Annotated in this window: 106 protein-coding genes and 2 tRNA genes (2 of these 108 cut by a window edge); 61 read left to right on the top strand and 47 right to left on the bottom strand. The window is 62.2% G+C overall.

The window, feature by feature from the left end; translation table 11 throughout:
* On the top strand, positions 1-1,673 hold the 3' end of the coding sequence (locus tag ACW9UO_RS09055; protein ID WP_457085496.1) for a hypothetical protein. It extends 4,069 nt beyond the left edge of the window; 1,673 of the gene's 5,742 nt are visible here — the last part of the coding sequence; the start codon falls outside the window, past its left edge; its stop codon occupies positions 1,671-1,673.
* Positions 1,674-1,950: 277 nt separating this feature from the next.
* Here ACW9UO_RS09055 and ACW9UO_RS09060 read toward each other — a convergent pair whose 3' ends face one another.
* Genes ACW9UO_RS09060 through ACW9UO_RS09090 form a run of 7 tightly spaced genes read right to left on the bottom strand, consistent with a single transcriptional unit; the run spans position 1,951 to position 9,755 of the window.
* Positions 1,951-2,847, bottom strand: coding sequence for a CobW family GTP-binding protein (locus ACW9UO_RS09060; protein WP_457085497.1), 897 nt, complete (start codon positions 2,845-2,847; stop codon positions 1,951-1,953).
* The gene (locus ACW9UO_RS09065; RefSeq protein ID WP_457085498.1) at positions 2,844-4,346 is read right to left on the bottom strand and encodes an amidohydrolase family protein; all 1,503 of its coding nucleotides are present in this window, start codon (positions 4,344-4,346) and stop codon (positions 2,844-2,846) included. The genes ACW9UO_RS09060 and ACW9UO_RS09065 overlap by 4 nt, the downstream gene beginning before the upstream one ends.
* A 12-nt stretch (positions 4,347-4,358) precedes the next feature.
* A complete protein-coding gene (locus ACW9UO_RS09070; protein WP_457085499.1) occupies positions 4,359-5,807 on the bottom strand; it encodes a M81 family metallopeptidase in 1,449 nt (482 codons plus the stop codon).
* Complete coding sequence (locus tag ACW9UO_RS09075; RefSeq protein WP_457085500.1) at positions 5,804-6,328, bottom strand: TRAP transporter small permease; 525 nt, start codon at positions 6,326-6,328, stop codon at positions 5,804-5,806. Before ACW9UO_RS09075 ends, ACW9UO_RS09070 begins: the two co-directional genes overlap by 4 nt.
* 3 nt (positions 6,329-6,331) lie before the next feature.
* Complete coding sequence (locus ACW9UO_RS09080; protein ID WP_457085501.1) at positions 6,332-7,303, bottom strand: TRAP transporter substrate-binding protein; 972 nt, start codon at positions 7,301-7,303, stop codon at positions 6,332-6,334.
* 32 nt (positions 7,304-7,335) lie between these two features.
* On the bottom strand, positions 7,336-8,619 hold the full coding sequence (locus ACW9UO_RS09085) for a TRAP transporter large permease (RefSeq protein WP_457085502.1): 1,284 nt from the start codon (positions 8,617-8,619) through the stop codon (positions 7,336-7,338).
* Positions 8,616-9,755, bottom strand: coding sequence for an NAD(P)/FAD-dependent oxidoreductase (locus ACW9UO_RS09090; RefSeq protein WP_457085503.1), 1,140 nt, complete (start codon positions 9,753-9,755; stop codon positions 8,616-8,618). The genes ACW9UO_RS09085 and ACW9UO_RS09090 overlap by 4 nt, the downstream gene beginning before the upstream one ends.
* A 145-nt stretch (positions 9,756-9,900) precedes the next feature.
* Here ACW9UO_RS09090 and ACW9UO_RS09095 point away from each other — a divergent pair, with 145 nt between their 5' ends.
* The 15 genes from ACW9UO_RS09095 to ACW9UO_RS09165 all read left to right on the top strand — a co-directional run bounded on the left by ACW9UO_RS09095 (position 9,901) and on the right by ACW9UO_RS09165 (position 24,998).
* The gene (locus ACW9UO_RS09095) at positions 9,901-10,518 is read left to right on the top strand and encodes a helix-turn-helix domain-containing protein (protein WP_457085504.1); all 618 of its coding nucleotides are present in this window, start codon (positions 9,901-9,903) and stop codon (positions 10,516-10,518) included.
* A gap of 206 nt (positions 10,519-10,724) precedes the next feature.
* Positions 10,725-11,861, top strand: a complete 1,137-nt coding sequence (locus ACW9UO_RS09100; RefSeq protein WP_457085505.1) for an ABC transporter substrate-binding protein — start codon at positions 10,725-10,727, stop codon at positions 11,859-11,861.
* A 57-nt stretch (positions 11,862-11,918) separates the two neighbouring features.
* A complete protein-coding gene (locus ACW9UO_RS09105) occupies positions 11,919-12,836 on the top strand; it encodes a branched-chain amino acid ABC transporter permease (protein ID WP_457085506.1) in 918 nt (305 codons plus the stop codon).
* 1 nt (position 12,837) lies between these two features.
* A complete protein-coding gene (locus tag ACW9UO_RS09110) occupies positions 12,838-13,821 on the top strand; it encodes a branched-chain amino acid ABC transporter permease (RefSeq protein ID WP_457085507.1) in 984 nt (327 codons plus the stop codon).
* Positions 13,814-14,569, top strand: coding sequence for an ABC transporter ATP-binding protein (locus ACW9UO_RS09115; RefSeq protein ID WP_457085508.1), 756 nt, complete (start codon positions 13,814-13,816; stop codon positions 14,567-14,569). The genes ACW9UO_RS09110 and ACW9UO_RS09115 overlap by 8 nt, the downstream gene beginning before the upstream one ends.
* Entirely contained in the window at positions 14,566-15,255 is a 690-nt protein-coding gene (locus ACW9UO_RS09120; protein ID WP_457085509.1) for an ABC transporter ATP-binding protein, read from the top strand. The genes ACW9UO_RS09115 and ACW9UO_RS09120 overlap by 4 nt, the downstream gene beginning before the upstream one ends.
* Positions 15,256-15,344: 89 nt before the next feature.
* Positions 15,345-16,226, top strand: a complete 882-nt coding sequence (locus ACW9UO_RS09125) for a hypothetical protein (protein ID WP_457085510.1) — start codon at positions 15,345-15,347, stop codon at positions 16,224-16,226.
* A 103-nt stretch (positions 16,227-16,329) separates the two neighbouring features.
* Positions 16,330-19,776 (top strand): pyruvate carboxylase, encoded by a 3,447-nt coding sequence (locus tag ACW9UO_RS09130; protein WP_457085511.1) that lies wholly within the window; start codon positions 16,330-16,332, stop codon positions 19,774-19,776.
* A complete protein-coding gene (locus ACW9UO_RS09135; protein WP_457085512.1) occupies positions 19,773-20,156 on the top strand; it encodes a VOC family protein in 384 nt (127 codons plus the stop codon). The genes ACW9UO_RS09130 and ACW9UO_RS09135 overlap by 4 nt, the downstream gene beginning before the upstream one ends.
* A 186-nt stretch (positions 20,157-20,342) precedes the next feature.
* Positions 20,343-20,417, top strand: a tRNA-Gly gene (locus ACW9UO_RS09140).
* 235 nt (positions 20,418-20,652) lie between these two features.
* Positions 20,653-22,083: a circularly permuted type 2 ATP-grasp protein gene (locus tag ACW9UO_RS09145; RefSeq protein WP_457085513.1), complete on the top strand. Its 1,431-nt coding sequence runs from the start codon at positions 20,653-20,655 to the stop codon at positions 22,081-22,083.
* Between the two features lie 3 nt (positions 22,084-22,086).
* A complete protein-coding gene (locus ACW9UO_RS09150; RefSeq protein WP_457085514.1) occupies positions 22,087-23,031 on the top strand; it encodes an alpha-E domain-containing protein in 945 nt (314 codons plus the stop codon).
* Between the two features lie 4 nt (positions 23,032-23,035).
* Positions 23,036-23,842: a transglutaminase family protein gene (locus tag ACW9UO_RS09155; RefSeq protein ID WP_457085515.1), complete on the top strand. Its 807-nt coding sequence runs from the start codon at positions 23,036-23,038 to the stop codon at positions 23,840-23,842.
* Positions 23,843-24,105: 263 nt separating this feature from the next.
* Positions 24,106-24,180: transfer RNA gene (locus ACW9UO_RS09160), tRNA-Gly, on the top strand.
* Between the two features lie 80 nt (positions 24,181-24,260).
* The gene (locus ACW9UO_RS09165) at positions 24,261-24,998 is read left to right on the top strand and encodes a vWA domain-containing protein (protein WP_457085516.1); all 738 of its coding nucleotides are present in this window, start codon (positions 24,261-24,263) and stop codon (positions 24,996-24,998) included.
* Positions 24,999-25,005: 7 nt separating this feature from the next.
* On the opposite strand, the gene ACW9UO_RS09170 is transcribed toward ACW9UO_RS09165, so the two are convergent.
* Positions 25,006-25,245: an Lrp/AsnC family transcriptional regulator gene (locus ACW9UO_RS09170; RefSeq protein ID WP_457085517.1), complete on the bottom strand. Its 240-nt coding sequence runs from the start codon at positions 25,243-25,245 to the stop codon at positions 25,006-25,008.
* Between the two features lie 133 nt (positions 25,246-25,378).
* Between ACW9UO_RS09170 and hisB the strand changes: the two genes are divergently transcribed.
* Positions 25,379-25,966 (top strand): imidazoleglycerol-phosphate dehydratase HisB, encoded by a 588-nt coding sequence (gene hisB / locus ACW9UO_RS09175; RefSeq protein WP_457085518.1) that lies wholly within the window; start codon positions 25,379-25,381, stop codon positions 25,964-25,966.
* Between the two features lie 200 nt (positions 25,967-26,166).
* On the top strand, positions 26,167-26,805 hold the full coding sequence (gene hisH / locus ACW9UO_RS09180) for an imidazole glycerol phosphate synthase subunit HisH (protein WP_457085519.1): 639 nt from the start codon (positions 26,167-26,169) through the stop codon (positions 26,803-26,805).
* A 39-nt stretch (positions 26,806-26,844) separates the two neighbouring features.
* Here hisH and ACW9UO_RS09185 read toward each other — a convergent pair whose 3' ends face one another.
* On the bottom strand, positions 26,845-27,234 hold the full coding sequence (locus tag ACW9UO_RS09185) for a DUF2147 domain-containing protein (RefSeq protein ID WP_457085520.1): 390 nt from the start codon (positions 27,232-27,234) through the stop codon (positions 26,845-26,847).
* 54 nt (positions 27,235-27,288) lie between these two features.
* Positions 27,289-27,675, bottom strand: a complete 387-nt coding sequence (locus ACW9UO_RS09190; protein WP_457085521.1) for a DUF2147 domain-containing protein — start codon at positions 27,673-27,675, stop codon at positions 27,289-27,291.
* A gap of 132 nt (positions 27,676-27,807) precedes the next feature.
* On the opposite strand from ACW9UO_RS09190, the gene hisA reads away from it, so the two are divergent.
* Both hisA and ACW9UO_RS09200 read left to right on the top strand, forming a co-directional pair.
* Positions 27,808-28,530, top strand: a complete 723-nt coding sequence (gene hisA / locus ACW9UO_RS09195; RefSeq protein WP_457085522.1) for a 1-(5-phosphoribosyl)-5-[(5-phosphoribosylamino)methylideneamino]imidazole-4-carboxamide isomerase — start codon at positions 27,808-27,810, stop codon at positions 28,528-28,530.
* A 24-nt stretch (positions 28,531-28,554) separates the two neighbouring features.
* On the top strand, positions 28,555-28,908 hold the full coding sequence (locus ACW9UO_RS09200) for a hypothetical protein (RefSeq protein ID WP_457085523.1): 354 nt from the start codon (positions 28,555-28,557) through the stop codon (positions 28,906-28,908).
* On the opposite strand, the gene ACW9UO_RS09205 is transcribed toward ACW9UO_RS09200, so the two are convergent.
* Positions 28,901-29,659 (bottom strand): SDR family NAD(P)-dependent oxidoreductase, encoded by a 759-nt coding sequence (locus ACW9UO_RS09205; protein ID WP_457085524.1) that lies wholly within the window; start codon positions 29,657-29,659, stop codon positions 28,901-28,903. The two genes, ACW9UO_RS09200 and ACW9UO_RS09205, sit on opposite strands and share 8 nt — an antisense overlap.
* A 100-nt stretch (positions 29,660-29,759) precedes the next feature.
* Between ACW9UO_RS09205 and hisF the strand changes: the two genes are divergently transcribed.
* The 3 genes from hisF to ACW9UO_RS09220 all read left to right on the top strand — a co-directional run bounded on the left by hisF (position 29,760) and on the right by ACW9UO_RS09220 (position 32,378).
* Positions 29,760-30,521, top strand: a complete 762-nt coding sequence (gene hisF, locus ACW9UO_RS09210; protein ID WP_457085525.1) for an imidazole glycerol phosphate synthase subunit HisF — start codon at positions 29,760-29,762, stop codon at positions 30,519-30,521.
* On the top strand, positions 30,518-30,826 hold the full coding sequence (locus tag ACW9UO_RS09215) for a phosphoribosyl-ATP diphosphatase (RefSeq protein WP_457085526.1): 309 nt from the start codon (positions 30,518-30,520) through the stop codon (positions 30,824-30,826). Before hisF ends, ACW9UO_RS09215 begins: the two co-directional genes overlap by 4 nt.
* A 217-nt stretch (positions 30,827-31,043) precedes the next feature.
* Positions 31,044-32,378: a CoA transferase gene (locus tag ACW9UO_RS09220; protein ID WP_457085527.1), complete on the top strand. Its 1,335-nt coding sequence runs from the start codon at positions 31,044-31,046 to the stop codon at positions 32,376-32,378.
* Here ACW9UO_RS09220 and ACW9UO_RS09225 read toward each other — a convergent pair.
* The 5 genes from ACW9UO_RS09225 to ACW9UO_RS09245 are packed head-to-tail and all read right to left on the bottom strand — an operon-like array spanning position 32,375 to position 36,653.
* On the bottom strand, positions 32,375-33,130 hold the full coding sequence (locus ACW9UO_RS09225) for an NAD(P)-binding domain-containing protein (RefSeq protein WP_457085528.1): 756 nt from the start codon (positions 33,128-33,130) through the stop codon (positions 32,375-32,377). The two genes, ACW9UO_RS09220 and ACW9UO_RS09225, sit on opposite strands and share 4 nt — an antisense overlap.
* A 53-nt stretch (positions 33,131-33,183) precedes the next feature.
* Positions 33,184-34,017: a metal ABC transporter permease gene (locus tag ACW9UO_RS09230; protein ID WP_457085529.1), complete on the bottom strand. Its 834-nt coding sequence runs from the start codon at positions 34,015-34,017 to the stop codon at positions 33,184-33,186.
* Positions 34,014-34,871 carry a metal ABC transporter permease gene (locus ACW9UO_RS09235; protein ID WP_457085530.1) on the bottom strand — a complete coding sequence of 286 codons (858 nt, stop codon included), beginning with the start codon at positions 34,869-34,871 and terminating at the stop codon, positions 34,014-34,016. Before ACW9UO_RS09235 ends, ACW9UO_RS09230 begins: the two co-directional genes overlap by 4 nt.
* The gene (locus ACW9UO_RS09240) at positions 34,868-35,782 is read right to left on the bottom strand and encodes a manganese/iron ABC transporter ATP-binding protein (RefSeq protein WP_457085531.1); all 915 of its coding nucleotides are present in this window, start codon (positions 35,780-35,782) and stop codon (positions 34,868-34,870) included. Before ACW9UO_RS09240 ends, ACW9UO_RS09235 begins: the two co-directional genes overlap by 4 nt.
* On the bottom strand, positions 35,775-36,653 hold the full coding sequence (locus ACW9UO_RS09245) for a metal ABC transporter substrate-binding protein (RefSeq protein WP_457085532.1): 879 nt from the start codon (positions 36,651-36,653) through the stop codon (positions 35,775-35,777). Before ACW9UO_RS09245 ends, ACW9UO_RS09240 begins: the two co-directional genes overlap by 8 nt.
* 175 nt (positions 36,654-36,828) lie before the next feature.
* On the opposite strand from ACW9UO_RS09245, the gene ACW9UO_RS09250 reads away from it, so the two are divergent.
* The 4 genes from ACW9UO_RS09250 to ACW9UO_RS09265 all read left to right on the top strand — a co-directional run bounded on the left by ACW9UO_RS09250 (position 36,829) and on the right by ACW9UO_RS09265 (position 43,907).
* Positions 36,829-38,256, top strand: a complete 1,428-nt coding sequence (locus ACW9UO_RS09250; protein ID WP_457085533.1) for a pyridoxal phosphate-dependent decarboxylase family protein — start codon at positions 36,829-36,831, stop codon at positions 38,254-38,256.
* 81 nt (positions 38,257-38,337) lie between these two features.
* The gene (locus tag ACW9UO_RS09255; protein ID WP_457085534.1) at positions 38,338-39,579 is read left to right on the top strand and encodes an aminotransferase class V-fold PLP-dependent enzyme; all 1,242 of its coding nucleotides are present in this window, start codon (positions 38,338-38,340) and stop codon (positions 39,577-39,579) included.
* A 254-nt stretch (positions 39,580-39,833) separates the two neighbouring features.
* Positions 39,834-42,731: an error-prone DNA polymerase gene (locus tag ACW9UO_RS09260; protein ID WP_457085535.1), complete on the top strand. Its 2,898-nt coding sequence runs from the start codon at positions 39,834-39,836 to the stop codon at positions 42,729-42,731.
* Positions 42,732-43,019: 288 nt separating this feature from the next.
* The gene (locus ACW9UO_RS09265; RefSeq protein WP_457085536.1) at positions 43,020-43,907 is read left to right on the top strand and encodes a DUF2189 domain-containing protein; all 888 of its coding nucleotides are present in this window, start codon (positions 43,020-43,022) and stop codon (positions 43,905-43,907) included.
* On the opposite strand, the gene ACW9UO_RS09270 is transcribed toward ACW9UO_RS09265, so the two are convergent.
* From ACW9UO_RS09270 to ACW9UO_RS09280, 3 genes are read right to left on the bottom strand one after another with little or no spacing between them, the layout of a single operon-like run.
* Positions 43,904-45,025, bottom strand: coding sequence for a CaiB/BaiF CoA transferase family protein (locus ACW9UO_RS09270; protein WP_457085537.1), 1,122 nt, complete (start codon positions 45,023-45,025; stop codon positions 43,904-43,906). The genes ACW9UO_RS09265 and ACW9UO_RS09270 overlap by 4 nt on opposite strands.
* Positions 45,022-45,696, bottom strand: coding sequence for a DsbA family protein (locus ACW9UO_RS09275; protein ID WP_457085538.1), 675 nt, complete (start codon positions 45,694-45,696; stop codon positions 45,022-45,024). The genes ACW9UO_RS09270 and ACW9UO_RS09275 overlap by 4 nt, the downstream gene beginning before the upstream one ends.
* A gap of 23 nt (positions 45,697-45,719) precedes the next feature.
* Positions 45,720-46,229, bottom strand: a complete 510-nt coding sequence (locus ACW9UO_RS09280) for a DUF721 domain-containing protein (RefSeq protein ID WP_457085539.1) — start codon at positions 46,227-46,229, stop codon at positions 45,720-45,722.
* A gap of 145 nt (positions 46,230-46,374) precedes the next feature.
* Here ACW9UO_RS09280 and ACW9UO_RS09285 point away from each other — a divergent pair, with 145 nt between their 5' ends.
* Positions 46,375-47,358 (top strand): A/G-specific adenine glycosylase, encoded by a 984-nt coding sequence (locus ACW9UO_RS09285; protein ID WP_457088628.1) that lies wholly within the window; start codon positions 46,375-46,377, stop codon positions 47,356-47,358.
* A gap of 262 nt (positions 47,359-47,620) precedes the next feature.
* Entirely contained in the window at positions 47,621-48,748 is a 1,128-nt protein-coding gene (locus ACW9UO_RS09290) for an alkane 1-monooxygenase (RefSeq protein ID WP_457085540.1), read from the top strand.
* On the opposite strand, the gene queG is transcribed toward ACW9UO_RS09290, so the two are convergent.
* Positions 48,737-49,792: a tRNA epoxyqueuosine(34) reductase QueG gene (gene queG / locus ACW9UO_RS09295; protein WP_457085541.1), complete on the bottom strand. Its 1,056-nt coding sequence runs from the start codon at positions 49,790-49,792 to the stop codon at positions 48,737-48,739. The genes ACW9UO_RS09290 and queG overlap by 12 nt on opposite strands.
* A 101-nt stretch (positions 49,793-49,893) precedes the next feature.
* The gene (gene fzlA, locus ACW9UO_RS09300) at positions 49,894-50,559 is read right to left on the bottom strand and encodes an FtsZ-binding protein FzlA (protein ID WP_457085542.1); all 666 of its coding nucleotides are present in this window, start codon (positions 50,557-50,559) and stop codon (positions 49,894-49,896) included.
* Positions 50,560-50,720: 161 nt separating this feature from the next.
* Between fzlA and ACW9UO_RS09305 the strand changes: the two genes are divergently transcribed.
* Positions 50,721-51,680 (top strand): LysR substrate-binding domain-containing protein, encoded by a 960-nt coding sequence (locus ACW9UO_RS09305; protein WP_457085543.1) that lies wholly within the window; start codon positions 50,721-50,723, stop codon positions 51,678-51,680.
* Between the two features lie 19 nt (positions 51,681-51,699).
* Here ACW9UO_RS09305 and ACW9UO_RS09310 read toward each other — a convergent pair whose 3' ends face one another.
* The gene (locus ACW9UO_RS09310; RefSeq protein ID WP_457085544.1) at positions 51,700-53,745 is read right to left on the bottom strand and encodes a peroxidase family protein; all 2,046 of its coding nucleotides are present in this window, start codon (positions 53,743-53,745) and stop codon (positions 51,700-51,702) included.
* A 117-nt stretch (positions 53,746-53,862) separates the two neighbouring features.
* Between ACW9UO_RS09310 and ACW9UO_RS09315 the strand changes: the two genes are divergently transcribed.
* Positions 53,863-55,248 (top strand): c-type cytochrome, encoded by a 1,386-nt coding sequence (locus tag ACW9UO_RS09315; RefSeq protein WP_457085545.1) that lies wholly within the window; start codon positions 53,863-53,865, stop codon positions 55,246-55,248.
* A complete protein-coding gene (locus ACW9UO_RS09320) occupies positions 55,245-56,255 on the top strand; it encodes a catalase family protein (RefSeq protein WP_457085546.1) in 1,011 nt (336 codons plus the stop codon). Before ACW9UO_RS09315 ends, ACW9UO_RS09320 begins: the two co-directional genes overlap by 4 nt.
* Before the next feature lie 61 nt (positions 56,256-56,316).
* On the opposite strand, the gene mtgA is transcribed toward ACW9UO_RS09320, so the two are convergent.
* From mtgA to ACW9UO_RS09340, 4 genes are all read right to left on the bottom strand, one after another.
* Positions 56,317-57,045 carry a monofunctional biosynthetic peptidoglycan transglycosylase gene (gene mtgA, locus ACW9UO_RS09325; RefSeq protein WP_457085547.1) on the bottom strand — a complete coding sequence of 243 codons (729 nt, stop codon included), beginning with the start codon at positions 57,043-57,045 and terminating at the stop codon, positions 56,317-56,319.
* A 134-nt stretch (positions 57,046-57,179) separates the two neighbouring features.
* Positions 57,180-61,718, bottom strand: a complete 4,539-nt coding sequence (gene gltB, locus ACW9UO_RS09330; RefSeq protein WP_457085548.1) for a glutamate synthase large subunit — start codon at positions 61,716-61,718, stop codon at positions 57,180-57,182.
* A 4-nt stretch (positions 61,719-61,722) separates the two neighbouring features.
* Entirely contained in the window at positions 61,723-62,202 is a 480-nt protein-coding gene (locus ACW9UO_RS09335; protein ID WP_457085549.1) for a GFA family protein, read from the bottom strand.
* A 117-nt stretch (positions 62,203-62,319) separates the two neighbouring features.
* Entirely contained in the window at positions 62,320-63,762 is a 1,443-nt protein-coding gene (locus tag ACW9UO_RS09340) for an NAD(P)-dependent oxidoreductase (RefSeq protein ID WP_457085550.1), read from the bottom strand.
* Positions 63,763-63,986: 224 nt separating this feature from the next.
* Here ACW9UO_RS09340 and ACW9UO_RS09345 point away from each other — a divergent pair, with 224 nt between their 5' ends.
* The 3 genes from ACW9UO_RS09345 to ACW9UO_RS09355 all read left to right on the top strand — a co-directional run bounded on the left by ACW9UO_RS09345 (position 63,987) and on the right by ACW9UO_RS09355 (position 66,337).
* A complete protein-coding gene (locus ACW9UO_RS09345; RefSeq protein WP_457085551.1) occupies positions 63,987-64,793 on the top strand; it encodes an undecaprenyl-diphosphate phosphatase in 807 nt (268 codons plus the stop codon).
* Between the two features lie 174 nt (positions 64,794-64,967).
* Positions 64,968-65,498 (top strand): DUF992 domain-containing protein, encoded by a 531-nt coding sequence (locus ACW9UO_RS09350; protein WP_457085552.1) that lies wholly within the window; start codon positions 64,968-64,970, stop codon positions 65,496-65,498.
* Between the two features lie 77 nt (positions 65,499-65,575).
* Complete coding sequence (locus ACW9UO_RS09355; RefSeq protein WP_457085553.1) at positions 65,576-66,337, top strand: MipA/OmpV family protein; 762 nt, start codon at positions 65,576-65,578, stop codon at positions 66,335-66,337.
* An 85-nt stretch (positions 66,338-66,422) separates the two neighbouring features.
* On the opposite strand, the gene carB is transcribed toward ACW9UO_RS09355, so the two are convergent.
* Positions 66,423-69,755: a carbamoyl-phosphate synthase large subunit gene (carB, locus tag ACW9UO_RS09360; RefSeq protein WP_457085554.1), complete on the bottom strand. Its 3,333-nt coding sequence runs from the start codon at positions 69,753-69,755 to the stop codon at positions 66,423-66,425.
* 199 nt (positions 69,756-69,954) lie between these two features.
* Between carB and ACW9UO_RS09365 the strand changes: the two genes are divergently transcribed.
* The 4 genes from ACW9UO_RS09365 (at position 69,955) to aspS (ending at position 72,982) form a co-directional block, all read left to right on the top strand.
* Positions 69,955-70,281, top strand: a complete 327-nt coding sequence (locus tag ACW9UO_RS09365; protein WP_457085555.1) for an ArsR/SmtB family transcription factor — start codon at positions 69,955-69,957, stop codon at positions 70,279-70,281.
* Positions 70,278-70,709, top strand: a complete 432-nt coding sequence (locus ACW9UO_RS09370; RefSeq protein WP_457085556.1) for an SRPBCC family protein — start codon at positions 70,278-70,280, stop codon at positions 70,707-70,709. The genes ACW9UO_RS09365 and ACW9UO_RS09370 overlap by 4 nt, the downstream gene beginning before the upstream one ends.
* 35 nt (positions 70,710-70,744) lie before the next feature.
* Positions 70,745-71,059, top strand: a complete 315-nt coding sequence (locus ACW9UO_RS09375) for a YciI family protein (protein WP_457085557.1) — start codon at positions 70,745-70,747, stop codon at positions 71,057-71,059.
* A 147-nt stretch (positions 71,060-71,206) separates the two neighbouring features.
* Positions 71,207-72,982: an aspartate--tRNA ligase gene (gene aspS / locus ACW9UO_RS09380; protein WP_457085558.1), complete on the top strand. Its 1,776-nt coding sequence runs from the start codon at positions 71,207-71,209 to the stop codon at positions 72,980-72,982.
* A gap of 175 nt (positions 72,983-73,157) precedes the next feature.
* On the opposite strand, the gene ACW9UO_RS09385 is transcribed toward aspS, so the two are convergent.
* Both ACW9UO_RS09385 and ACW9UO_RS09390 read right to left on the bottom strand, forming a co-directional pair.
* Positions 73,158-73,421: a hemerythrin domain-containing protein gene (locus ACW9UO_RS09385; protein ID WP_457085559.1), complete on the bottom strand. Its 264-nt coding sequence runs from the start codon at positions 73,419-73,421 to the stop codon at positions 73,158-73,160.
* Positions 73,414-73,632 (bottom strand): hemerythrin domain-containing protein, encoded by a 219-nt coding sequence (locus tag ACW9UO_RS09390; RefSeq protein ID WP_457085560.1) that lies wholly within the window; start codon positions 73,630-73,632, stop codon positions 73,414-73,416. Before ACW9UO_RS09390 ends, ACW9UO_RS09385 begins: the two co-directional genes overlap by 8 nt.
* Before the next feature lie 144 nt (positions 73,633-73,776).
* Between ACW9UO_RS09390 and ACW9UO_RS09395 the strand changes: the two genes are divergently transcribed.
* A complete protein-coding gene (locus ACW9UO_RS09395; protein ID WP_457085561.1) occupies positions 73,777-74,481 on the top strand; it encodes a GNAT family N-acetyltransferase in 705 nt (234 codons plus the stop codon).
* 237 nt (positions 74,482-74,718) lie between these two features.
* Here ACW9UO_RS09395 and ACW9UO_RS09400 read toward each other — a convergent pair whose 3' ends face one another.
* Complete coding sequence (locus tag ACW9UO_RS09400) at positions 74,719-75,435, bottom strand: response regulator (RefSeq protein WP_457085562.1); 717 nt, start codon at positions 75,433-75,435, stop codon at positions 74,719-74,721.
* A gap of 136 nt (positions 75,436-75,571) precedes the next feature.
* Here ACW9UO_RS09400 and mce point away from each other — a divergent pair, with 136 nt between their 5' ends.
* Together mce and ACW9UO_RS09410 are read left to right on the top strand one after the other, a co-directional pair.
* The gene (gene mce / locus ACW9UO_RS09405) at positions 75,572-75,976 is read left to right on the top strand and encodes a methylmalonyl-CoA epimerase (protein ID WP_457085563.1); all 405 of its coding nucleotides are present in this window, start codon (positions 75,572-75,574) and stop codon (positions 75,974-75,976) included.
* A gap of 36 nt (positions 75,977-76,012) precedes the next feature.
* Complete coding sequence (locus ACW9UO_RS09410) at positions 76,013-76,300, top strand: DUF1467 family protein (RefSeq protein ID WP_457085564.1); 288 nt, start codon at positions 76,013-76,015, stop codon at positions 76,298-76,300.
* Between the two features lie 48 nt (positions 76,301-76,348).
* Here ACW9UO_RS09410 and ACW9UO_RS09415 read toward each other — a convergent pair whose 3' ends face one another.
* From ACW9UO_RS09415 to ACW9UO_RS09425, 3 genes are all read right to left on the bottom strand, one after another.
* Complete coding sequence (locus ACW9UO_RS09415) at positions 76,349-77,038, bottom strand: EI24 domain-containing protein (RefSeq protein ID WP_457085565.1); 690 nt, start codon at positions 77,036-77,038, stop codon at positions 76,349-76,351.
* Positions 77,035-77,613, bottom strand: a complete 579-nt coding sequence (locus ACW9UO_RS09420) for a nitroreductase family protein (RefSeq protein ID WP_457085566.1) — start codon at positions 77,611-77,613, stop codon at positions 77,035-77,037. Before ACW9UO_RS09420 ends, ACW9UO_RS09415 begins: the two co-directional genes overlap by 4 nt.
* A 221-nt stretch (positions 77,614-77,834) precedes the next feature.
* Positions 77,835-78,074, bottom strand: coding sequence for a hypothetical protein (locus tag ACW9UO_RS09425; protein ID WP_457085567.1), 240 nt, complete (start codon positions 78,072-78,074; stop codon positions 77,835-77,837).
* Positions 78,075-78,197: 123 nt separating this feature from the next.
* Here ACW9UO_RS09425 and ACW9UO_RS09430 point away from each other — a divergent pair, with 123 nt between their 5' ends.
* From ACW9UO_RS09430 to ACW9UO_RS09440, 3 genes are all read left to right on the top strand, one after another.
* On the top strand, positions 78,198-78,908 hold the full coding sequence (locus ACW9UO_RS09430; protein WP_457085568.1) for a M48 family metallopeptidase: 711 nt from the start codon (positions 78,198-78,200) through the stop codon (positions 78,906-78,908).
* Between the two features lie 3 nt (positions 78,909-78,911).
* Positions 78,912-79,271, top strand: coding sequence for a YigZ family protein (locus ACW9UO_RS09435; RefSeq protein ID WP_457085569.1), 360 nt, complete (start codon positions 78,912-78,914; stop codon positions 79,269-79,271).
* 81 nt (positions 79,272-79,352) lie between these two features.
* Entirely contained in the window at positions 79,353-79,610 is a 258-nt protein-coding gene (locus ACW9UO_RS09440; RefSeq protein WP_457085570.1) for a DUF6455 family protein, read from the top strand.
* Positions 79,611-79,733: 123 nt separating this feature from the next.
* Here ACW9UO_RS09440 and ACW9UO_RS09445 read toward each other — a convergent pair whose 3' ends face one another.
* On the bottom strand, positions 79,734-80,345 hold the full coding sequence (locus ACW9UO_RS09445) for a TetR/AcrR family transcriptional regulator (protein WP_457085571.1): 612 nt from the start codon (positions 80,343-80,345) through the stop codon (positions 79,734-79,736).
* Between the two features lie 164 nt (positions 80,346-80,509).
* On the opposite strand from ACW9UO_RS09445, the gene ACW9UO_RS09450 reads away from it, so the two are divergent.
* The 3 genes from ACW9UO_RS09450 to ACW9UO_RS09460 all read left to right on the top strand — a co-directional run bounded on the left by ACW9UO_RS09450 (position 80,510) and on the right by ACW9UO_RS09460 (position 83,180).
* Entirely contained in the window at positions 80,510-80,983 is a 474-nt protein-coding gene (locus ACW9UO_RS09450; protein WP_457085572.1) for an OsmC family protein, read from the top strand.
* A 78-nt stretch (positions 80,984-81,061) separates the two neighbouring features.
* Positions 81,062-82,408: a TldD/PmbA family protein gene (locus tag ACW9UO_RS09455; RefSeq protein WP_457085573.1), complete on the top strand. Its 1,347-nt coding sequence runs from the start codon at positions 81,062-81,064 to the stop codon at positions 82,406-82,408.
* Positions 82,395-83,180 carry an inositol monophosphatase family protein gene (locus ACW9UO_RS09460; RefSeq protein ID WP_457085574.1) on the top strand — a complete coding sequence of 262 codons (786 nt, stop codon included), beginning with the start codon at positions 82,395-82,397 and terminating at the stop codon, positions 83,178-83,180. Before ACW9UO_RS09455 ends, ACW9UO_RS09460 begins: the two co-directional genes overlap by 14 nt.
* A 150-nt stretch (positions 83,181-83,330) precedes the next feature.
* Here the strand turns inward: ACW9UO_RS09460 and ACW9UO_RS09465 are convergent, their stop codons facing one another.
* From ACW9UO_RS09465 to ACW9UO_RS09480, 4 genes are all read right to left on the bottom strand, one after another.
* Entirely contained in the window at positions 83,331-83,798 is a 468-nt protein-coding gene (locus tag ACW9UO_RS09465) for a CoA-binding protein (RefSeq protein WP_457085575.1), read from the bottom strand.
* A gap of 182 nt (positions 83,799-83,980) precedes the next feature.
* Complete coding sequence (locus tag ACW9UO_RS09470; RefSeq protein WP_457085576.1) at positions 83,981-85,084, bottom strand: DUF2235 domain-containing protein; 1,104 nt, start codon at positions 85,082-85,084, stop codon at positions 83,981-83,983.
* Entirely contained in the window at positions 85,062-87,359 is a 2,298-nt protein-coding gene (locus ACW9UO_RS09475) for a xanthine dehydrogenase family protein molybdopterin-binding subunit (protein WP_457085577.1), read from the bottom strand. The genes ACW9UO_RS09470 and ACW9UO_RS09475 overlap by 23 nt, the downstream gene beginning before the upstream one ends.
* A 73-nt stretch (positions 87,360-87,432) precedes the next feature.
* Positions 87,433-88,581 carry a type III PLP-dependent enzyme gene (locus tag ACW9UO_RS09480; protein ID WP_457085578.1) on the bottom strand — a complete coding sequence of 383 codons (1,149 nt, stop codon included), beginning with the start codon at positions 88,579-88,581 and terminating at the stop codon, positions 87,433-87,435.
* A 106-nt stretch (positions 88,582-88,687) separates the two neighbouring features.
* On the opposite strand from ACW9UO_RS09480, the gene ACW9UO_RS09485 reads away from it, so the two are divergent.
* Complete coding sequence (locus tag ACW9UO_RS09485) at positions 88,688-89,113, top strand: Lrp/AsnC family transcriptional regulator (protein ID WP_457085579.1); 426 nt, start codon at positions 88,688-88,690, stop codon at positions 89,111-89,113.
* Positions 89,114-89,253: 140 nt separating this feature from the next.
* Positions 89,254-89,463 carry a hypothetical protein gene (locus ACW9UO_RS09490; protein ID WP_457085580.1) on the top strand — a complete coding sequence of 70 codons (210 nt, stop codon included), beginning with the start codon at positions 89,254-89,256 and terminating at the stop codon, positions 89,461-89,463.
* Positions 89,464-89,497: 34 nt separating this feature from the next.
* On the opposite strand, the gene ACW9UO_RS09495 is transcribed toward ACW9UO_RS09490, so the two are convergent.
* Positions 89,498-90,340 carry an LOG family protein gene (locus tag ACW9UO_RS09495; RefSeq protein ID WP_457085581.1) on the bottom strand — a complete coding sequence of 281 codons (843 nt, stop codon included), beginning with the start codon at positions 90,338-90,340 and terminating at the stop codon, positions 89,498-89,500.
* Positions 90,341-90,478: 138 nt separating this feature from the next.
* On the opposite strand from ACW9UO_RS09495, the gene dapD reads away from it, so the two are divergent.
* Entirely contained in the window at positions 90,479-91,306 is an 828-nt protein-coding gene (dapD, locus tag ACW9UO_RS09500; protein WP_457085582.1) for a 2,3,4,5-tetrahydropyridine-2,6-dicarboxylate N-succinyltransferase, read from the top strand.
* 147 nt (positions 91,307-91,453) lie between these two features.
* On the opposite strand, the gene ACW9UO_RS09505 is transcribed toward dapD, so the two are convergent.
* Positions 91,454-92,464, bottom strand: a complete 1,011-nt coding sequence (locus ACW9UO_RS09505; protein ID WP_457085583.1) for a transporter substrate-binding domain-containing protein — start codon at positions 92,462-92,464, stop codon at positions 91,454-91,456.
* 245 nt (positions 92,465-92,709) lie between these two features.
* Here ACW9UO_RS09505 and ACW9UO_RS09510 point away from each other — a divergent pair, with 245 nt between their 5' ends.
* Positions 92,710-93,060: a hypothetical protein gene (locus ACW9UO_RS09510; RefSeq protein WP_457085584.1), complete on the top strand. Its 351-nt coding sequence runs from the start codon at positions 92,710-92,712 to the stop codon at positions 93,058-93,060.
* A gap of 4 nt (positions 93,061-93,064) precedes the next feature.
* Here ACW9UO_RS09510 and ACW9UO_RS09515 read toward each other — a convergent pair whose 3' ends face one another.
* Entirely contained in the window at positions 93,065-94,126 is a 1,062-nt protein-coding gene (locus ACW9UO_RS09515; RefSeq protein ID WP_457085585.1) for a Hint domain-containing protein, read from the bottom strand.
* Positions 94,127-94,382: 256 nt separating this feature from the next.
* Between ACW9UO_RS09515 and dapE the strand changes: the two genes are divergently transcribed.
* The 5 genes from dapE to rnr all read left to right on the top strand — a co-directional run bounded on the left by dapE (position 94,383) and on the right by rnr (position 99,212).
* Positions 94,383-95,528 carry a succinyl-diaminopimelate desuccinylase gene (dapE, locus tag ACW9UO_RS09520; RefSeq protein WP_457085586.1) on the top strand — a complete coding sequence of 382 codons (1,146 nt, stop codon included), beginning with the start codon at positions 94,383-94,385 and terminating at the stop codon, positions 95,526-95,528.
* Positions 95,525-95,947 (top strand): GNAT family N-acetyltransferase, encoded by a 423-nt coding sequence (locus tag ACW9UO_RS09525; protein ID WP_457085587.1) that lies wholly within the window; start codon positions 95,525-95,527, stop codon positions 95,945-95,947. Before dapE ends, ACW9UO_RS09525 begins: the two co-directional genes overlap by 4 nt.
* 20 nt (positions 95,948-95,967) lie before the next feature.
* Entirely contained in the window at positions 95,968-96,549 is a 582-nt protein-coding gene (locus ACW9UO_RS09530) for a TIGR04282 family arsenosugar biosynthesis glycosyltransferase (RefSeq protein WP_457088629.1), read from the top strand.
* 64 nt (positions 96,550-96,613) lie between these two features.
* On the top strand, positions 96,614-96,895 hold the full coding sequence (locus tag ACW9UO_RS09535) for a YrhK family protein (RefSeq protein ID WP_457085588.1): 282 nt from the start codon (positions 96,614-96,616) through the stop codon (positions 96,893-96,895).
* 31 nt (positions 96,896-96,926) lie between these two features.
* Positions 96,927-99,212, top strand: coding sequence for a ribonuclease R (gene rnr, locus ACW9UO_RS09540; RefSeq protein WP_457085589.1), 2,286 nt, complete (start codon positions 96,927-96,929; stop codon positions 99,210-99,212).
* 54 nt (positions 99,213-99,266) lie between these two features.
* Here the strand turns inward: rnr and ACW9UO_RS09545 are convergent, their stop codons facing one another.
* Positions 99,267-99,869 carry an alpha-ketoglutarate-dependent dioxygenase AlkB family protein gene (locus ACW9UO_RS09545; protein WP_457085590.1) on the bottom strand — a complete coding sequence of 201 codons (603 nt, stop codon included), beginning with the start codon at positions 99,867-99,869 and terminating at the stop codon, positions 99,267-99,269.
* 209 nt (positions 99,870-100,078) lie between these two features.
* Between ACW9UO_RS09545 and dnaK the strand changes: the two genes are divergently transcribed.
* Together dnaK and dnaJ are read left to right on the top strand one after the other, a co-directional pair.
* Positions 100,079-101,992: a molecular chaperone DnaK gene (gene dnaK / locus ACW9UO_RS09550; protein WP_457085591.1), complete on the top strand. Its 1,914-nt coding sequence runs from the start codon at positions 100,079-100,081 to the stop codon at positions 101,990-101,992.
* Positions 101,993-102,085: 93 nt separating this feature from the next.
* On the top strand, positions 102,086-103,243 hold the full coding sequence (gene dnaJ, locus ACW9UO_RS09555; RefSeq protein ID WP_457085592.1) for a molecular chaperone DnaJ: 1,158 nt from the start codon (positions 102,086-102,088) through the stop codon (positions 103,241-103,243).
* Positions 103,244-103,388: 145 nt separating this feature from the next.
* Here the strand turns inward: dnaJ and ACW9UO_RS09560 are convergent, their stop codons facing one another.
* The gene (locus tag ACW9UO_RS09560; RefSeq protein ID WP_457088630.1) at positions 103,389-103,742 is read right to left on the bottom strand and encodes a PaaI family thioesterase; all 354 of its coding nucleotides are present in this window, start codon (positions 103,740-103,742) and stop codon (positions 103,389-103,391) included.
* Between the two features lie 162 nt (positions 103,743-103,904).
* Complete coding sequence (locus ACW9UO_RS09565; RefSeq protein WP_457085593.1) at positions 103,905-105,542, bottom strand: long-chain fatty acid--CoA ligase; 1,638 nt, start codon at positions 105,540-105,542, stop codon at positions 103,905-103,907.
* Between the two features lie 103 nt (positions 105,543-105,645).
* Between ACW9UO_RS09565 and ACW9UO_RS09570 the strand changes: the two genes are divergently transcribed.
* Complete coding sequence (locus ACW9UO_RS09570) at positions 105,646-106,659, top strand: NADP-dependent oxidoreductase (RefSeq protein WP_457085594.1); 1,014 nt, start codon at positions 105,646-105,648, stop codon at positions 106,657-106,659.
* Between the two features lie 18 nt (positions 106,660-106,677).
* Here the strand turns inward: ACW9UO_RS09570 and ACW9UO_RS09575 are convergent, their stop codons facing one another.
* From ACW9UO_RS09575 to ACW9UO_RS09585, 3 genes are all read right to left on the bottom strand, one after another.
* The gene (locus tag ACW9UO_RS09575; RefSeq protein ID WP_457085595.1) at positions 106,678-109,299 is read right to left on the bottom strand and encodes a peptidoglycan -binding protein; all 2,622 of its coding nucleotides are present in this window, start codon (positions 109,297-109,299) and stop codon (positions 106,678-106,680) included.
* Positions 109,300-109,302: 3 nt separating this feature from the next.
* Positions 109,303-110,553, bottom strand: a complete 1,251-nt coding sequence (locus ACW9UO_RS09580; RefSeq protein ID WP_457088631.1) for a biopolymer transporter ExbB — start codon at positions 110,551-110,553, stop codon at positions 109,303-109,305.
* A gap of 71 nt (positions 110,554-110,624) precedes the next feature.
* The gene (locus ACW9UO_RS09585; protein WP_457085596.1) at positions 110,625-111,155 is read right to left on the bottom strand and encodes a gamma-glutamylcyclotransferase; all 531 of its coding nucleotides are present in this window, start codon (positions 111,153-111,155) and stop codon (positions 110,625-110,627) included.
* A gap of 101 nt (positions 111,156-111,256) precedes the next feature.
* Between ACW9UO_RS09585 and ACW9UO_RS09590 the strand changes: the two genes are divergently transcribed.
* On the top strand, positions 111,257-111,589 hold the 5' end (the start) of the coding sequence (locus tag ACW9UO_RS09590) for a DUF2125 domain-containing protein (protein WP_457085597.1). Its footprint extends 651 nt past the window's final position; 333 of the gene's 984 nt are visible here — the first part of the coding sequence; it begins with the start codon at positions 111,257-111,259; its stop codon lies beyond the right edge, outside the window.

Here is a 111,589-nt window from a genome sequence, read left to right on the forward strand (position 1 = left end):
CGATTTCGGTGCGCATCACCTATCAGATTGATGGCGAAGGCGCGGAAACCTACTGGCTCTATGGCGCAGAAGGGGTCTACAATTTCTCGGAACGCACACGGGCTGGCGTTCGGATCATCCGCTCCGAGGGACCGGAACAGACCGATGAGCGCTTCTCCATCGACGCAGGTTTTGTCGAAACCCAAGTTGGCAAAAACGCCACCGTCCAGGCCGAGATTGCCCGTTCGGAAGATGGGTTTGGCAAAGAAGGCAACGCTGTGCGCTTCTCGTATGAGTTCATGACCGACGAACGGCGCTTCCAGCTCGAGGCCTCTTCCGCGACAGAAGGGTTCAACCCTCCGGGCTCGCCCATCCGCGCTGGCGCAGATCAGGTCAAGATGACCTATGAAACCAAGCTGAACGAGCGGTCGACGCTGTCAGCGAGCGCCGAATACATGAACGATCGCCTTGGGGATGCCGAGCGCATCAGCGCCGACTTCGCTCTGCGCCGGGTGGTAGACGAAACAACCATCCGCACCAGCGGCGTTCGGTGGACCCGTGATCTCAAGGAAGACGCTGACGAAGGCACCGATCTGCTTTGGCTGCAATCGGCAGAATGGCGTCCGGCGTCGACACCGGGCCTCAAGTTCGACTTCGATCTGGAGATGCCGTTCATGGGCGTCGAGCAGGGGACCCTGCGGGTTGGAGCCGACTATGAACGCCGCAAAGGTCTGCGCTATTTCGGCGAACTCGAGCTGTCTTTTGGGCCGCTGGGAGATGAGCTGACCCGCGCGCACCTTGGCATGGAATATCGCATCACAGAATGGCTGACTGGCCGCTCCGAGGTGACGACCGATGGCGACGAAAGCACCCAGGTGGTCCAGGGCGTCAACAGCAAATGGGAGCTGAATGAGCGCGTCTCTCTGCGGGCGGGTCTGGAGCACAGCTTTGACATCGGCATCCCAGACAGCGGCCTGACAAGCTTGGCCCTTGGTGCGAAATGGACGTCGGAGAACGGCCAGTGGGTTGGCGAAGCGTCGCTGGACCAGACCATCGAAGCCGAAGGGTACACCGCATTTGCCGATTTCGGACTGGCGGGCCAAGTGAACCCCGATCTGACGGTGCTTGCGCGCAGCCGCTATGCCTTTGACGGACGCGGAAAAGGCCCGGAAAAGCACCGCCATCGCCTGCGCGCCGGGATGGCCTATCGTCCCAAGAGCGAAGCACGGCTGAACGTATTGGCCTGGTATGAGAACCGGCTGGAGATCAATTCGGTGCGAAGCAATGACCATCTTTGGTCAGTGGCCGCGACATGGGATGCCGACGAGCGGATGCGGATGAACGGCAAGTACGCCGGTCAGTACAGCAGCCAAGGCTATGAAAATGGCGCCGAAGCCACTGGTTTGATGCAACTTCTGCAGGCAGGCGTGACCGGAGAGATCATTCCCAACCGGATGGAAGCCTCACTCAACGCCTACCACATGTGGGACAATCACGGCTACTCCAGCCAAGCGCTGGGTGTTGAGGCCGGTCTGGTTGTCGACGAGGGTGTCATGATCTCGCTTGGCTACAACCACGCGCGGGAAACGCTGCCCTACGACAGCCCCTTCTACGAAGATGGCTTCTTCTTGAAACTGCGCCTCAAGTTGGACGGCAGCCTGTGGGGCCAGCTTGACCGGTTCCTCGGAAACTAAACTGCGGGGAAACCTTTAATCCCAGCACGTCATCTTCAGCTCGGAGCCTCCGGCCAGCGAGCTGAAGATGGCGAAACGGAAAGACATACACCAGCTTGGCGCATTGCGCGTCACGCCAGTGGCAAGCCAATTTTCCCGCCAGCGGCCTGTTTAGGAAAGCAGCAGCCCGCTCGTCGATCTCGGTGCAATAGTGCGAGGACCGGCGCGAAACAGGCTTATAAAGACGCCAGCCCCGCCCACTGGACACAGCATTTGCCCTTCGCCAGCCCCGTACCCTTTATCGCAGCCCGTCAAGCTGCCGCTTGGCGACATCCGGCTGAAACCGGCCACGCTCTCCGATCAACACCAGTTGGCATCCCTGCTCGGCGGCCCCCAAACCGTTCGGCACGCGCGACAGCGTGGCGCGGGTGCCGGCCATTTGAAACAGCAACTGCCCTTCATCCACACAGACAAAACCCTTTGCGCGCATGACACTGGGCGCAAGCGCGGACATGGTGCGCTGGAAGCGAAGCAAATCGATCCGCTCTCTGTGCTGCCATTCGAGATGCACGAACCGGTCATCCTGCAGCGGCGTGCCCAATTGCGCGCGCTTCCGCGGTTCGGGATGGACCACCGCGGCCAGAGGGAAGGCTTCGGCAAGGTCGAAAAGGTGACGTTTTCCCAAGGCAGACAGGCTATCGCGAACAGCGGAGAGGTCGGCGTCACGCATCCCCGCCGTCTTGGCCAAACATAGAATGTCGGACCCGGCCACCTGGGCCTTCCACAGCGGATCCTTGGCACGAACCGGAACATCCGGCGCGTCGATCACGCAGGCGATGGTTTCCAGCCGCACCTGCGACCAAAGCACCGGATCGGCCAAAGACTGCGCTATTCCGGCAGGATCTGCGACGCCGCTGGCCTCAATCACGATAAGTTCGGGCACGGGGGTCTGGCCCAGCACGATCTTCAGCGTCCGCAAAAGATCACCCTGCAGCGAACAACAAATACATCCGTTGCGAAGGCCGATCACCCCGTCTGCGGCCCCGTCCAGAAGCGCCGCATCAATATTGATTGCGCCAAAGTCGTTGACGATGGCGGCAATGCGCAAACCGTGATCCTCATGCAGGAGCCGATTGATAAAACTGGTTTTTCCCGCCCCCAAAAACCCGGTGACCAACAGAACCGGGACGCTCATGCCAGCGCACGGCGGATCGGGCGGCCGGGTGCCGCGGCCGTATCAAGCGTACCGCCCTCAATCACCGGCACACCGTTCACCAACAGATACCGCACCCCTTCCGAGGCGCGGTTCATCGCGGTAAAATCGGCCCGGTCGGTCAGTGTGTCGAGATCAAAAACCACCAGATCCGCGTCACATCCTTCCTGCACCCGTGCCTTTTTGCGAATTAGCGGCGCGCAGCTTTCAATGACCCGCGCCGGCAGGATCGTGCATTTCGCCAGCCCCTCCATCAGCGCCATCACATTACGTTCCCGGACATAGTCGCGCAGAAATCGGGTGAACGTCCCAGAGGACCGGGGGTGCGCCGAAAGCCCCTCTGGCAGGGGCCAATCGAGCCCCTCATAAATCGTGCCATCTTCGTTTATCCACGGCATGGCATCCGACGCGATCGAGCCGCCGGGATAGGTGACAGACAGATCCAGCAGACGGCGATGCGCGTCGTTCACCTCCACATCAAGAAAATGCCACATCACCAGATCGGTCGGCGCAGCATCACGCGCGCGTACAACGTCATCGCGGTCAGTGAAACGATGGTGGTTGCGGATCAGTTCCACATTCGAATAGGCGCTGCCGGTGCGTTTGGTGAAATCCGGATCCATAAAGAACCCCGCGCTCACCACCGTGGCGCCAGTGCCATAGGGGTAGGCTTCGGTGGTGACCGGCAACCCCTGTTTCTGCGCCTTGGCCACCAGCTCTGTCACCCGCTCGATGTCCATCAGCGAGGTCGAATTCAGATGGCAAATGTGCATATGCGCACCGGTTGCCCCCGCAAGCCCAATCAGCCGCACATAACTGTCGACCGAACTTTGCGGGTCAATGTTGCTGAGATACGCGATGTGGGTATAGGTCGGCGTCCCGTACTCAAAGGCCAGATCGCAGATCTCGCTCATCTCTTTGACCCCGGCACCGGGGGCATAGCCGTTGGGCAGGCCAATCCCGATCGCCCCGTCGTCCAGCCCCTGCCGCACATGGGCCACGATGGCGCGGGTCTGCGCCGGGTCTGCCGCCTCGTTCGACCAGCGCATATCATCGGCTCCGGCCCCCATCTGGTCAATCGGGTGGACCGCAGGATCAAGCTCAATCGCGCCCAGAACCACTTTGCGGGCAAAAATCCACGCCGCCGCCGTGCCATAGTTCAACGCGCGCGGAATACTGGCCTGCCGGTCGTACCAGCCGGCCACCGGCAGCGCGCCCACCTCAAGCTCAAGCGTGGTGGTCACCCCGTCAAAGGCCTGCATTCGGTCCGCCGCCACCGATTGGCCGTGAGCGTGCAGATCAAGAAACCCCGGTGCCACGATCAATCCGCTGGCGTCAATCTCGCGCGTGGCCCGGCCTGTGATGGCGCCGATCTTTGCAATCACGCCCCCTGCGATGGCCACGTCGCACGTCTGGTCAAAGCCCGTTTCCGGGTCCATAACGCGGCCGCCGCGCAGAATGATGTCATAAGCCTCGGTCACTGTGGCGTCTCCTCAGCCGAATGGGGTTTGCGTCTTGGGCCAGAAATTTGCGTCTCGTTTGGTGTAGGGGATGATGGTGAAATCGGGGGTGATCGCACCGGGTGTGCCAAGGTGAATGACCTCCGCCGCGATCGGCGCGAAACCATCGTAGAAATGCTGCGAGGATTTCACCACGACATATTTCATCCGGTTCAACTTAAGTCCGAGGGTCTCGAAAGCTTCGGGATGAAAGGTCTGGGTGCGCTTGGTGTTCACGATGACATGCAGGCCAGCGCTTTCGAGCCAGACACAATCGCCCATCTTCATCGCCGCCGTCCCGAGGTGCTGCACCGCGTCGCGCGCAATCCCCCGCACCCTAACCCGAAGGTCAACCGGGTCGCCAGACATCGGGCCGATCTTGCCGCCAAGCCGGATGTCCATCTCTGCCCCGATCCCCGCATCCATACACATGCCCACAAGAACCGGATCCCAAAAGGTGCCTATCGCAATGTCCTTCAGCCCACGCTCAAGCGCCGCTCTAAGAACAAAGGTCGAATCCGACGGAGCCCCCCCGCCCGCGTTGTCAGCAAAATCCGCCAGCACAATCGGCGCGCCCTCGGATGCGCCGGCCCGGTCAAGCCCGTCCTCCATGCTTGGGAAGGTTCGCAAGCTGTGGCGCATCTCCCAAAGATCGCCGCCAAGCGCCTTTGCGCGGGCCAGCGCAAGGTCGGCATCGTTATCCGTGACGACCAATATGCGTGTGCCACTGCGCGGATGGTCCCCCCACGGAAAGCCATGGATCAGCGAAACGGACAGCACGCCATCCGTGCCCTCCATCGCGGACAGGCGGTCGACATAGCTGCGCACGGGTTCGAAAGGCGTGTGATACATCGCCATCATGCGGCAGTCATAATCGGCCATGACCGGTGTAATCCGCCCCGCTGCGGCCTCGGCACAAAGCGTAAAAAGCTCGTCGGCACGCGGCCCCACATCGACATGGGGGTATTCCTTGTAACAGATGATGGCGGTGGCGTTCTCCAGCATCACCTCCGTCAGGTGACAATGCGGATCAAGCTCCAGCCCGATTTTCGCCTCCGGCCCGGCAATCTCGCGGATGCGGGCCATCATGTCCCCTTCGCAATCGTCATAGCCCTGCGCGATCATCGCGCCATGCATCGACATCAGCACCACATCCACGGGAAGCACCGCGCGCAGATCGTCAAGAATATCGTCGCGCATCGCCTCATACACCGCGCGCACGGTCGGGCCAGCGGGCTGCGCATAGGTCGACAGCCCCTCCACCACCTCCCATCCAAGCGCTTCGGCCCGGCGGCGCCAAACAGTGACCGCAGCAGCATAAAGCCCCGCTTCGCCACGGGATGCGGATTTGCTGTACAGATGCTCCTGAAAGCCGCTCCAGCCGGTGGGAATGGGGGAAAATGAGTTGGTCTCGGTCGCCAATGAGGCCATGAAAAGCTTCATTTTGCGTCCTCCATTTGGGCCAGCGCCTTCGCCACATCTGCGATCACGTGCAGCAGGATCAGGGTGAACGCCAGCGGGATTGCGATGCCAAACACCACCATCGGCAGGTCCATCGTCTCGGTCTGGCGCCCGGCAAGCCGCGCAAGATAGCCGCGCGCCGGATTGGCACCCGGGCCAAGAAAGCTGAACCACAGGATCGGCAGCGCGAAACAACACACCCCAAAGGCGCGCACCAAGGTAAACGCCAAACCCCGCAGCCCCGTCGCGGCAAGCGCGTCGGGAAACAGCGTTGGATCAAGCCTGTTGCGAAAGGCGCAAGAGGCCCCCAGCAACCCGCCCCAGACCATCGAAAACCGCGCCAGTTCCTCGGTCCAGATCGGCGGCTGGTTCAGCAGATAGCGGGCGATGACCTGCCAACCGGCCGCAGCAAGCATCAGGGCGACGGCAAAAGCCGCCCCCACCAATGCCATCCGGTTCAGAGCGGCAGAGAGCCGCTCAAGCAGTTGCGCCACCGCCCGCATGCCTTAACGCCCGACCGCAGTATTCCACGCCGCAAGCGCGCCTTCGGGCATGTCCGTGGCCTCATAGATCGGCTGGCTGGCCGCGCGGAACTTCTCGCGCTCTTCGGCGGTCAATTCGATCACCTCGATCCCGGCCTCCTCAAGCTGTTTGAGAACGGCAGAATCGTCCGAAACCAGCTTGCGGTTTGCGTCATGGGCGGCTTTCACCGCCTGTTCAACGATCTCGCGATCTGCGTCAGACAGGCCCTGATACCAGTCCTCCGACGCAATCGCGACGCGCACCGAGGGGCTCATCTCGGCGTTGGTGAAATACTTGATAAAGGCGGTGTGGCCATAGGTCAGCGGCACGAAGGCCGGATTGATATAGCCGCCTGCCACGCCGGTCTGCAGCGCGTTGGGCACTTCGGACCATGACACGATGGTGCCCTTGGAGCCCCACTGCTCAAAGGTGTTGATCTGCACTTCATCCAGCGCGCGCATCCGCACGCTCTGCATGTCTTCGAACTTGCGGATCGGCACCTCGGTGGTGAAAATGCCGGTCGCCGTGCCGGTCATGACCAGGTCAAGCACGCGAACGCCCTTGGGGGTTGTGCCCGCGTTGATCCGCGCCAACATGCTGCCCTTGTCCAGCGCCATGTCCAATTGATCGAGGTCGTCAAAGAAATACGGCATCGACGCGCCCGATACGGTGCCATCGAGCGTGCCTGCGGACTTGGCGTCTGACATCGACACTTCAAGCAGCCCCTGGCTGACCTGATCAAGCCGTTCTGCCTCTTCGCCCAGCGAATTGCGCTCGTATTCTGCGGCCTCAATGCCGTGTTCGTTCAGGTAGTTGCCGAAGGTATGCGCCCACACATAGGTGCCGGATTTCTCCAGATCCGGCGGGCTGTCGAGGGCAATCTTGACCTCGGCCGCAGCCGGCAGTGCAACGGCCATCGCCAAAGCGGAGATCGCAAATGTATGTGTCAGTTTCATCTTGTTTCCTTCCCTGATGTGTTTTTCTAGCGTTACTTCCACAGCCCCAAGGTGCGAGGCAGCCAAAGGCTGATTTCCGGGGTAAAGACGAGGATCCCCAGGACGATGATCTCGGCAAAGACAAAGGGCATGACCGCGCGGGCCAGCTTCCAATAATTCACCCCCGTCACAGTCGAGACGATAAGCAGGCAGCCGCCCAACGGCGGTGACACCAGCCCGATGCAAAGGTTGAAACAGATCACGATGCCCAGATGCACAGGATCGGCCCCATTCGCGAGCGCCACCGGCGCCAGCAAGGGCACCAGCAAGGCCAGCGCCACCGGGACATCCATCACCATGCCCGCGACGATAAAGATCAGGTTCATCAGCAGCAGAAAGCCGACAGGCCCCAGACCCATCTGCTCAACCAGCCCGGCGATCGCCTGCGGAATACGCTCCAGCGCCGCGAGATGGCCAAAGGCGGCAACCGCGCAAAGGATCATCAAGATCGACCCCGACAGAATTGCGGTGCGCGAAAAGCTCTCCCAGATATCGGTGCGGGTCAGCGGCGAATAGAACAGCGCTGCCACAACGGCGGCCAATACTGCAACGGCGGCGGCTTCGGTTGGCGTCATCCACCCCAGCACAATGCCGCCCACGATGATGACCGGCAGGCACAGCGCGGGCAACGCCGTCAGCACCGCCGGAAGCAAAGCCGGAGCATCGCCCTTTTCCACGCGCGGATGGTCATCACGCCAGGCGTAAAACCCGTTGACAAGGAACAAGGCCCCCGCAAGCACCAGCCCCGGCAAAATGCCCGCCACAAACAGCGCGGCGACCGAGGTTTGCATCAAGGCACCGTAGAAGATCAGGATGATCGAAGGCGGCACAATCGGCCCGATGATCGACGAGGCCGCCGTGATCGCCCCGGCATATTCGGCGCTATAGCCCCGCTCTCGCATCGCCGGCACCAGCGTATTTGACAGTGCAGCCGCGTCTGCCACCGCCGACCCTGAGATCCCTGCAAAGAACACCGACGTCATGATGTTCACATGGCCCAACCCGCCGCGCAGGCGCCCGATCAGCGCCATGGACAGGTCGATAAGCGATTTCGTGACCCCGCCCCGGTTCATCAACTCGCCTGCAAGAATGAACAGCGGCATCGCCAGCAGCGAAAAGACTGAGATCTGCGAAAACACCTTTTGCGGCAGCACAGCAAGATAGCGCGTGTTGTCGGAAATCACGAAGGCCAGCACCGCCGCGCCGCCGATCACATAGGCCAGCGCCAGACCCGACCCAAGCAGGACTGCAGCGACCAAAGGCACCACCCAGATCATTGCAAACCCGCCCGGTCGGGTGCCACCTGCGCCAGATCGAAACCGGCGGCGGCAATATGGTCAGGCACCGGCAGGTTCTGCACCAATGCGGTGGCCAGGGCCCCGGCGGCGGGCGCGGACTGGATGCCATAGCCGCCCTGCCCCGCCATCCAAAAGAACCCGGGCGCGGTTTTTGAAAAGCCGATCACCGGCTCTTTGTCCGCAACAAAGCTGCGCAGCCCGGCCCACTTGTTTTCGATCCGGCGGATGTCGAGCGCAAAGGCCGTCATGATCCGATCCGCACAAATCGCCACATCCATCTCGTCCGGCTGCACATCACTGGGCGCACAGGGCGTTTCGTCTGCGGGCGAGATCAGCAGGCGACCGGCATCCGGCTTGAGATAGAAATTCTCGTCGATGTCGATGGTGATCGGCCCGTCGCGGTGGGCAAAGCCTTCGGGCTCGGCCACCACCATCGCGGTGCGGCGCTTGGGCACAAGGTTGATGTTCTCCGCCCCGGCCATCGCACCGACCTCATTCGCCCAAGCCCCGGCAGCATTGGCCACAAGGGGCGCGGTGAACCGGCCCTGCCGGGACTCAACCACCCACTCCGCGCCGTCGCGGGTCAGCGTCTCTACCGCAGCCTTGGTGATCAAAACCCCGCCACTTGCCTTGAACTGACGCAGAAAACCTTGGTGCAACCCGGCCACGTCGATGTCTTGCCCGCCCCGGTCAAGCATGCCCGCCGTGGCATAGCCCGCGCGCAACAGCGGTTGATGCGTCTGCAACGCCTCGGCCTCGAGCTTTTCCACCGGGCTGACGGCGGCGGCCTCGTCATAAAGCGCCTGAAGCGCATCGATCTGGTCGTCGCGGGCAATCATCAGGATATGTCGGGGATGCAACAGCGGCGTCGCGGTAAAGCCCTCAGGCGGCAGGTCGAAAAACCGCCGCGAGGCCCGCGTCAACGCACGCACACCGAGGGGTCCATAGTTCGGGGCAAACACCGCCGCCGACCGGCCCGTGGTGTGATATCCGGGCTGGCTCTCCATCTCGAGAAGGATCACCCGCATCGTCTGCGCCAGACCCGCCGCCAGCGAAGCCCCGGCAATGCCCGCGCCGATGATAACCACATCCGCTGTATCCACTGTCTGTTGCAAGCTGAGGCCCCCGGGCGTCGATTCCACCCCCCAAACGCTATCCGCTTTTATTCAATTAGCAACAAAAATTTTCACATACGAAAATATTTCCCTTTCTGATAAGCCGCGTGTACGGTGCCCTTCACAGCCAAAGGGACCGTTCCCCATGACCACTGCTCACGCGCTCGGCGCGAGGCTTCGCCAGCTTCGCAAGTCCCGCCAACTCACCCTCACCGCGCTGGCGTCTCTGTCTGGTGTGGCGGTCTCGACCATCTCCAAGATCGAAAATGGCGCGCTGTCACCAACGCTCGACAAGGTGCTGAGGCTGGCCAACGGGCTTGAACTGTCGATTGGCCAGTTGATCGGAGAGGAACAGATCGAGGGCGACAAAAGCCCGCCCAACAGCCGTTTCCTGCCCGCTCGCGCCGGCGACGGGATCGTGATTGATACGCAGAATTACGAATACCGCTATCTCTGCGCCGAGCTGACCAACAAGCGTATGGTGCCGATCCACGCGCGCATAAAAGCCTCTGACCTCAAGGAATTCGGCCCGCTGGAACGTCACGGCGGCGAGGAATTTCTGATTGTATTAGAAGGTGTTGTCGAAGTGCACAGCGAATTCTACGCCCCGATCACCCTGCAACGTGGCGAGAGCATCTATCTCGACAGCACCATGGGCCACGCCTACATCAGCGCGGGCGCGCAGGACGCCGAAGTGTGCTGCGTGTGTACAGAGCCACTGCGCCTGAACGCGAACGGCGCGAGCGGTCCCGAGGGCCTCTGACAGCCAGCCGCCGCACACGACGGCGTTTTGGCCCCTGCCCGGCCTCCGCTCTGCTCAATTCTGCCGCCCTCGCGCAAGTTTCACGCGCTTTGCCAGACAAACCTCAACGCACTGTGTTTTTTGCCAAACGGCCCTATTGGCGGGGTCGAAAGGGCGTTAACAATCAAACCATAACAAAAAGCGGAACATCCTTGGGAGGGATTACCATGAACCTCAAACCGATCATTCTGGCCACCGCGCTGGCCACGGCGGCCACCGCAACCTGGGCCGAGGGCCTCAAGGTGGGCATGATCACCACGCTATCGGGCGGCGGGGCCGGGCTTGGCATCGACGTGCGCGATGGCTTTATGCTCGCGGTCAAACAATCGGGCCGCGACGATATCGACGTGGTGATCGAAGACGACCAGCGCAAACCGGACGTGGCGGTGCAACTGTCGGACAAGATGATCCAGTCCGAAAAGGTCGACATCCTGACCGGTATCATCTGGTCCAACCTCGCGATGGCGGTGGTGCCGGGTGCCGTGGCGCAGGGCAAGATCTACCTCTCGCCCAACGCTGGCCCCTCCGCGCTCGCCGGCAAGGGATGCAGCCCGAACTACTTCAACGTTGCATGGCAGAATGACAACCTGCACGAGGCCGCCGGGGCCTATGCCAACGACGCCGGCCACGCCAACAGCTTTATCCTCGCGCCCAATTATCCGGCCGGTCAGGATGCGCTCGCGGGTTACAAACGCTTCTTCAAGGGCGATCTGGCGGGCGAGATTTATACCAAGCTCGGCCAAACCGATTACGCCGCCGAAATCGCGCAAATCCGCGCCAGCGGTGCGGACTCGGTGTTCTTTTTCCTGCCCGGCGGCATGGGGATTTCCTTCCTCAAGCAATACGCCGACAGCGGCGTTGATCTGCCCGTGGTCGGCCCGGCGTTCAGCTTTGACCAAGGCATTCTGCAAGCGGTCGGTGACGCGGCGCTTGGTGTGAAAAACACCAGCCAGTGGAGCAAAGACCTCGACAACGCCACCAACACGGCTTTCGTCGAGACCTTTCAGGCCGAATATGGCCGCCTGCCCTCGCTTTATGCCAGCCAAGGCTTTGACACCGCCAACCTGATGATTTCCGCGATGGAAAAGGCCGACATTTCAGACATGGATGCCTTCCGCACCGCGCTGAAAGAGGCCGATTTCGACAGCACACGCGGCGATTTCGCGTTTGCGTCCAACAATCACCCGATCCAGGACATCTATGTCCGCGAGGTGATCAAAGAGGGTGACGTCTATACCAACAAGATCATCGGCACCGCGCTGGAAGACCGTGACAACGCCTTCCTTGACGCCTGCAAGATGTAAACAAAACGCGCCCGGCCCCCACACACAGGGCCGGGCGCAGATCAGGCCGCTGTCCCCATGTCCCTCATTCTCTTAATCGAGCAGACCCTCAACGGCCTGCAATTCGGCGTCATGCTGTTTCTCATGGCGGCCGGGCTGACGCTGGTGTTTGGCGTCATGGGGCTGATCAATCTCGCCCACGGATCGCTCTATATGATCGGTGCCTTTGCGGCGGCGGCGGCGGCACAGGCCACCGGGTCGTTCCTGCTCGCCCTCGTCGCAAGCCTGATATGCGCCGCCTTCGCCGGTGTCTTGATCGAGGTGCTGGTGATCCGAAGGCTATACGGGCGCGACCACCTTGATCAGGTGCTGGCGACCTTTGCGCTGATCCTGATCTTTTCCGAGGGCACCCGTTGGCTGTTCGGCTCCTTCCCGCTGTTCCTCGACAAACCCGACTGGCTGTCGGGCACGGTGATGCTGCCCTTTGGCATCGAATATTCGCTCTATCGCCTCTGTATCATCGGTGTTGGGCTGGCGGTTGCGGCGGGGCTGTTCTGGATGATCGCCCGCACCCGCGTTGGCATCCGCATCCGCGCCGGCGAGAATGACCGCGAGATGATCGCAGCGCTTGGCGTCAATATTTCGCAGCTCTACACCTTTGTTTTTGCCCTCGGCGCAGCGCTGGCCGGGTTCGCCGGAGCGCTGGTCGGCACGATCCAATCGGTGCAGGTCGGCATGGGCGAGCCGGTGCTGATCCTCGCCTTCGTGGTGATCGTGATCGGCGGTATCGGCTCGATCAAAGGTGCCTTTGTCGGCGCACTTCTGGTCGGCCTGACCGAAACGCTGGGCCGGTTCCTCTTGCCCGAAGCCTTTGCGCTGGTGTTCGACCCGGCCACGGCGCGCTCGGTCGGGGCCTCCCTGGCCTCGATGTCGATCTACATCCTGATGGCCGGGGTGTTGATTTTCCGGCCTCGTGGCCTGTTCGGGAGCGTATAAGATGAAACGCGAAACCCTCCTCAACACCGCGCTTCTGGTGCTCATCCTCGGTTTCGTCCTCTGGGCCTATGTGGTTGACGAGCCGTTCCTGATCACCCTCACCACCCGCGCGGTGATCTTTGCCATCGCCGGAATCGGCCTGAACTTTGCCCTCGGTTTCGGTGGTTTGGTCAGCTTTGGCCACGCCGCATTTTTCGGGCTGGGCGGCTATGTCATGGGCGTTCTGGCCTCACATGCGCAAAGCTACACGCCGCTGATCGAATGGCCGTTCGTCATCGAAGGCAGCGATGCGATGCCGCTGATCTGGCTGCTCGCCATCGTGTTGTCCGCGCTTTTGGCGCTGGCGATCGGCGCACTCAGCCTGCGCACCAGTGGCGTCTATTTCATCATGATCACCCTCGCTTTCGCGCAAATGCTCTATTATTTCACCATCTCCTGGGCGGCCTATGGCGGCGAAGACGGGCTGTCGATCTATGTCCGCAACGGCTTTCCCGGCCTCAACACGATGGACCCGGTGCAGTTCTTCGGCCTCTGTTTCGCGCTCTTGCTGGCCGTGCTGTTCCTCGTCCACCGCGCCGCGCGCTCGGCCTTTGGGCTGGCCCTCGGAGCCGCACGGCAGAACGAAGACCGCGTACAAGCCGTGGGCCAAACCCCCAACCGCCTCTACCTTGTCGCCTTCGTGATTTCGGGCGCAATCACCGGGCTGGCGGGGGCCTTGTTTGCCGATCTTAACCGTTTCGTAAGCCCAACGATGTTCTCATGGCAGACCTCGGGCGAGATCATGGTCTTTGTCATTCTCGGCGGCGTCGGACGCATCTTTGGGCCAGTTGCGGGCGCGGTGCTGTTTATCCTGCTCGAACACTTGCTTGGCGGGCTGTCCGCCTATTGGCACATCTATCTCGGGGCCATCCTGCTCGGGGTGGTACTGTTTGCGCGTGGCGGGCTGTACGGGCTGATCGCGGGCCGCGAGGTGGCACATGACTGAGGCCATTCTTGACGTGCGCGGCATCTCCAAAAGCTTTGGCGCGCTGAAAGCCAGCGATAACATCCACCTCGATCTGCGCCCCGGCGAGATCCACGCCTTGATCGGGCCAAACGGCGCGGGCAAATCCACCCTGATCAAACAGATCGCCGGCGGACTGCGCCCCGACAGCGGCCAAGTGCTGTTCAACGGTGCGGATGTCACCGCGCTTTCCACCGCCGCCCGCGCCCAGCGCGGCATGGGCCGCACCTTCCAGATTTCGGCGCTGGCGATGGAATACACCGTGCTGCAAAACGCCGTGCTTGGCGCCCTTGGCGCGCGCGGCGGCGTGTTCCGCTTTTTCCGCCCGGTGATGCAAGACGCCGCTTTGCTCGCCCGCGCCCGCGCCGCGCTCGAAGAGGTCGGACTGGCCGATGTCCAAACCCACCGCACCGCCGAGCTTTCGCATGGCCAGCGCCGCCAGCTTGAGGTCGCCGTCGCGCTCACCCTCGCGCCGCGCATCTTTCTGATGGACGAGCCGATGGCGGGCCTCGGCGCCGAAGGCTCCGCCCAGTTGATGGGTTTCCTCGACCGCCTGCGCCACACAGCGCCAATCCTGCTGGTCGAACATGACATGGACGCGGTGTTTTCCCTCGCCGACCGGATCAGCGTGCTGGTCTATGGCCGCATCATCGCCACCGGCACCGTCGCCGAAATTCGCAAGGACCCCGAGGTGCGCCGCGCCTATCTGGGCGAAGAGAGCGCGGCATGAGCCTGTTGCACCTGTCTGAAATCAAAGCCTTTTACGGCGCCAGCCAAGCGCTATTTGACGTCAATCTCCAGCTTGAAGAGGGCCAGGTTCTGGCGCTGATGGGGCGCAATGGCATGGGCAAATCGACCACGGTCAAGGTGATCTGCCGCCTTCTGCGGGCGCGCGGCGGCACCGCGCAGTTCGCCGGTCAAAACCTCGCCGGACTGCCGCCGCACAAGGTCGCGCAACTCGGCATCGGCCTCGTGCCCGAGGGGCGGCGCTGCTTTGCCAGCCTCACCGTCGCGGAAAACCTGATCGCCGCCGCCCGCCCCGGCCCGTGGGATTTCAACGCCGTCGCCCAGCTTTTCCCCCGGTTGGCCGAGCGCCGCGACCAAAAAGCCGCCTCGCTCTCCGGGGGTGAACAGCAGATGCTGGCCATCGGTCGCGCCCTGATGACCAACCCCCGCCTATTGATCCTTGATGAGGCCACCGAAGGGCTGGCCCCGGTGGTGCGCCAGGAAATCTGGGCCGCCATCGCCCGCCTCAAGGCCGACACCGGGCTGGCCATTATGGTGATCGACAAATCCATCCGCGAACTCTCGGGCGTGGCCGATGCGGCGGTGATCATCGAGAAAGGCAGCACCGTCTGGCACGGCGCATTCGACGCGCTCGACACCGCCACAACCGAGCGGTATCTCGGCGTTTGACCAAACGTAAGGCAACAAGCCGCGTTTCGCCTTTTCATCTCTGCTTCTAGGGGTATAGTGCCGCGCAATGCGCAACTGGTGCGGAACATATGAAGGTCATTCTCCACGCGGGCGCTCATGCCACCGACGACAACAAGCTGTTGCATGGCCTGTTGCGCAACGCCGACTCTCTGCGCGCGCGCGGCGTGGCTGTCCCCGGTCCGAGCCGCTATCGCCAGTTGCTCAGCGGCAGCCTGAACGCCCTCACCACCGCCGATCCGGCCCCCGAGGCGCGCGATATTCTGCTTGAGGCCATGCTCAGCGACGACCCCGAGGAAATCGGCCGTCTCATCCTGAGCCACGAACATCTGTTCTGTGTGCCCAAGATTGCCCTTGGCGCCGGGCGCATGTATCCCCGCGCCGAAGAACGGCTGTTGAACGCCACGCGCCTGTTTGACGGCGACCAGATCGAGCTTTTCCTTGGCATCCGCAATCCCGCCACCTGGCTGCCAGCGGTGTATGCCCAAACCCCGCACACCAGCTTTGACGCCTTCCTGAACGGCAACGATCCCGCCCTGCTGCGCTGGTCCGAGCTGATCACCCGCATCGCGACCGCCCTGCCCGACATGCCGATCACCCTGTGGTGCAACGAAGACACCCCCCTGATCTGGGGCGAAATCCTGCGCGCCATGGCCGGTCTGGTGTCTGGCACCAAGATCAGCGGCTCGTTTGACCTCTTGTCCAAGATCATCACCGATGAGGGCATGCGGCGGTTTCGCGACTACCTCAGAACCCATCCTGACCTGCCCGAGCCGCAAAAGCGCCGGGTGATGATCGCCTTTCTCGACAAATATGCCATCGAGGACGCCGTCGAGGAAATTCTCGACATTCCTGGGTGGAATGCTAATTATATCGATGTTTTGACCGAGTTGTACGAGCGTGACTTAGATGTTATCGCTAACATACCCAGTGTGACGCTTATTTTGACTTAAAATCGTGGATTGGTGCAGCACCATGCGGAAACAGGGAGAAACAGATTGCCCTTGTTCCGCCAGTGTCCCACCATGCTGCAACGCAACATAACGGATACCCGGAATGCCTGACTTCAAGAAGATCCTCATCGCCAACCGAGGCGAGATTGCCATCCGCATCATGCGCGCCGCCAACGAGATGGGTAAGAAAACCGTCGCGGTCTATGCCGAGGAAGACAAGCTGGGTCTCCACCGGTTCAAGGCAGACGAGGCGTATCGCATCGGCGAAGGTATGGGGCCGGTGGCCGCCTATCTGAGCATTGAAGAGATCATTCGTGTGGCCAAGCAATGCGGCGCGGATGCGATCCATCCGGGTTATGGCCTGCTGTCGGAAAACCCCAATTTCGTTGATGCTTGCGATGCCAACGGCATTACCTTTATCGGCCCCAAAGCCGCCACCATGCGCGCCCTTGGAGACAAGGCGAGCGCCCGCAAGGTCGCGGTCGAGGCCGGTGTGCCGGTCATCCCCGCCACCGAAGTGCTGGGCGATGACATGGCCGCGATCAAGAAAGAAGCGGCCGAGGTTGGCTATCCGCTGATGCTCAAAGCCTCTTGGGGCGGCGGCGGGCGCGGCATGCGGCCGATTTTCTCCGAAGCCGAGGTTGAGGAAAAGGTGCTTGAAGGCCGCCGCGAGGCCGAAGCCGCCTTTGGCAACAGCGAGGGGTATCTGGAAAAGATGATCACCCGCGCCCGCCACGTTGAGGTGCAAATCCTGGGCGACAGCCACGGCAACATCTATCACCTCTACGAACGCGATTGCTCGGTCCAGCGCCGCAACCAAAAGGTTGTCGAACGTGCGCCCGCGCCATACCTGTCCGAGGCCCAGCGCGAAGAGATCTGCGAACTTGGCCGCAAGATTTGCGCCCATGTGAATTATGAATGCGCCGGCACCGTCGAATTCCTGATGGATATGGAAAGCGGCAAGTTCTACTTCATCGAGGTGAACCCCCGCGTGCAGGTGGAACACACCGTCACCGAGGAAGTCACCGGCATCGACATCGTGCAGGCGCAAATCCTGATCGCCGAGGGCAAATCGCTGTCCGAGGCCACCGGCAAAGCCAGCCAGTATGACATCCGCCTCAACGGTCACGCGCTGCAAACCCGCGTCACCACCGAAGACCCGCAGAACAATTTCATCCCCGATTATGGCCGCATCACCGCCTATCGCTCGGCCACCGGCATGGGCATTCGCCTTGATGGCGGCACCGCCTATGCGGGCGGCGTGATCACCCGCTACTACGATTCGCTGCTGACCAAGGTCACGGCCTGGGCGCAGACGCCGGAAAAGGCGATTGCCCGTATGGACCGCGCCCTGCGCGAATTCCGCGTGCGCGGCGTGTCGACCAACATCGCCTTTGTGGAAAACCTGCTCAAGCACCCGACCTTCCTCAACAACCAGTACACCACCAAGTTCATCGACGAGACGCCCGAGCTTTTCCACTTCAAGAAGCGCCGCGACCGGGGCACCAAGGTGCTGACCTATATCGCCGACATCACCGTGAACGGGCACCCCGAGGTGCAGGGCCGTCCCAAGCCCCACCCCGAGCTGAAGCCCGCCAAGCCGCCGCGCATTCCGCTGGGCGAACAGCCGGCCTATGGCACCCGCAACCTGCTTGAGGAAAAGGGCCCCAAGGCGGTTGCCGATTGGATGTCCGCGCAGAAACAGGTGCTTATCACCGACACCGCAATGCGCGATGGCCACCAGTCGCTGCTGGCCACCCGGATGCGCTCGATCGATATGATCAAGGTCGCCCCGGCCTATTCGCACAAACTGCCGCAGCTGTTCTCGGTCGAATGCTGGGGCGGCGCGACCTTTGACGTGGCCTACCGCTTCTTGCAGGAATGCCCGTGGCAGCGCCTGCGCGATCTGCGCGCCGCGATGCCCAACGTGATGACCCAGATGCTGCTGCGCGGCTCCAACGGCGTCGGCTATACCAACTACCCCGACAACGTGGTGCAATTCTTCGTCAAACAGGCCGCCGAAACCGGCGTCGATGTGTTCCGCGTGTTCGATTCGCTCAACTGGGTGGAAAACATGCGCGTGGCAATGGACGCGGTGCAAGAGGCCAACAAAGTCTGCGAAGGCACCGTCTGCTACACCGGCGATTACCGCGATCCCGACCGCTCGAAATACGACATGAAATACTATGTCGACATGGGCAAGGAACTGCGCGACGCCGGCGCACACGTCCTTGGCCTCAAGGATATGGCCGGTCTGCTCAAACCTTCCGCCGCTGGCGCGCTGGTCAAGGCGCTGAAAGAAGAGGTCGGCCTGCCGATCCACTTCCACACCCACGACACATCCGGCGCGGCAATCGGCACCATCATGGCCGCCGCTGACGCGGGCGTTGATGCCGTTGATGGCGCGATGGATGCGCTCTCGGGCAACACCTCGCAGCCGACCCTCGGCTCTATCGTCGAAGCGCTGCGCTTTACCGAGCGCGACACCGGTCTCGACATCGCCGCGATCCGCGAGATTTCCAACTATTGGGAAGCGGTGCGCGGCCAATACGCCGCCTTTGAATCGAGCATGCAGGCCCCCGCCTCCGAGGTCTATCTGCACGAAATGCCCGGCGGTCAGTTCACCAACCTCAAAACCCAGGCGCGCAGCTTGGGCCTTGAGGAACGCTGGCACGAGGTCGCGCAGGCCTATGCCGATGTGAACATGATGTTCGGCGATATCGTCAAGGTCACGCCCTCGTCCAAAGTGGTTGGTGACATGGCACTTATGATGGTGTCCCAAGGGCTTAGCCGTGACGAGGTCGAAGACCCCAAGATTGACGTCGCCTTCCCCGACAGCGTGATCGACATGATGAAGGGCAACCTCGGCCAGCCTCCCGGCGGCTTCCCTGCCAAGATCATGAAGAAGGTGCTGAAGGGCGAGAAACCCAATCTCGAACGCCCCGGCAAGCACCTCAAACCGGTCGACATCGAAGCCACCCGGCAAGAGCTGTCGGACGAGCTGAACGGTCTTGCCATCGATGACGAAGATCTCAACGGCTACCTGATGTACCCCAAGGTGTTCCTTGATTACATGGGCCGTCACCGCGCCTATGGCCCGGTCCGTACCCTGCCAACGCATACCTTCTTTTACGGCATGACACCGGGCGAAGAGATCACCTCCGAGATCGACGCAGGCAAAACCATGGAAATCCGGCTTCAGGCGGTGGGCGAAACCCAGGAAGACGGCGAAGTGAAGGTGTTCTTCGAGCTCAACGGCCAACCCCGCGTGATCCGCGTGCCCGACCGCAAGGCCGCCGCTTCAACGGCAGCGCGTCCCAAGGCCGAGGTCGGCAACGACAACCACATCGGCGCGCCGATGCCGGGGGTTGTGGCGACAGTTGCGGTCAAGGCGGGCGACACCGTCAAAGACGGCGACCTGCTGCTCACCATCGAAGCGATGAAGATGGAAACCGGCATTCACGCCGAGCGCGATGCGACCGTCAAAGCGGTTCACATGCAGCCCGGTGGCCAGATCGACGCCAAGGATCTGCTGATCGAGCTGGAATGACGGCACACCTCGCATTGGTCTCAATATTGGTCCCCTCCTATCAGGAGGGGATCGATTTTTTTGTGGATGTGCTCGGCTTTACCCTGCTCGAAGACAGCGACCACGGAAACGGCAAACGCTGGGTCCGCGTCGGCTCGGACAGTGGGCAAACCCAGTTCCTCTTGGCGCAAGCTGTGGGCGATCAACGCACCGCCATCGGCCAACAGGGCGGCGACCGCGTCTGGCTGTTCCTGCACACCGATGATTTTGCCCGCGATCACACAAGGCTCTGTGCCGCCGATGTGGTGTTCGAAGAAGCCCCGCGCCACGAACCCTATGGCACCGTCGCCGTGTTCCGCGATCCCTGGGGCAATCGCTGGGATCTGATCGAACCGCGCTAAAGCGTTACGCGCATTACCTGAAACAACAAGCATCACCCAATGCGTTGAAATCTTTGATTTCAGGCAGCGATAGGTGAGTCAGGTTTTTCGCGTAACGCCAGGCCGTTTTGCAAAAATATCGCCCGCCCGGCAGATTTTCTCTTGCAGAGCAGCGCAACACTGAATAAACGGCACGAACCCAAGGAAGCGGGCGTAGCTCAGGGGTAGAGCATAACCTTGCCAAGGTTAGGGTCGGGCGTTCGAATCGCCTCGCCCGCTCCAATTTTCTCTAAGAATCATCATACGGTTTTTCGGTCCTGTGCATCAGCGCAGGTTCGATCCGTATGCGTGGGTACTTATCGTACAAATTGTACCTACCCCAAAGTAATTTTCTTTACGATAGAATTTTAGGCAAACTGCCCTATTGTTGACCTTACCCCCCGGCCACAAGGGGCGGATTTTGGTATTTGGGACAGATGTTCCTTGCAGGGAGTTCAAGGTAAGCGACCATGCTCGAATGACAGCGAATTTTAAGTGTTTTGATGAGATGTTGCAGGGTCCGGATCAAGTTCGGGATCCCTACAGCAAATATTTTGACTGGTTCAGCGACGATGACCTCAACCGATTGCGACGTAAGTCAAAAGACGCTGAGGAATTCTTCCGCCGAATCGGCATCACGTTCAACGTGTATGGCCAGGATGAAGCTGATGAGCGATTAATTCCCTTCGACATTGTGCCCCGTATCATCGCCGCGCGCGAATGGGCCAAGCTTGAGCGTGGCATCGAACAGCGCGTGCGCGCCATCAATGCCTTTCTGCATGACCTGTATCATCGACAGGAAATCATCCGCGCCGGTCGCATCCCCAAGGAGCTGATCGCCGGCAACGCCGCCTTCTGCCCCGAAATGATTGGCGTCAGCCCTCCGGGCGGCATTTACACCCATATCGTCGGTGTCGACCTTGTGCGCACCTCCGAAGACGAATTCTTTGTGCTCGAAGACAATGTGCGCACCCCGTCGGGGGTGTCTTACATGCTCGAAAACCGCGAAACCATGTTGCAGATGTTCCCCGAGCTGTTCACCCGGATGAAGGTGCGTTCGGTCAGTGGCTATCCGCAAAACCTGCGCCGTTCGCTGTGTGAAAGCGCGCCGTCGAATTCGCCCAACAGCAAACCCGTGGTCGCGGTTCTGACGCCGGGCATCCACAACTCGGCCTATTTCGAACACGCCTTCCTCGCCGATCAGATGGGGGCCGAGCTTGTCGAAAGCCCCGACCTTCAGATCGTTGATGGCCGCGTGGCGATGCGCACAACCCAAGGCTATCAGCCGATTGACGTGCTTTATCGCCGCGTCGATGACGAATATCTCGATCCGCTGACCTTCAACCCCAACAGCCTTCTGGGCGTGCCGGGAATCATGGATGTCTATCGCTCGGGCGGCATCACCATCGCCAATGCGCCGGGCACCGGTATCGCGGATGACAAGGCGCTGTATTCCTACATGCCCGAGATCATCGAGTTCTACACCGGCGAACGCGCGATCCTGAAAAACGTGCCAACCTTCCGCTGTTCCGAACCTGATACTCTGGCCTATGTACTTGAAAACCTGTCGGAACTGGTGGTCAAAGAGGTGCACGGATCGGGCGGCTACGGCATGTTGGTTGGCCCCGCGTCAAGCAAACGCGAGATTGCGGCGTTTGAGACGAAGCTGCGCGCCAAGCCGTCGAACTACATCGCCCAGCCCACGCTGGCGCTGTCGACCGTGCCGATCCTTGCCAAATCCGGGCTGGCCCCGCGCCATGTCGATCTTCGGCCTTTTGTGCTGGTCTCGCCCGAGCGGATCGCCATCACACCGGGCGGATTGACCCGCGTCGCATTGAAAAAAGGCTCTCTGGTGGTCAACTCCTCCCAAGGCGGCGGCACAAAAGACACCTGGGTTCTGGGGGAATAACGCATGATGCTTGGAAAGACTGCGGGCGGCCTGTTCTGGATGTCTCGGTATCTGGAACGCGCCGAAAACACCGCACGCCTGCTCGAAGCCGGGTGGCGCATGGCGCTCACCCGCGACAGCGACGACACCAACGAATGGCAGTCGATCATCATGACTGCCGGCATCAGCCAGCGGTATGAGGCGAAATACGACGAATACACCGCCGCCAATGTCATCAACTTCCTGCTGCGCGACCGCGACAACCCGTCTTGCGTGATGTCGGTGCTCGATCTGGCGCGCTCAAACGCCCGTCAGGTGCGCACCGCCCTGTCGAGCGAAGTCTGGGAGGCAACCAACGAATGCTGGATGAAGGTGAAAAAGGCGCTCGACCGCCCGATCACCGAACGCACCCTGCATGACACGCTGGCGATGATCCGGTATCGCACCTCGGTGGTGCGCGGCGCGCTACACGGCACCATGCTGCGCAATGACATCTACTCCTTCGCCCTGCTCGGCACCTTTATGGAACGCGCCGACAACACCTCGCGCATTCTGGACGTCAAATACTACGTCCTGCTGCCCTCGGCGGCGTTTGTCGGCACCAAGGTCGACAATGCCCAGTGGGAGGTCATCCTGCGCTCGGTTTCGGCGGCGCGGTCCTATCGTTGGCTGCATGCGGGCGATATTTCGCCCCGTGGCATTGCCGATTTCCTGATCCTCGATGCGCGCATGCCGCGATCTCTGACCTTCTGCATCGAGCAGATCGACGACCATCTGGCGCAACTCGACAGCGAATATAAAATGCAGCACCCAAGCCGGGAACGGGCTGCGGCGACGCGGGCAAAGTTTGCCAATCTGACTGTCGATCAAATCTTCCAAACCGGTCTGCACGAGTTTCTCAAGAATTTCATCGGCGACACGATCTCTCTTGCGAACGAAATCGAAAGAGATTTCAGGTTCTATGAATAATGTCATGAAACTGTCCATCACACATACCTCGTCGTATTCCTACGACACCCCCGTGCATTACGCGCTGCAACAGCTGCGGCTGACCCCGCGCTCTGGCAAGGGCCAAACCGTGCTGAACTGGGAGTCCGAGATTTCGGGCGGCACCAAACAGCTGCGCTTTGACGATGCCTTCGTCAACCTCACCGAACTGGTCAAGGTTGACCGGGGCGGCACACGGATCGACATCACCAGCCGCGGCCTTGTCGAGGTTGAGGATTGCGCTGGCGTTGTTGGCGATCATGTCGGGTTTACCCCGCTGTGGCTGTTCCAACAGCACACCGCGCTGACCGCGCCGGGCAACAATGTCCGCCAGCTTGCCGCGCGGGTCCGCGATGAGACCACCGAGCTTGATGATATGGGCACCCTGCACCAGCTGTCGGCCGAAATTCTCGATGTTGTGGCCTATGAAACCGGGCGCACCGACAGCGGCACCACCGCCGAGGTGGCCATCACCGCCGGTCAGGGCGTCTGCCAAGACCACGCCCACATCATGATCGCCGCCGCCCGCCAGATCGGCTATCCGGCGCGCTACGTCAGCGGCTATCTGTTTATGGAAGGCCAGGAATTCCAGAACGCCAGCCACGCGTGGTGCGAAATCTGGACCGAGGGTCTTGGCTGGGTCGGTTTCGATGTTTCCAACGGCATCTCGCCCGATTGCCGCTATGTGCGCATCGCCACCGGACGCGATTACCACGACGCCGCCCCGATTCTCGGCATCCGCCAAGGCGCCGGCGAAGAACAGCTGCAAGTGAGCTTGCAGGTTCAGCAATAAGCCCTGTTCTGCCCCAACACGAGTCGGCGCGCCCGCGCCGCCGACTTGCCCCCCTACCAAAATCCGTAAAATTTACATAAAAGCGTTACGCGCATTCCCTAAAACAAGATGCACCCCCTAATGCGTTGAAATCTTTGATTTCAGGCCGTGTTGGGTGAGCCAGGCTTTCCGCGTAACGCTCTAATTTCAGCGCATTGCCGCAAGTGCGAATTTTTTGCTTGCACCTTTTCTCATAGCGTCGTAATTCCACGCCACGTCAAAGAGCGGGCGTAGCTCAGGGGTAGAGCATAACCTTGCCAAGGTTAGGGTCGGGCGTTCGAATCGCCTCGCCCGCTCCAGACGGTCCTTCAGGATCGCTGACGACGTATACGACCAAAGCCATATAGGCGCGCAGCACCGGCATCGGCATACTCCGCCCATGTCACTTTTGCCCCACTTGCGCGCCACGCTGGCTCTTGTCGCACTCCTCCCCACCACCGCATTTGCCACCTGTACCGAAGACGCAATGCTTGTCTTTGATGCCTCCGGGTCGATGGCCGAAATGGGCTATAACGGCCTTGATGTTCCCCGGATCAACGATGCCCGCCGCGCCCTGCACGAGGCCTTGCCACAGGTCACGCCCGTCCGCCGCGTCGGGCTGGTGGTCTATGGTCCCGCCCGTGCCGACGCTGGCGAAACGGATAGCTGCAGCTTCGTTGACCTGCGCCTGCCGCCCACGCCCGACGCCGCCGCGCGCATCCTCTTTGAGATCGACAGCCTCACGCCCGACGGCAACACCGCGCTCACCCGCGCCGTGGAATTCGCCGCCGAAGCGCTGGACTACCGCACCCGCCCCGGCACCATCGTGCTTGTCACCGATGGCAAAGAAACCTGCGGCGGCGCGCCCTGCCAATTGGCCAGCGACCTCGCTGCCAATGGCGCAAACCTCACGGTGCATGTCATCGGTTTCCGGGTGCGCGGTGCCTTTTTCAATTGGGAAGGCGGCGACGGCAACCCCGAGGTCGCCCCTGTCCCCGCCGTGGCGGACTGTCTTGCCCACCGCACCGGCGGGCTTTATGCCGCCGCTGAAACCACTGATGAGCTTGTCACCGCCCTGCGCCAAACCCTTGGCTGCACGCTGTTTTCCGGCCTGCCCCCCGCCCGCAGGCAAGGGTAGGCCGCGCTTAAAACGCCTTGAACGTCAGCGTGGTCAAAGACCTCTCGATGCCCGGAATATCCAGCAGATGGTCGTTGACGTATTTGCCCACGTCCTGATCGCTCGGGATGTAAATCTTCATCAGCAGATCGAAATCGCCGCTGGTGGAATACAGCTCGGAATGGATTTCGCGCAGCGTGATATCCTCGGCCACCTTATAGGTGGTGCCGGGTTTGCAGCGAATTTGAACGAAAACACAGGTTGTCATGCGTGGCCCTCTTTTGCACAGCGAAAGCTGGCACAGTGGCCGCGTGCGCACAAGCCCGGGAAAACCGCGGCGGGGCCTCTTGGCCCGCAGACGCGCCCGGCCTATAAGGCGCTGACTTCAAAGGACGAGCCAGATGCGCACAGCCACGATCACCCGCAAAACTGCCGAGACCGATATCTCGGTCACGCTCGATCTCGACGGGACCGGCGTTTACGATAACCAGACCGGCATCGGCTTTTTCGATCACATGCTCGACCAACTGTCGCGCCACTCATTGATCGATATGACAATCCGCGCGACCGGCGATCTGCACATCGATGATCACCACACAGTCGAAGACACCGGCATCGCCATCGGCCAGGCGCTGGTACAAGCGCTGGGGGACAAGACCGGCATCCGCCGCTACGGCGCGTGCCTGCTGGCGATGGACGACGCGCAGGTGCGCACCGCGCTGGACCTCTCGGCGCGGCCTTTCCTGATCTGGAACGCCGACATGCCGACCGCCAAGATCGGCACCTTCGACACCGAACTGGTGCGCGAATTCTTTCAGGCGCTAAGCACCCATGGCGGCATCACCCTGCACATCGACGCGCTGCACGGGTTCAACAGCCACCACATCGCCGAGGCCACCTTCAAATCTGTGGCGCGGGCGCTGCGCGAGGCGGTCGAGACCGATCCGCGCACGTCCAACACCATCCCCTCGACCAAAGGCGCGCTCTGACACGGGCTTTTTCCCGCAGCACCTGCGCGGGCGGAGAGGCCGGGGGGCTTTGCCCCCCGAGACCCCCCAAGGTATTTTAGAACAGAAGAAGTATAGGGCGTTTCGCTTCGCCCGCGCGCGCAGTCTGGTCCGGGCGAGGTCTTGACGCCGAAGCGGATTCGCGCGACCCCCTCTAGCGACAGCACGAAAGGCCCGCCACCATGCTCACAGCCCTGATTGATTACGAATCCGGCAACCTGCACTCTGCCGAAAAGGCATTCCAACGCATGGCCGCCGAAACCGACGGTGGCGAGATCGTTGTCACCGGCGACGCCGATGTGGTGGCCCGCGCCGATCGCATCGTTCTGCCCGGCGACGGGGCCTTTCCCGCTTGCTGGAAGCAGCTCACCGGCCACTCTGGCCTGTACGATGCAATGGTCGAAGCGGTCGAAACCCGTGGGCGTCCCTTCATGGGCATCTGCGTCGGCATGCAGCTTATGGCGAGCATGGGCCGCGAATACGAAGACACACCGGGGCTGGGCTGGGTTGGTGGCGAGGTGGTCAAGATCACGCCCTCCGACCCGACGTTCAAGGTGCCGCATATGGGCTGGAACGATCTGGTGGTCGACGCGCCGCACCCGGTTCTTGACGGCATCGAAACCGGCGCGCACGCCTATTTCGTCCACTCCTACCACTTCCGTGTCGACACCCCGGCCGAGCGGCTGGCGCATGTCGATTATGGCGGCGATGTCACTGCCGTGATCGGGCGAGGCACCATGATCGGCACCCAGTTTCACCCCGAGAAAAGCCAGGCCAACGGTCTGCGGATGATCGCAAACTTCCTGCGCTGGGCCCCGTAAGCCGGGCCCGCCTCAGGGCACTCTCAAGACACTGGCGCGCTAGTTCACCCGACGCCACGTCTGGCTTTTGCAGACCCCGGCAAGACAGCCCTTCACCGTCATCTGCGTACCAGTCACCGTCATTTGCGCCGGATAATCCCTGCCAAACATCGGCACGTAAACCCGCCCATCGCCATAGCTGCCACCGCCCTGCGCCTGCATATCCCAAAGCAGCCGCTTTCCGACATTCGCGGTGGTGATTTGCTGGCCTGCGGGATCAAACGCCTTGATCAGCGTGCCACACAGCCGCGCGCCGCAGCGCCCGACCTGTACAATCCCGGTTTGACCTTTGTGATCCGGAGGCGAGGCCCAGAGGCCCAAGGCAGGCTCGGCCTGCGCAGCACCGGCCATCGCAATGACAATGGCCGCAATACTCAGAATTCGGCCCATGGCCGATCTCCTATGAAGCTGGCACGCCAATCGCGCCAGCTTCATAGATAAGCGTTATTTTACACGGTTCCAGCTTTGCGAGGTGCAAAACAGCCGCCCGCCCACACAGCCCGACATCTTGAGCGTGTTGCCGCTCAGCTGCATCTTGCCGTTGTAGATCTTGTCGTTCGACGGCCGCCAAACCTTGCCGACATATTTGCCGCTGCCGCTTGGCGTCATGCCGATAACCAGCTTCTTGCCCTTGTTGGGCGAATTATACTCGCCGCTGGCGTTGAACGTCCGGCTGATCACACCGCAAATCTGCGGCCCGCAAGGGGCGAGCGTCACATGCGCATACGATCCATCGTCCGGCTCGGTCTTCCACACGCCTTCCACCGGGTCCGCCGCAGCCGCCCCTGCCATCAGGCCCAGCGCCGCCAGTGCCATTGCAAATCTCTTCATTCGATATCCTCCCTATCGTCGCCAAACCTTGGCGCGCGAGGGCCACGCCCGGCAACTGTGACGTCGGGTCCATTGCAATCCGTGACGTGACGTGCCACACGCCGCGCGACTGCTGAGAAGGTACAAACCGCCATGATCCTCTATCCCGCCATCGACCTCAAAGACGGCAATGCCGTGCGCCTGCTGCGTGGCGACATGGAAAAAGCCACCGTGTTCAACGATGATCCCGCCGCGCAAGCGCGCGCTTTTGTCGAGGCTGGCTGTGAATGGCTGCACCTTGTCGACCTGAACGGCGCCTTTGCCGGGGCCCCGGTCAATGCCGGCGCGGTCGAGGCGATCCTCGCGGCCACGTCGGTGCCAACCCAGCTTGGCGGCGGTATCCGCGATCTCGCCACCATCGAGAGCTGGCTGAACAAAGGGCTGGCCCGCGTCATCCTTGGCACCGCCGCTGTCGAAGACCCGGGTTTGGTGCGCACCGCCGCCAAAGCCTTTCCCGGTCAGGTCGCTGTTGGCATCGACGCCCGCAATGGCCGCGTTGCCACCAAGGGCTGGGCCGAGGAAACCGATGTGCTTGTCACCGACCTCGCGCGCAGCTTTGAAGACGCCGGTGTGGCCGCGATCATCTACACCGACATCAACCGCGACGGCGCGATGCAGGGGCCGAACATCGAAGCCACCGCCGCGCTGGCTCATGCCGTTTCGATCCCGGTGATTGCGTCGGGTGGTGTGTCGTCGCTGGCCGATCTCACCGCGCTCAAAACCTGTGGCGCACCGCTGAACGGCGCCATTTCGGGCCGCGCGCTTTATGACGGCGCGATTGACCTGCGCGAGGCACTCTCCATAATGGCGCAGTAACTTTCGCCATTGCCGGAGCCTGCGGTGCTCAACGATTTTCTCCTCGGTTTTTTCCTCGTGGTGCCGGCCATCGTCGCCGCCCTCACTGCGCACGATCAGCCCCACCCCGTGGCGCGGCGGATCATGCTGTGGGGCGGGGTCGGCTTTGCCGTGCTGATCACGCTGGCGGTGCTGCCCGCCTTTCTCTGCGGCGGCGGTCTCTACGCGGACTACGCCGATTGCCTAGGCGGTGCACCGTTGGCAAATGCCTTCAACGCCGCCGCCCCCGCAATCCGCGTGATCCTGCTGGGTTATGCCCTGATCGGCCCGGCGCTGGCGCTTGTGGTCTTTGCCCTGAACTGGTGGGCCAAACGCACCGCGCCGAAAGCCGCTACATAGACCCCGCTTCAACAAAGAAGTTCTGCGCCGTGCACATCCGCGCATCCTCGGACGCAAGGAAAAGCACCATCCGCGCAAGGTAAACCGGCTCGATCAGCTCCTTAAGGCACTGCGTCTCAAGGTTGGCCGCCAAAGCCTCGGGCGTGGCCCAAAGCGCCTTTTGCCGCTCGGTCATCACCCAGCCGGGCACCACCGTATTGACCCGAATGCCATGCGGCCCCAGATCGGTCGCCATGCTGCGCGTCAGCCCGTGAATGGCGGCTTTCGCGGTGGTATAGGCCGGCATTCCGCCCTGCCCCAGCCACCAACTGATCGACCCCATGTTGATGATCGACCCGCCGCCCGCGTCAATCATCCCCGGCGCAACCGCCTGAATGGCAAAGAACTGGTGGCGCAGGTTGGTGGCCTGCCGCTCGTCCCAATACTCTGGCGTAACCTCGCGCCAATCGTGGCGATCATCGCGCGCCGCGTTGTTCACCAAGACATCCGCCGCGCCAACCCGCGCGGCCAGCGCCGCAAACGCCGCTTTCAGGGCGTCGATGTCGCGCAGATCGCAGACTTCAAACGTCACATCTCCGCCAACCTCAGCACAAAGCGCCGCCCCCGCTGCCGCGTCGAGATCGACAAACCCGACCCGCGCGCCCTGTTCGGCAAAGGCCCGCACGATATCGGCCCCAATGCCCGACGCGCCGCCGGTCACAAATACCGATTTGCCCGCAAGGCTGGGATAGCTCGCAAATTGCCCCGACATCGTCACTCTCCTGATTTGAATTTGGTATACCATTTCTGAAACCACCGGCATTTGCAATCGCTCGCTTGCCCCATCCGCCGCGGCGCACTAAGAGAGCGCTATGCTCAAGACCCGTATCATCCCCTGCCTTGACGTCGCCGATGGCCGCGTTGTCAAAGGCGTGAACTTCGTCGACCTGCGCGATGCGGGCGACCCGGTGGAATCGGCGCGCGCCTATGATGCGGCGGGGGCGGACGAGCTCTGTTTCCTCGACATCCACGCCACCCACGAAAACCGCGGTGTGATGCTCGACGTGGTGCAGCGCACCGCCGAGCAATGTTTCATCCCGCTCACCGTCGGCGGCGGCGTGCGCACGGCGCAGGATGTGCGCAAACTGCTGCTCGCCGGGGCCGACAAGGTCAGCTTTAACTCCGCAGCCGTGGCCAACCCCGATGTCATCGCCCAGGCGGCCGACCAGTTCGGCAGCCAATGCATCGTCTGCGCCATCGACGCCAAGACCGTGTCCCCCGGAAAGTGGGAGATTTTCACCCACGGCGGCCGCAAACCCACCGGCATCGACGCCGTGGAATTTGCCCAGCTTGTCACTGCCAAAGGCGCGGGCGAGATCCTGCTGACCTCGATGGACCGGGACGGCACGCGCGCAGGCTTTAACCTGCCGCTGACCCGCGCGATTTCCGATGCGGTCGCGGTGCCGGTCATCGCCTCGGGCGGCGTCGGCACGCTGGACCACCTGGTCGAAGGCGTCACCGAAGGCGGGGCTTCTGCCGTGCTCGCCGCGTCGATCTTTCACTTCGGCGATTACACCATCGCAGAGGCCAAACAGCACATGGCCAACGCGGGCATCGCGATGAGGCTGGCATGAGCATTCTGCACGATCTGGCCGCCACCATCGAGGCGCGCAAAGGCAGCGATCCCGACAGTTCCTGGACCGCCAAGCTTCTGTCCAAAGGGCCGGAGAAATGCGCCGAAAAGTTCGGGGAAGAGGCGATCGAGGCGATCATTGCCGCCGCCAAAAACGACCGCGAGAACCTGACGTATGAGGCGGCGGACGTGCTCTATCACCTGCTGGTCATGCTCGCCGCCCGCGACATCCCGCTTGATGACGTGCTGTCCGAACTGGCGCGCCGCCAAGGCACCTCGGGCCTCGCCGAAAAGGCATCGCGCTAACCCCTCCTCTTGGCGGCCCCGATTTTTTTGAAAAAAATCGGCCACGATCTGGCAACAGATCGTCACCGATCCATCAATGGATCGGCCCCCACTCTCCTATGATCCACCGCACGCGCGCTCTTTTTCGCCCAAATTCCCCATAAATCCTCCCATTCAAGATTGCCGCCCGCGCCATCACCCGTCACCATCGCAGCACCCCACCGCAGCGGAGCCCCCGATGGACAATCTTTACTGGCCCGAAATTTGCGCCGCCCTGAACATCGCGGCCACCCCCTTCGTCGAGACCGGAACCGGCAACCTGCCCTCGGTCTATGCCGTCAGCGATTTCGCCTCCGCCACCATCGCCGCTGCCGGTGCCGCCTTCGCCGAACTCAGCGGCCACAGCGCCGCAGATGTCACGGTGGATCGCCGCCGCGCCTCGCTCTGGTTTGATATGACCCTGCGGCCCGACGGCTGGGACCTGCCCTCAATCTGGGACCCGATTGCCGGCAATTACGCCACCCGCGACGGCTTCATCCGCCTCCACACCAACGCGCCCCACCACCGGACAGCGGCGCTCTCAGTGCTGACCTGCCCGCCCAATCGCGAGGCGGTGTCCGAGGCCGTCGCAACGTGGCAAGCCGAGCCGCTGGAGGCCGCGATTGTCGCCGCCAACGGCTGCGCCGCCGCCCTGCGCAGCGCTGATGACTGGCGCCAGCACCCCCAAGGGCGCGCCGTCAGTGCCGAGCCTTTGGTCCGCTGGCACCCCGCCACAGACACCGCCCCGCGCACGATCACCTCCTTGCACGGCCTGCGCGTGCTCGATCTGACCCGCGTGCTGGCCGGCCCGGTGGCGTCACGCCTGCTGGCTGGCTACGGCGCGCAGGTCTTGCGCATCGATCCACCGCATTGGAACGAACCCGCCGCCGAGGCCGAGGTCAATCCCGGCAAACACTGCGCCGGGCTCGACCTGCACACCGCCACCGACCGCGCCACCTTTACCGCGCTGCTCGGCTCGGCCGATGTCCTGCTGCACGGCTACCGCCCCGGAGCGCTCGAAGGTTTGGGCTTTGGCCCCGAGGCCCGCCGCGCGCTGAACCCCGGCCTGATCGACGTCAGCCTGTCCGCCTATGGCCGCACAGGGCCGTGGCACAACAGGCGCGGCTTTGATTCCCTCGTCCAGATGTCCTGCGGCATCGCCGCCGAAGGCGCACGCATCTCGGGCCAGACAGCACCGTTCCCCCTCCCGGTTCAAGCCCTCGACCACGGCACAGGCTACCTCCTCGCCGCAACAATCCTCCGCGCATTGGCGCATCGCGCCGAAGGCCGCACAACACGCGCCGAACTCTCACTGGCCCGCACCGCCGAGTGCCTGAAATCCACCGCTGGCAGCCTGACACCCGACAGCGTGATCACCGCGCAGCCCGACGATTACGCCCCAACCCCGGAACACACCGGCTGGGGCCCAGCACGGCGCATGCACCCGCCGCTCACCGTAAACGGCACAGCCCCGCAATGGCGCATCCCCTCGGGCCCCGTCCGCCGACACCCCGCAAGCTGGCCAGCGTCCTAGCCCATACTGCGCGCGATCCGGTCCAGAAGCGCGGGCACGCCCTCATAGGCCCCCTGCGCCGCCAACCCCTCGACCATCTGCCGGTTGAGCGAGTTGGGCGAGGCCAACGCCGCCTTCTCTTCCGCCATGCGCCCGGCCCGGCCCAGATCGGCATTGCTCAAAATACCAGCCACCAGACTGGACATATATACCTCGGCCGCGTCCGCATCGCCGGTCTGATCGGCAAGCCATCCCGCGCCGGTTTCCAACAATCCATACGCCGCGCTCACCAAAGTCGACGCCGCGAAATGCGGCCGCAACGCCGCCTCATCGCGCTGCGGCAGCACAGTGTTTGCGCCGCCAAACAACGTGGTCACCGCCGCAAGATCGCCCACAAGCGGCAAAGGGCATCCGCCCTGCTCGATAAACCCGAACGGAATCGTCACCGAAAGCCGCGTCGCAGGTGCGCAAGCCTCAGCCAAATCCGCCAGTGCCACCCCGGCCATCACCGAAACGACCTGTTGCTCGGCCCGAAAGTCCAACGGTGCCACCGCCGCCTGCCACACCGCCGGGCGCAGGCAAAGGAACACCACATCGCTGGCGTCCACCACGCCCTGATTGTCCGCCACGGCAATCCCAAGGTTCGCCGCCACCAGCGCCGCCGACACCTCGGTATTGCGCTCAGACACCGTCACACTGTGCCCGTCACGCGCCAACGCCCGCGCCATCGGCGCCGAAATATGCCCCGTTCCGATAAATCCAACCTTGGCCATCACGCCCCCTTCACCCTAAATCTGTGTAATTAACAAAACCCTAAGCCACGAGATCAGCTCACAGCTTCCCGCCGCGAATTGCGCCATTGCCGCCAGATGAACGCCCCGATGAACCACACGGTCAGCATCAGGATGATCGTCGGTGCCGGCGCGCTGTCGAGCCAAAAGCTCGCGTAAACCCCGCCCAGCATGGCGCTCAGGTTCACCAGAACCGCCACCACCAGCATATGCCGAAACTCCCGCGTCAACAAAAACGCAATCGCCCCCGGCGAAATCAGCAGCCCAATCGCCAGGATCAGCCCCACCGCGCTTAGCACCGCAACAATCGTCAGCGACAGGATCGACAACAGCCCGTAATGCAGCCACGCCACCGGCAGCCCAATCGCCTGCGCCTGCGCCGGATCAAAGGCATGCAGCAGCAGATCCTTCCACTTCAGCACCAAAACCACCGTCACCACCGCGCCGACAATCCCAGCCGTCCAAAGATCCGACGGACCGACCCCCAGCATATTGCCAAACAGAATGTGATCGAGGTGCACATTGGTCTGCACCTTGACGTACATCACCATGCCCAGCCCAAACATGCCGGAAAACACCACGCCCATCACCGTATCCTGCTTAATCCGGCTGTTGGCGTTCAAATACCCGGTCGCCAGAGCGCAAGTCATCCCCGCCGCAAACGCCCCGATCAACAGCGGAATCCCCAGCATATAGGCCAGCACCACCCCCGGCAGCACCGCATGGCTGACCGCATCGCCCATCAGGGACCAGCCCTTGAGCACCAGAAAACAGCTCAAAATAGCGGTCGGCGCGGCCAGCAAAAGCACCACCCAAAAGGCGTTTTGCATAAACGGAAACAGGAAGGGCAACAGCAACTGGTCCATCATATCGCCTCATCCAAAGACCGGGCCGCCCGTGCGCGTGACGCCAGCAACCCGTGTTTGGGGGCAAAGAAAAACGCCAGCAAAAACACCGAGGTTTGCAGCGTGATGATGATCCCCCCGGTCGCCCCGTCGAGGAAATACGAGATATAGGCCCCAAGAAACGAGGTCAGCGCGCCAATCGCCACGCTGATCACCAGCAACACCGGGAACCGGTCCGCCAAAAGATACGCGGTCGCCCCTGGCGTCACCACCATCGCCACCACAAGAAACGCGCCGACAGTCTGCAACGCCGCCACACAAGACGCGCTCAGCAGAACGAAAAAGATGAACCGCAACCGTTCAGGCCGCAACCCGATCGAGCGCGCGTGGTTCTCATCAAAGAACGCCACCATCAGGTCTTTCCACTTCACCAGCAACACCCCGAGCGAGACAAAACCGATCACCGCAAGCTGCAAAGTGTCCTCCGGCGTGATCGCCAAAACGTTGCCAAGGATGATGGTCTGCACATCCACCGACACCGGCGACACCGAGACCATGAACAGCCCCAAGCCGAAAAAGCTGGTGAAAATTATGCCGATGATCGCGTCTTCTTTCAGCCCGCTGCGCTGGTTGAGAAACAGCATCGCCCCCGCCGCCAATCCGCCCGACAAAAACGCGCCCAGCGCGAACGGCAGGCCCAGCATATAGGCCCCCGCCACCCCCGGCACGATCGAATGCGAAAGCGCATCGCCGATCAACGACCAGCCCTTAAGCATCAGATATGCCGACAGAAACGCGCACACCGCGCCGACCAGCGCGCTGACCCACATCGCGTTGGTCATGTAGCCATAGGAAAACGGTTCGAGCAGCAGGCTCATTCCTCGCCCTCTCTGCGCGAGTCTATGGGCGGTTCAATGGGTGGCTGGTTGGTCCGGGCCTGATCGTCGTACATCACAAACGGCCGCTCATCGTCGGTCAGGATGGTGATCGCCCGCGCATCCTCGTCGTCATGCAGATCGGTGCCGCCCAGAACAAAGTGCCGCAACACGCCGCCAAACGCCGCTTCAAGGTTCGCTTGTGTAAACACCTCGGCGGTCGGTCCATAGTTCAGCACCGTGCCCTTGACCAACACCACCTGATCGCAAAATTCCGGCACCGACCCAAGGTTATGCGTCGATACCAGCATCACTTTGCCCTCGGCCCGAAGCTCGCCCAACAGCGCGATAATCGCCTCTTCGGTTTGCACATCGACGCCGGTGAACGGCTCATCCAGCAGGATCACCTGCCCCTCTTGCGCCAAGGCCCGCGCCAGAAACACCCGCTTGCGCTGCCCGCCCGACAATTCGCCAATCTGGCGCTTGCGATAGCCGGTCATCCCAACCCGGTCGAGCGCGACCTGCACCGCCGCCTTATCCTTGGCCGACGGGATGCGCAAAAGGCCCATGCGGCCATATCGCCCCATCATAACAACGTCTTCGACCAGCACCGGAAAGGTCCAATCCACCTCTTCGGCCTGCGGAACATAGGCCACCAGCCCCTGCTTGAGCGAGGCGGACACCCCTTGCCCCAGAATGCCAATCTCGCCGCGCGAGGCGGGCAAAAACCCCATGATCGCCTTGAACAGCGTCGATTTCCCGGCCCCGTTCACGCCAACCAAAGCCGCGATTGATCCCTTGGGCACCGCAAAACTGGCCGACTTAAGCGCGGTAACGCCGTTGCGATAGGTCACCGCCAAATCGCGGACCCAAAGCCCGGCGCTGTCAAAATCCTGCGGCGCGATTTTACTCACCGGTCAATCCGTTCACCACTGTCTGGGTCGTCACGCGCAGCAGATCAAGATAGGTCGGAACCGGCCCATCCGCCTCCGACAGGCTGTCAACAAACAGCTCGCCGCCATAACGCGCGCCGGTTTCCCGCGCGACCTGTTTGGCCGGGTCGGTGTTGACCGTGCTTTCGCAAAACACCACCGGGATCGCCTGTTCGCGGATGGTGTCGATCATCCGTTTCACCTGTTGCGGCGTGCCGGTCTGGTCGGCGTTCATCGGCCAAAGATAGACCTCGCGCAGCCCGAAATCCCGCGCCAGATAGGAAAACGCCCCCTCACAGGTGGCCAGCCAGCGCTGCGCCTCGGGCACCGAACCGATCAAATCGCGCAACGGCGCAATCGCCTGCGTGATCTCGGCCTTATACCCCTCCGCATTGGCGGCATAGATCTCGGCATTTTCGGGGTCATGCTCGGCCAGCGCGTCGCGGATATTGTCTACGTAAATCAGCGCGTTGTCCAAAGACATCCAGGCGTGCGGATTGGGCATGCCCTCATAGGAACCCTCCGAAATCGGAATTTCCGCGACCCCGTCACTGACCGTGACCGAAGGTTTGTCGCCCAGATTGCGCAGGAATTGCTCGAACCACAGCTCAAGGTTCATGCCGTTCCACAGCACCAGATCGGCATCAATCGCCGCCACAAGATCGCGCGGCGTGGGGTCATAGCCGTGAATTTCTGCGCCCGGTTTGGTGACAGACACCACCTCGGCCGCGTCGCCCGCCACGTTGCGCGCCATATCCGCGATCACCGTGAATGTCGTGACAACCTTGAAATCCTGTGCAGCAACCGGCCCGGACAGGGCCAATGTCGCCGCAACGAACATTCCTCTCAGCATGGAAACTCCTCAGATCCTGCTCACTTAGGTCAATATGCGAGTCATTCTCAGAATGTCAATCTAATTGCGAGCCATTCTCATTAAAGGAAACCAAGCCCGCGCCCCTGCCCATTTCTTCCCCACTTGCGCGCCCGGCCTGCGCGCCTATGCTGCGCCATAAATCGGAGCCCGCCAGATGACAGACACGCTCGACCCCAAAGACTGGGACGCATTCCGCGCCACCGCGCATGATCTGCTCGACGCCTGCATCGACCATATGGCCGACGCCCGCGCCCATCCTTGGAAACCGGTCCCCGACGGTGTGCGCGACGGCTATGCTCTGAGCGGCGAAGCCAAAGGCGAGGCCGCCACCGCCGCCCGCCTGATCACCGAAATGCTGCCCTATGGCACCGGCAACACCCACCCGCGGTTCTGGGGCTGGGTGCATGGCACCGGTCTGGCCTCGGGGCTGCTGTCCGAAATGGCGGCGGCCACGATCAACGCCAATTGCGGCGGGCGCAACCACGGCATGATCCATGTCGAACGCGCGGTTGTCGATTGGTCGCGGCGCGTCATGGGGTTCCCCGAGACCGCCTCCGGCGTGCTCGTCACCGGCACATCCCAGGCCACCGTCATCGCGCTGGCCGCCGCACGGCAACGCGCCCTCGGCCCCGAGGTGCGAAGCAAAGGCCAGCACACCCGGCTGACCGCCTACGCCGGTGCGGGCGTGCACAATGCCACGCGCAAAGCCATCGAACTGCTCGGGATCGGTGCCGACAATCTGCGCCGCATCCCCGAAACCGATCAAGGCATGGACCTCGACGCCCTGCACGCCGCCGTCGCCCAAGACCGCGCTGACGGCGCCACGCCCTTTGCCGTGGTCGGCACCGCCGGATCGGTCGATTTCGGCCGCTTCGATGATCTCGCGCAACTGGCCGATGTCGCCCACGACGAAAACCTCTGGCTGCACATCGACGGCGCTTTCGGGGCCTGGACCCGCCTCGCCGATGCCCCGTGGCGCGCGCTTTCGGATGGCATCGACCGCGCCGACAGCCTCGCCTGCGACTTCCACAAGTGGATGTATGTGCCCTACGATTGCGGGCTCTGCCTGATCCGCCAAGAGCCCGAGCACTACGCCGCCTTTGCCGCCCGCCCCTCCTACCTTGCCAGCCACGGCGAGGGCCTGTCCGGCGGCGATCCGTGGTATTGCGACTACGGCACCGACCTGTCGCGCGGCGCACGCGCGCTCAAGGTCTGGACCGCGATCGAAACCTATGGCGCACAGGCGCTTGGCGGCGCAATCACCGCCAATTGCCAGGCAGCCGCCCGGATGGAAACCGCCGTCAAAGCCCAGGACCGCATGGCCATGATGGCCCCGGTGATCTCAAACCTCTGCGTCTTCACCGCCGATGCAACCCAGTCGCCCGATGCCCAATCCACATTGAACAAAGCCATCGCCGAGGCCCTGCAACGCGACGGCACCGCGGTCTTCTCCACCACCGACGCGCGGGGCATCACCTGCCTGCGCGCCGCCATCGCCAATCACCGCACCACGCCTGCGGATATCCACGCCGCCATCGCCGCCGTGGCCGAAACCGCCACCGCGATACTGAAAAACCAGTGACCCAAAGCCACCCGCACAGCCGCGTCATCTCGCACGCTACACTCTGAATATCTCTTCACTCATAACCCTGACTGAGGCCCCATGTTCTCCGATTCCCTCCTTACCCAAATTCGCGCCCGTTTCGCTCATGTTGACAGCTGCCCGTTCCAAGGCCCGCGCACATTCTTCGAAAACGCCGGCGGCGCGCTGACGCTGAACTCAGTGGTCGAAACCTCGACCCGTTTTGCCGCCATCCCCGACAATCAGGGCCGCGACAACCCGGCGGCCAAGGCCTTGGGCGACATTATCGCGCAGTCCAAATCCGACATGGCCGATTTCTTCGGTGCCACCTCGGGCCAGTTCTTCGTCGGCGAAAGCGGCACCGAGCTGACGTTCCGCCTGATCCGCGCCATGATCCTTGGCGCCCAGTCCGGCCCGGTGATCGGCTCCACGGTCGAGCATCCCGCCTCGCGCTCCGCCGCCCACAAATGGGCGCATGTCTCGGGCCGCGACTATATCTCCGTGCCGCATGACAACGCCCAAGGCCTCGTCACGCCCGAGGCCTATGCCGCCCAGATCACCGCCGACACTGCGGTGGCCACCATCCTGCACACCTCGCCCGTCACCGGCATGGCGATGGATCTGCCCGGCATCGTGGCCGCCATCCGCGCGAAATCGCCGGACTGTCTGATCTTCGTTGACGGCATCCAGCACGCCAGCCACGGCCGCATCGACATCGATGGCTATGACATCGATGGCTACGTGATTTCGCCCTACAAAGTCTTCTCGCGCCACGGCTACGGCATCGCCTGGGTGTCGGACCGCGTGTCGAAACTGCGCCTCGAAGGCCTGATGGGCGGCCCAGAGGAAAACTGGGAAATGGGCACCCGCGACACCGGTGCCTACGCAACCTTCTCCGATGTCGTCGCCTACTTCGACTGGCTCGGCGGCGAGGTTTCCTCCGAAACCGACCGCCGCGCGCGCATCCTCGCCGCGGGCAACGTCATCCATGACCATGAAACCGCCCTGACCAATATGATGCTGCACGGCCACGGCAACCTCTCTGGTCTCTCCGAACTTCCCGGCGTCCACATCGTCGGCGGCACCGACAACCCCGCCCGAGAGGGGCTGGTAAGCTTCTGGCTCGACACCATGCCCTCGGAACAGGTCGTCGCCCACCTCAACGCGTCGGGCATCCGCACCCACACCCGCAAGGCAGATCACTACTCCGGCAACATCCTCGACCCGCTGGATCAACCCTCCTGCATTCGCGTTTCCATGTGCCACTACAACTCCCCCGCCGAAATCGCCGGGTTCCTTGCCGCAATGAAAGACATCGCATAATCAGCCCCAGCCCGGGCCGTTCACAGCGGTCCGGGCGGCAACATCTGCGTCTCTGGCTCTCCCTCCTTCTTCTGTTTCCAAATACCGCGGGGGGTAAGGGGGCTGGCCCCCAAACGCGCTAATCCCCCACGCAGCGCCGGAAAACACACCTCCCGCTCAAAGTGCCCCACGGGAATCGCGCCCAAAATCATTCTCGACTCCAAATAAGAACAAAACGTGAATATACTCGCCTCTCCCTTGGAGATTCGCCAAAAATGTTCGCTGAACTGTCGATCACATCGAACTTTACCTTCCTCAGCGGAGCCTCCCACCCCGAGGAATACCTGCACCGTGCCGCCCACTTCGGGCAGTCCGCCATCGCCATTGCCGATGAAAACTCCGTCGCCGGCATCGTTCGCGCCCACACCCAAGCCCGCGAAATCGCCCGCTTGGTCAAAGAGCGTCAGGCCTTCGATGCCGCCCATGGCCTGATCGGCCCACCCGCGCCGCACGCCACCACACCCAGCCCCCTGCGCACCGCCACCCCCCGGCTGATCCCCGCCGCCAAGCTTGTCTTCACCGATGCCCCGCCGATCACGGCGCTGGTCCAAACCCGCCAAGGCTGGGCCACCCTCTGCCGCCTGCTCTCCCTCGGGCGGCTCCGGGCGGAAAAAGGCAACTGCACCCTCCACATTGCCGACCTGATGGAACGGGGGGCCGACGGCCTCCACCTCGCCCTCCACGGCCCGCCACACACACAGACCCCGGCGCGCGGCGCGGACGCATGGGGGCCACAGGCGCAACGGCTGACGCGCCGCTTTGGCCAACAGATGTCGCTGCTGATGACGCCTGCCTATGACGGCAATGATCCGGCCCACTTTGCCCGGCTCACCGCCCTCGCCAAACAGCTTAACATCCCCACCCTCGCCTCTGCCGCGCCGATCATGCACGCCGGGCCGCGCCGCCGCTTGGCCGACGTGCTCACCGCCATCCGCCACGGCATCACGGTCGATGCCCTCGGCGCCCGCGCCCAGCTCAATGGCGAACGCCGCCTGCGCTCCGGCGCTGAAATGGCCCGCCTGTTCAAAGGCTTCGAGCCCGCCCTGCGCCGCGCCACCGACCTCGCCGCCGCCTGCACCTTCTCGCTCGACAGCCTGCGCTATGAATACCCCTCCGAGATCGCCGAGGGCGAAACCCCGGCCCAGCGGCTGTCGCGTCTGGCCCACCAAGGCCTGCGCTGGCGCTATCCCGACGGTGCCTCCGACAAGGTGCGCGCCATGCTCACCCATGAACTCGACCTGATCTCCAAGCTGAAATACGAGCCCTATTTCCTCACCGTCCGCGACATCGTGCACTTCGCGCGCGGGCGCAATATCCTCTGCCAAGGCCGGGGCTCCGCCGCCAATTCCGTGGTCTGCTACGCTTTGGGCGTCACCTCCGTCAGCCCCGAAATCGGCACCATGGTGTTCGAGCGTTTCGTCTCCGAGGCCCGCGATGAGCCGCCCGACATCGACGTCGATTTCGAACACGAGCGCCGCGAAGAGGTGATCCAGCACATCTACGACCGCTACGGCCGCCACCGCGCCGGCCTCTGCGCCACCGTGATCCACTACCGTGGCAAACGCGCCATCCGCGAGGTTGGCCGCGCCATGGGGCTGAGCCAGGACACCATCGGTGCCATGTCCTCCCAGCTTTGGGGTTTCTGGGGGGCCGATGGCCTGCAAGACCAGCGCCTGCGCGAGATCGGCCTCGACCCGCAAGATCACCAGATCCGCCTGACCCTGTCGTTGATCCAGGAAATTATCGGCTTCCCCCGCCACCTCTCCCAGCACGTCGGCGGCTTTATCATCACCGAGGGGCGGCTTGATGAGCTGGTGCCCCTCGAAAACGCCAGCATGGAGGACCGCACCGTCATCTGCTGGGACAAGGATGATATCGACAGCCTCGGCATCCTCAAGGTCGATGTCCTCAGCCTCGGCATGCTCACCTGCATCCGCAAGGCGTTTGACCTGATACAGCATCACACGGGGCAAGAGTGGCAGTTGGCGACCCTGCCGCAAGAAGATCCCAAGGTCTACGACATGCTCTGCCGCGCCGACAGCATCGGCGTGTTTCAGGTCGAATCCCGCGCCCAGATGAACTTCCTCCCCCGGATGAAACCGCGCTGTTTCTATGACCTTGTGATCGAAGTGGCGATCATCCGCCCCGGCCCGATCCAGGGCGACATGGTCCACCCCTACATCCGCCGCCGCAACGGCGAGGAAGATGTGCATTTTCCCTCTGACGCCTTGGGCGAAGTGCTGGCCAAAACGCTCGGCGTGCCGCTGTTTCAAGAGCAAGCGATGCAAATCGCCATCGTCGGCGCGGGCTTCTCGCCAGAAGAGGCCGACCGCCTCCGCCGCGCCCTCGCCACCTTCAAGAAACACGGCAATGTCAGCGACTTCCAATCGCGTTTCCTGCGTGGCATGGCCAAAAACGGCTACGACGAAGAGTTCTCCGCCCGCTGCTTCTCGCAAATCGAAGGCTTCGGCTCTTACGGCTTCCCCGAAAGCCACGCCGCCAGCTTTGCCCTGCTGGTCTACGCCTCCGCCTGGATCAAATGCCACCATCCGGGCCTCTTCGCCTGCGCCCTGCTCAACTCCCAGCCGATGGGATTCTACGCCCCCGCCCAGATCATCCGCGATGCACGTGAACATGGGGTTAAAGTCCTGCCGATTTCGATCCAGTCCAGCTATTGGGACAACGTGATGGAGCCGGACGGCCGCGGCGGGCTGGCGCTCAGGCTCGGCTTTCGCCAGATCAAAGGCATGGTCGCCGAAGACGCCGGCTGGATCACCGCGGCGCGCGGCAATGGCTACCGCTCGGTGCGCGATGTCTGGCGCCGCGCAGGGCTGACCGCCCCGGTGCTGGCGCGCTTGTCCGAGGCCGATTGCTTTGCCGAACTGATGACCCGGCGCGAGGCGCTGTGGGAGGCCAAGGCCCTGATCGCGCTCAAACCCCTGCCGCTGTTTGACGGTGATATCGACGGCGAGGCGATCGACGAACCCACCGCCAACCTGCCCGCAATGACCCTCGGCGAAGAGGTGGTCGAAGATTACGTCGCCATGCGCTTCACCCTGCGCGCCCACCCCCTGGCCCTGCTGCGCGACAAACTCACCCCACCGCCGCAATAAGCCACCGCCCCCCGAAAACTCCCAAGTCTTCTTCTGTTCAAAAATACCTCGGGGGTCGTCCATTGTGCGCCATTGGTTCAAGCCCAATGGACGACGGGGCAGCGCCCCCAGCCTGTCGACACGCGCAGGCGTGGCGAAAACATTCCCCACAAACCTTTGTGATCCCCACCCCGCCCTCCGGACAAACCCCGCAAAACATGCTAGTCTCCCCCCACAAACGGGTTTCGGACATCGAAACCGCTCGGGTCCGACCCCCCTTGATTTTCAATCAGCGGGAAGGACACCCTCATGACCCAAACGATCGGCAACCCCCTTTCATGGACCGCGCAGGCGCTTGGCAGCGGCGCGCACACCACCGGCGAGATCGTCGGCGAACTCCGCCCCCATGACGCCAGCGCCATCCGCATCCGGCGCATCGACGTCAGCGATCTGCGCCTCGCCCTCGCCAAGGGCTACGACGACTTCCTCGCCATGCGCACCGATGTGCTCTGGCTGGTGCTGGTCTATCCGGTACTCGGCTTTGCGCTGGCATGGATGGCCGCAACAGGCAGCCTCTTGCCCCTGCTGTTCCCAATGATCTCGGGCTTTGCCCTGCTTGGCCCGGTCGCCGGCGTCGGCCTGTATGAAATGAGCCGCAGACGCGAGGCCGGGCAAACCCCGCAGTGGCGCGATGGCTTTCGCATCGCCTTTTCCCCCGCCGCCGCGCCGATGGTGGTGCTCGGCGGCTATCTCATGGCGCTGTTCATCGGCTGGATGATGGCCGCGCTGATGATCTACAACGCCACAATGGGCCCCGGCGCGCCGCCCTCCGCCACCGCCTTCCTCACTGACATCTTCACCACCACCGCTGGCTGGGAAATGCTGCTGTTTGGCATGGGCGTCGGCTTTGTCTTTGCGGTGCTGGTGCTGGTCACGGCGCTGGTGTCGTTCCCGATGCTGGTCGACCGCCACGTCGGCCTGCCCACCGCCGTCGCCACATCCGTCCAAGTTGCGATGAAGAACCCGGTCACCGTGGCCCTCTGGGGCCTGATCGTCGCCGCTGGGCTGGCGATTGGCTTTGCCACGCTGTTTGTCGGGCTGATCTTTGTGCTGCCAGTGCTGAGCCACGCCACATGGCACCTCTACCGCCGCGCCGTCGAACCGGCCCCCGACACGGCGCCCGAAACGACGGCCTAGCTTTCGCCCAGCTTCGGCGCACCCTTGCCCAGCGCAAGCGCTGCGCCGGAGAAGCGAAACGGCGCGCGCACACCCGGCACACCGTCCACCTCAATCTGCATCCCGCGCGCCTTGACCTGCGGATCGTCCATCACCTCGGCCATATCATTGATCGGCCCCGCCGGCACACCCGCCGCCTCACAGCCTGCAAGCAAGCCTTGCTTGGTCCACTGCCGCGTCGCGCCGCTCAACAGCTCTGCCAGCGTATCGCGATGCCCCAACCGGTCGGCATTGCTGGCAAACCGCGGGTCATGCCCCAGCTCACCCAACTGCAACAACGTGCAAAGCCGCTGATATTGCGCGTCATTTCCGGTGGCGATGATGATAAACCCGTCCGAACACTCAAACACCTGATACGGCGTCAGGTTCATATGCGCATTGCCCATCAACCCCGGAGGCGTGCCGGTTGTCAGATAATTCATCGCCTGATTGGCCGTCACCGACACCGCACAATCGAGCAGGCTCATATCAATCCACTGGCCCTGCCCAGTCTGCCCGCGCTGATGCAGCGCCGCCAAAATCGCCGCCACCGAGTAAACCCCGGTGAAAATATCGGTAATCGCCACGCCGGATTTCTGCGGCTGGCCACCCTTTTCGCCGGTGATCGACATCAACCCCGACATGCCCTGAATGATGAAATCATAGCCCGCGCGATGGGCATACGGCCCGTCCTGCCCGAAACCCGTGATCGAACAATAGATCAAACCGGGGTTAACAGCCTGCAAGGCGTCATAATCCAACCCGTATTTCTTCAGCCCGCCAACCTTGAAATTCTCGATCAGAATGTCAGCACCGGCCACCAGTTCGCGCACCCGCGCCTGACCATCCTCAGTGCGAAAATCAACAATCTCGCTGGTCTTGCCCCGGTTGCAGGCGTGGAAATACGCGGCCGACCGGTCGCCCTCGCGCTCTACAAACGGCGGACCCCAACGGCGGGTATCATCGCCCTCGGGGCTTTCCAGCTTGATCACCTCGGCCCCAAGATCGGCCAAGGTCTGACCGGCCCAAGGGCCAGCCAGAATACGTGCAAGCTCAACGACTTTCAGCCCAGCCAGAGGGCCGGAACCGCTCGCCGTCATGCGTCGCCCAGAGCTTCGTCAAGCACGGTCTTGAACTCAGACCAGCCCATGTTCGAGTACAGCTTGCCATCAATCATAAACGACGGTGTGCTCTTGATCGCATCGCGTGCGGCGTTCTCTTCGAACCACGCCACCAGCGTCTTGGCCTTGTCGCCGTCCTGCAAGCAGCTTTCCAGCTCCGCATCGTCAAGCCCGGCCAAACGGCCAATCTTGCGCAGCTCATCCACGATGCCCGCCGGGTTGCCAACAGCCACCCACTCTTTCTGGCCTTTATAGATCAGATCGGTGATGCCAAAGAACCGCTCTTCCCCGCCACAGCGCGCAATCATCGAGGCCCAAAGCCCATAACGATCAAAATACACCTCGCGGTAGACGAATTTCACCTTACCGGTGTCGATATACTCCGCCTTCAGGTCTTTATACTGGTTGGCATGGAAGTTGGCGCAATGCGGGCAGGTATAGCTCGCATATTCAATCACCGTCAGCGGCGCATCCGGGTCGCCCATCACCATCTCGGTGATCGAAGACGTATCCACCTCTTCCGAGCTTTCCTGCGCATCCAAAGCGCCTGCGGGGATCTGGGTGCTGCCCGCACCCTGATTAAGCAGCCACCAGCCGCCACCAGCCAACAGCACCAACGCCAGAATGGCGGCAGGGATCAAACGCTTCATATCTTCTTTCCTCTCGGGGTCTGTCATGTCTTCGCCTTGGATAGAACGTTCCGGCCCAAGGCTTCAAGCGCCCCCTTGAGGCCCGCATCGGTCACATTTTCGGCATAAGACTGCGCCGCCGAAACGATTTCGGGGTCCGGTGCCTTGGGCGTGTCTTTCTTTTTGCCATAGGTAAACTGCGCCTGCCCCTCGGCAAATCCGGTCGGCGCGGTCTGGGTTATCTTGACCCGCGCGATGGCGTTATAGCCATAAACCGAGTTCACCCGCTCGCGCAGCTTGTCCTTCATCATCTCAAGCATCGGCGCGTTCGCCCCGGTGGTCAGCACCGTCAGCGTCGCGCCAATCCCGCCGCGTCCAAACGACACGTTCACCGGGCGGGCAATCGCTGCAATCTGTTCGCCCGCCACCTCGGGCCAATGGGTCAACAGCCGCGTTTCCGCGAAACCACGGCTTTCACTGGCCCGCTGGATGCGCTGGCTCAGCAATTTCGACGTGTGGGCAAAGCCCCGTGTGGTCGGTCTTCGCTGCGGCACGATTGACTCCCTCTCTCTGGGGCTATTCTAGTGCCCCCAGCGCCCTGCGCCAGCAAAACCCGACAACATCCGGCTTACACTCTTGCGTGACCCTGCGACTCTTTCCGCCGAACTCCTTCATTGGTACGACCGGCACGGCCGCGCCATGCCGTGGCGCACCCCGCCTCGCGCGCGCGCGGCGGGCGTGATGCCCGATCCCTATCGCATCTGGCTGTCCGAGGTCATGCTGCAACAAACCACCGTTGCGGCGGTGCGCGACTATTTCACCCGCTTCACCACCCGCTGGCCCACCGTCGCCGATCTTGCCGCCGCGCCCGACGCTGATGTGATGGCGCAGTGGGCCGGCCTTGGCTACTACGCCCGCGCCCGCAATCTTCTGAAATGCGCCCGCGCCGTGGTGGCCGATCATGGCGGACAGTTCCCCGCCGATCACGCCGCCCTGCTCACCCTGCCCGGCATCGGGCCCTACACCGCCGCCGCGATCTCCTCGATCGCCTTTGACCTGCCCGAAACCGTGGTCGACGGCAATGTCGAGCGGGTGATCGCCCGCCTCCACGATGTCCACACGCCGCTGCCCCAAGCCAAAGGCGAGCTCACCGCGCTGGCGCAAGTGCTCACCCCGCCACAGCGCCCCGGCGATTATGCCCAAGCGGTGATGGACCTCGGCGCCACCATCTGCACCCCGAAAAACCCCGCCTGCGGCATCTGCCCGTGGCGGCCCGATTGCACCGCGCGGCTCGAAGGCACCGCCACCGACCTGCCAAAGAAAACCCCGAAAAAGCCCAAACCGATCCGCTTCGGCATCGCCTATATCGCCCGCCGGGTCGACGGCGCGGTGCTGCTCGAACGCCGCCCCGATAAGGGGCTGCTCGGCGGCATGCTCGGCTGGCCCGGCTCCGAATGGGACGACGCCCCACAAGACACCCCCCCCATCCGCGCCGAATGGAAGACCGTGCCCGCCGAGGCCCGCCACACCTTCACCCATTTCCACCTGCGCCTGACGGTCAAAACCGCGCTGGTCCCGATGGACCGTGCGCCCACACGCGGCGAATTCCTCCTGCGCGAAGAGTTCAGCCCCGCCGACCTCCCCACCGCAATGCGCAAAGCCTTCGACCTGACGCAGAAATAAAGCGCCGCCAGCCCATTTACCCTGCGCCGCGCCTCCCGCGTTCTATCAAGCAAGCGCAACACCCCGCGCAAAAGCACACCCAGCCCAAAAGCCCTACCGGTTTTTCGCTAAAATTTGACACCAATCCGCGACACTCGGACATCCCGACGCCGGGTCACACCATGCAATTCTTGAAGTACCGCCAGCCCGGCGCAATACTCAGCCCAGCAACCCGCCCCATCGACCGCGCAGCTTGCCCGCAATTTTGGCATCAGGACACCTCATGACCGCACATTTCGCCAAGCTGCAAAACGCCCTGCCGTTCTGGGCCTCGTTCCTGCTGATCCCGCTGGCTTGGGTCTCCGCCCTCTACGGCGGTTGGCTGGTGCTGCTCCTGCCGCTCTCCACCTGGTATCTCTTTACCGCCCTCGACGCGCTGACCGGCCTCAACCTCGACAATGCCGACCCCGCCACCCCAGACGAAGACCTGACCTGGTACAAACGCCTCACAGCCCTCTGGGTCCCGGCGCAGTTCCTCACGCTTTTTGCGATGGTCTGGTACGTGCCTCGCGCCGCGCATCTCGGCACGCTGGAATCCATCGGCATGTTCTTCGGCGTCGGCGTTTTAACCGGCACCATCGGCATCAACTACAGCCACGAGCTCATGCACCAACGCAACCGGGTCGAGCGTTGGCTCGGTGACATTCTGCTGGCGATGGTGCTCTATTCGCACTTCCGCTCCGAACATCTGCTGGTGCATCACCGCTACGTCGGCACCCCGCGCGACCCCGTAACCGCCCGATATAACGAGAACTTCCACCGCTTCCTGCCGCGCGTCCTTTACCAATCGCTCCGCTCGTCGTTCAAAGCCGAGGCCGCGATGCTCGCCCGCAAGGGCCAACCCTGGCACGCCCGCACCAACCCGTTCCTGCGCTACTGGGCGCTGCAATCGGCGATGCTTGTGCTTGCGCTGCTGCTCGGCGGCTGGGCGGGCCTCGGCCTGTTCCTCGTCCAGGCCTTCACCGCAATCTGGCAGCTCGAACTGGTCAATTACGTCGAACACTACGGCCTGACTCGCAAGCACCTTGGCGATGGCAAATACGAACACGTCCTACCCCGTCACAGCTGGAACGCCGCGCACAAAGCCTCGAACTGGCTGCTGATCAACTTGCAGCGCCACTCCGACCACCACTACAAACCCGACCGCCGCTTTCCGCTGCTGCAAACCTACGGCGAAACCGAGGCACCACAGCTGCCGTTCGGCTATCCGCTGATGACGGTCGCCGCCCTCATCCCGCCCCTCTGGCGCCGGGTGATGAACCCCCGCGTGCAGCAGTGGCGCCAGACCTTTTACCCCGAAATCGACGACTGGACGCCGTATAACAAGGCGCAGACCCCGCTACCCCGCTAGCCGCCCCACCGCCCAACGCGCCGCATCGGCCACCGCCGCGTCTTCATCCTCGCACAGCCCCTGCGCCACCGGCAAAAGCGCGCCCTCGCCAGAATTGCCAATCGCATACAGCACGTTGCGCACAAACCGCCCGCGCCCGATCCGCTTGACCGGCGAACCGGAAAACAGCGCCCGAAACCCGGCATCGCCCAAAACCGCCAAGTCCGCCAACTCCGGTGCCATCAAATCTCCGCGCGCATGGTACTTCACCTCAGAGGCCCGCGCGGCAAACTTGTTCCACGGACAAACCGCAAGACAATCGTCACAGCCGTAAATCCGGTTGCCAAGCTTGGCGCGCAATTCCTCCTCCATCGGACCTTTATGCTCAATCGTGAGATAAGAAATGCACCGCCGCGCATCCAATTGATAAGGGGCCGGAAACGCATCCGTCGGACAGACATCCAGACACTTCCGGCAAGACCCGCAATGATCCACCTCAGCCGCATCCACCGGCAGTTCCAACGTGGTAAACACCGCGCCCAGAAAGAACCAAGACCCCAGCTCCCGGCTCACCAGATTGGTATGTTTGCCCTGCCATCCAAGCCCCGCCGCCTGCCCCAACGGCTTCTCCGGCACCGGTGCGGTGTCAACAAACACCTTCACCTGGACAGGCACCTCGGCGGGCGGGGTCGTATCTGCCTCGGCAATCAACCACCGCGCCAACCGCTTTAGCCGTTTCTTAACCACATCATGGTAATCGCGGTGCTGCGCATAAACCGAAATCGCCGCCCGGTCGCGGCTCTGCAACACCTCTAGCGGATCATGCGCTGGCCCATAATTCTCGGCCAACATAATGACAGACCGCGCCTCGGGCCAAAGCGCCGAGGGATCGCCGCGCCAATGACTGCGCTCGGCCAACCAGCCCATCTGCCCCTGCCGCCCAGCATCCAAAAACGCCGCCAACCGCTCGGCCACCTCCGGCACAGCCTCAGGCCGACAAATCCGTGCCGCCGAGAATCCGACATCTTCGGCCTCGCGAACCAATCTGTGCTTAAGCGCGTCCATGTCTTCTTCTGTTCTTAAATACCGCGGGGGTCGTCCATTGTGGCGCCATTGGTTTAAGCCCAATGGGCGACGGGCTGGCCCCCGAAAATCCGGAGCCCGCCTCAGAAATCCAAGTCGTTGTAATGCCGCGGCGGCGGGAATCCCGGCACCTGATCGGCCAAAATCCGGCGGAACGCAGGCCGCGACTTGATCTTGGCATACCAATCCTTCACCGCCGCCGACCGGTTCCAATCCACATCCGAGATGTAATCGAGCGATGACAGATGCGCCGCCGCCGCGAAATCCGCCAGCGTCATCACATCCCCGGCCAACCAACGCCGGTGATCCAGCAACCAGGCCAGATAATCCAAGTGATACTTGATCGCCTTCGCGCCCGATTTCACGTTCTTGCTGTCGGGAAATCCCGCGCCCTGCACCTTCTTGTTGACCCGCTCATACAACAGCTTCGACGTCACTTCGTTGTGAAACTTGTCGTCAAACCAGGACACCAGCCGCCGCACCTCATAGCGCGCATCGGTCGATTTCGGCATCAGGCTCGGCTCGGGATATTTCTCTTCCAGCCATTCACAGATCGCCGCGCTTTCGGCCATCGTCTTGCCGTCGATCTTGAGAACCGGCACCTTGGCCGCCGGGTTGCGGCGGAGGAAATCGGGGTCTTGCTCCCAATATCGTTCTTCAATCAGATCGCATTCGATCTTCTTTTCCGCCAGGCTAAGGCGAACTTTGCGGCAGAACGGGGAAAGGGGGGCGTGATAAAGCTTGGCCATAGACGGGCAGGATCCTGGAAGGGGGTACCGGGTCTGTTTGCCGTGAAATCAACGCCAGTTCAACCACTCGCGCCAAACCTGCCATAAATCCGCCGAACAAGGGGCAGATCGGCACCGCAGGGCGCATTTCCTCTGCGGCCAACACCGTCTAGGGTCGCGACATGCGCGATATCAATCTCAAAGCTATGGAATATTTTGAAGCGGTCGCCCGTCTGGGCACCGTCACGCTCGCCGCCGCCGAGCTCGCGGTCTCGCCCTCAGCGGTCAGCCAGCAGATCCGCGCGCTTGAGGCACAGTTCGGCGTCAAACTCTTCCGCCGCGAAAAGCGCCGGCTCACGCTCACCGTCGATGGCGACCGCCTGTTTCAAACCGCAACCCAAGCCTTTGGCGCCCTGCGCAACGCCACCTCCGCGATCAGCCGCCAACGTCACATGCGCGCGCTCACCCTGCGCGTCAGCCCGTCGTTTGGCGTGCGCTGGCTTGGCCCGCGCATCGCCGACTTTGCCGAGGCCAACCCCGATTGGAACATCCGCGTCGACGCCACCCCGGATTTCACCGCCTTCGACACCGAGCCGGTGGATTTCGATCTGCGCTATGGTCACGGCGATTGGCCCGATCTCAGCGTCGAACCGGTGATGAACGACCTCGTGTTGCCCTTGGTCAGCCCGACCTACCTCGCCCGCCTGCAAGAGCGCGCCGAAACGCCGGCGGCTCTTCTCGCCGAGGCCCGCCTGATCGACAGCGTCAAATCGCACTGCCGCTGGGATGTCTGGCTGGCGGCGCAGCGCATCGACATGGAGGATGTCAGCTATCCGTTCCGCTTTGATCGCTCGTCGATGTCGATCGAAATGGCCAAACGCGGCGGCGGCGTCGCGCTCGACAACGCCTTGTTGTGCCTCGATGATCTCAAATCCGGCGATCTGGTGCCCCTGGCCCCCGCCCTGCCCGCGCTCGACCTGCCGGCCTATTGGCTGACCTGTCCGCACCGGCACAAAAGCCGCCGCATCGTCAAACGCTTCTCCGACTGGGTCCGCCGTGCCGCGCAAAATCACGAGGTTCAAACCCGCGCGCGCCTCACCGAGCTTGGCGTGCGCACCCACCCCTTGACCAAAACACCCTAAAACACCCTAAAACACCGGCCTACTCGCCCTGCCACTCCGGCTGGGTCATGGCAATAAACCCAAGCGTTTCAGGGGTCTCCACGTTCCGCGCCACCACGTCGCGCAGCGTTTTACACGCCCCGATCTGCTCCCAGCCATAGCGCGAAAACGCCGGGTGCTCCATCTTCGGATCGTCCTCAAACCCTTCGGGCGGCGAAAACACATGCTGCGACATCAGCGGATTGGGCATTGCCTGCGAAAACGCATCCAGCGCCACAAATGACAGGATCGTCTGCGGCAAAGGCGACGCCTTCACCCGGTCCTCGCAAAAGATCCCAACAAAGAAATCCACCCGGTCGACATCGCCATATTCCTTGCGCAGCCGCCACGCCACATCCCGATCCGAGCTGATCTCTTCAAAGGTCTTCACCCGCGACCGCCCCAGATATTCGCGATAATCGTTATACGACGCCAGTTCACAAATTCGCCCCTGCCGGATCGAATCCCGCTCGACCCCGAGCAGGCTCTTGGTGGTGTTCCGAGGCCCCAACAGCCCCGCTTTCTGCGCGCTCATATCCTCGAACCCGCGCTTCAGACCCACGTCAAGCAGCGGCAGATTGTTCAGGAAATAGCTCTTATCCACCTCCAATTCCCGCCCCCCCCAGACAATCCGGTCCGGGATCAGCGCATGCCAGCGATACAACAAACTGAATTCCGTGGTGATCCAGTTCGGCTTATTCCACGGCGCATTCCAACACACTTCCGGATCGGCCATCAACGACAGCTCCACCGGCGCAACATGGTTGATATAGTCCTCAACCACGATCTTGATGAACTGCACGATCACCACATTGCGCGCGGTCTCGAACAGCCGGTCATCGTCCCAGTCCGGATGCCGCGCGCCCATCTCGCGCGCCAGCCGATTGTGTTCGCGCAGCCAAAGCGTGTTCATCATCGACACCTGCGGCACCGAATTCACCCGGTCCCCGCCCACCGCAAAGATCGCATCGCGCATCGCGACCCCGGCCTCGGCCACCTGCGGCACCGCACTGGCCACCGCCGCCCGCACGTTTTCCAACCCCAAAGGCGGATCAAGATCGGCGAAATCCGGATCAATCTCACCGTCTTTAAACAACCGCGGCGGATATTCCTCGCCGCCATGCATCTCAGACCGCAGCAATCCCCGCTCCGAAACGCCGGGATTTTTCACCCGAAGCGCGCGCGTATGAGCGGGTGTGCGCCCGTACAGCGTGCACATATCGATCTCATGGTTGGAATTGTTGCGTTTACGGTTCTGTTCATCCTCCTCGCCGGTAATCGGGTCCTTCTCTGGCAGGGTGCGCAGAAATCCATCCGTCAGATACTGCGCAAAGGCAGGAAACAGACAGGTCGACTTCGGACACATCTTCTGTTCGCCGTCCGGACGCGCGAACAGCTTCTGCAAATCCTTCGGCGCGGGCAAACCCGCCTGATCAATCGTCGACACACCCAGATGCCGCCCCGCCCATTGCCTGTCCATCAGGCTCGACCACGACGGATAAGGGGCCATCGTGGAAAACACATGCGGCCGAAACCGGGCCTGCCCGACGATCTTGTGGATCACCAGCCCGTTAACCCAACGGTGCAGCGCAGGCACAGCCTCAATCGCCCGCACCAGCCATCCCACACGCAACAGCCCCATCAGCGTGTTGCCCAGCCAGCCCAGCACACGCCCTTTCAAGCGGGCATAATCCTTTGATGGTTTCATTTTCGTTAAGAACGGCAGGAAAACGGCGGAAAACACGATGTGCGGCGCGACGTGATGCTGCCAAATATCCTCGAGCACAAAGATAAACCAGAACCCGACAAAGAAATTCAGCGCGGTGAAAATCCACCAGCCAATCCGCAGCTCCCGCCACATCAAAACGATGCCGAAAACACCGCCGAAAAACACCGGCGCAAGGACCAGCCGATCCAGATTTCCGGGGTAGCCAAACAGGTTAAACAAACCGCGATAAAACATCATCGCGCCGATCAAAATGCAGCTCAACTGCAAAAACGGTCGCCGCCACGCGGCCCAATTCCAGCCCGCGCCAAAAGGGATCATAGGGGTATCGGGTTGCGACATAGCAAAGACCTTGGTGCAAAATTTCTCGATTAATAAAACCGAGTGTGCCACACTCCTACGTGTTTAGTCTAATTTTATTCTCATTTGAGTTGCATCATGAAGAAATTGATTTTCCTGGTTTTCTTTGCCCTGCTTGGGTCCGCCCTGGTGCTTGAATTCAAGCGTCTGACGGTCAAACCTTGGCCCGCCACCCACTTTCAGGACATCGACGACCACTTCAAATACGGCTCGATCGGGGCCGAGGTTGACGGCTTCCCCTATGCCATCTGGCGCGAACTGCCGACGATCTTTGCCAGCGATCTCCCCGACGGCTTTGCCACCTTCGGTTTCCTGACCGAGCCGGGCCACGATCTGCCCATCGGCGTCTCGGTGCGCCGCATCGGGGTCGACCGTGTCGGCTTCAACTGCGGCACCTGCCATGTCTCGACCTATCGGATTGATGGCGCGGAAAAGATGGTCCTTGGTGCCCCGGCCAACGCCTTGGATTTACAAAGCTATATCGCCTTCCTCACCCGCGCTTCAAATGACGACAGGCTGACTGCCGACGCGGTGATTCTCGCCGCCGAAGCCAATGGCCGCACCCCCGGACTCATCGAAAAAATCGTCCTGCGCTTTGTCGTTTTCCCCCAGCTGAAAGAGCAGGTGGCCGGGCTGAAAGACAGCCTCGCCTGGCTCAACACCCGCCCCGAACATGGCCCCGGACGCACCGATGCCGGCAATTTCTGGCGCGAACGTTGGGGCCTTATGCCGGCGCAAGACAGCCGCGTCGGCACCGTCGATTTCCCCTCGGTCTGGAACCAGCGCATCCGGCTCGACGGCTGGTTTCACTGGGATGGCAACAATCGCTCGCTCGACGAGCGCAATATTTCCGCCGCGCTGGCGGGCGGCGCGCCGGAATGGCTGCTTGAGCGGCACGCGATCAACCGGATCTCTGATTGGCTGATGGACCTGCCGCCGCCACCCTTCCCGGTGCCTTACGATGAGGCACGCGCCGCCGAGGGCAAGCTGATCTACGACCGCGAAGGTTGCGGCACCTGCCATGACGTGGGCGGCGCCGAAATGGGGCAAGTCACCCATGCGGCGCAGCTCGGCACAGACACCGAGCGCACCCAGTTGTTCGACGCGGAAATGGTCGGCTATTTCGGCAAGGTAGGCGAGAAATACTCGTGGAATTTCAAGAACTACCGCGTGACCGAAGGCTATGCCAACATGCCGCTCGATGGCCTTTGGATGCGCGCGCCTTACCTGCACAACGGCGCGGTCCCCACACTGGCCGACCTGCTCGCAGCGCCCGATGACAGGCCCACCAGCTTCTATCGCGGCTGCACCGATTTCGACAGCAAAACCATAGGGTTCGCCTGCGACAGCGGCTTCCTGTTCGACACCACCCTGATTGGCAACGGCAACGGCGGCCACCTCTATGGCACCGATCTGCCCGAGGCCGAAAAAACCACGCTGCTGGAATACCTCAAAACGCTATGAAACTGGCCGAGGAAACCATCCCCAAGGGGGAAGCGGCCGACATTCAGGCACTGGTGGCGCAGAATCTCAAGACCGTCTGGACCGACGGCAACACCGCCAAGCGCGGCCAACATGGCAAGCATCACGGGCTGGTTGAGGGCGTCTTTCGCGTGGCCAACGACCTGCCCGCGCCCCTCGCGCAGGGCGTGTTTCAGCCCGGTGCCGCCTATCGCTGCCACGTCAGGTTTTCCAACGGCGGCACCCGCGACGACACCGAACAAGACGTGCGCGGCATGGCGATCAAGCTCTATGAGATCGCCGGGCAAAAGCTGATGCCGGGCAAGGGACACGTCGCGCAGCAAGATTTCATTCTGGTCGACTCCCCGACCTATTTCTCCGCCACGATGGCCGACTACCGCGCCTTTAACCGGCATTTCACCCCGCTGTTAAACCTGCGCGGCAACGGGCTGACCCCGCTGCGGCTGCTGCGGGCCGTGTTGGGCGGCGGGATGCTTCTGGCGTTCCACCGCAAAACCTTCACCGCCGCCAAGGCCTTCGTCGCCCGCAATGCCGGCTCTCCCCTCGCGCTGACCTATCACAGCACGGTGCCCTATCTCTTGGGCAACGGTCAGGCGGTGAAGTACACATGCACCGGCCACGGGCGCGCCACCCCAACGGCGACCACCCCGGATGGCCTGCGAAACGCACTATGGTCCGAACTCGGGGAGCACGCGGCGACCTTCGATTTTGGCGTTGTGATCCAGTCCGACCCGGCGGCGCATCCAGTGGAAAACCCGATGGTCGATTGGGAGCAGGCCGGCGCACGCTACGTCAAAATCGCCGAGCTGACACTGCCACAGCAAAGCAACACCGCAGCCAAGGACATGTTGGCCGAAAGCCTCGCGTTTTCACCGTGGATGAGCCTGCCCGCGCATCGCCCCCTCGGCTTTATCAACCGCGCCCGCCGCGAGATTTACCGCGCCATGTCCGGCCTGCGCCACCGCCGCACGAAAGACGATGCCCCCTAACCCGGACGCCACCAAATTCCATTGATGGAATTTTCAAAATTCTTTGAAAGAATTTTGCCGCTCACTCAAAACAACCCGCGCGCCCATCGTTCGCAATCGTCGCCGCCCCATCGCGGATCGAGGCCGTCCGTTTGCGCACCGCGTTCGTCGGATTGCTCGCGGATCGCTCCTTGGGGTTGGGCAGCACCGCCGCCAACCGCGCCGCCTGCACATCGCTCAACTGCCCCGGTCCCACGCCGAAATGATGCCGCGCCGCCGCCTCAACGCCAAACACACCCTCATCGAATTCCGCCACGTTCAGGTACACCTCAAGGATCCGCTGCTTCGACCAAACCGCCTCAACCACCGGCGTAATCCCCGCCTCCAGCAGTTTGCGCAGCCAGGTCCGCCCATGCCAAAGGTACACATTCTTCACCACTTGCTGGCTGATCGTCGAGGCCCCGCGACTGCCCCCGGCTTCAATCGCCGCCCGGATCGCCGCCATGTCAAAGCCCCAGTGGTTGCAAAAATTCGCATCCTCCGCCGCCACAGCCGAGCGCGCCATCACCGGCGCAATATTCTCCATCCGCACCCAGACATGATCGATCTGCCCCAGCCGCGCCTGCTCTTGCCGCATGTAAATCGACTTCGGCGGGTTAAAGATCGCAAACAGCACCACCAGCCCGACCACCAGCAAAAACCCAAGCGCCACCCCACGCGCACACCACTTAAACAGCCACCGCCCCGGACGGATCCGCGCCCGTTTCACCGCCGTTTTCTTCGGTTTCGCTGATGTCTTTTTGCCTGCCATGGCCGCACAGTAACGAGAGATTTCGCCCAATCCTAGGCCAGCCGCGCCATATTCTGCGCCCCCCCCCGCGCCAAAACGCAAAGGCGCGCCGAGGGGACCCGGCGCGCCTGTCTCACTCCCGCAAAGGGCGTGGTTTATTCGGCCGGAACGGCCTGGTCTTCCACCGAAAGCGGATGCGGCAGCTTGTCGAGCATCTCAATCGGGCAAATCTGCAAGAAGTTGGCCTTCTCCGTCTCCCAATGCTGCAAGATATCCGCCGCCGCGCGGCTTCCGGTCTCTTCGCCGTGCCGCTCGATAAGCGCTTTCAGCTCGTCTTCCCAATGCGCAACCGCCACCGGACCAACAACCAAAGTCTCCATGTTGATCAGCTTTTCGGTCTCGCCTTTCGGGTCATAGATATAGGCCATGCCGCCGGTCATCCCCGCGCCAAAGTTGGCCCCGATCGACCCAAGAATCACCGCTTTGCCGCCGGTCATGTACTCACAACCGTTCGAGCCACAGCCCTCGATCACCACGGTCGCGCCCGAGTTGCGCACCGCAAAGCGTTCGCCCGCGCGGCCCGCCGCAAACAGGAAACCAGCCGTCGCACCATACAGCACGGTGTTGCCGATGATCGTATTGTCACGCGCCCGCAACGGCGACACCATCGGCGGACGCACCACAATCGTGCCACCCGACAGGCCCTTGCCAACATAATCGTTGGCATCGCCCGACACTTCGAGCTTCAGCCCCGGCGCCGCAAAGGCCCCGAGCGATTGCCCCGCCGACCCTTGCAGTTTCACCGTCAGGTGATCGGGTTGCAGCGTGTTGCGCATGCCGAAATTCTTCACGATATGCGAAGAGGTCCGGGTGCCCACGGTCCGATGGGTGTTCTGCACCGCATATTGCAGCTGCATCTTTTCGCCATCTTCCAGGAACCGCTGCGCATCGCGCACAATCTCGGCGTCGAGCGTATCCGGCACCGGGTTGCGCGGCTTGTTGCGGTCGTACTTGATGTCATGCGCGCCATCGACGGTGATCAACAGCGGGTTAAGATCGAGGTCATCAAGATGGTCCGACCCACGCGAAACCTGCGTCAACAGATCGGCACGGCCAATCACATCATCCATCGATTTCGCCCCAATCGAGGCCAGCACTTCACGCACTTCCTGCGCATAGAAGGTGATCAGATTCACCACCTTATCGGCATTGCCGGTGAACTTGCCGCGCAGCGCCTCATCCTGAGTACACACGCCCACCGGGCAGGTGTTGCTCTGGCACTGACGCACCATGATACAGCCCATCGCAATCAGCGCCGCAGTGCCGATGCCGTATTCCTCGGCCCCCATCATCGCCGCCATGACAATGTCACGCCCGGTGCGCAGCCCGCCATCGGTCCGCAGGGTGATGCGTTCGCGCAGGTTGTTCATCGCAAGCACTTGGTGCGCTTCGGTCAGACCCATTTCCCACGGCAGACCCGCATATTTGATCGAGGTCGCAGGCGAAGCACCCGTGCCGCCATTGTGGCCCGAAATCAGGATCACATCGGCCTTGGCCTTGGCCACACCGGCGGCAATCGTGCCAACGCCCGAAGACGCCACCAGCTTTACCGTCACCTTACAGCGCGGGTTGATCTGTTTCAGGTCATAGATCAGCTGCGCAAGGTCTTCGATCGAATAGATGTCGTGGTGCGGCGGCGGTGAAATCAGCGTCACGCCTTTGGTCGAATGGCGCAAACGCGCGATCAGATCGGTGACTTTCATCCCCGGAAGCTGCCCGCCTTCACCCGGCTTGGCCCCCTGCGCGACCTTGATCTCAAGCTCTTCGCACTGGTTCAGATACTCCGCCGTAACGCCAAAACGCCCCGAAGCCACCTGTTTGATCTTGGCGCTTGGGTTGTCGCCATTCGGCTCTGGCACAAAGTGCGCCGGATCTTCGCCGCCCTCACCAGAATCCGAGCGTGCGCCAATCCGGTTCATCGCCACGTTCAGCGTTTTGTGCGCCTCAGGCGACAGCGCCCCCAGCGACATCCCCGGCGTCACAAACCGTTTGCGGATCGCGGTCACGCTTTCCACTTGCTCAATCGGCACAGCTTCGCCCAGCGGTTTGATCGCCAGCAGATCGCGCAGATGGATCGGCGGGTTCGCCTGCATCGCTTGGCTGTATTTCTTCCAAAGCGAGAATGACGCGGTGTTACACGCCATCTGCATCATATGCATGGTCTGCGCGCCCCAGGCATGGGTCTCGCCCGATTTGCGCGCCTTGTAGAACCCACCAATCGGCAGCACGTCACGGCCTTGGCGATAGGCCAGCCCATGCACGTCTTGCAGCTTTTTCTGGATGCCGCTGACACCGATGCCGGAAATTCGGCTCAGCATACCGGGGAAGTATTCCGCACACATCGCCCGGCTCAGGCCCACGGCCTCAAAGTTCAGACCGCCGCGATAGGACGACATCACCGAGATGCCCATCTTGGACATGATCTTGAGCAAACCGCTGTCCACCGCCGCACGATACCGCGCCACGTTCTCGGTCAGCGTACCGTCCAGCAGGCCACGGCCAATCCGGTCGGCAATGCTGTCTTCGGCAAGGTAAGCGTTGACCACGGTCGCGCCCGCGCCAATCAGCACGGCAAAGTAATGCGGATCAATGCATTCCGCCGAGCGCACGTTGAGCGAGCAGAAGGTCCGCAGCCCCTTGCGCGTCAGGTGGCTGTGCACCGCACTGGTGGCAAGGATCATCGGCATGCCGATCTTCTCGGCCCCAAGCGCCTCATCCGTCAGCACAAGATGCCCGGCGCCCGAACGCACCGCATCCTCGGCCTCGGCCCGGATCCGGGCCAGCCCATCACGCAGCGCACCGTCGCCCCCGTCCACCGGGAACGTACAGTCAATCACCACCATATCGGCGTTGAAATGCCCCCGCAGATCATCAAACTGCGCGTTGCCTACAAACGGGCTGTCGAGCACCAAGATTTCGGTCTGCGCACTGCTCTCATCCAGCACGTTCTTGAGGTTGCCAAACCGCGTCTTCAGGCTCATCACCCGGAATTCCCGCAAGCTGTCAATCGGCGGGTTCGTCACCTGGCTAAAGTTCTGCCGGAAGTAGTGGCTCAACGGACGATACTTGGTCGACAAAACCGCCGACGGGGTATCATCGCCCATCGACGCGATCATCTCCTTACCGTCCTCGGCCATCGGCGCCAGCACCTGCTCCAATTCCTCAATGCTATATCCCGCCGCAATCTGCCGCTTACGCAGATCCGCACCCTCAAACATCGCCTTCTCGGTCACACCGGCCAGCTCGCTGTCAAGCTCGGTGATCTTGCCAACCCAATCGCCAAACGGACGCGACTCTGCCAGCGTATCCTTGATCTCGGTGTCGTGGTACAGCTTGCCCTCGGCCATATCGACAGCCAAAATCTGCCCCGGCCCAAGAGCGCCCTTCTCAACCACAGTCGCCTGATCAATCGGCACCATCCCGGCCTCAGACCCGGCAATCACCAGACCATCGCCGGTCACAACATAGCGCATCGGCCGCAGACCGTTGCGGTCAAGCCCGGCACACACCCAACGACCATCAGTCATCGCAAGCGCAGCAGGGCCGTCCCACGGCTCCATCACCGAGTTGCAATAGGAATACATATCGCGCCACGCCTGCGGCAATTCCACCGCCTGCTTGCTCCACGACTCCGGCACCAGCATCGTCTTCGCCATCGGCGCAGACCGACCGGCACGCACCAGCACCTCGAACACCGAATCCAAGGCCGCCGAATCCGAAGACCCCAGCGGCACAATCGGCTTGATATCGTCAGCCAGCTCACCAAATGTCGCCGAGGCCATACGGATCTCGTGCGATTTCATCCAGTTAAGGTTGCCCTTCAGCGTGTTGATCTCGCCGTTATGCGCCAACATGCGGAACGGCTGCGCCAACCACCACTGCGGGAAGGTGTTGGTGCTATACCGCTGGTGATAGATCGCAAAAGCGCTCTCGAACCGCTCATCCTTGAGGTCGGGATAGAACTCCGCAACCTGCTCGGCCAGCATCATGCCTTTGTAAATGATCGACCGGCACGACAGCGACGCAAGGTACAATTCCTTGATCCCAACAGCGCCCGCCGCCTTTTCGATGCGGCGACGAATAACATAAAGCTCGCGCTCAAATGTCTCTTCATCCACCCCTTTGGAGTTGGAAATCAGGATCTGTTCAATCTCGGGGCGGGTGGCATTCGCCTTGTCGCCCAGCACGCTGACATCCACCGGCACATGGCGCCAGCCATAGATGTAATACCCCATCCGAAGCACTTCGGTCTCAACGATGGTCCGGCAAGTCTCCTGACCGCCGAAATCGGTGCGCGGCAGGAAAACCTGCCCCACGGCCAACAGCTGGTTTTCGCGCGGCTCGTGGCCGGTGCGACGCACCTGATCGTAAAAGAACGGCACAGGGATCTGAACGTGAATGCCCGCGCCATCGCCGGTCATGCCATCGGCATCCACAGCGCCGCGGTGCCAAATCGCCTTCAGCGCGTTGATGCCGTTTTCAACAACCTGCCGCGACGGCTTGCCATTCATCGCAACCACAAGGCCCACGCCGCAGGACGAATGTTCATGCTCCTCGCGGAACATGCCGTTGTCGTTCATCCACTTGCGCTTGGCTTCTTCGGCCCGCACCCACTCTGCATCATATTTGGTCATGACTTCAGGCTCCTTCTGTATCGATGCCACGCGCCGCAAAAAGCTCTGCCCGCGTCATTCGTGTGTGTTCGCCTGCCAGCGCAAAGCTGTCGGGCTTTTGATCAATGAATATTTCTCTGGCGAGGCAAAGCCCGTCCGGCGCATCCAGCAGCCCCAAAGTAACCGCGTAATCGCCGGCGCCATCGACACCCTTGTCGTGACGATACCACAACGGGCTGCCGCAGGTATCACAGGAACTGCGGCTCGCGATGTCCGACGAGCGAAAAACCCGGATCGACTCTTCGCCCGCAATCACCATATCCGCCGCTGCAATCTCAACGCTGAACAGCGCCGATCCGGTCCACCGGCGGCACTGCACACAATGGCAGACACCAAACTGACCAAGCCGCGCCGCGGTGAACGTCACCGCGCCACACAGACACTGACCTGTGTGTGGCTCTTTATGCTGCCCCAAGGGCGCATCGGTCGGTTGCTGTTGGCTCATTCGTTAAGGTCCGTTCACATCTTCGGATTTCAGGTCAGCCATTGTGACCAATCGCCGAAAACTGGGAAAACGGGGGCTTCTGACCAGATAGATAGGTCAAATGCCCCCAAATGCCTCTTATTCGGCGGCGATGGGCGAGGTCACTTTGGCGTTAAAACGCTTGAGAATGGCCGCCGCACAGTCGCGTCCGTCGCGGATGGCCCAGACCACAAGCGAGGCACCGCGCACGATGTCACCCACGGCGTACACGCCTTCCAGATCGGTCGCGCCGCTTTCAAACTCGGCCTTCACCGTGCCCCAGCGCGTGACGGAAAGCTCTGGCGCGCCCCACAGCGTCGGCAGGTCTTCCGGCTCAAAACCAAGCGCTTTGATCACCAGATCAGAGTCCTCGATATAGTCGCTGCCCTCGATCACTTCGGGCGCTTGGCGTCCGCTCGCGTCGGGGTGGCCCAGACGCATACGCTGGATCATCACGCCGGAAACGTCGTCGCCGGTAAAGCCCTGAGGCGCGGTAAGCCATTCAAACTGAACGCCTTCTTCCTCGGCATTGGCCACTTCGCGTTGGCTGCCCGGCATGTTGGCCCGGTCACGACGATACAGGCACTTCACGCTCTCGGCGCCCTGGCGGATGGCGGTGCGCACACAGTCCATCGCCGTGTCACCGCCGCCGATCACGACAACTTTCTTGCCCTTGGCATTCAGCTCGCCGCTCTCAAATTCCGGCACGGTGTCGCCAAAGTTGGCGGCACGGTTCGACGCGGTGAGGTAGTCAATCGCCTTGACGATGCCTTTGGCCCCACTGCCCGGCCCTTTGAGGTCGCGCGACTTGTAAACGCCGGTGGCAATGATCACCGCATCATGCGCGGCGCGGATGTCTTCAAACGAGATATCCTCGCCCACAGCGCAATTCATCTTAAAGGTCACGCCGCCCGCTTCGAGCTGTTTGTTGCGGCGCAAAACGATGTCTTTTTCCAGCTTGAAGCCGGGGATACCGTAGGTCAGCAAGCCGCCCGCGCGGTCATAGCGGTCATAGACCGTGACCTGCACACCGGCGCGCCGCAGCACGTCCGCCGCCGCCAGCCCACCGGGGCCAGCGCCGATAATGCCAACGCTTTCAACACGTTCCTGCGTCGGATTGGCGGGCAGAACCCAGCCATTTTCCCACGCGGTGTCGGTGATGTATTTCTCGACCGAGCCGATGGTCACGGTGCCATGGCCCGATTGTTCGATCACGCAATTGCCTTCGCACAGCCGATCCTGCGGGCAGATGCGGCCGCAGATTTCGGGGAAGGTATTGGTGGCCTGACTGATTTCGTAAGCTTCCTTAAGACGCCCCTGCGCCGTCAGGTTAAGCCAATCGGGAATGTTATTGTGCAGCGGGCAGTGGCTCTGGCAATAGGGCACCCCACACTGGCTGCACCGGCTGGCCTGCTCTTCGGCCTTTGCCCTTGCATATTCCTGATAAATTTCATCGAAATCGCTATTACGCACATTAGCATCACGCTTCTGTGGCATGTCGCGTTCGATCTGCACGAATTTCAACATCGGCTGCTTGGCCATCTCTGCTCAGCTCCGGTCATTTAATGAGTTAACTGCCTTCTACAACAGGATGAAACCCATGAAAAGTCAGAAGTGCTGACCTTTTATGGCGATATTCGCTCTCCCGACCTGCCAATTTTGCCGCAAAGCAGAAAATATAGGGCCGGACCGGATATAAGTTCTGATTTCCCTTTGTTTTATATAGAGTTTATACTTACCCAAAGTTAGACTAAAGGCCGCACCCTATGACACTTTTTCATCTTTTGCTTGTCGCCGTGATCCAAGGGGTGACGGAATTCCTCCCCGTTTCCAGTTCCGGCCACCTAATCCTGCTGCCGAATCTCACCGGAATGGCCGACCAAGGACAAGCAATCGACGTCGCCGTACATGTCGGCACGCTTGGCGCCGTCATCCTCTACTTCTGGTCCGACGTGCGCGAGGCGATTGGCGGCCTCCCCCGCCTGTTTCGCGGCCGGATCGACACCGCCGGCGCAAAGCTTGCCTATCTTTTGATCATCGCCACCATTCCGGTGATTATTTTCGGGCTAATACTCAAACTCACCGGATTGGACGACGCCATGCGGTCTGTCACGGTGATTGGCTGGGCGATGTTGCTGTTCGGGCTGGTGCTGTGGTGGGCCGATCAGAAAGGCACGTCGGCGCTTGAAACCAAGGATTGGAGCACGCGCCAAGCCTGGATCTTGGGCCTCTGGCAGGCGGTGGCACTCATCCCAGGCACATCCCGTTCAGGGATCGTGATCACTGGCGCGCGGGCATTGGGCTTTGGCCGTGCAGAGGCCGCGCGGATTTCGATGCTGATGTCGATCCCGACAATCATCGCCTCTGGCGTGCTTTTGGGCGCCGAAGTCGTGGGAGACGCTGATTGGGAGATGCTGCGCATGGCTGGCATCGGCGCGGTCTTCGCGTTCTTCTCCGCCCTCCTCGCCCTCACGCTGATGATGCGGCTGCTCCGCTCTGTCAGCTTCACCCCCTATGTCATCTACCGGGTCGTGCTGGGCCTCGTGCTGATCTGGTGGGGCTATTCCGTCTAAGATCTTCCATAAGCAAAACTCTGTTAACCCCTAAATATTATGAATTTTACTTACTTTTAGACTCAGCCTATTTCATTCCTCAGGTTCCCGGTGCGGCCTCTGAATGGAAACGTCACCGACAACCCGAGCCGCCGCTTACCAGCGTGCGGCCCGGAGCAACCGGAGAATATCACGATGAACAAGACACTTTCGAAAATCAGCCTGGCCGCAACTTTGGCAGTTTTCACCGCGTCAGGCGCAATGGCGCAAAGCACCACGATCGAAGGCAAAATGACCGAGATCAAACCGGCATCCGAGGTCAAAGGCCAGCAGATCGGCGCATTGGATTGCACCATCGAAGGCGGCTGGGGCGCGTTCATTGGCTCCTCCAAAGCGGTGGCCTGCGAGTTCAAACACAGCAACGGCGCGGTTGAATCCTACACCGGCTCGATGGACAAACTCGGCCTCGATATCGGCAAAACCGAGCGCAGCTATATGACCTGGGTCGTGTTCACCACAGCTGAAAACAAGCCGGGCGACTTCGCTCTGGCCGGCACCTACCTTGGCGTTTCGGCTGGCGCATCGCTGGGCATCGGCCTTGGAGCGAACGCACTTGTCGGCGGCTCGAACAAACAAATCGGCCTGCAGCCGGTCAGCGTCGAAGGCGTTCAGGGCATCAACCTGGCACTCGGCCTGGCATCGCTCACGCTCAACGCCGCGAATTGATTTCGGCGCGATAAACTGCGATCACTTTCCTTGGGTCCGGTTCGCCGGGCCCCTTTTTTCATGATTCGGAGGCTTCAATGCCGCATCGCACTCTGTTCCGCCATGCCAGCGCAGCCTCGCTCGCGCTTGCTCTCGCGCCTGCTGCCGTTCTCGCGCAGGACAACCACATCTCTTTCGAGCTTGGTGGCGGACTGAACTTTTCCCCCGCCTACGAAGGCTCGGATGAATACAAATCCGGCCCGTCGTTCCAGGGCGGCCTGAATTCTCTGTCGCTCGGCGGCCTATCCGTTGGTGGCGATGGCGAAAGCTATGGCCTGTCGTTCGCCCCGTCGTTCGGCTTTGTCTCCAAGCGCGATTCCTCGGAATACTCCGAGTTGAAGGGCATTGATGATGTCGAATGGACGGTCGAAGTCGGCCTGTCCGTGGGCTACACTTGGGACTACGCCGAAGTGTCCGCCGCCGTGCGCCGTGGCTTTAACGGTCACGAAGGCATCGTTGGCGACCTCGCTGCAAACGCAATCTTGCGCCCCGGCCCGGACACCACGCTTCGCTTTGGTCCGCGCGCGACCTTTGCCAACGACGAATATGCCGAGACCTATTTCTCGGTGCCCTCGTCGGCGGCCAACCTCTCCAAGTATTCGGCCGAAGGCGGCCTTAAATCGGTCGGGATCGAGCTGATCGCACGCCAGGAATTGTCCGACACTTGGGCGATTGAAGGCAAGCTGGGTTGGGAACGTCTGATGGGCGATTTCGAGGACAGCCCGATCACCCGCGCCGGCAGCCGTGATCAGGCCAGCGTTGGCGTGTCGCTGATCCGTCAGTTTGACTGGCGGTTCTGACCTCTGACTTCTGACGTGTTAAAATGAAAAAGGTGGGCAAATTTGCCCACCTTTTTTTTGTGAATTGCAGGAAAGGAAGTGCCCCTTACCCCTGCAAGGATTTCACCACCAGCTCGCCTTCATTGCGCGCCTGCATCGCCAGTGCGGCGGCATGGGCCGCAGCGGCCGTGGTGAAATACGGGATCTTGTCATACAGCGCGACCGAGCGGATTTCGCGCGAGTCTTCGACCGCCGCAGCGCCTTCGGTGGTGTTCATCACCAACGTGATCTCGCTGTTTTTCAACATATCCACCACGTTGGGCCGGCCTTCATAGACCTTCTTGACCAATTCGGCCTTCAGCCCATGCTCGCCCAGGAACGCCGCTGTGCCGCTTGTTGCGACGATGGCAAATCCCAGGTCGTGCAGGATTTGCGCGGTCTCGACCAGCGCGGGCGTTTTGTCGGAGTCTTTGATGGAAAAGAACACCTTGCCGCCTTCGGGAAGAACCATGCCTGCGCCCATCTGCGCCTTGAGGAAGGCACGCGCAAACGACCGATCCCAGCCCATGACTTCGCCGGTCGAGCGCATTTCCGGCCCAAGGATGGTATCGACACCGGGGAAGCGCGCGAAGGGCAGCACCGCCTCTTTGACCGAGAACCACGGCATGTTCGGATCGGCCAGGGTCATCGGGTCGGCCAGCGGCAGAACCGTGTCGTAATCGGCGTTGTCCGGATAAGGCGGACGCTGCGGGAAGGCCGACAGCTTTTCGCCCGCCATCACACGCGCCGCAATCGACGCAATCGCGCTGTCGGTCGCTTTGGCGACAAACGGCACGGTGCGCGAGGCGCGCGGGTTGACCTCGATCAGGTAGATGTCGCCATCCTTGATCGCGAATTGAATGTTCATCAGGCCAACCACGTTCAGCGCGCGGGCCAATGCCTCAGTCTGGACCTTGATCTCGGCCAACACCTCATCCGACAGCGAATAAGGCGGCAGCGAACAGGCACTGTCGCCCGAGTGGACGCCGGCCTCTTCGATGTGCTGCATGATGCCGGCCACATGGACCTGTTCGCCATCGCAGAGCGCGTCAACATCAAGTTCAACCGCGCCGGAGAGATAGCTGTCGAGCAGCACCGGGCTGTCACCCGAGACCACAACCGCCTCTTTGATATAGCGTTCGAGGTGCGCCATATCGCGGACGATTTCCATCGCGCGGCCCCCCAAAACATACGACGGGCGGATCACCAGCGGGAAGCCGATGTCATCCGCAATTGCCAGCGCCTGTGCATCGGTCGAAGCAATGCCGTTCTTGGGTTGCTTGAGGCCAAGCTGGTTGACAAGCGCCTGAAAACGCTCGCGGTCTTCGGCAAGATCGATCATGTCGGGCGTGGTGCCGAGGATCGGGATGCCTTCGGATTCCAGCGCGTTGGCAAGCTTCAGCGGCGTCTGACCGCCGAACTGAACGATCACCCCGTGCAGCGTGCCGTTGTCTTGCTCAACCCGCAGGATTTCCATCACGTGTTCAAAGGTCAGCGGCTCGAAATACAGACGGTCCGAGGTGTCATAATCGGTGCTGACGGTCTCGGGGTTGCAGTTGACCATGATGGTCTCATACCCCGCGTCGGTCAGCGCGTAACAGGCGTGACAGCAGCAATAATCGAACTCGATGCCCTGACCAATCCGGTTGGGACCGCCGCCAAGGATGACGACCTTTTTCTTGTCCGAGGGCCGCGCTTCACACTCGACTTCGCCCATCATCGGGGCTTCGTACGTGGAATACATATACGGCGTCTGCGCCTCGAATTCGGCGGCACAGGTGTCGATCCGTTTGAACGAGGCGATAACGTTCTTCGCGATCCGGCGGTTGCGCACGTCTTTTTCCGAAAAGCCGGTCAGCTTGGCCAGACGGGCATCGGTAAAGCCCATCATCTTGAGCGCGCGCAGGCCAGCCTCATCGCCCGGAAGCCCTTCGGACTTCACCCGTTCTTCGGCCTCGACGATCTCGCGGATGCGGGCAAGGAACCAAGGGTCGAACATGGTGACGTCGTGGATTTCGGCGTCGCTCAGCCCGTGGCGCATCGCTTGGGCAATGGTGCGCATCCGGTCCGGAGTTTGCTGGCTGATTGCCTTGACCACGGCGGATTTGGCGGGCGCACCTTCAATCTCGACCTCATCAAAACCGGTGAGGCCCGATTCCATCGAGGCCAGCGCCTTTTGCAGCGATTCGTGGATGGTGCGGCCAATGGCCATCGCCTCGCCCACGGATTTCATCGCAGTGGTCAGATAGGGCTTGGCACCTGGGAACTTTTCAAAGGCGAATTTCGGGATCTTGGTGACAACATAGTCGATGGTCGGCTCAAACGACGCAGGCGTGACCTTGGTGATGTCGTTGTCGAGCTCATCGAGCGTATAGCCCACCGCCAGTTTGGCCGCGATTTTGGCAATCGGGAAGCCTGTCGCCTTGGAGGCCAGCGCCGACGAGCGGCTGACCCGTGGGTTCATCTCGATCACAACCATGCGGCCGTCGGCGGGGTTCACAGCCCATTGCACATTGGACCCGCCGGTTTCGACGCCAATCTCGCGCAGGACCGCAATCGAGCCGTTGCGCATGATCTGGTATTCTTTGTCGGTCAGCGTCAGCGCCGGGGCCACGGTGATCGAGTCGCCGGTGTGCACGCCCATCGGATCGACGTTTTCAATGGCGCAGACGATGATCGCGTTGTCCGCCTTGTCGCGCACGACCTCCATCTCGAACTCTTTCCAGCCAAGCAGCGACTCGTCGACGAGGATCTGATTGACCGGCGAGGCATCCATGCCGGTGCGGCAAAAGTGGATGTAATCCTCGCGGTTATAAGCGACGCCGCCACCGGTGCCGCCAAGGGTAAAGGCGGGGCGGATGATCGCGGGCAGGCCGATCTCTTCCAACTCGTCGAGCGCCATCTGCACGCCCGCATCCAGATCGGCCTTGCCGTTGGCGCGCTTGGGGGCGGTGATGATCGTCGCTTTCGGGTTTTCCAGCCCGATGCGGTCCATCGCCTCGCGGAACAGTTTGCGGTCTTCGGCCATTTCGATGGCATGGCGTTTCGCGCCAATCATCTCGACGCCATATTTTTCCAGCACGCCCATCTCTTCGAGGGCAAGCGAGGTGTTAAGGCCGGTCTGGCCGCCCATCGTTGGCAAAAGCGCATCGGGGCGCTCTTTCTCGATGATCTTGGCGACAACTTCGGGGGTGATCGGCTCGATGTAGGTGGCATCGGCAAGGCCCGGATCGGTCATGATCGTCGCCGGGTTCGAGTTCACAAGGACCACCCGATAGCCTTCTTCGCGCAGCGCCTTGCAGGCCTGGGCACCAGAGTAATCAAACTCGCAAGCTTGACCAATGACAATTGGACCAGCGCCAATGATCATGATTGACTGAATATCGGTTCTTTTCGGCATATCGGACCTCGGGATTCGGCGCGGGGTGAGGGCATCGCGCAAATTGTCGTGGGTTATAGACATCGCGCGCCTGTGTACAAGGCCGAAAGCCCCGATTCCCTGCCCCGGCGCAGGCACCCGCCGCGCGTTCCGTAATTAATCCTTTACTTAATTAAGGAATCGGTAAATCATATCTGCACATCCCTAACCCCGAGGCTTCATGTCCGCTTTGCCCGCCACTTTTGCCGCCCTGTCCGACCCGGTGCGCTTTGCAATGGTTGAAAGACTGTTGAACGAAGGCGAGCTTTCGGCGGGGGAGCTGCGGCACGGGTTTGCCATTTCCGCCCCGGCGGTGTCGCAGCACCTCGGCGTGTTGCGCGAGGCCGGGCTGGTCAAACGCCGCGCGGTGGCGCAGCGCAGGCTCTATTCCATCGAACCCGGCGGATTGATGGCGGTGGCAAATTGGGCGGATGAAGCCCGCCGGTTCTGGGAACCCAGCCTTGACCGGCTGGAGCAGGCACTGAACAGGGAGACCCGCAAACAATGAGTGATCTGACGCTGGAACGGCGCTTTAACGCTTCGCAACAGGTGGTGTGGGACTTCGTCACCCGGCCCGAAAACATGGTGCTGTGGTGGGGCCATGATGGCTGGACGCTCACGAGCCACCAGCTTGATTTCACCCAAACCGGCCCCTGGCACGCCTTTATGCGCAGCGAAGAGGGCAATGATTTCAACATCAGCGGACAGGTGACAGAGGTTGCGCCGCCGCACCGCGTTGCCTTTACCTGGGCCTGGCATGATACCGAGGGCAACCGCGGCCCGGAAAGCCAGGTCAGCGTTACCATCACGCCTGCGGGCGACGCCACGCTCTTTTGTTTGCACCACTCCGGACTGCAGGACGCCGAAACAGTTGCCTCGCACAAAGGCGGCTGGACGGCTGTGCTGGCGCGGCTGGAGCGGCATTTCCCGACGTAAATTTCAACCCGACCAATCAATAGGAGGTCACTATTATGCCCATGTACATGTTTGCCTATCACGGCGGCGGCAAGCCGGACACGGAAGAAGACGGTAAAAAGGCCATGGCGGCCTGGGGGGCCTGGATGGGAGGTCTGGGCGAGGCGCTTGTTGATGGCGGCAACCCGGTTGGCATGTCCGCGACCCTGACCAACGACGGGCTAAGCGATGGCGGCGGCAGCAACCCGCTGTCTGGCTATTCCATCATCGAGGCCGATAGCCTTGAAGCGGCGGCAGAGATGGGCAAAGGCTGCCCGATCCTTGACGATGGCAACGGCACAATCGAGATCGCCCCGATCATCGAAATGTAACGCAACCGGCGCTCTTTCGTCACCCGCGCGCCGTTCTGGCAGGAACGGCCGTAGGGGCGGCAGAGCGCCAAGCCCCTCTTTGCTTGACTTTCAGAGCAAGGCAAGGTGTATCGGCCCGAACCGATTTATTCGCACCGGAGCCTTAAAATGCACGCCTATCGCAGCCAAACCTGCGCCGAACTCAACAAATCCAATGTCGGCCAAACTGTTCGTCTTTCCGGCTGGGTCCATCGCGTCCGCGACCACGGTGGCGTGCTTTTCATTGATCTGCGCGATACCTATGGCATCACGCAAGTGCTGTGCGATAGCGACAGCCCGGTGTTCAAGGACATCGAAAAAGTCCGCTCGGAATGGTGTATCCGCATCGACGGCGAAGTGAAGGCGCGGGCTGACAGCCTGATCAACCCCAAGCTGCCCACCGGCGAGATCGAAGTGTATATCCGCGATGTGGAAGTGCTTGGCGCGGCGGATGAACTGCCGCTGATCGTCTTTGGCGACCAGGAATACCCCGAGGAAACCCGCCTGCGGCACCGCTATCTCGATCTGCGCCGCGAGGCGATGCAGACCAACATGAAAATGCGTTCGGATGTTGTGGCCTCGATGCGCCGCCGGATGTGGGATGCCGATTTCCGCGAATTCCAGACCCCGATCATCACCGCCTCGTCGCCCGAAGGCGCGCGCGATTTCCTTGTGCCGTCGCGTCTGCATCCGGGCAAATTCTATGCCCTGCCCCAAGCGCCGCAGCAGTTCAAACAGCTGATCATGGTCTCGGGCTTTGACAAATACTTCCAGATCGCGCCCTGTTTCCGCGACGAAGACCCCCGCGCCGACCGCTCGCCCACCGACTTTTACCAGCTCGACCTCGAGATGAGCTTTGTCGAACAGCAAGACGTGTTCGACACCATCCAGCCGGTTCTGACCGGGATTTTTGAGGAATTCGGCGGTGGCCGCAAAGTCGATCAGGAGTGGCCGCAGATTTCTTATAAAGATGCGGCGCTGTGGTATGGCTCGGACAAGCCCGACCTGCGCAACCCGATCAAGATGCAGGTGGTGTCCGAGCATTTTGCTGGCTCCGGCTTTGCCATCTTTGCCAAGCTGCTTGAGCAGGACGGCACCGAAATCCGCGCCATCCCCGCGCCCAAAGGCGGCTCGCGCAAGTTCTGTGACCGGATGAACAAATTCGCCCAAGAGCAGGGTCTGCCCGGCATGGGCTATATCTTCTGGCGCGATCAGGGCAACGGCATGGAAGCCGCCGGTCCGCTGGCGAAAAACATCGGCCCCGAGCGTACCGAGGCGATCCGCCAGCAGCTTGGCCTTGAGGTTGGCGATGCGGCGTTCTTCCTTGGCGGCAAGCCCAAAGCATTTGAAACCGTTGCCGGCAAGGCGCGTGTGACCATCGGCAACGAGCTTGGCCTGACCGAAACTGACCGGTTTGCCTTTGCCTGGATCGTCGATTTCCCGATCTACGAACGCGATGAGGAAACCGGCAAAGTCGATTTCGAACACAACCCCTTTTCGATGCCGCAAGGCGGTATGGAGGCGCTGAACGGCGATCCGCTCGACGTGCTTGGCTATCAATATGACCTTGCCTGCAACGGCTATGAGCTGGTGTCGGGCGCGATCCGGAACCACAAACCAGAGATCATGCTGAAGGCCTTTGAACTGGCGGGTTACGGTGAAGACGAGGTGAAAAGCCGCTTTGGTGCGCTGTTCAACGCCTTCCATTACGGCGCGCCGCCGCACGGTGGCTGTGCTGCGGGCATCGACCGGATCGTCATGCTGCTGGCCGATCAGGACAACATCCGCGAGGTCATCATGTTCCCGATGAACCAACGCGCCGAAGATCTGATGATGCAGGCTCCGTCGAATCCGTCGTCGGATCAGATGATGGAACTGGGGCTGCGCGTCATTCCACAGGAATAACAACGCAACTTTCCGGGGTGGTTTGGCGTTGGGGTGACAGGAGGGTTGCCCCATGAAAAAATTGCTAAAATACTTCGCGGTTTACAAACTTGTGCGCAAGTTTTTCCGCAAACGGTAAACGGAAAAAGGGCATGGCCGCGCGCCATGCCCTTTTTTTCTGGCGTTGTGGGTCAGGTCAGTCTTCGAGCGAATCTTCGCGCTTTTTTTCGATAATCTTCATTTCCTGCGACTTGCGCTCGCGAAAACGGGTGCCGTATCCTTCGATTTCCTCTGCCGGGATGACTTCTTTCGCGCGAGAGAAAACCTCGTCTTCTTCTTCGTCGATGTGGTGTTCATAGTCGTGGCGAAGCGTTTTGAACTTCTGCAACCACGCGCCCTGCCCCATATCCATTTCACGCAACTCTTCGAGAAGGTCATCGATCTGCTGATGCTCATGCACCGAGTGACGCGCGGAATCCTGGCCCCAGGTTTTTGAGATCAATTTGGAATAAAATGTCTTCTTCCGCGGCACCGTGGGCTTTCACGTCTTGATAAAATTCTTTCCACGCGGCTTTGCGTTCCCCGGATGCGCCTTCGGTGTTTTCGATGGTTTCCAGCAATTCGCGATGGCGATCGTGGTCCGCTTTGAGTGTGGAATAGATATCGCTCATGACATGTGTCTCCCTTGTGACTGGAGATCCAACGCCACCGCGGGCTTTAAGTTCCACATAGGGTGGCGCAGCCTTGGTTCTTTCCTTTTGCGCGCGATCCCTTATCTTGGGCTAAATAGCCGTGGCGAGGGAGGAATTTAGCTGGTGCAACCCGTTGGCAAAGAAGTGGCGAACTGGACCCCGCCTCCGTGTCCCACCGGCGAAGTGCTGGAAGGCCGGTACGCGCGGCTGGAACCGCTTGATGCCGAACGCCATGCGGCTTTGCTGCATCGCGCGTATGAGGGGCACGCGGATCGGTGGGATTACCTGCCGTATGGTCCGTTTCACTCGGCGGCGCAGTATCATCGCTGGGTTCGGGAAATTGTCGCCAAGCCCGATATGCTGTTCTACGCGGTCAAGGATCTGACGAACGGGCAATTCGGTGGGGTGGCCAGCTACCTGCGGGTCAACCCGGAGGCCGGGTCGATCGAAGTCGGCCATATCAACTTCTCTCCTACGCTGGCCCGCAGCCGTGCCGCGACCGAGGCGATGTATCTGATGATGCGCTGGGCCTTCGATGCCGGGTATCGCCGCTATGAATGGAAGTGCAACGCGCTTAACGCTGGCTCGCGCCGCGCGGCGCAACGCCTTGGGTTCAGCTATGAGGGCGTTTTCCGTCAGGCGCTGGTGGTGAAGGGGCGCAATCGGGACTCCGCATGGTTTTCTTGCATCGACAGCGAATGGCCCGCGCTGCAAGAGGCGTTCTCTGCTTGGCTTGCGCCGTCGAACTTTGACGCAAGCGGTGTTCAGAAAGAACGCCTGAGTGATTTTACCCGGTTGGTACGCGCGAATAACGATCCAACCCTTTGAGGCGTCTGGCCGTAAGCTACCTGACTCACCCCACCAGTGGGCCGCGCCCTAAATCGGCCTTCAAAGCGCCCCGCCTTTTGCCCGTCAACTCTCAGTCAAAGGCTTGCTTGGCCGAGCCATTTCCAGTGTTCCGCAAGATTGCGACCAATCAGACCTGCACCCTCGCCTCTCGCCAGCCGATAGAACGCCCAGCTGCTCGGTGACCCAGACCAGAGGCCCGAGTCACCTTTCGCGGGCCTATATCGCCAAACGCTGCGACATGCGCTCTTGTACCATCCCGGCAATTCGCGCGGCCTGAGACCCGGTCGGCTTCCCGGCGCGCCGCATCGAAATCAACATATCCGCCGCCTTTCCCAAGGCTTCGTCGTGGGCGATACGCGCGACACCGCTTAGAAACTGCCCGACATAATCGATGGTCTTTCCATCGGTCCCGTCACACAGGATGCCGGCAATATGCGCCATGTCGTCTTGATAGGCGATCTGATCCGGCTGTACCTCATCCTCTGTCATCGGACGCGGGCCAAGCGGTTGCCGGTCTGGCGGCAACAGCGACAGGATCATTTCCTGGAAGGTCACCAAGGAGGAGATCGGCTTGAGCAGGAACCCATCCGCCCCCGCAGCCACCGCCAAATCCTCGGCAAAATCGTCGCCACTGGTGCCCAGGATGACCGGAATGCGCGGGCTGGCTGCGACCAACTCCGCAATCAGATCCGCCCCAGAGCCATCGGGCAGGCCAAGATCGACGATCACCGCAGAGGGCCGATAGACCCGCAAGTGCCGCCGCGCCGAGCCAAGGCAATCGGCCCGTCGAATGCGCGCCCCAGAGCGCAAACACAACAGACGCATCGCCTCGCAGGCAAATCGGCTGTCTTCCACCACCAGCACAGTCAATCCAAGCAGCGGCCGCTCCGCCGATGGTTTTGGTGCCATGTCCAGGTTTTCCAGATCGTCCATCGCAATCCCTCCAAGCTTCCCCCGCCACTTTGAACAAAGGAGGTTACCAATCGCTTAATGCGCGCTCCTGTCCGATTGCGCCTGTGCCCGCAGCGCGCGATAAGACGCGCAATCAATGCTGACAGGAGCCAGCCCCATGATCGGACGTCTGAACCACGTGGCCATCGCCGTGCCCAACCTTGACGCCGCCGCCGCCCAATACCGCGACACGCTTGGGGCGAAGGTGGGCGAACCCCAGGACGAGCCCGATCACGGCGTGACCGTCGTTTTTATCGAGTTGCCCAACACCAAGATCGAGCTGCTTTATCCTTTGGGTGTGAATTCGCCAATCCAGGGTTTCCTCGACAAGAACCCCTCGGGGGGCATCCACCACATCTGTTACGAGGTCGACGACATCCTCGCCGCCCGCGACAAGCTTCTGGAACAGGGCGCGCGTGTTCTGGGCAGTGGCGAGCCCAAGATCGGCGCACATGGCAAACCGGTGCTGTTCCTTCACCCGAAGGATTTCAACGGCTGCCTTGTTGAGCTTGAACAGGTTTAGGCGGGCACGCCGCACCACATTACGCAGGAAAGACACATGGCCATAACCTCTGCAATCGTGCTTTACGCCGTCCTCTGGTTTCTGACCTTTCTGGTGGTCATCCCGTTTCGCATCCAGACCCAAGGCGATGTCGGAGAGGTGCTCGAAGGCACCCACGCCGGCGCGCCCCAAGTCCACAACCTCAAGCGTAAGGCCTGGATCACCTCAATGATCGCAGGCGGGCTTTGGGCGGTGCTGTTTGCTGTGATCACGTTGGAGGTGATCACCGTGCGCGACATCGACGGCTGGATGTTTCAGCGGATGTCGCCACAGGCGGAGGGCTAACCGATCTGTCAACAGATCGGGACTGATCCATTGATGGATCAGGCTCCCTCAGCGTTTGGACAGAACGTGATAGATGTGGGTAAAGGTGGCGGCCCCAAGGATGGGGATCAGCAGGTTTATCAACGGGAATGACAGCGGCATCGCCATCAGCACCCCAGCGATCCAGATTGTGCCCATGTGCTTGCGACGCAGGTCTTTGGCCCCCTGCCGCCCGATCCGCCGCATGGCTGCGAGGGTGAAATACTCGCGCCCCAGCAAGAACCCGTTCATCCCCCAAAAGATAAACGGCGCCGCCGGCGGCATCAGTGCATAAAGGATAAACGCCAGCAGGTTGGCCGCCACCAGCACGCCGAGAAAGCTCAACGTATCGCGCAGCGCCTCGTTGAACGGCACCGACTGCGCGGGGGGCAAATGCGGATAATGCCGGTCCTCGACCGCCTGCGCCACCTCGTCAAGGAACATAGAGGTGATGGCCGAGGCCACCGGAATCATCAAAAACGCCGACAGCAGCAGCATGAACAGCAGTGACCCGAAGCCGAGCAGATCGCCGACCCATGTCACCTCGCCCACCATTGGCAGGGTCGTGGTGTCTCCGGTCAACCACTGGATCAGCCACAGCAGCCCGGCGTAAGCCCCGAACAGAAGCGCCAGGGTCAGCCCGATCCCCATCCAGAGCACCTTGCGGAATCGCGGATCGCTGAGTTGCGACAGCGCCTTGAGGAATGAGGCAAAGATCATGATGTCATCCAAGTGGTGATTGTGTCGAGGTCCGGGCGCGGGCGTTCTGGCGGCGCGGCGCGTTCGGTGCCGATGTGGATGATCCCCGCCACCTGTTCATGTCCGGCAAGCCCCAGACCTTGCTGCAAAAACTCCCGGTCATGGCTGGCCCAGCCCGACAGCCAGTTCGCCCCCCAGCCCGACGCCAGCGCCGCGTTGAGCAAGGCGAGGCACACGGCACCGGCGGAATAAAGCTGCTCGATCTCGGGCACCTTTTCCGAGGTCACCGGGGCCGCGACCACCACCACTGCCAGCGGACTGTTGGCATAGCTGCCGCGGGTCTTTTCGATCTGGTCGGGATCAAGCCCCAGCGCCGCGCCGCGCGTTTCCGAGAGCGCCGCAAGCCGGTCCAGCGCGGCACGCTCCAGCACAATAAGCCGCCACGGCTCCAGCTTGCCATGATCGGGAGTGCGCAGGGCGGCGGTCAGGATCGGCTGCAAACCTGCACGGTCGGGCGCGGGCGCTTGCAGGGTCTTGGCCGGGCGCGAGCGGCGGCAAAGCAGAAAGGTCATTGCGGCGGTGTTTGCATCTGGCATGCGGGCCTCCTCGGGGTTGCATGTCTATGTCACGCGCAATGGCGCCGGATTCAAGCCCAACCCACTTTCAGTGTCACTGCATTGTCGGCCCGACGCGCAGCCCAAGCAACAAACCCCGCCAGAAACGATTTCTTCAAAGGAAATCGTCCCGGAACCTTTGAAAGGTTCCGGCTGCGCCAAACTTCGACCTTTCGCAGCGATGCCCGACGGAAACACCGCGCTCAGCCGCCTTTTTCCGCCCGCTGATAAACCCCTTCGGGCAGATCAATCGCCGTGGCCAAATCGCGCATCTGGGAAATTGAAAAGGTGATTTTGTGCACTCTGTCCTCACGCGGATCATATTGCTCGACTGTGATGCATTCGGCAAAGCCGTTCACAACCACGTCTTCCTGAAGCGGGGCGTCGCCTTCATCCACCAGTGTCACAACCGTGGCGTCAAATTCGTGCTCGATGCTGAACATGACGCCAGCCTACCGCGTGACGGTGCATTTGCAACCGTGCGCGTGGGGTCGATAAGCAATTCCTCGCCTTCGCGCTTTTGCCATCTGGCGGCCACGTGCATCCCGGCCTAAGTTGCCCCAGACATGCAGCGAATTATCCTCCTCTTTTCCGCCCTTCTCCTCTCGGCCTGCGCCGGGTTGGCGCCCGTCCCCCAGCGCACGGGTGGCGAAAACCTGAGCGAAGCCGAGGTCCAGCGCCGCGCAAACGCCGCCGCGCGCCAGTTCGTGGCCGTTGTCGAAACGGTCGAGCCGGTGGCCGAGGCCGAATGCCGCAAACGCCGCCGTCAGGGCCCTTGCGATTTTCAGATCGTCGTCGATGATCGCTACGGCCAGCCGCCCAATGCCTTTCACACCGTCGACCGCGCCGGGCGGCCAATCCTTGCCTTCAACCTCGCGCTGATTCTCGAAGTGCGCAACGCGGATGAACTCGCCTTTATCATGGGCCACGAAGCCGCCCATCACATCGACGGCCATATCGAACGCGCCCAACAAAATGCCAGCCTCGGATCACAGATCTTCGGCACCGCCGCCGCAACGATTTCAGGCGGCGACAGCAAGGCGATCGAGGCCGGTGTCGAGCTTGGCGCGGCCATCGGGCGGCGCAGCTTCACCAAGGATTACGAGCTTGAGGCCGATGCGCTGGGCACCGTCATTGCCGCCAAAGCCGGGTTTGATCCGGTGCGCGGCGCTGCGTTTTTCACCCGCATCCCCGACCCCGGAAACCGCTTTCTTGGCACCCATCCGCCCAATGCCGCGCGCATCGACACGGTGCGCCGGGTGGCGGCCGGGCTCTGACCCTTGCAGCAAATCGTTTCCGTTCTGACCGACCGTGGATCTAAATACGCGGTCAGCGGTGGCCCTGCGCAAAGCCGCGCCGAGATTGACCGCTTCCTCAAATCTCTCAAGAAAAACAAACGCTTCGCCAAGGCCACTCACAACACCTGGGCGATGCTGGGCAGCGATGGCATCCCGCACAAGGGCGACGATGGCGAAAGCGGGGCCGGGCTGGTGATCCTGCGGATGCTCGAACGCGAGGGGCTGCAGGACCACATCATTGTGGTCACCCGCTGGTACGGCGGTACCAAGCTTGGCGGCGACCGGTTTCGCCGGGTGCAGGATTGCGTCAACGCTTTTATCGAAGAATTCCACCGCGCCTGAGCCATTTGACCTAGGTCAAAGAAGGCCGCCAATGCGCCTGCTACCTTTCCCAAGACCAGAGACCCCGGAAAGGATGCCCCAATGATTGCGCCGCAAACGATCAAACGCCACGCCGCCCTGATGGACCGGATGGCAACCGCACACGGGCTCGACATGGAAGAGCAGGTGTTGCGCGGGAAAATCTCCAGCGCCGAGATTGCCGATGCGGTGCTGTCGTGCACCAATTGCACCAACCCCGACGGTTGTGCGCATTGGCTGGACACGCAAACCGGTGTGGCCGCCGCAGCGCCGGACCAGTGCCGCAACGCCGGGATGTTCTCGGACCTGCTCAAGGCCTGAACCGCGCCAAAGCGCGACAAGAGATGCCCCACGGCGGACCGCGTCATCCCATGGATGATCTGCGGTCGCGGGGCGGCGTGGTGGCCACCAAAGGAGGGGGGAGGCCACCACACCCAATCCAGCTCACTCGCTTGGCACAACGCCCGCAAGATAGCCGCTCACCGCCCGGTCCACCCGGCCCGCCAGCGCATCGAGATCGCGCTCGCGGGCCTGAACGGCGGCATGGGCCATGCCCTCGGCAATCGCCAAAACATCGCGCGCGACGGTCTCGGGATCATCCACGTAATACTCGGCCAGCACCCCCACGATCTGCGCCTGCACCTGCGTTCTAAGCCGGGTCAGCGCCTGATCCGTGGGGAGTTCCGCCTCGGCGCGCTCCAAGGCTTCGGCCAGGTCGGGGCGTAGGAAATGGTGCCGCAGCCGCACCTGCACCATCGCGCGCAAGATCACGGCGAGCCCCTCATCCCCCGTCTTCTGCCCCGCCGCTTCCATCTCGGCCAACATCGCCATGCGGCGGGCACGGACAAGCGCGCCGATGATCGACTGTTTGTTGGGGTAATACTGATAGAGCGAGCCAATCGAGACCCCCGCCTTGCGCGCCACATGATTGGTGTTCAGCCCGCGCAGACCCTCGCGCGCCAGAATATCACTCGCCGCTTTCAGAATCGCATCACAGGTCTTGCGACTGCGCGCCTGTCGCGGCGCTTTGCGTGGGTCTAGGCTGGCTTGCGGCATTCCGGGTCTCCCGTTCCGGGGGCATCGCCCAGGTTCGCTTCAACCCCGAGATGCCCGGGACCGGGGCGCCAATCAAGGGGAACTATCCGCGTAAAAAGGCCACAGCCTTGCCAATTCTGCCGGCTGCGCATTTACTGCGCCTCTCACAGCACCCGAAAGTCATCATGCCCAAGCAGCACGATTTCACCACCCGCGTCATCTGGACCGGCAATCGCGGCACCGGCACCAGCGCGTATCGCGCCTATGACCGCACCTGGGATATCGCCGCGGCCGGCAAGCCGGTGGTGCATTGCTCGAATGATCCGATGCTTGGCGGCGATCCTGCGTTGATGAACCCCGAAGACCTGTTGCTGAGCGCGCTCTCGGCCTGTCACATGCTGTGGTATCTGCATTTGGCTTCCGACGCCGGGATCGCGGTGCAGGCCTATGCTGACGCGCCGCTGGGCCACGGCGAAAGCACACCGGACGGGGCCGGGCGTTTCATCGGCGTGACACTAAAGCCGCGGATCGAAGTGCCCCAAGGCACCGATCTGGCGCAGGCCGAGGCAATCCACCATGAGATCCACAAGGTCTGTTTCATCGCCCGCTCGGTGGCCTTTCCGGTGACTTGCCGGCCAGAGTTCACCGAGACAACGTAGCGCCACAGCCGCGAAACGGCCGGGGCGCCTTGCACCCGCTGCCCCGGCGCTCTACCTCTGCGGACCAAGGAGACCGCAATGCCGCAAAAGCTAGACGACCTGACCCAAGCGCTTCTCGCCGCCGCCCGCGCCGCCGGAGCCGACAGTGCCGACGCCATCGCCCTGCGCGGCACGTCGCTGAATGTTGACGTGCGCGCCGGCGCGCTGGAACAGGCGGAACGCGCGGAAGGCACCGATATCGGTCTGCGCGTGTTGATCGGGCAGCGGCAGGCCAATGTCTCGTCCTCTGACACCCGGCCCGAAACGCTGACGGCGATGGCCGAACGCGCCGTGGCGATGGCCCGCGAGGCCCCCGAAGACCCCTATGTCGGCCTCGCTGAGGCCAGCCAATTGGCGCGAGATACCAGCAGCACTGCACTGGAACTGGCCGATCCTGCGTCAGAGCCCGACCCGGCAATGCTGCAATCCCGCGCGCAAGAGGCCGAAGCCGCCGCGCAGGCGGTGGACGGCGTCAGCCAGGTGCAGGCGGCCTCGGCCAGCTATTCCGCGCGCGACGTGCATATCGCGGCAACCAACGGGTTTTCCGCCGGCTATCGCCGCACCGGGTCGTCGGTGTCTTGCGTCGCCATCGCGGGCGAAGCCCTTGGCATGGAACGCGATTACGACGGCGACAGCCGCACCTTTGCCAGCGATCTGCGCAGCGCAACCGAGATCGGCCAAACCGCCGGGCAGCGCGCGGTCGAACGGCTTGCCCCGCGCAAACCACCGACCGGCACCTATCCCGTGCTGTTTGATGAACGCATTTCCGCCTCGCTTGTCGGGCACCTGCTGGCGGCGATTTCCGGCGGAGCGATTGCGCGCGGGGCCTCGTTCCTGCGCGATTCTCTGGGCCAGCAAATCCTGCCCGAAGCGCTTAGCCTGATCGAAGATCCGCACCGCCCCCGCGCCTCTGGCTCGCGGGCGTTTGATGCCGAAGGGCTGGCCACCGCCCGGCGCGCCATCGTCGACAAGGGCGTGCTGACCGGCTGGACGCTAGACCTTGCCACCGGGCGCAAACTGGCGATGGACAGCACCGGCAACGCCGCGCGCGGCACCTCGGCCCCGCCGCATCCGTCGAATTGGAACATCGAGCTGACGCAGGGCAAGCAAAGCCGCGCAGAGCTGATTGCTGACATGGGCACCGGGCTTCTGGTGACCTCGATGATTGGCTCGACGATCAACCCCAACACCGGCGATTATTCCCGTGGGGCCGCTGGTCTTTGGGTCGAAAACGGCGAGATTACCCATGCGGTGAACGAGGTGACCATCGCCGGAAACCTCCGCGATATGCTGGGCCGGATGATCCCGGCCAATGACGCGCGCCCGCATCTGTCGCGTGTGGTTCCCTCGATCCTGATCGAAGGCATGATCCTTGCAGGCACCTGACACCGTTGAAACCGATCTGGCGCTGTTGCTGCGCGCGGCCAAGGCTGCGGGCGAGGTGGCGCTTGGCTTTTCCGGCCCGGCGGCCAAGGTCTGGGACAAGCCCGGTCAAGGCCCGGTGACCGAAGCCGATTACGCCGTGAACGATGTCTTGCACGATATTTTGCGCACGGCCCGGCCCGGTTATGGCTGGCTGAGCGAGGAAACCCCGGACGACACAGCGCGGCTGGACTGTGAGCATGTGTTCATCATCGACCCGATCGACGGCACCCGCAGCTTTATCGAAGGCTCCGGCACTTGGGCGCATTCCATCGCCATCGTGCGCAACGGGCTTCCGACGGCGGCGGTGATCCATCTGCCCGCGCGCGAACGCACCTTTGCCGCCGAACGCGGGCGCGGTGCCACCCTTAACGGCGCGGCCATTGCCACCGGCGGGCGCGCGGCGCTTGAGGGCGCCAGCCTGATGGCCCCGAAACCGACCTTCCTGCCGCAGCACTGGAAACAGGCCCCGCCCGAGGTCGACCGCGTGTTTCGCCCCTCGCTGGCCTATCGCATGGCGCTGATTGCCCAAGGCCGCTACGACGCGATGTTAACCCTGCGCCCGACGTGGCACTGGGACATCGCCGCCGGCGCGCTGATTGCCGAAGAGGCGGGGGCCTGGGCGACCGGTGCCGATGGCTCGCCGCTGGTGTTCAACACTGAGGTTCCGCAAAGCTCTGGCACGCTGACCGCCAACCCCACGCTCCACACTGCAATCCGCGCCGCGCTGGCTTAGGTGGTTGGTGCGAAGCGTGCCCGCCAAAGCCTATAAGACTAGCGGAGCGTTGCAGGCACGCCGCCCGACGTTGTGTTGTAATTGATATCCGCGCGCGCCACCCCGATCTGTCAACAGATCGGCACTGATCCATCAATGGATCAGGCCCCGTTACAGCTTGGACGATATGATCCCGGTGGAAAAACCGCCCATCCGCAGTTCGCCAAACAGCCGTTGATACTCGATCTTCGGACAGCGGTTCATCACCACATCCACGCCGCGCGCCTCGAGCGTCGCCGCCGCCTCGGCGTGTTCTACGCCGATTTGCATCCAGAAGGTCTTTAGGTTCGGCAAATGCGCCAAAGCGGCCTCGGCAATCTCGGGCACGGCCTCAGAGCGGCGGAACACATCGACCATATCAACCTCTTTCGGCACCTCCGACAGATCCGCCCAGATCACCTCGCCAAACAGCGTCTTGCCCGCGTGGCCGGGGTTGACCGGAATCACCCTAAATCCCTTAAGCCCAAGGTAACGCGCCACAAAGTAGCTGGGCCGCACCGGGTTCGTCGACACGCCGACAACCGCCACCATCTTGGTGCGGGTCAAAAGATTGCGGAGGTTTTGGTCATTCCGTTCCATACGCCTGAGCCTAATCCCAGTTGCACAAAGAAAAAAGCGCCCAGTGAAAACTGGGCGCTAAGTGCGGAACGAGGGACAGTGTTGTCCATGCAAGGGTTCCGTCCTCGCATGTCATGAAAGATATTTAAGTCACATTTTAGCAAAGAAAAGGGGCCGTCACCAATTCGTGAATTGCCTCTTGCCTATCCGCTCCGCCGCAGCATCGCCGAGGTCATCCCTTTGGAAAACGCCACCAGCCGCGTCAACTGCGTGCCTCGGTCGAGCCGCTCTTGCAGAGTGGCATGGAGCCGTTCAGACGCGTCTTTCATCCGGCGGCGCGGCGCGCGGATCACGAACATCTTGCTCCACCCCGACCAGGTGCCGACAGAGGGCGCGCTGGCGCCTGTGGGATACCGACTGCGCCAATTCTCGGGCAGCGCCAGACCGCAGCCCTCGGCCTTGTCCAGCATCCAGACCAGCGGAATATTGGCAAGCGGGCGCGCGGCTTCGAACCCGCCAAGCTGGCCACCGATATCGCCGTGGGCCCCGGGGAACCACATCTGTTCGATCCGGCCGCTCCAATCCTCGGGCACATCCCAAAGCACCGGCGCATAGGCTGCGCGACGCTCGTCATAGGCCAGCGCGTGATAGCCGTGGCGGATACTGTTGCCGAGGTGGTGATTGTGGAACGCATGCCGGTCCGGGGCCAGACGCCAAAGCAGCGGCAAACGGAACCCGAGCGCCTTGACCGTATCAAACACGCCAACCATCTCGATCGGCGAACTCTCGTGGCAGAAGGCCTTGCGAAAGGCCCGGGCCGCATCGCTGTCGGGCGCGGTTTCGTAGTGGCGATAGGCCTGGGCCACATTACGCTCAAGCGCGTTGCGCGCGGTCACGAGGCCGACCCTGTCGATCATGCCCGCGAGCGAGCGCGCGGCGAAGGCACCGCGGGAATAGCCGAGCAGAAAGATCCTGTCACCGGGCCGATAGCGCGACGCCAGATAGCCATAAGCGCGGCGGATCTGGCGATTGATGCCTTTGCCCGTCATCACCGCATAACTGGCGCGCCAATCGGGGAATTGCACCCCCGGCTCGTAATAGATCGACAGGTCGCCGGGCGCGTCGCACAGCAGTTTATAGATATGGCCGATGTTGGTTTCGCTGCCTTCGCGCAGCGACGACATGGTGCCATCCAAAAGGATCACATGAACACGTTGGCCCCGGCGCGGGCCGGTTTGGGTTTTCTTGAACCGGAGCTTGCGCGCCAGCCACCCAGTTACGTGTTTATGCAGTCGCTTGAGACGCATCCCTAATCATACTCCAAACCCTTTGCGGCGTGAACGGCATGTCTGCTTGCCTGACGCCCGTGTCCCAGAGCGCGTCCTGCATGGCATTACCCAACGCAGCCATCGCCCCAACTGTTCCCGCCTCGCCGCAGCCTTTCATCCCCATCGGGTTGGCTGTCGACGGCACCGGTTCCGTTTCGAATTTAATCATAGGAAGAGTATCGGCGCGTGGCATGGCATAATCCATGAAAGTTGCCGTGAGCAGCTGGCCGTCTTCGTCATGAACCACCCGCTCTGTGATCGCCTGACCGATGCCTTGCGCGGCACCGCCATGCACCTGACCCTCGGCCAGAAGCGGATTGATCAGATTGCCGAAATCATCGACCACTGTGTATTTTTCAACGCTCACAGCGCCGGTTTCGGGGTCAACCTCGACCTCGGCGATATGGGCACCGTTGGGATAAGACCGGCCCGGCAACGCCTCGCGCGCCTCATGGCTCAGCAAATCCTCGCGACCCGCCTGGCGCGCCATTTCGGCGGCTTCCAGCAAGGTCGGGGTCATATTAGACCCTTCGGCGCGGAAGGTTTCATTATCAAACCGCACTGCACTCTCCTCAACCCGCATCATCTCTGCCAAAAATGGCGTAAATGCGGCAACCACTTTGGCCACGGCGGAGAGTGTGACATTTGCCTGCACCGTCACCGAGCGCGACCCACCGGTGCCGCCGCCCTTGGCAATCAGGTCACTGTCACCCTGCACCACACGGATCATCTCCGGCGGGATGCCGGTTTGATCGGCCAGAAACTGGGCATAAACCGTTTCATGCCCCTGCCCGTTTGATTGTGTTCCTACATATAGCGACACGCCGCCATCCTCATCAAAAGTCACTTTCGCGCCTTCCGAAGGATCGCCCAAAATACTTTCGATATAGTAACAAAGTCCGATGCCGCGCAATTTTCCCGCCGCTTCACTCGCCGCACGGCGCGCGCCATAGCCCGCAAGGTCACAGCTTTGCTCGGCATGGCTCAGCACCCGGTCGAAATCGCCCACATCGTAAAGCTCGCCCGTCACCGTTTTATAGGGGAACTTCGGCACCGGAATGAAATTCTTGCGCCGAAGCTCCCAGCCATCGACGCCCAGTTCGCGCGCGGCCCGGTCCATGATCCGCTCGAGCACATAGATCGCCTCGGGCCGCCCGGCCCCACGATAGGCATCAACCTGCGTGGTGTTGGTGTAATAACCCTGCACGCCCATATAGGCGGTCTGCACATCATAAACGCCCATCAAAACCTTGGAAAACAGCTCGGTCTGGATCGGCTGGCCATAGCCGGAGTTATAGGCCCCGAGGTTGTTCTGGGTCGTCAGACGATAGGCAGTGATGCGGTGATTTTCGTCAAAACCCATCTCGGCCAGCGTCGTCAGATCGCGCCCGGCATTGTCGCTGAGCATCGATTCCGTGCGGTCGCCGATCCAGCGCACCGGACGGCCCAAAGCGCGGGCCGCATAGGCACAGATCACATACTCCGGATAGTTCATCGCCTTCATGCCAAAGCCGCCGCCGACATCGGGGTTGGTCACCCGCAGCTGTTCGGGGTCCAGACCCAGCGCCTCGGAAATCGCGGATTTATAGCCCCAGACGCCCTGGCCATTGATCGCCACATGCAGCCGTTCGCCTTCGGGTTCGGCATAACAGCCGCGCGGCTCCATCGAATTGACGATCACCCGGTTGTCTTCGATCTGAAGCTTGACCACATGCGCCGCCGATTGCATCGCGGCCTCGGTCGCCTCGGCATCGCCCATGCCGAAATCATAGGCCATATTGCCGGGGGCCTCGTCGTGGATCGTGTGGTCGCCTTTGGCGAGCGCCAGCGACACCGGCAGATCGTCACAGTCAAACTCGATCAGCTCGGCGGCGTCCTTGGCCTGTTGCAAGGTCTCGGCAAAGATCATCGCCACCGCTTCACCGACAAACCGCACCCGATTGCGCGCCAGCACGGGCCGCTCGGGTTTGGCCCCTTTGGTGCCGTCGATGTTTTTCACCACCGTGCCGCTCAGGCCCACACGCACCCCGGCGGCCTCAAGATCGGCCAGCGTTAAAACCAGATGCACACCCTCGGCGGCGCGGGCCTCTTCGACATCCAGCGTTGTGATTTCGCCGTGGGCCACCGTGGAGCGGAACACAAAGCCATGCAGCGCATCGGCCGGCGCGATATTATCGACATAGCGGCCCTGCCCGGTCAGAAAACGCATATCTTCAACCCGCTTTACGGGTTGGCTCTTGCCGAATTTATCCATGTGCGTCTCCGTCGGTGGCTTGCCCCGTTGCCCGGCAGGGCAGGTCGGTGGTTTGGGGCTGACACTAGGCTTTTCAGCCGGACTGTCCAGAGACGGGCAATGGCGATTTCACCGTGACGATGCGTGACACACCATAGCCGTTGAACCCGGTGCTGAGCGTCAGCCCATAGGCCCCCATCCCCGGCCAAAACACAAAGTCGCCCTCGGCGCAGTCCTTTGGCAGAGCGACCTCGCCGGGCAGCTTGTCGACCGAATCGCAAGTCGGGCCAAACACCCGGCGCGCGTGCGGGGGGCCCTTGCGCGGCGTGCCATCCGGGGCGGTCACGCTAAAGCGGCCCGGCACCGCCATATCGCGCATCTCGGCCAGCCCGCCGTAGAGCCCATCATTAAGGAACACCGCGCCGTCGTCACGCATCGCCTTGATCCGGGTGACAAGCGTGACCGCCTCGCTCGCCATCGCCCGACCCGGCTCACAAACAAGCGCGGGCGGCGTGGCAAAGGCGGCGGAAGTTGCGCGCGAAATCTCGGCAAAGACCGCCTCAAGGTCCGGTGCGGTGCCGTCGCGATGCGCGGCAAAGCCACCGCCAACATTGAGCCGGTGCAGCGTCACGCCCGCCGCCTGCGCCACCTCGGCGGCGGTCTTTATATATACGCCCCAGGTTTGCGCGCTGCCGCATTGTGTGCCGGGATGAAAGGTGATCGAGGGCCGCGCGCCGGTTGCCACCACCGCGCGCAGCAACTCTGCAACCGCAACAGGGCCGACGCCGAACTTCGTGCCGAAATCATACGCCGCGCCCGGCACTTTCAGCGCCAGCCGCACCGCAATCTCATCGCCCGGACCGGGCGCGATCTTGGCCAGTTCGCTGAGGCTATCGACCGACCATGCGGCAACGCCAACGCTGCGCGCGGTGGCGATTTCGGCGGTGGAACGCACGGGGTTGTGGTAGTGCAGCACCGCCTTCGCACAGGCCGCGCGCACCGCCCGCATTTCGCCCACCGACGCCACATCAAACGCCCGGATGCCCGCCGCAACCAGCGTTTCAAGCACCTCCGGCGTTGGGTTCGCCTTGACCGCATAGGTGACCAATCCGGGGAACCCCCGGCGGAACCGACGCGCCTGCGCGCCGAGCGCGCGGGGGCAAAAGCAGGCCACCGGAAGGTCCGGGGCCAAGCGGGCCGCCATGGTGACGGGGTCGGCAAAGGGGGCGGGGTCAAACTGCATCGTGCACCTCGTTTTCCCTCAGTGTGCCGCGCGCATGCGTCATATCATCGTGTCACTTGTCACAGATCGTTGCTTCCTTTCGGCATATCGACGAAGCTTTCGGCACATGGACGAGACAGACTCAAAACTGCTGACCCTGCTGGCCGAGGATGCCCGCGCGCCAGTGGCCACATTGGCCCGGCGGCTGGACCTTGCGCGCACCACGGTGCAGGCGCGGATCGAGCGGCTGGAGCGGTCGGGGCAGATCGCAGGGTACACCGTCCGCCGCGGCGCTGCTGCGCGCCCCGCGCTTCGGGCGACGGTGCTTGTCACCATTGAGCCGCGCTCGGGGCCTGCGGTGCTGGCGCGGCTGCGATTGTTGACGGATGTGAAACAGGTGCACACCACATCGGGGCGGTTTGACCTGATTGTCGAGCTGGAAACCGCCAGCACCGAGGCGCTGGACAAGACGCTTGACCAGATCGGTGAGGCCAAGGGCGTGCGCAGTTCAGAGAGCCTGATCCACCTCACAACCAAGCTAGACAGGTCCTAAGCGCGCAAATCGCCCGCGTGGCGTTTTGGCCAACACCACAGCTGTGTCCAAAATTGCCTCAATTGCGCGCGATTAACGCCCTGATCACGAATTAGGTCCATTGTGGAAACAATAAACATAAACTCAAAAAGGAGACTGTCATGTCAGTACGCCACATCGACCCCTCACAGCAGGCCAGCATCATTGCCCTTCTGCAATCCGAGCACGACAAGGCGCTGTCGCGTCGCGAATGGACCCACCGGCTTGCGGGGTATGGCTATGCGATCACGCATACCGATCACGGCGATATGGTCACCGCGCTGCCCCGCGGCGAAGAGCTTTGCGCCCTGCCGCCGCAGCTGTGCAGCTGATCACGCACTGACAACCGTTCGATCTGCTGGCTGATCACCGCCCGGGAATGTCTTCTCTCGGGCCCTTGGTGCCCCAGTTGGCAATCGCCTCCGCAGCTTCTTCTGCGGTTTCGACAAAGCGGAACAGGTCCAGGTCCTGTTCGGAAATGGTGCCGGCATCGGCCAGCGCCTCCCAGTTGACGATGCGCTCCCAGAACGCGCGTCCAAACAGAAGAAACGGCACCCGGTCCATACGCCCGGTCTGGATCAGGGTCAGCGCCTCGAACATTTCGTCAAGCGTGCCAAAGCCACCGGGAAACACACAGATCGCCTTGGCCCGCATCAGAAAATGCATCTTGCGGATGGCGAAGTAGTGGAAGTTGAAGCACAGTTCCGGCGTCACATATTCATTCGGCGCCTGCTCATGCGGCAGCACGATGTTCAGCCCGATGGAATGCCCCCCCGCCTCCATCGCGCCGCGATTGCCGGCCTCCATCACACCGGGGCCGCCGCCAGTCACGACAACATCCTCGCGGCAATTGGACAGCAATGATTTCTCGGTCATGATCCGGGCAAACTTGCGCGCTTCTTCGTAAAACCGCGACAGCTCGGCCAGCGTCTCGGTCCGCGCCTGATCTTTCTGCGCCGGCGCCGGAATGCGCGCGCCGCCAAACAGCACGATGGTGCTCTCCACCCCAGCCTCGGTCATCATCATCTCGGGTTTCAGCAGTTCAAGCTGAAGCCGCACCGGGCGCAATTCATCGCGACAGAGGAAATCATCATCCGCAAAGGCCAGCCGATAGGCCGGCGCGCGGGTTTGCGGCGTGTCAGGGACCTGCACGGCCTCTTGCCGGTCTTCATGCGCATCGCGAAACGGGCTGCGGCGATTGTCATTCATGGTGCGCTCCTAATTGGGTCTCCCTCATTCAGTACCCGGTTGCCCCGCGATGTGCCAGCAATCGGGCACAGCACGTTTGGGGATGACCTTAGGGCGTTTAACCGCTATGGAACGGCAAATTTTCAAAGGACAGAGCCAATGTCGAACACACAGCTTGAAACCGCCATCGAAGCCGCCTGGGACGCCCGTGACACCATCACCCCAGAGACCAAAGGCGAAACCCGCGACGCCATCGAAGCCACGCTGAACGCGCTTGACAGCGGCACGCTGCGGGTCGCCGAAAAGCGCGAAAGCGGTGACTGGCATGTGAACCAATGGGCGAAAAAGGCGGTTCTGCTGTCCTTCCGTCTGAATGACATGGAGCAGATCCCCGGCGGCAACGGCAATTCCGGCTGGTGGGATAAGGTGCCGTCGAAGTTCGACGGGTGGGACGCGACCCAGTGGCGCAACGCCGGTTTCCGCGCTGTGCCCGGCTCAATCGTGCGCCGCTCGGCGTATATTGCGCCTGGTGTGGTGCTGATGCCGTCGTTTGTGAACCTTGGCGCCTATGTCGACGAAGGCTCGATGGTGGATGGCTGGGCGACGGTCGGCTCTTGCGCACAGATCGGCAAAAACGTGCACCTGTCCGGCGGCGTTGGCATTGGCGGCGTGCTGGAGCCGATGCAGGCAGGCCCGACCATCATCGAGGACAACTGCTTTATCGGTGCGCGCTCTGAAGTGGTTGAAGGCTGCATCGTGCGCGAAGGCTCGGTGCTGGGCATGGGCGTGTTCATCGGCCAGTCGACCAAGATCGTCGACCGCGAGACCGGCGAAGTGATGTACGGCGAAGTGCCGCCCTATTCGGTGGTTGTGGCCGGGTCGATGCCGTCCAAGAACAACGTCAGCCTGTATTGCGCCGTGATCGTCAAGCGGGTCGACGAGCGCACGCGTTCGAAAACCGGCATCAACGAGCTGCTGCGCGACTGATGTAACACGGGCTGGCGGCGCACCCCGCGCCGCCGCCCCTTTGGCCTATCGCGTTACGCGAAATACCAGCCCCCCTAACACTGCCTGAAATCAAAGATTTCAACGCATTAGGGGATGCTTGTTGTTTCAGGTCATGCGCGTAACGCTTTAGCGGCCGAACCATTTGCGCACCAGCGCAGTGTATTGGCCATCTTCCTGCAATTTCAGCAAAGCTTGATTGAGCGGTTCGCGCAGCGGGCTGCCGGTGGGCAGGGCGATGCCGTAATCCTCGCGGCGAAACACCGTTTCCACCAGATAAGCGTCGCTGGAGCGGTTCTGCGTCAGGTAATATTGCAGCAGCGGCCCGTCGAACACCACGGCGTTGATCTCATCCGCTTCAAAAGCGTCGATCAATTCGGCAAAGCCGGGATAGGCGCTGTGCGCCACCGACCGTGCATCCAGGAAATCCGAGGCCGTCGATCCCGCCACGGAGCCCACTTCGCGAGAGTCGAGATCATTCAGCCCGGTCACGTTTGAGGTCAGCGCGCTGACGGTGAGCGATGCGGTGATTTTGGCCACGAAGATCGACACCACGAAGAGGCTGGAAAACACCATAATCACCGCCAAAATCCGCCCTGGCAGGGATCGCGGCTGGCGTTCTTCAAAGCCGCCGTTGACCACGAGGTTCAGCGCCCACCAGAACGACGGAAAGAACGCTTTGCGCGCATTACCCTCGAAATAGGGCTGGTGGCGACGTTCGAACAGCCACATCAACGTGCCCGCCGCACAAAGCATGGCAATCGCCACGCCTAGCGAAATCGCAATGTCGCGGGTGAAGACCTGTTGCCAGATTTTCGGCCGGTCGCCGCCCGACACCATCACCTGAACGCCGCTTTCAAACACCGGCAGGGTGAAATCCATCACCACTTCGCGCGCGGCGGTGATCGAGATATTGGCGATTGCCCCGTCCACCTCGCCCGTCGCGACCTCGGCCAGCATGTCGCCAAACGACCCCTTGGTCTCAAACTCCACGTCGCGGCCAATTTGCTCGGCCAGCGTGGTCATCAGATCGATGCTGAACCCGGTCTGCGCCTCGGTGCCCATGGCAAAGGGAGGCCGCTCGACCGTGGCAAACGTCAGGGTTTGCGCCTGCACCGCCAAGGTGGGCAGCAAAAGCAAGGCAGCGATCAATAGGCGCGCGAAAGGCCGGGCAATCATGATGGTCTTTTCCCAAATTCTTTACGCGCGTGTAGCGGCAGGCAGGTGCCGCATGCAACAAAAAGCATGTGTCAGCGCGCCGCGCGCCGCAACGACGCGCATTTACGCAACGGCTTTGAGGCGCGGATGGCCGATACCGCCACTGGTGGCGCGCCCGGTTTTCTGCCAAAAGGCCGGCAACACTTCGGCATATTGGGCAAAATACGATGGCGGCAGACAAGGTATCTCGACACCAGGTTTACACACTGGTGGTTCAGGTCGGGCGCAAAACCGGCGATGGTCTGCCCAAGGGCGCGACAGGCGCCGGGCTTATTTGCTACGCCTCGGGCGTCGATGAGGGCGAAGCGGTGCGTGAAACCGTGGCGATCCTCAAGCAGGCCGACCTTGCACCGCTGGACGTGACCGGACACGGCACGCTTGCAGAGCGCCGCAAGTCAGGCGAAGAGATTGGCGACGAGGAAGTCGAGCTGATGGAGCGGGCCTTGGCCGAAAACTCTGTTGTTGTGGCGCAGTTGACGCCGTTTTACGAACCGCTCGACACCCCCAACACCCACTGAAGGCTCACGCGACCTCGGCCAGCGCCTGTGCCTCGTAGCGCTTCAGCACCGGCAGCCCAAGATGCGCCTGCTCGGGCACCAGCGTCGGGCTGACCTGGGTCAACTGCGTGGCTGCCATCCGCTCTGCATCGCGCCGCAGCCGGCCAATATAAAGGCTCTCGGTCCAGGCACCGCTGACCGCCATCACCGCATGGGAGGGCAACAGCACCTGCGCCAGGCTGACCAGCGGCAGATTGGGCTCGGGCAGCGCGGTGAGGCCGTTCACGAGATAGCCCGCGGGCACAAGCACGCCTTCGCAGCCAAAGGTGTAATCCACCGCCGCGCCGCTGAGAAACACCTTCTGATGCGGGGCCACGACGATATCGCGCTCCAATCCAAAGTACGGCGCGCGCAGGCGGATCGGGGCGAAGCTGCCCAGTCCGGGAACGATCCGCTGGAGCACATGCAGCACCGGTTCGGGCGGGCCATCGCGGGTCAGCACCAGATCGCCGCATTGCAGGCGCGACACCTCGCGCGGGCCAAACGGCGTTTCCACCAGGGTGCGCGCCGCCAGTCCGGGCGTCGGGCCCACCGGCTCGACCGCGTTTGACACCGCGAGAAAGCCCAGCTCGGCCTCGGCGGGACCACAGATCTCCATCGCCTCAAACGCCGTCAGACTGTCGAGCGACATCGGTTTGGGCAGCTCCAGCGTGCCGCTGACAAAGCCGCTGCCATCGGCCCGTTCGACCGCAAACCGCGCAATGCCTGCCTCGCAATCCCAGCCAAAGCTAAGCCGCAACCGCGCGACGCCCTCGGCCCCGGCCAGCCGCAAGGTGCGGTGGATCATCTGCTGCCCCTGCGACACCACCAGCGCAAAAGACCCCTGCGGCAGGGCGAGAATTGAGAGGTGCCCGGCGGCATGCGCCTGCAACGGAATGCGCAGGATCGGTTGCGCGGCGGCGATGCCCGACAGGTCACATTCCAAAAGCACGGTGCCCCGGCGCATTGAACCGCGCGCAGGCAGCCTGTCGAAAGGCGGATAAAACCGGGATTGGCCGGTCTGCGACAGCGTGGCAACCCAGCTCATCGCGACTCCACGACGTCACCCAAAGGGTGCATTAAATCATTCAAAAACATATCACTGCTCCACCAAAACGCGCCTTTTTCGCCCGAATGACGGAGCCTTTTGCCGAATAATATCCCGGCGCGGGCCCAGTCGCACATCGGTGCGGCGCTTATCATTTGGCCGCAGCCTAGCACCACAGGCCGGCATCTGTTAAGCGAAACTATCATGCAGGCGGGCAAGCCGCTGCAAACAAGACACATTTTCAGGGGACGTCATCATGCCGCACATCAATCCGCTCGATCTTACCGCAGCACTGGTGCGCTGCCCCTCGGTGACGCCCGAAGAGGGCGGCGCTTTGGTGCTGTTGCAAACGCTTCTTGAGGAGGCTGGATTTGCCTGCACGCGGGTCGATCGCGAAGGCATCAGCAACCTGTTTGCCCGCTGGGGCGACAAGGGCCACGCCAAAACGTTCGGCTTTAACGGCCACACCGATGTGGTGCCTCTGGGCAATCCTGACGACTGGACCGTCGCGCCCTTTGGGGCCGAGATTAAGGACGGTTTCCTTTATGGTCGCGGGGCCACCGACATGAAATCGGGTGTGGCCGCCTTTGTCGCCGCTGCCGTGGATTTCGTCCGCGATACGCCCCCCGACGGCGCGGTTATCATCGCCATCACCGGCGATGAAGAGGGCGACGCCGACCACGGCACAACCGCGCTTCTTGAACATATGAACACCAGTGGCGAGGCAATGACGGTCTGTTTGGTGGGCGAACCCACCTGCCCCGACACGATGGGCGAAATGATGAAGATTGGCCGGCGCGGCTCGATGACGGCGTGGTTCACGGTGACCGGGGTGCAGGGCCATTCCGCCTATCCGCATCGCGCGAAAAATCCGGTGCCGGCGATGGCGCGGCTGATGGACCGGCTGGCCTCGCATGAGCTGGACAGCGGCACCGATCATTTCGATGCCTCGACGCTGGCGGTGGTCACCATCGACACCGGCAACCCGGCCAACAATGTGATCCCGGCTAAATGCACTTCCTGCGTCAATATCCGGTTCAACGATGCCCACACCGGCGCGGCAATTTCCGATTGGCTGCGGGCCGAGGCCGATGCGGTGGCGGCGGATTTCGACGTTAAGATCGACGCGCGGATCAAGATTTCCGGCGAGAGCTTTGTCACCCCACCCGGCCCGCTGTCCGACCTTGTGGCGCGCGCGGTCAAGGCCGAAACCGGCGTCACGCCAGAGCTGAGCACCACCGGCGGCACCTCGGATGCGCGCTTTGTCAAAGACCACTGTCCGGTGGTCGAGTTTGGCCTTGTCGGTCGCACCATGCATCAGGTGGATGAGCGCGTGGCGGTGGATCAGGTGCACCAACTCAAGGCGATCTATGGCCGCATGCTGGCCGAATATTTCGCATGAGCGTAACCATCACCCGCACTGACGATCTCGACACCTGCCTGCGGCTGCGGTTTGAGGTGTTTGTTGATGAACAGGGCGTGCCCGCCGAGATCGAGCGCGACGCCTATGACGACATCGCGCTGCATCTGCTTGCGGTTCAGGATGGCGTCGCGCTGGGCACCGCCCGCGTGCTGCCCAATGGCGAGATCGGCAAGATTGGCCGGGTCTGCGTGGTGAAGCAGGCGCGCGGCACCGGCCTCGGCGCGGCGCTGATCAACGCGGCGCTGGACGAGATGCGCGCCGATGGGCGGTTTACCAAGGCGGCGCTTGGGTCACAGATCCACGCGATCCCCTTCTATGAAAAGCTGGGGTTTGCCGCCTATGGCGAAGAGTTTGACGACGCAGGCATCCCGCATCGGATGATGGAACGGGCGCTGTGAGGCGTGGCCATCTCGTCTTGATGTTAAAAGAGCCGCACCCCGGTCGGGTCAAAACCCGGCTGGGCCGCGATATTGGCATGACCGCCGCCGCATGGTGGTTTCGCCACCAAACCGCACGGCTGATCCGCCGCCTGCACGATCCGCGCTGGCAGTTGGTCCTTGCCGTGGCCCCCGACCGTGAGGGGCTAGAAAGCCGGATATGGCCCGCGCATCTGCCCCGCATTCCGCAGGGACGGGGCGATCTGGGGCAACGGATGGCGCGGGCCTTTCGGTCGCTGCCCCCCGGCCCCGCCTGCATCATTGGCGGCGACATTCCCGGCATCACCCCCGCCCACATCGCCCGCGCGTTTCAAACGCTCGGCCCCCATGACGCCACGTTTGGCCCGGCCCCCGATGGCGGCTATTGGCTGATTGGTCTGCGCCATCCGGCCCGCGCGCCTGCCGGATTTCTGCACGATGTGCGCTGGTCCACCGAGCACGCGCTGGCGGACAGCATCGCAACCCTGCCCGGCGCGCGCGTCGCCCGCACCGACACCCTTGCCGACATCGACACTGCTGCCGATCTGGCAGACTCTCGCCACCCTGCCAGCCCGCCGGGTTGAACCCGCCGGATTGTGGCCTAAGTCCCGCGTCTAGGCAGCAATGACAGGACAACGCGCACTTCCAATGGCCCTCTTTCAGCACAAAAACCGCCAGAAATCCGCCAAAAGCCGTCGCATCTATGCGATCTATGAGTTGATCTATACCACGGTCGATTTCATGGCCGCGATGTGCTTTGTCTCAGGCTCGATCATGTTCTTTTTCGAGGACTGGCAGTCCACCGGCACCTGGATGTTCCTGTTCGGCTCGATCCTGTTTGCCACCAAACCGACCCTGCGATTTGCCCGCGAAGTGCAGCTTAAGGCGCAGGGCTACGACGACGATCTTGCCGCGCGGTTTGGCAAGTGACGCCGCCGTTTGCCCATGCTACCCCTGCGCTATGAGCCAACTGCCCACAAAACCACAGATCCTTGACTGGATCGCCGCCAACCCGACCCTGACCGCCAAACGCGATATCGCCAAGGCCTTCGGCATCAAGGGTGCGGCCCGCATCGACCTCAAGCGCCTGCTGAAAGAGCTTGAGGCCGAAGGTCATCTTGAGAAACGCAAGAAAACCTATCGTGATCCTGACCGGCTGCCGCCCGTCTCGGTGTTGCAGGTCAAAGCCCCGAACGCCGATGGCGATCTGTTTGCCACGCCGCTGGAATGGCATGGCGACGGCGACGAACCGATTGTTCTGGTGGTGACGCGCGCCTCGGATCCGGCGTTGGGCGAAGGCGACCGTATCTTGGCCCGCTTGCAAGTGGTGCAGGCCGAAGATCACCACTATGAGGCCCGCTTGATCCGCCGCATCGGATCAAACCCCAAACGCATTCTCGGGGTGTTTTCGAAACGCTCTGAAGGCGGGCGGATCAAGCCGGTCGACAAGGGGGCGGACAAGGAATGGCAGGTCGGTGCCGACGATGTGCACGGTGCCAAGGATGGCGAGTTGGTTGAGGCGGAACTGGCCGGGCCCAAGGGCCGCATGGGCCTGCCCCGCGCGCGCATTGTTGAACGGTTGGGTGACCCGACCGCGCCGCGCGCCGTCTCGTTGATTGCGATCCACCAGCATGGCATTCCCGATGCTTTCCCCGATGAGGTGATCGCCGAGGCCGACGCGATGAAACCTGCGGGCCTGTCGGGGCGTGAAGACCTGCGCGAGATGCCATTGGTGACGATTGACCCGGCGGATGCGCGCGACCACGACGATGCCTGTTATGCGCACGCCGACGATGACCCCAAGAACAAGAGCGGCCACATCATCTGGGTCGCGATTGCCGATGTGGCACATTATGTGCGCCCCGGCTCGGCGCTTGACCGCGAGGCGCGCAAACGGGGCAATTCCAGCTATTTCCCCGACCGGGTGGTGCCGATGCTGCCCGACCGGCTGTCGGGCGATCTGTGTTCGCTGCACGAGGGCGTGCCGCGCGCTTGTATCGCCGTGCGCATGCAGATCAATGCCGCCGGTGAGAAACTGTCGCACAGGTTTGTGCGCGGGCTGATGCGCTCGCCGGCCTCGCTGAATTACCAAGAGGTGCAGGCGGCGATGGACGGCGACGTCAATGACAAGGTCGCGCCGCTGTTGGATGACGTGCTCAAGCCGTTGTACGCTGCTTACGCAGCGCTGACCAAGGCGCGCGCGTCGCGCCAACCGCTTGACCTTGATCTGCCCGAGCGGCGGATCGAACTGGGCGACGACGGCAAGGTGACCTCGGTTAATTTCCGCGACCGGCTGGATGCGCATAAGCTGATCGAAGAGTTCATGATCCTCGCCAATGTCGCCGCCGCTGAGACGCTGAATGCCAAGAAGACACCGCTCCTGTTCCGCGTCCACGAAGAGCCCCCGCAGGACAAGCTTGAGACCCTGCGCGACACCGCCAATGCCGCCGGGCTGACGATGGCCAAGGGGCAGGTTCTCAAGACCGCGCACCTGAACAAGCTGTTGCATGATGCCGCCGGGACCGACGAGGCCGAGCTGATCAACATCGCCACTCTGCGGTCGATGACGCAGGCGTATTACAGCCCGAAAAACTTTGGCCACTTCGGGCTGGCGTTGCAGAATTACGCGCATTTCACCTCGCCGATCCGGCGCTATTCCGATCTGATCGTGCACCGTGGGCTGATCTCGGCGCATGGTTGGGGTGATGACGGGCTGACACCGGAGGACATCGAAAAGCTCGAGCCGACCGGCGCGCATATTTCCGACACCGAGCGCCGCTCGATGGTGGCCGAGCGTGACACGACCGACCGCTATCTTGCGGCGTTCCTGTCAGAACGGGTGGGCAATGAGTTCACCGGGCGCATTTCCGGCATCGCGCGCTTTGGGGCCTTTGTGAAGCTGGACGAGACCGGGGCCGACGGGCTTATCCCAATGCGCAATCTGGGGCGGGAATATTTCCATTTCGACGCCGACAGCGCCACTCTCCTTGGCTCGGACACCGGGATGAAAATCACGCTGGGGCAGCGGGTCACGGTGCGCCTGACCGAGGCCGCGCCGGTGACTGGCGGCATTGCGCTAGAGCTGTTGGAGATTGACGGTGAAAAGCCGCCTGCGGGCCGTGGCTCTGGTCCGCGCGGGCGGGGCAAGGGTGGGCGCGGCAAAGGCGGTCCGGCCAAGCGCAAATTGGCGGCGTCCAAGAAGAAAACTGCCAAGGTCAGCCGCAAGCGTCGCCAGACACGCGATTGACCACGATCTGCAAGGGATCGGCCGCGCGTAAAACTCGCGCGGCCCGCCCTTGCGTTACGTCACCACCCGCAGCGTCAGATTGATCCGCCCGCCATCGCGCAACAGCCGCGATGAGCCGAAGCGAACCCGATCCACTCCGTGATGCACCAGCCGCGCGGCACCGCCCATCACCACAACATCCCCCGATTGCAGCCAGATCGATTCGGTCTTGCCGCCCTTTTCGACATTGCCGATCCGAAACAGCCCGGCATCGCCCAAGGACACCGACACCACCGGCTGGGAAAAATCCGCCTCGTCGCGGTCTTGGTGCAGGCCCATGCGCGCACCTTCGCCGTAATAATTGATCAGACAGCACTCGGGCGCACGCGCCTCGGGGGCCACATCTTGCCACAGCTGTAAAATCTGTTCGGGAATCGGCGGCCACGCCATGCCATCCGGGTGGCGCCGCTCATAGCGATAGCCAGTCCGATCCGTCACCCAACCGAATTCCCCTGCGGCACTCATCCGCACCGACATCTGCCGCCCGCCCGGCGTCACCGGGCGATAAAACGGCGCAACTTGCAGCACGCCGCGCAAGGCATCAAGCATTTCAACCTGTTGTGCCGGGTCGAGATAGCCCGGAACCACCTTCACCCCACGCAACTCAAGCGGTGTCATATCCTGCTCCTGTCATAAATCATCAAGAAATCCTCACGCAATTGCACATTCCCGCGCCCCGCACCGCTTGCAGCCCCTAAACCCGGTCCCTATATACACGCCGAAGCGCGGAACGGGCCGCAAGGCGCACCGCCAATCGTTCGGGATGGGATGCCGTCTATGGGTCCTGCCTCGTGTCATCGCCTTGAAGATTAAAAGGGATCGCAACAATGGGTAAAGTCATCGGGATCGACCTCGGTACAACAAACAGCTGTGTGGCCATCATGGACGGCAGCCAACCGCGGGTCATCGAAAACGCAGAAGGGGCACGCACGACACCGTCGATTGTCGCCTTCACAGACAACGAACGCCTCGTTGGCCAGCCGGCCAAACGTCAGGCTGTCACCAATCCGGAAAACACCGTTTTCGGTGTCAAACGTCTGATCGGCCGTCGCAATGACGATGGCGATCTGGCGAAAGACAAGAAGAACATGCCGTTCAACGTCATCGACGGCGGCAACGGCGACGCATGGATCGAAGCCAAAGGCGAAAAGTATTCGCCCAGCCAGATTTCGGCCTTCATCCTCGGCAAAATGAAAGAAACCGCTGAGTCCTACCTCGGTGAGGAAGTCGATCAGGCGGTTATCACCGTGCCGGCGTATTTCAACGACGCACAGCGTCAGGCCACCAAAGACGCGGGCAAGATTGCCGGCCTCGAAGTGCTGCGCATCATCAACGAGCCGACTGCGGCTGCGTTGGCTTATGGCCTCGACAAAGAAAACACCCACACCATCGCGGTCTATGACCTTGGTGGCGGTACATTCGACGTGACCATCCTCGAAATCGACGACGGTCTGTTTGAAGTGAAATCCACCAATGGCGACACGTTCCTTGGCGGTGAAGACTTTGACATGCGCATCGTCAACTATCTCGCTGATCAGTTCAAAAAAGAGCACGGCGTCGATCTGACCAAAGACAAGATGGCCCTGCAGCGTCTGAAAGAAGCCGCTGAGAAAGCCAAGATCGAGCTGTCGTCGGCAAGCCAAACCGAGATCAACCAGCCGTTCATCTCGATGGACCCGAACGGTGGCCAGCCGCTGCACATGGTCATGAAACTGACCCGTGCCAAGCTGGAATCGCTGGTTGGCGATCTGATCAAAGCGTCGATCAAACCCTGCCAGGCCGCTCTGAAAGATGCCGGCATGTCGACCTCCGAGATCGACGAAGTCGTTCTGGTGGGTGGTATGACCCGGATGCCGAAAGTCATCGAAGAGGTGACGAAATTCTTTGGCAAAGAGCCGCACAAGGGTGTGAACCCTGACGAAGTGGTTGCCATGGGCGCCGCCATTCAGGCCGGTGTTCTGCAAGGCGACGTCAAAGACGTTGTCCTGCTTGACGTCACGCCGCTGTCGCTGGGTATTGAGACGTTGGGTGGCGTGTTCACCCGCCTGATCGACCGCAACACCACGATCCCGACGAAGAAGTCGCAGATCTTCTCGACTGCCGAAGACAACCAGAATGCCGTGACCATCCGGGTGTTCCAGGGTGAACGTGAAATGGCCGCCGACAACAAGATGTTGGGCCAGTTCAACCTTGAAAACATCCCGCCTGCACCACGCGGCATGCCCCAGATCGAAGTGACCTTCGACATTGACGCCAACGGCATCGTGTCGGTTCAGGCCAAAGACAAGGGCACCGGCAAAGAGCACAAGATCACGATCCAGGCCTCGGGTGGTTTGTCAGACGAAGACATCCAGAACATGGTCAAGGAAGCGGAAGAAAACGCCGAAGCCGACAAATCCCGCAAGGAGTTGGTGGAAGCGAAGAACCAGGCCGAAAGCCTCATCCATTCGACCGAGAAATCGCTCGAAGAGCATGGCGACAAGGTCGATCCGACCACTGTCGAAGCGATCGAACTGGCCGTTGCCGCGCTGCGTGACGAAGTCGAAACCGACAATGCTGACAAGATCAAGTCGGGCATCCAGAACGTGATGGAAGCCTCGATGAAGCTGGGTGAAGCGATCTATAAGCAAAGCCAGGAAGAGGCCGGCGAAGAAGCTCCGGCGGGCGCAGATGGCCCCGCGGATGACGAAGGTATCGTTGATGCCGACTTCGAAGACCTTGATAACGACAAGCGCGCCTGATCGTCCGTGACGACAGCGCTTTGGAACCACTGCGAGGGCCGGTCCGGATGCCGGGCCGGCCTTCGCACGTTCCATGATTAGGAGGACGGACTGATGTCCAAACGTGATTATTACGAGGTTCTGGGAATTGCCCGGACCGCCTCCGCCGATGAGATCAAGAAGGCCTATCGCAAGAAGGCCAAGGAACTGCACCCGGACACCAACGCCAACAATCCCAAGGCCGAGTCCGAGTTCAAGGAAGCTGGCGAGGCCTATGAGGTTCTCAAGGACGGCGACAAGAAGGCGGCCTACGACCGCTTTGGTCACGCCGCGTTTGAGGGCGGAATGGGCGGCGGCGGGCGCCCCGGTGGCGGCCATCCCGGCCAGCAGGGCGACTTTGCCAGCGCCTTTTCGGATGTGTTCGACGATCTCTTTGGCGATTTCATGGGCGGCCAGCGCGGTGCTGGCGGCGGCGGGCGGCGTGCCGCACGCGGCGCCGACCTGCGGTATAACCTGCGGGTGTCGCTCGAAGATGCCTATACCGGTCTGCAAAAAACCATCACCGTGCCGACCTCGGTGCAGTGTGGATCTTGTAGCGGTTCGGGTGCCGAAGGCGGCGCAGAGCCCACCACCTGCCCGACCTGTTCCGGCATGGGCAAAGTGCGCGCCCAGCAGGGCTTCTTCACCGTAGAGCGCACCTGTCCGACGTGTTCGGGCCTTGGCCAGACGATCAAGAACCCCTGCAAAAACTGCCACGGCGCAGGCCGGGTGGAAAAGGAACGCGCGCTCAGCGTCAACATCCCCAAGGGCGTGGAAACGGGCACCCGTATCCGGCTTGGCGGTGAAGGCGAGGCTGGCATGCGCGGCGGTCCTGCCGGCGACCTCTATATCTTTATCGAGGTGGCGGCGCATAAGATCTTTGAACGCGAAGGCACTGAGCTGCATTGCCGTGTGCCGGTGTCGATGTCGGCGGCGGCTTTGGGTGGCGATATCGAAGTGCCCACCATTGATGGCGGCCGCAGCCGGGTAAAGATCCCAGCGGGTTCGCAATCGGGCCGTCAGATGCGCCTGCGTGGCAAGGGCATGCCTGCCCTGCGCGGCCCCGGCCCCGGCGATATGTTCATCGAACTTGCGGTCGAAACGCCGGTCAACCTGACCTCGCGGCAAAAGGAATTGCTGCGCGAGTTTGAACAGTTGAGCGAAGACAATAACCCGGAATCCAAGAGCTTTTTCTCTTCGGTCAAAGGCTTTTGGGATTCGATGAAGGGCTAAGACCCTGTGTGACCCGCGCGGTGCAAACCGCGCGGGTCACAGCTTTTGCCTTACGCGAAAAACCTCAATCACCTCACACTGCTTGAAATCAAAGATTTCAACGCATGAGGTGATGCGTGTTGTGTCTGGCAACGCGCGTAACGCTTTAGCCAACCTCACCACGATAGCGGAACACGCCGGTGCCGGTGGCGATCAACGCACCGGTTTCGTCCAACACTTTGCCCTCGGCAAAGAACGTCCGCTTGCCGCCCCCTGTCCTGCGCCCCTCGGCAATCAGCCGCGTGCCGTTAGGGCGCGACAGGTAGTTCACCGACAGGTTCAGCGTGAGGCACATCTGCCGCAACTCGGGGTCACCGGTGAAACAGCCCGCATAGCCCATGCTGGTGTCGAGCAGCGAGGCATGCACCCCGCCATGCGGCGCGCCGTGACGATTGCGGGTGAAATCCGCCAGCGTCAGCTCCATCTGGGCAAAGTCTGTCCGCCACTCCACCAGCTCCATGCCGATATGCGCGGAAAAGGCGTAGGGGCCTTCCCAGTTCGCCGCATTGCCGTGGTTGGTTTGGTCCGTCACGCGCCGCCTCCTGCTCTGTGCTTTCGGCCTTTATCCCGGTTTGCGGCGGTGCCGTCCAGCGGGCTTACCCAGTGCGCTTACCCTGTGCGTTTACCCGGTGCGCTGATCCGGCAAGGTATAGTCGACAAACTTGGCCCGCAGCTGACGTTTCGACACTTTGCCCGTCGCGGTCAACGGCAGCTCATCGACGTAAACCACGTCATCGGGAAACTGCCATTGCGCGAAATGCGGCTCCATCATCGCGTGGATATCCGCCAGCGGCACACGCGCCTCGCCCGCAGGCACAACAACAAGCAGCGGCCGTTCGTCCCACTTGGGATGGGCGATGGCGATGACGGCACAATTGGCCACGTCTTTGTGGGCCAAGGCACAGTTCTCCAGATCAATCGACGAGATCCATTCGCCCCCCGATTTGATCAGATCCTTGGAGCGGTCCTGAAGGCTCAGGAACCCCGCCGGATCAATCTTGGCCACATCCCCCGTCGCCAGCCAGCCGTCGCTGTCAAAGGCAGCTTTGCTGGCCTCGTCGTTCTTGAAATAGCCGGAAATGATGGTGTTGCCGCGCACAAACAACTCGCCCACGGCGGTGCCATCATGCGGCAGGCGCTTGCCCTCTTCGTCCACGATTTTCATCTCGCAGCCAAAGACCCGACGGCCCTGTTTCGCCTTGAGATCAATCTGCTCCGCCTCAGGCAGTTTTTGCATCGACCGGTTGAGAATGCCGGTGGTGCCGACCGGGCTCATCTCGGTCATGCCCCAAGCGTGGCAAACCGTGATGCCCGACGTCTCAAACCCTTCGATCATCCCGCGCGAGGCCGCAGAGCCGCCGATCACGACCTGATCAAGCCCTTTGGGATTGCTGCCCCGCTTGGCGATCTCGGTCTGAAGCCCGAGCCAGACAGTGGGCACGCCCCAGGCGGATGTGACGCCTTCGCCATCCATCAAATCCCACAGCGCATCCCCGGCCAGCCCCGGCCCCGGCATCACCAATGAGGCACCCGACAGCGGCGCGGAAAACGGCAGGCCCCAGGCGTTGACGTGGAACATCGGCACCACAGGCAGAATGCGCGCGCCTTCGTACAGCGACGACCGGATCGACAGCGTGGTGGCAAAGGCGTGCATCACGGTGGAGCGATGCGAATACAGCGCACCCTTGGGGTTGCCGGTGGTGCCCGAGGTGTAACACAGCCCGATGCCGGCATTTTCGTCGGCTTCGTGCCAGTCATAGGTCTCGGACTGCCCCTGCAACAGCTCTTCGTAGCACAACAGGTTCAGCGCGCTGTCGGGCATATGCGCCCGGTCGGTCATCACGACAAACTGCATGTCGTCCGGCAGGTCTGATGCAATCGCTTCGAGGATCGGCACAAAGGTGAGGTCGGCACAGATCACCCGGTCTTCGGCATGACCAATGACATAAAGCATCTGCTGCGCCGACAGCCGCGGGTTGATGGTGTGGATCACCGCGCCCATGCCCGCGACGGCGTAATACAGCTCGAAATGCCGGTGGGTGTTCCAGGCCAGCGTCGCCACCCGATCGCCGGGCGCAATCCCCAAACCGGCAAGACCGTGGGCCAGCTGCGCGGCGCGGGCGAATGTCTCGGGATAGCTTTGTCGGTGCAGCCCGCCTTCGCAGAGTGCCGAGACAAGCCCGGCATCGGGATAAATCTCGGCCCCGTAGCGCAGCAATTCAATCACCTGCAGCGGGCGCTGCATCATTTGGCCCATCATCCGAATATCCTCCCTTTCGGCTTGCTCTCCCGGCAAGCTGTCGGGTTAGTGTGGCGGCGAAGCGCGTGGCGGCGCAACTGATTTTGGGAAGGACGGCACTAAAGTGGTATCAAAACGCATTGTATTGGCGGCGCGCCCCGAGGGCGAAGCCGGGCTGGAACACTTCCGGATAGAGCAGGTCGACACCCCATCGCCTTTAGCGGGCGAGGTACTGATCGAGGTCAGCCATCTGTCGCTTGATCCTTATATGCGCGGGCGGATGAACGACGCGAAATCCTATGCCGATCCGGTGGCGGTGGGCGCGGTGATGACCGGTCAGGGCGTCGGGCGTGTGCGGGCCTCTGGCGCGGATGGGTTTGCCGAGGGCGATCTGGTGACCGGCATGACCGGCTGGCAAAGCCATGCGGTGCTGCCAGCCTCTGAGGTCACGAAACTGCCCGCCGACACGGTGCCCTCCCACGCCTTGGGGGTGCTGGGCATGCCCGGCTTTACCGGCTGGGTCGGGCTGACCAAATATGGCCGCCCCAAGGCTGGCGAAACGCTGGTGGTGGCGGCGGCGACCGGGCCGGTGGGGTCGATGGTCGGGCAGTTGGCCAAGCGCGCCGGAATGCGCACGGTGGCGATTGCTGGCGGGGCCGAGAAATGCCGGATCGCGCAGGAGAGCTTTGGCTTTGACGCCGCGATTGACCACAAGGCGTACGACACCGTCAAAGACCTGCGCGCCGCGATTGCCGAGGCGGCCCCGGATGGCGTCGATGTCTATTTCGAGAACGTCGCCGGCGATGTGCTGCACGCGGTTTTGCCCTTGCTCAACACCCATGCGCGGGTGCCGGTGATCGGCATGATTGCGTGGTATGAAGGGGCGGCCGGTGACGGCACCGATGCGCTGCCTGCGCTATGGCGGCAGGTTCTGGTCAAGCGGCTGAGCATTCAGGGGGTGATCATTTTCGACCACTGGGATGACTTCCCCGCGTTCCTTGACGAGGTCGGGCCGTTGGTGGCCTCGGGGGACATCTCGGCGCTTGAGGATGTCGCCGAGGGGTTAGAGGCGGCACCGCAGGCCTTCCTCGACATGCTGAAGGGGCGCAACAAGGGCAAGCAGGTGGTGCAACTCTAAAGCGCCGCCTAAGGCGCGCTATTTCTCGGTGAGTTTCAGCTCGATCCGGCGATTGTTGGCCCGCGCTTCGGCGGTGTTGGCGGTGTCGACGGGCTGAAACTCGCCAAAGCCATTGGCCGCGAGGCGCCGTGGGTCGATCTCGAGAAAGTTGATCATAAAGCGCACCACAGACAGCGCGCGGGCCTGGCTCAGCTCCCAATTGTCGGCAAACCGGGCCGAGCCCAGCAGCGGCACATCATCGGTGTGGCCATCGACCCGGATCACCCAGTCGATCTCGTCGGGGATGTCGCTGGCGACCGATTTCAGGATGCGCGCCACCTTGGCAATCTCGCCCTCGCCTTCGGGCGAAAGCGTGGCCTCGCCCGATTGGAACAGCACCGACGAGGCAAAGACAAAGCGGTCGCCCTCGATCCGCACGCCGTCCTGGTTGCCAAGCAGATCGCGCAGGCGGCCAAAGAACTCAGAACGATAGCGCTCAAGATCCTTCTTTTCCTCTTCCAACAGCGCCGCATTGCGGGCCTCGGCATCGGCGCGGCGTTTCTCTTCGAGCGCTTTCTGCGCCAGCGCGGCGTTCAGATCAGAGCCGAGGTTTTCGAGCCGGATATCCTTGGCCGCATCGCGCGCCGCAAGATCATCGAGCAAGGCGCGCAGGGTGCCAAGCTCATTGCGCAGCGCGCCGACCTGCTGGTTGAGCAGCGCCGCGCGTCTCTGCGCTTCGGTCGAGATTTGTGTCTGTTGCTCAAGCTCTTGGCGGGCGGCGGCCAGCAGGGTTTCGCGGTTGCTGACCTCTTGCGCGTTGGCCCGCGCGGCGGCAGCGGTTGTCTTGGCTGACCGCTCGGCGGCCAGTTTCAGCGCCAGCGCCTCGGCCAATTGTGCGCGGATATCCTCGCGCGCGGCTTCGGCTTTGATCGTCGCTGCCAGCGCCGCTGACAGTTCATCCCGCAGGCTGGTTTCGCCGCTGTCGGCCTCGTTCAACGTGGCGCGCAGGTTGACCAATTGCTGCTCCAATGTGGCCACAGTCTCTTGTGCGGTGTCCAACTGCCCGCCCAGCGCCTTGGCGTTTTCCTGCGCCGACAGTTGCGCGGCCAACGCTTCGGCCAGCTTGTCTTCCAGCGATTTCGCCTCGCTGCGGATGTCCGACAGGCTGGCCTCGGTGGTTTCCAGCGTCGCTTCCATCGCCGCACGCGCCTGATCCGCCGCAACCTTGGCGGCAAGCGCTTCGGCGAGCGTGTCCTCGACCCCGGCCAGATCGCTTTGCGCGGCCAGCGCGCGGGCGAGTTCCGCCTCAAGCGTGGCCTGACGGTCCTGCGCGGCGGCGGTTGCCTGATCGGCCTCGCGCGCTGTGCGTTCGGCCGTGGTCTTGGCGGCAAGCGCCTGCGCCAATTGTTCCTCCAGCGCGCCTTTTTCGGCGTCGGTGGCATCACGCAGCGCTGTCAGCGCCTGTTCCAGCGTGCCGATGCGCGCGGATTGATCCTGACTGTCAAGCAGCGCCGCCGCCAGTTGCGCCTCAAGCGAGGTCAGCTGCGAACTGGCCTGTTGATCGTTCGACACCGCCGCTTGCAGGTCTTCGCTCAGCGCCGCATTGCGCGCCTCAGCGGCCCCTTGGGCCAAAAGCGCGGCAGCAAGCTGGCGTTTCAGAGACTCGGAATCCTCGGCGGCGTCGCTCAGTTGCGCGCCGATCTCGGCAATCGTCGCCTCAGCCGCCTCGCTTGCGATCAGAGCGGCGGCAAGGCGGGCATCCAGATCTGCTTCGGCGGCCTGCACCGCGGCCAGCATCGACAGCGTCTCTTCCGCCGCGCGCCGCTGTTCCTCAAGCGCCAAGGTCATCGCCGTCAGCTCGGTATCAGCGGTCTTTAGCTTTTCACGCAGCGCCTCGGCGGCCGCGAGTTCCGCCAGACGCTTGGCCTCTTCCTCGCTCAGCCGGTTTTCAAGCGCCGACACCTCGGCGGCAAAGGCTGCCGAACTGTCCTCTTGCTCGGCCCGCATCTCGGCGATCATCGCTTCCAGCGCATCGGCCTGCGCGGCGGCCAAACGGGTTGCGGCCACCTCGGCGTTGATCTCGTCACGGGCCTGGGCCAACGCCAGTTGCAGCGCCTCGCCCTGTGAAATCAGCGTGCGTTCACTGTCTTCCAATACACCGATTCGGGCGGTGGCGGCGGCCTGCGCGGCCAAAAGCGCGGCGACCTGATCTTCGAAATCGGTGATCTGGGCATTGGCCGTACCCAGTTCGCTGTCGCGGGCGGCGGCCTCTTGTTGCAGGGTGGCGATCTGCGAATTGGCGTTGCCAAGGGCGGCGTCACGGGCCGAAATGTCCTGCTGCAGCGCCGCGATCAGGGCGTTCTGTTCTTCGGCACGGGTGCGGGCGTCGCCCAGCGTTGTCACCAGATTGCCAAGCTCGGTTTCCAGCGTCGCGGTCTTGTCACGCTCGAGCCCGAGCGCCTGCGCCAGCGCGGCAATCTCGCCCGACAGTTCATCAAGCTGGGTCTCTTGTCCGGTGATGGTTTCGCGCAGGGTGAATTGCACCACCATAAAGATGGTGAGCACGAACATCAGCACCAGAAGCAGGCCGGTCATCGCATCCACGAAACCGGGCCAGATTGCGTTTTGAAACCGTTGACCGGTTCTGCGGGACAACGCCATGGATCAGCTCTCCTGTTCGGGAGTTTCCAGTTTCGGCGGTCGAATATTACGGTTCGGGCGGGCAGAGGACGTGGCGGCACTTGCGGTGCTGACCTGACGCACCGCCGTATTCAGCGCACGGGTCAATTGCGACAGATCGGTGCGCAGCTCGGCCATGCTTTCCTGCCGTCCGGCGGACATTTCCTCGAGGATACGCAGCATTTGCACGTCGATCGAGCGCAGGCGCATCCGGCTTTCGGCATCAATCCCGCCATCATCGCGCGAGGCGCGGTTTTCCAGCGTATCGATCAGCCGCTCTTGCCCTTCGGCCAGCCGGGTCAGCGCGGTGGTCGGGGCCGATTGCCGCTCAAGCTGTTCGGTCATCCGCTCGACACTGTCGGCCAGGGTCGAGAGTTTGTCATCCACGATGGCACGGCTGACATCCGACTGGGCAAACATCTGTTGCAGGTGTTCCATCTGCTCGGACATGTGATCGACCACCGCCACCAGCAATTGCTGATCGCCGCCGCCGTCGCCATCGCCCGATCCGGCATAGCCAAGTCGGGTGATCGAGCTTAGCCATTCCTCAAGCTCACGGTAAAACCGGTTCTGCCCGTGCCCGGCAAAGAGTTCGAGCAGACCCACCACCAACGATCCGGCAAGACCCAAAAGCGATGAGGCAAAGGCCGTGCCCATGCCGCCAAGCTGCGCCTGAAGGCCCTTTTGCAGCCGTTCAAAGATCTGCCCGCCGGTTTCCCCCGGTGCGGGCGTGAGCGAGCGGATGGTATCGACCAGCGCCGGCACAGTCGTCGCAAGGCCGTAAAACGTGCCGAGCAGCCCGAGAAAGATCAGCAGGCTGACAATATAGCGGGTGATTTCGCGGGCTTCGTCGATCCGCTGCGCGACACTGTCGAGGATCGAGCGTGACGAGGTGGCCGAAATCTGCATCCGCTTGCCGCGCGACCGCATCAGCGTGGCCAAAGGAGCAAGGATGCGCGGTGGGGTATGCCCCTCTTCGGCACCGGTTGCGAAATTCTCAATCCAGCGGACCGAGCCGATCAGCGTCAGCACCTGCCAGAACGTGGCCAACACGCCGATCACAAAGACCAGCACGATAAAGCCGTTAAGGTAGGGGTTTGTCAGGAACACCGGCAAGACGCGCGGCAGGGCAAGGATCAGCCCCGCGCATACCAGCCCCAGCACGGTGACCATAAAGAACACCTGTCGGACGGGTTGCGAAAATCTTGGCTCGGCCTCGCGGTCCGGCTTGTCCACCATGAAGGACTGTTCCTGACACTGTTAGTTGCGCCCAGACTCTAGGCACGAATTTCCGCCAAGCCAAGGCGTTAACTGCAAATGTCACGGACCCGCACGGCCAACCATTGCAAATCTGCATCCTCGACACCCAATTCAGCCAGATGTTCGGCGGTGTTCCAGAGGTATTCTGTGTTCGGCCCACGCCCCCCCACCGCGCGCGCGATGATATGGGCCTGCTCCTCAAGCGGAATGTCGCGGCAATACTGCCAGTGGTCCTGATCAATCACATAGACCAGCGCCTCGATCTGGCGGCCATCCTCCAGCCCCAAGATCACATGCCGCTCAAGATAGGCCGAGGAGACAAGCTCGCGTTCGCGCAGATAGGCCAGCGTGGCGTCTTCGGTGCCCGGTTCGGCGCGAAAGGCCACGCCGTCACACAGCGCGCCGGGCGCTTCGTCTAGCGCGAGCACAAGGCCGGGGTCTTGTTCGGTGCCGCGATGGTGGATCGAGCGCATGCAGAAACTGCGGCGGTAATCCTCAAGCGAGGCGAGCCGTTTTTCCGCCACCGGGAAACCGGGGTTCCACAACAGCGATCCATATCCGAAAACCCAAAGTGCCATGACGCTTTTCCTTTCCGCTTCCTGCAAGTAGACCATCGCCGCAAGGGGCGAAAGCCCGCAGCTTAGGAAGGGCGAAAGCCCGCAGCTCAGGAAACCATCACATGAAACGTCTTGCACTTGTCATCCTTGTCGTCGCCCTTGGTTGGTCGGGGTATTGGCTTTGGGGCAAACAGGTGCTGGTGCGCAGCTATGACGGCTGGTTTGCCGAGCGGCGTGACGAAGGCTGGAATGCGCAGTACGGCGATATGGCGGTGCGCGGATTTCCCAACCGGCATGACACCACTTGGACCGATCTGGCGCTGTCTGATCCCGAAAGCGGGCTTGGCTGGCAGGCACCGTTCTTTCAGCTCTTGCTGCTGAGCTATAACCGCCATCACGCCATTGCCGTCTGGCCCGATGCGCAGACGATCACCACGCCGGATGGGGAGTACGCG

It is taken from the genome of Marinovum sedimenti (assembly GCF_054052205.1).

What these genes read in the sequence shown, in the direction of transcription:
- ACW9UO_RS09135 (WP_457085512.1), top strand. Translation starts at nt 19,773, where the DNA reads ATGACGGCACACCTCGCATTGGTCTCAATATTGGTCCCCTCCTATCAG.
- ACW9UO_RS09490 (WP_457085580.1), top strand. Translation starts at nt 89,254, where the DNA reads ATGTCAGTACGCCACATCGACCCCTCACAGCAGGCCAGCATCATTGCC.
- ACW9UO_RS09370 (WP_457085556.1), top strand. Translation starts at nt 70,278, where the DNA reads ATGAGTGATCTGACGCTGGAACGGCGCTTTAACGCTTCGCAACAGGTG.
- ACW9UO_RS09150 (WP_457085514.1), top strand. Translation starts at nt 22,087, where the DNA reads ATGATGCTTGGAAAGACTGCGGGCGGCCTGTTCTGGATGTCTCGGTAT.
- ACW9UO_RS09545 (WP_457085590.1), bottom strand. Translation starts at nt 99,869, where the DNA reads ATGACACCGCTTGAGTTGCGTGGGGTGAAGGTGGTTCCGGGCTATCTC.
- hisF (WP_457085525.1), top strand. Translation starts at nt 29,760, where the DNA reads ATGCTCAAGACCCGTATCATCCCCTGCCTTGACGTCGCCGATGGCCGC.
- ACW9UO_RS09365 (WP_457085555.1), top strand. Translation starts at nt 69,955, where the DNA reads ATGTCCGCTTTGCCCGCCACTTTTGCCGCCCTGTCCGACCCGGTGCGC.
- mtgA (WP_457085547.1), bottom strand. Translation starts at nt 57,045, where the DNA reads ATGGCAGGCAAAAAGACATCAGCGAAACCGAAGAAAACGGCGGTGAAA.
- hisA (WP_457085522.1), top strand. Translation starts at nt 27,808, where the DNA reads ATGATCCTCTATCCCGCCATCGACCTCAAAGACGGCAATGCCGTGCGC.
- ACW9UO_RS09355 (WP_457085553.1), top strand. Translation starts at nt 65,576, where the DNA reads ATGCCGCATCGCACTCTGTTCCGCCATGCCAGCGCAGCCTCGCTCGCG.
- ACW9UO_RS09085 (WP_457085502.1), bottom strand. Translation starts at nt 8,619, where the DNA reads ATGATCTGGGTGGTGCCTTTGGTCGCTGCAGTCCTGCTTGGGTCGGGT.
- ACW9UO_RS09060 (WP_457085497.1), bottom strand. Translation starts at nt 2,847, where the DNA reads ATGAGCGTCCCGGTTCTGTTGGTCACCGGGTTTTTGGGGGCGGGAAAA.
- ACW9UO_RS09525 (WP_457085587.1), top strand. Translation starts at nt 95,525, where the DNA reads ATGAGCGTAACCATCACCCGCACTGACGATCTCGACACCTGCCTGCGG.
- queG (WP_457085541.1), bottom strand. Translation starts at nt 49,792, where the DNA reads ATGGACGCGCTTAAGCACAGATTGGTTCGCGAGGCCGAAGATGTCGGA.
- ACW9UO_RS09165 (WP_457085516.1), top strand. Translation starts at nt 24,261, where the DNA reads ATGTCACTTTTGCCCCACTTGCGCGCCACGCTGGCTCTTGTCGCACTC.
- ACW9UO_RS09470 (WP_457085576.1), bottom strand. Translation starts at nt 85,084, where the DNA reads ATGCGTCTCAAGCGACTGCATAAACACGTAACTGGGTGGCTGGCGCGC.
- ACW9UO_RS09485 (WP_457085579.1), top strand. Translation starts at nt 88,688, where the DNA reads ATGGACGAGACAGACTCAAAACTGCTGACCCTGCTGGCCGAGGATGCC.
- ACW9UO_RS09430 (WP_457085568.1), top strand. Translation starts at nt 78,198, where the DNA reads ATGCAGCGAATTATCCTCCTCTTTTCCGCCCTTCTCCTCTCGGCCTGC.
- dnaJ (WP_457085592.1), top strand. Translation starts at nt 102,086, where the DNA reads ATGTCCAAACGTGATTATTACGAGGTTCTGGGAATTGCCCGGACCGCC.
- hisB (WP_457085518.1), top strand. Translation starts at nt 25,379, where the DNA reads ATGCGCACAGCCACGATCACCCGCAAAACTGCCGAGACCGATATCTCG.
- ACW9UO_RS09425 (WP_457085567.1), bottom strand. Translation starts at nt 78,074, where the DNA reads ATGTTCAGCATCGAGCACGAATTTGACGCCACGGTTGTGACACTGGTG.
- mce (WP_457085563.1), top strand. Translation starts at nt 75,572, where the DNA reads ATGATCGGACGTCTGAACCACGTGGCCATCGCCGTGCCCAACCTTGAC.
- ACW9UO_RS09225 (WP_457085528.1), bottom strand. Translation starts at nt 33,130, where the DNA reads ATGGCCAAGGTTGGATTTATCGGAACGGGGCATATTTCGGCGCCGATG.
- ACW9UO_RS09230 (WP_457085529.1), bottom strand. Translation starts at nt 34,017, where the DNA reads ATGATGGACCAGTTGCTGTTGCCCTTCCTGTTTCCGTTTATGCAAAAC.
- ACW9UO_RS09345 (WP_457085551.1), top strand. Translation starts at nt 63,987, where the DNA reads ATGACACTTTTTCATCTTTTGCTTGTCGCCGTGATCCAAGGGGTGACG.
- ACW9UO_RS09480 (WP_457085578.1), bottom strand. Translation starts at nt 88,581, where the DNA reads ATGCAGTTTGACCCCGCCCCCTTTGCCGACCCCGTCACCATGGCGGCC.
- dnaK (WP_457085591.1), top strand. Translation starts at nt 100,079, where the DNA reads ATGGGTAAAGTCATCGGGATCGACCTCGGTACAACAAACAGCTGTGTG.
- ACW9UO_RS09075 (WP_457085500.1), bottom strand. Translation starts at nt 6,328, where the DNA reads ATGCGGGCGGTGGCGCAACTGCTTGAGCGGCTCTCTGCCGCTCTGAAC.
- ACW9UO_RS09400 (WP_457085562.1), bottom strand. Translation starts at nt 75,435, where the DNA reads ATGGACGATCTGGAAAACCTGGACATGGCACCAAAACCATCGGCGGAG.
- ACW9UO_RS09095 (WP_457085504.1), top strand. Translation starts at nt 9,901, where the DNA reads ATGACCACTGCTCACGCGCTCGGCGCGAGGCTTCGCCAGCTTCGCAAG.
- hisH (WP_457085519.1), top strand. Translation starts at nt 26,167, where the DNA reads ATGCTCACAGCCCTGATTGATTACGAATCCGGCAACCTGCACTCTGCC.
- ACW9UO_RS09275 (WP_457085538.1), bottom strand. Translation starts at nt 45,696, where the DNA reads ATGAAGCGTTTGATCCCTGCCGCCATTCTGGCGTTGGTGCTGTTGGCT.
- ACW9UO_RS09415 (WP_457085565.1), bottom strand. Translation starts at nt 77,038, where the DNA reads ATGATCTTTGCCTCATTCCTCAAGGCGCTGTCGCAACTCAGCGATCCG.
- ACW9UO_RS09070 (WP_457085499.1), bottom strand. Translation starts at nt 5,807, where the DNA reads ATGAAGCTTTTCATGGCCTCATTGGCGACCGAGACCAACTCATTTTCC.
- ACW9UO_RS09170 (WP_457085517.1), bottom strand. Translation starts at nt 25,245, where the DNA reads ATGACAACCTGTGTTTTCGTTCAAATTCGCTGCAAACCCGGCACCACC.
- ACW9UO_RS09575 (WP_457085595.1), bottom strand. Translation starts at nt 109,299, where the DNA reads ATGGCGTTGTCCCGCAGAACCGGTCAACGGTTTCAAAACGCAATCTGG.
- fzlA (WP_457085542.1), bottom strand. Translation starts at nt 50,559, where the DNA reads ATGGCCAAGCTTTATCACGCCCCCCTTTCCCCGTTCTGCCGCAAAGTT.
- ACW9UO_RS09410 (WP_457085564.1), top strand. Translation starts at nt 76,013, where the DNA reads ATGGCCATAACCTCTGCAATCGTGCTTTACGCCGTCCTCTGGTTTCTG.
- ACW9UO_RS09220 (WP_457085527.1), top strand. Translation starts at nt 31,044, where the DNA reads ATGGACAATCTTTACTGGCCCGAAATTTGCGCCGCCCTGAACATCGCG.
- ACW9UO_RS09315 (WP_457085545.1), top strand. Translation starts at nt 53,863, where the DNA reads ATGAAGAAATTGATTTTCCTGGTTTTCTTTGCCCTGCTTGGGTCCGCC.
- ACW9UO_RS09245 (WP_457085532.1), bottom strand. Translation starts at nt 36,653, where the DNA reads ATGCTGAGAGGAATGTTCGTTGCGGCGACATTGGCCCTGTCCGGGCCG.
- ACW9UO_RS09440 (WP_457085570.1), top strand. Translation starts at nt 79,353, where the DNA reads ATGATTGCGCCGCAAACGATCAAACGCCACGCCGCCCTGATGGACCGG.
- ACW9UO_RS09450 (WP_457085572.1), top strand. Translation starts at nt 80,510, where the DNA reads ATGCCCAAGCAGCACGATTTCACCACCCGCGTCATCTGGACCGGCAAT.
- aspS (WP_457085558.1), top strand. Translation starts at nt 71,207, where the DNA reads ATGCACGCCTATCGCAGCCAAACCTGCGCCGAACTCAACAAATCCAAT.
- ACW9UO_RS09465 (WP_457085575.1), bottom strand. Translation starts at nt 83,798, where the DNA reads ATGGAACGGAATGACCAAAACCTCCGCAATCTTTTGACCCGCACCAAG.
- ACW9UO_RS09475 (WP_457085577.1), bottom strand. Translation starts at nt 87,359, where the DNA reads ATGGATAAATTCGGCAAGAGCCAACCCGTAAAGCGGGTTGAAGATATG.
- gltB (WP_457085548.1), bottom strand. Translation starts at nt 61,718, where the DNA reads ATGACCAAATATGATGCAGAGTGGGTGCGGGCCGAAGAAGCCAAGCGC.
- ACW9UO_RS09115 (WP_457085508.1), top strand. Translation starts at nt 13,814, where the DNA reads ATGACTGAGGCCATTCTTGACGTGCGCGGCATCTCCAAAAGCTTTGGC.
- ACW9UO_RS09130 (WP_457085511.1), top strand. Translation starts at nt 16,330, where the DNA reads ATGCCTGACTTCAAGAAGATCCTCATCGCCAACCGAGGCGAGATTGCC.
- ACW9UO_RS09390 (WP_457085560.1), bottom strand. Translation starts at nt 73,632, where the DNA reads ATGAGCGATATCTATTCCACACTCAAAGCGGACCACGATCGCCATCGC.
- ACW9UO_RS09265 (WP_457085536.1), top strand. Translation starts at nt 43,020, where the DNA reads ATGACCCAAACGATCGGCAACCCCCTTTCATGGACCGCGCAGGCGCTT.
- ACW9UO_RS09585 (WP_457085596.1), bottom strand. Translation starts at nt 111,155, where the DNA reads ATGGCACTTTGGGTTTTCGGATATGGATCGCTGTTGTGGAACCCCGGT.
- ACW9UO_RS09335 (WP_457085549.1), bottom strand. Translation starts at nt 62,202, where the DNA reads ATGAGCCAACAGCAACCGACCGATGCGCCCTTGGGGCAGCATAAAGAG.
- ACW9UO_RS09250 (WP_457085533.1), top strand. Translation starts at nt 36,829, where the DNA reads ATGACAGACACGCTCGACCCCAAAGACTGGGACGCATTCCGCGCCACC.
- ACW9UO_RS09310 (WP_457085544.1), bottom strand. Translation starts at nt 53,745, where the DNA reads ATGATCCCTTTTGGCGCGGGCTGGAATTGGGCCGCGTGGCGGCGACCG.
- ACW9UO_RS09350 (WP_457085552.1), top strand. Translation starts at nt 64,968, where the DNA reads ATGAACAAGACACTTTCGAAAATCAGCCTGGCCGCAACTTTGGCAGTT.
- dapD (WP_457085582.1), top strand. Translation starts at nt 90,479, where the DNA reads ATGTCGAACACACAGCTTGAAACCGCCATCGAAGCCGCCTGGGACGCC.
- ACW9UO_RS09495 (WP_457085581.1), bottom strand. Translation starts at nt 90,340, where the DNA reads ATGAATGACAATCGCCGCAGCCCGTTTCGCGATGCGCATGAAGACCGG.
- ACW9UO_RS09155 (WP_457085515.1), top strand. Translation starts at nt 23,036, where the DNA reads ATGAAACTGTCCATCACACATACCTCGTCGTATTCCTACGACACCCCC.
- ACW9UO_RS09270 (WP_457085537.1), bottom strand. Translation starts at nt 45,025, where the DNA reads ATGACGGCGAGCGGTTCCGGCCCTCTGGCTGGGCTGAAAGTCGTTGAG.
- dapE (WP_457085586.1), top strand. Translation starts at nt 94,383, where the DNA reads ATGCCGCACATCAATCCGCTCGATCTTACCGCAGCACTGGTGCGCTGC.
- ACW9UO_RS09125 (WP_457085510.1), top strand. Translation starts at nt 15,345, where the DNA reads ATGAAGGTCATTCTCCACGCGGGCGCTCATGCCACCGACGACAACAAG.
- ACW9UO_RS09285 (WP_457088628.1), top strand. Translation starts at nt 46,375, where the DNA reads ATGCCGTGGCGCACCCCGCCTCGCGCGCGCGCGGCGGGCGTGATGCCC.
- ACW9UO_RS09510 (WP_457085584.1), top strand. Translation starts at nt 92,710, where the DNA reads ATGGCGGCAGACAAGGTATCTCGACACCAGGTTTACACACTGGTGGTT.
- ACW9UO_RS09080 (WP_457085501.1), bottom strand. Translation starts at nt 7,303, where the DNA reads ATGAAACTGACACATACATTTGCGATCTCCGCTTTGGCGATGGCCGTT.
- ACW9UO_RS09100 (WP_457085505.1), top strand. Translation starts at nt 10,725, where the DNA reads ATGAACCTCAAACCGATCATTCTGGCCACCGCGCTGGCCACGGCGGCC.
- ACW9UO_RS09185 (WP_457085520.1), bottom strand. Translation starts at nt 27,234, where the DNA reads ATGGGCCGAATTCTGAGTATTGCGGCCATTGTCATTGCGATGGCCGGT.
- ACW9UO_RS09420 (WP_457085566.1), bottom strand. Translation starts at nt 77,613, where the DNA reads ATGCCAGATGCAAACACCGCCGCAATGACCTTTCTGCTTTGCCGCCGC.
- ACW9UO_RS09320 (WP_457085546.1), top strand. Translation starts at nt 55,245, where the DNA reads ATGAAACTGGCCGAGGAAACCATCCCCAAGGGGGAAGCGGCCGACATT.
- ACW9UO_RS09340 (WP_457085550.1), bottom strand. Translation starts at nt 63,762, where the DNA reads ATGGCCAAGCAGCCGATGTTGAAATTCGTGCAGATCGAACGCGACATG.
- ACW9UO_RS09375 (WP_457085557.1), top strand. Translation starts at nt 70,745, where the DNA reads ATGCCCATGTACATGTTTGCCTATCACGGCGGCGGCAAGCCGGACACG.
- ACW9UO_RS09110 (WP_457085507.1), top strand. Translation starts at nt 12,838, where the DNA reads ATGAAACGCGAAACCCTCCTCAACACCGCGCTTCTGGTGCTCATCCTC.
- ACW9UO_RS09515 (WP_457085585.1), bottom strand. Translation starts at nt 94,126, where the DNA reads ATGAGCTGGGTTGCCACGCTGTCGCAGACCGGCCAATCCCGGTTTTAT.
- rnr (WP_457085589.1), top strand. Translation starts at nt 96,927, where the DNA reads ATGAGCCAACTGCCCACAAAACCACAGATCCTTGACTGGATCGCCGCC.
- ACW9UO_RS09205 (WP_457085524.1), bottom strand. Translation starts at nt 29,659, where the DNA reads ATGTCGGGGCAATTTGCGAGCTATCCCAGCCTTGCGGGCAAATCGGTA.
- ACW9UO_RS09565 (WP_457085593.1), bottom strand. Translation starts at nt 105,542, where the DNA reads ATGATGGGCCAAATGATGCAGCGCCCGCTGCAGGTGATTGAATTGCTG.
- ACW9UO_RS09145 (WP_457085513.1), top strand. Translation starts at nt 20,653, where the DNA reads ATGACAGCGAATTTTAAGTGTTTTGATGAGATGTTGCAGGGTCCGGAT.
- ACW9UO_RS09235 (WP_457085530.1), bottom strand. Translation starts at nt 34,871, where the DNA reads ATGAGCCTGCTGCTCGAACCGTTTTCCTATGGCTACATGACCAACGCG.
- ACW9UO_RS09190 (WP_457085521.1), bottom strand. Translation starts at nt 27,675, where the DNA reads ATGAAGAGATTTGCAATGGCACTGGCGGCGCTGGGCCTGATGGCAGGG.
- ACW9UO_RS09305 (WP_457085543.1), top strand. Translation starts at nt 50,721, where the DNA reads ATGCGCGATATCAATCTCAAAGCTATGGAATATTTTGAAGCGGTCGCC.
- ACW9UO_RS09455 (WP_457085573.1), top strand. Translation starts at nt 81,062, where the DNA reads ATGCCGCAAAAGCTAGACGACCTGACCCAAGCGCTTCTCGCCGCCGCC.
- ACW9UO_RS09105 (WP_457085506.1), top strand. Translation starts at nt 11,919, where the DNA reads ATGTCCCTCATTCTCTTAATCGAGCAGACCCTCAACGGCCTGCAATTC.
- ACW9UO_RS09445 (WP_457085571.1), bottom strand. Translation starts at nt 80,345, where the DNA reads ATGCCGCAAGCCAGCCTAGACCCACGCAAAGCGCCGCGACAGGCGCGC.
- ACW9UO_RS09290 (WP_457085540.1), top strand. Translation starts at nt 47,621, where the DNA reads ATGACCGCACATTTCGCCAAGCTGCAAAACGCCCTGCCGTTCTGGGCC.
- ACW9UO_RS09530 (WP_457088629.1), top strand. Translation starts at nt 95,968, where the DNA reads ATGTTAAAAGAGCCGCACCCCGGTCGGGTCAAAACCCGGCTGGGCCGC.
- ACW9UO_RS09535 (WP_457085588.1), top strand. Translation starts at nt 96,614, where the DNA reads ATGGCCCTCTTTCAGCACAAAAACCGCCAGAAATCCGCCAAAAGCCGT.
- carB (WP_457085554.1), bottom strand. Translation starts at nt 69,755, where the DNA reads ATGCCGAAAAGAACCGATATTCAGTCAATCATGATCATTGGCGCTGGT.
- ACW9UO_RS09560 (WP_457088630.1), bottom strand. Translation starts at nt 103,742, where the DNA reads ATGGAGCTGGTGGAGTGGCGGACAGACTTTGCCCAGATGGAGCTGACG.
- ACW9UO_RS09255 (WP_457085534.1), top strand. Translation starts at nt 38,338, where the DNA reads ATGTTCTCCGATTCCCTCCTTACCCAAATTCGCGCCCGTTTCGCTCAT.
- ACW9UO_RS09260 (WP_457085535.1), top strand. Translation starts at nt 39,834, where the DNA reads ATGTTCGCTGAACTGTCGATCACATCGAACTTTACCTTCCTCAGCGGA.
- ACW9UO_RS09215 (WP_457085526.1), top strand. Translation starts at nt 30,518, where the DNA reads ATGAGCATTCTGCACGATCTGGCCGCCACCATCGAGGCGCGCAAAGGC.
- ACW9UO_RS09120 (WP_457085509.1), top strand. Translation starts at nt 14,566, where the DNA reads ATGAGCCTGTTGCACCTGTCTGAAATCAAAGCCTTTTACGGCGCCAGC.